The following is a 115,343-nucleotide window of genomic DNA, read 5'->3' on the forward strand; positions in this document are numbered from 1 at the left end:
ACATTTTCTGACAAAGTCAAATTATATATAACCTCCCCTATTTTAAGTATTTTTTATACTATAAACCTTTAAATTTTTATGCTTTCCTATAGTATAAAAAAACAACCTCACCTAAAATAGGTGAGGTTGTTTTTTACCTAAAATCTCTCGTTTCTTCCATATAATCACTTAACAGTCGATACCCAATTAACGAAGCAATAACCAAGAAAATCCCACATAACGATTTATTTTTCATATTCGTAAGCCTCCCCATAAGTTTTAAATCATATTAGGCTGTGAACATCTTAAAATGGACGAAATTTTCCTTTTTTAAGTACTAGCTTAGGTCCACCTATAAGGTATAGAGAACGATTATCTACTACTTTCTTCATCGCAGCTGCTGCTTTTCCTTTAAGTTTATTATCATTAAACACATTTGCGATTCCATCTGAATGGCCAAGTGACGCAACTGTTCCTTTACTCTTAAAGACAAAATCGGTTAATGGCTCATTGTTTAATAAAGCAACCAAGTTTGCAGCTACAACATCCGCTTCTTGCATAGCTAATTGTGCAGTTGGCGGATACGGACGATCTGCGTTATGATCCCAAACCCAAGAACAGTCACCTATAACAAAAATATTTTCCTCATCAGACACACGTAAGTCACTATCTACATTTACTTTTCCTTTCGTAAGTTCAAAGCCAGAGTTTCCTAGCACAGAACTTCCTTTTACGCCGCCTGTCCAAATAATTGTACCAGCCTTAATCAGTTCATTGTCTTCCCCTACAATAAACCCTTCTTCTGTACATTCTGAAATTGGCGCGCCAATCTTAATTTCTACGCCACGATCTTCTAATGATTTCTTCGCATATTCAACCAACTCTTTATCAAACATTGGTAAAATAGATGGAGCCGCTTCTACATTAATAATTCTTACTTTATTACGATCAATATCGTATTTTTTACATAATTGCGGGACACGTTCTGCAAGTTCCCCAACTAATTCTATTCCTGTAAAGCCAGCACCACCAACCAAAATATTCAAGCTATGCTCATCAACACTTTCACCTGAATTATATTTTGCAAATTGATATTCTATGTGTTCACTAATTAGACGGCTGGAATCAATATCTTCAATAGCGAACGCGTGCTCCGCCATACCTTTAATTCCAAAATCATTTGATTCGAATCCAAGAGCAACAACAAGATAATCATAATCCAATTCACTGTTTTCTAAAATGACACGCTGGTTATCCTTATCGATTTTTGTTACAGCATCAACGACAAGCTTTACTTTATTTGGATTAATAACATCACTAATTATAACGCGCGCTTGATTTGGATTAATCGTTCCTGCAGCAACCTCATGTAACCAAGTAGATTCATAATGATAATTATGTTTGTTAACTAATACTATTTCTGCTTGTTCAGGAGACAATTTTTGCATAAGGCGTTTTGTTGTTGTTAGCCCTGCATAACCCGCCCCCAACACCACTATTTTGGGTTTATTTAGACTCATAAAAACTTCCACCTTCCTATAAACTTACTTCTATATTGTAGGAAAAAGCGCTCCTCTTAATAAAATATAATAAAATGACATCAACACGCTTATCCTTCATTTACAATATAATTATCATAACAAATATTTCATATTTAAGCCATTCACAAGAAGATTCTTTTCTCCCTCCTTTTACATATTGACCTTTTAAAAATAATGGCAAGTTTGTATTAGTGACTTGTAGTTATCCTCCTTTTACTTTATTTCCTACTCCATCCCTATTTAAACTTATTTTTTAAACGCTTTCAACATTTTGTGTTATAATTTCATAATAACGTATATTCTGAAAAAACGGAACAAGGTGGGGATTTTTTATGGAACAAACGGAAGTCCGTGTAATTAATCATAAAGGGGAAGATGTAGCACCGAATGGGAAAGAAATTGGAGATATTATTGTCAAAGGAAATGGTGCCTTACAACATGCTGCACACCAGCAAACACTTGAAGATGGTTGGATTTTCACAGGTGATAGAGGGACAGTAGATGAAAATGGGCATATTCATGTACAAGAAGCAAGAAAAGACATTCCTCATTCCACAGGTGCTATATCTACAGCCTACTTAGAGCAAACTTTACAGCAACATCCATCCATACAGGAAGTGGCGGTTGTCCCTATACCGCATAAAGAAAAAGGGGAAATTGCACACGCTTTTGTCGTTTTAAACGAAGAAAACACCATATCCGAAGATAGCCTCCTTTCTTTTTGCAAGCAACATTCTGAAAATTCCTATATTATCCACATATCTATTGTAGAAGAATTGCCAAAAACAGCTAGTGGAAAAATTTTAAAAACAGAGCTAAGAAATAGGCTTTAAATTATTAATAGCAGTATTTCATTGAAATAAAGTAAGTAAATGACACAAAATCTAAAATTATGTTGACAAATGCTAGATAAATTGGGATAATACAAAAGATAAATTGATACGGTTACCTTTAATTCAGTCCCGTGAGGCTGCCAAGGTGGAACAGATAAAATTCTGTTGGTAAAAGAAATAAGCTTTATTTTTCTTTTATAAAGCACCCTGCATGCACAAACACGGTAGGGTGTTTTTCTTATGCAGCACGGTAGCCGTTAAGTTAATAGGAGGAATACAACGTGACACAACATAAAGAAATACAAGTAGATGAACGATTGCCTTTGTTAACGAGTTTACCACTTAGTATCCAGCATTTATTCGCCATGTTTGGCTCAACAGTACTTGTTCCCATTTTATTCGGGGTCAATCCAGCAACGATATTAATGATGAATGGTGTTGGTACATTAATTTACTTATTGATTACAAAAGGGAAAATCCCTGCCTATTTAGGCTCTAGCTTTGCATTTATTTCACCTGTTACAGCCGTTCTTGCAGAATATGCTGGTGGAGAGGGTTACAGCTATGTATTAGGTGGTTTTTTAGCTGTCGGTGTTGTCCTATGCATCGTCGCCTTTATCGTTAAACTTGCTGGCACAAGGTGGATTGACATCATTTTCCCACCTGCTGCTATGGGAGCTATTGTTTCGGTTATTGGATTAGAACTTGTACCTACTGCTGCTGAAATGGCTGGGTGGATCGCACCAGTTGGAGCTGATGCATCATGGACCATTAACTCAGACACAGCTATTGTAGCTTTACTCACTTTATTAATCACAATTATTTGCTGGGTAACATTACGAGGGTTTTTGAAAATCATCCCGATTTTAATCGGAATTATTTCAGGGTATATCATCGCCTATTTTTTTGGATTAGTAGATCTTTCAGCAGTTCGTGAAGCAAGCTGGTTTTCTATGCCGGAATTTTATCAAATGAAATTTGATTGGGGAGCTATTTTAACCATCTTACCAGCTGCTATTGTACTTGTTCCTGAACATATCGGTCATCTATTTGTAACAGGGAATATTGTGAAAAAAGATCTTGCTAAAAACCCTGGCTTGGATCGTTCACTCGCAGGTAATGGCATATCGACCATTATTTCTAGCTTTTTCGGCTCTACACCTAACACCACATACGGTGAAAATATCGGCGTATTAGCAATCACAAAAGTGTACTCTACATGGATTATTGGTATGGCAGCAGTTCTCGCTATTATATTGTCGTTTGTAGGAAAGCTTGCAGCACTGATTTCTTCTATTCCTACCGCTGTTATGGGAGGGATATCTTTATTACTGTTCGGTATTATTGCAGCAAGTGGACTACGCATGCTAGTAGAAGCGAACGTAGATTATAACCGTTCGCAAAATTTAATCCTATCAAGCGTTGTATTAGTAATTGGGGTAAGTGGTACGACTGTACAGATTGGCTCTGTTGCCTTATCAGGTATGGGGCTAGCAACAATTGTCGCTATCCTCCTTAGTATCTTCTTTAAAATATTGGATATACTGAAATTGTCAAATGAAGGTTAGCACTTCCCCTATTAAATTGTAAAATAAAAATCCGAACTAATTTTGACTACCAACATGGTCAATTTCGTTCGGATTTTTATATAATTACCTATTCCCTATCCGTTGAAAGTTTATCTTTTTCCAAAGTATAGCAAGCCTACCAGAGCACCAGTCACACACATAACGATTGCAAAAATCAGGAATGGAATAGCTCCAAATTGGTAAATCAGTGGTACAGAAAGAGCGGTTACGAGTCCCCCGCCAAGAAATGGTTCATATACAAGTTGCTTATAACCGAAACCTTCAAAAGCAGGTGTTTCACTTCTAGGGTCTACAATTCGCATCAATAATAGACCTGTTGCAGTAATTCCCATCGATTGCCCAAAATCACCAATTCCACGTTCGAACCAATAAGAGGGAATCATTCTTGGTGCTAAAATTAAAAATCCCAACGCATTCCATAATATCCCTGTAATTGCTAGTAACAGAAACGGAACAATATAATCCCCTATTACATCAATGGATACTGTACCTATAGCCGTTAAAATTAGTAAATCTAACGCAAACCCTTGAATTCGATTAATCATATTTCTATCTACAATTTGTGCGTTATCTATTTTATTAAAAAATTTCTGGACAAATATCCCGCCAATCATGGCTAGTGGAAATAATGGGATATAAGTCATAAAGGTAGAGTCTGTAAACGGTGTAATAATAACCGACTCTAGCCATATGAGAGCTTGTAAAAGGAGATATCCGACTAATACGGCTAAGCCAACTAAAGCAAAATGTAACGACAATGGTTCAATGGACTCTGGTCTTACAGTCATTTTGGCAGCTGGATCACGATTTTCAAATTCCATAATTCCTTGCTTTCGTAAATCTGAAAAACCTTGTACATTTTTTATTACATGTGTTTTTTCTTTTCGTACCGCCCAGTTAATTAAAATAATGCCGACAATTACGCCTGATAATATCCCAATTGTAGCAAGACCTACTGCCAAATCATATCCTTGTGCAAAGCCAATTTCTTCAAATGTTCCAGCTAAACCAGCAGCTGTCCCATGCCCTCCTTCAAATGCTACCTCAATAAGGGCGCCCGTTAGTGGCGGCAGACCGAATACGGGGCTCAATACAAGTATAGCTAACAGAATTCCTATCACATACTGACCCCAGCCAATTGTCCAGCCAAAAGCTAATTGTGGTCCACCATAGTCCCATATTTTCCGTAAACCTGGAATGGAAGTTCCAAGAAACAGCGAAGCAAAAACAACGTTAATGAATAATCCTGGTAAATCGTTCCAGACTGCTGTTACTTGATCTGGAAAAATTCCATTCACCCAAAAAGAGTCTTCTGCTACAAATAGATATAGTATTTTCCCAAGTACTTGCGGTCCAAGCATTAAAGCTAAAAAACCTCCAATAATGGAGGCTGGTAAAAATAAATTCTGCAACCAAGCAACTCTTACCCGCACCCATTTTCCTAAGAGCAAAAAAGCGGCCACATATAAAAAAGCAAATCCAACTTGGCTTGCTGTCATTTTAAAAACCCCCTTCTTTATTATTGGTGCTATTGCTTTTCCCCAGATGATGGTTTTCAAAACTTTTACCTTATGAATCTGGCTAAAACTCTAGACATTTCTCAGGCGATGAGTTGTTGCCTTAGCTTTTTTCCTCCATATAAAAACAAAGCGTTTCTTCATAAGGATTTGACGAAAGCCTTCGTTTATGAAACTAAAGTGCAAACTAGTACTTTATCGTGCGCTTGCTATAATGTGTAAAATACGATCCTCTATCTCTTTACCTTCGTCTTCATCTACTAAATGGTTTAATAACAGAGAGAAGATAATATTATCTCCCTTTTTTATGTGCATATATCCGGAAAGCGTACTTACACCATAAATGGTCCCTGTTTTAGCCTTAACATCAAGATTTTCCATACGCCCTTGTAGTGTACCAAGCATACATGGTTCTTGTGCAACAGTATGTGGTAACGCATGTAAATATGTATTAAACCAATCTATTTTTTGAATTTTGTATAGTAGCTTGGTTACTTCGTTCGCAGGTATCATGTTTATATGTGATATACCTGAACCGTCTCGAATAACCATTGTTTCCAAATTCATTCCTATGCCGTCCATTTCCCGTTCTAAAACTTGCAAACCTTTTTCCCAGCTGCCCTCTCCGTATACTTGTCTACCCATTTCCTTTACAAGTATTTCCGCAATGGTATTATTGCTATTTTTCATAAATGGAAGCATTAGTTTCTTTAAAGCGGGAGAATGGTGCTTATATAATAATGTTGAACTATCCGGAGCTTGCCCACGACACATACTCCCCTCTATTAGAACTCCTTGCTTTTTTAACGCTGCTTGAAAAATATGTAGCGCGTAATCAGTGGGCTTCCAAACAGCTAGCCATTCTTCCACCCCCTCCCCACCTTCTGGAATTTCTCCTGATAAATAAATCGTATTTCCGTTCCTCTCTCTTATCATGGTAACATCTTCTTCTCCCCCTTTTTTCCCTGTCCTTATCGTATTGAGCACATCTATATAGGCTGTTTTTGGTGATACAGTTACCTTAGCATCATCTCCATATTTTCCAGGCGATATTTTCACATAAACACTTCCTGCATCGTACCGATGATCTGGTGAAATAGTTAGTGCAGAGATGGAAGATGCATAATGAAAAGTCTCATCATTCCAAATTACATCCTGCGACAAGCGAACAGCATCATACCACGTATCATCACCAATTATACTTCCTGCAATAAAATGTATTCCTAATGCATGCAATTGTTGAGCAAATCGTTGATACGTTTCTGGCAATAACGTTGGATCCCCTTTACCAACTACATATAAATTCCCCTTTAGTTTTCCTCCTTCTATCACTCCGTCTGTACGTAACTCCGTACTAAAACAATACTTCTCCCCCAAAACGTTCAAACTAGCCGCAGCTGTTAGTAGTTTCATATTGGAGGCTGGAAGAAATCGCGTATCTCCCATATGCTCATAAATCATTTTCCCGGTATTTGCAGCCCTTATGCTTATACCTATCAGTGCCCCTTGTAATTTTGGCTCATTCTTTATATATGCTTCTATACTTTCTTTCACCAGACATTTCCCCTCTTATCATCATTTATTATCGCATGCTTGTAAATTTGTATATAACTATTTCCATATGGTGAAGGGCAATCCTTCTTTTCATGTTAAATTTATCACTGCTTACTGAAATAATTTTTAAAATATAGATTGCACTTCATTTTTAACAAAACGTTGATGTTTGGAATTAAATACCACTAGTAACATGGGGCAAAACTGCTTATAATAAGAACAAACGTTCTTTATAGACTGTAGAATCTTTTTCATTACAGTTGATAGGCTTTCACCATAAAGCTGTAGCAATAACCCCAAGTTTTTCTAATGAGGATGATGTTTGATGGATTATTCCTTTTATCCCCGTAACGATGTTTTATGCATCGATATGCGTTCTTTCTACGCCAGTGTAGAAGCGGTTAAATTAGGGCTTGATCCAATGGAAACTTTATTAGCTGTTGTCGGCGATCCCAACCGTTCAGGTAGTATTGTACTTGCTGCTTCTCCTGCACTCAAAAAGAAATATGGAATTAGTAATGTCAGCCGTTATTTTGAACTACCAAAGGTTCCAGATCTACATATTGTTCCAGCACATATGGCAGACTATTTAGAAGTATCCACAGAAATAACTAAATTACTCTATCAATATGTTCCAAAAGAGGCTATCCATCCATATTCTGTTGATGAAGTATGGGTTACTGTTAACGGATTGAAAAGGCGATTTGGAAATCGTCTATCTATAGCGAAACGGATTAAACATGATATTCTAGAATGTTTTGGCATTACATGCTCCATTGGTATTGGAGATAATAAGTTTCTTGCTAAAGTCGTGATGGATATTCATGCAAAAAAACAAGGCATTGCCGAATGTACATATGAGGATGTACAACAAAAACTGTGGCCCGCTCCAGTGGAAACGATTTGGGGAATTGGAAGCAGAATGAAGAAAAATCTCGAACGAATGGGCATTATAACATTAGGACAACTCGCGCGTTTTGACTTACAACGACTACGAAAACGTTTCGGGGTTATGGGAGAGCAATTATATTGGCATGCATGGGGGATTGATTTGAGTCCCGTCATCGGCAATTTTGTGAAAACAAAGCAAAAGGGGTTTGGTCATGGTATTGCATTATTACGCGATTACGCAAAAGAAGAAGTTCATGTCTGTATACTGGATCTTTGCGAAGAAGTATGCCGAAGAGCAAGAACCGTTCAGATGGCAGGAAAAACCATTCAACTTGGAATTAGTTATTCAAAAGAAACAGGGGGCGGCTTTTCCCGTTCGACTTCTATTTCTATACCAACTAACGCCACAATGGATATGTATCATGTTTGTATGGGGTTGTTTTTTCGTTTTTACGATGGCAGGAGTAGTATTCGTCGAGTATATGTGACTTTAACCAATTTATATACGAAACAAGATACACAACTGAGCCTATTTGAAAACCGTACGAAAAAAGAGGATATTGGCTATACAATGGATGCGATCCGAGAAAAATATGGACCTACCTCCATTCTCCGTGCAATCAGCTATACAGATGCAGGCATTACAATCGAAAGGAGCAAAAAAATTGGTGGGCACTATGCTTAATGGAGAAATAAGAATGCTTGACAACATGAGGAGGTGACCTCACCAGAAACTTGCGTATGAATGTCAATAATGCAAAACCACCACTTCCCCCCCCCACACTGGCAACTAAGCCTTTATTAATGGTTTCGTGAGATTTCAAACACCTGAAGAGTTAAGGAACAAAGGCGCAAGCGCCCGGTTAGCAACGTAGCGAGTGGAACGAATCAACTAAAGTTTTAGGAATCACGGTGAGGAACGAACCGATGATGACTTATCGTAGGGCGATTTCGTGAAGTCGCCTAGTTGCTGGGCGCTGGAGCCGGACGTGGCTAAATAACTTAGTAAGTTTATCCACAGCTGCTAAATTTTATAATTTCCTAGACCATAAAAAAAAGCACCGTTGTTTTACTTATACGATACCCCACCAAACCTTCCTATGATGTGAAAATATCGCTGATCAACTGCACATCCTCTGCGGCAAGTGCAATCGTAGCAGCACGTTTGTTACTAACTACTTGTTCTGGCCGCTTGGCACCTGGAATAAGGACATCTACAGAAGGACGGGTGAGATACCATGCTAAAACAATATGAGCAATTTCTTCGTTATATTTCTCGGCAATTGGTTTTAATTTCGCCACTTTCTCAAGGTTTTCATGAAATGTATTACCTTGGAAATTAGGATTTTCAGCTCGTAAATCTGTAAATGTTTGATCTTTAGCATATTTTCCAGCAAGCAAGCCTGATTCCAGTGGAAAATAAGGGATAAAAGTAATGTTCTTTTTTTCTGTATAAGGGAAAAAGCTATCTTCTGCCTCACGTTTTAGTAAATTGTATTCGCCTTGCACTACGTCTACATAGCCATCTTTATTCGCTTCTTTCAATTGTTCCAATGTGAAATTAGACACACCTATGGAACGAATTTTTCCTTCATCTTTTAATTCTTTCAACGCTCCAACTGCCTCATCTTTTGGTGTATCTTGATCTGGAAAATGAATATAATATAAATCAATATAATCTGTTTGCAAGCGGCGAAGACTATCTTCGACGGACTGCTTCAAAAAAGTTGGGGAATTATCCATGACCACTTCATCACCAACAAATTTATGCGCTCCTTTCGTTGCCAGCACGATATCTTCCCGGTTATATTCTTTCATCACTTCACCGGTTAACTCTTCAGAGCGTTTAGGTCCATAAATATACGCTGTATCCAACATATTAATTCCTTGATCTAAGGCTGTACGCACAACATTCTTTCCTTGTTCCTCATCAAGCATATTTGGATACAAATTATGCCCGCCGACAGCATTGGTACCTAACCCAATTGGATAAACAACGATATCTGATTTTCCTAATGTAACTTTAGTCATAAGTAAAAACATCTCCTTTTCATATGATTTGCTTTACTATCTTTAATTTACCATAAACAGATGCTCTAAACATCCCAACGCAAAAATTACTCAAACGCTAGGTTTTTTCCTACGTTAATGCTCTGTTGCTTATAAAAACTAGTAAAAAGCTTCAATTAGAAGGCTGATTCTCCTACCAAATTTCTGAAAAAAGGAAAGGAATATGTAAACCCTTATCTCCAAATACAACAACATATTACTCTTATCGTAAAAAAACCTTACATATGAAACGTTGTCCTATTATACAATAAATAAGTGAAACTGTTTCACTTTACTATGTATAGAATGTTAGAGTTTCAAGTAATAGCATTCGCCACAAAAACTCGGCGATCGGCCAAATTTTTTAATACGAAAAGGAGATGATACGATGCTGCATATTCTCGTAGTCGGTGGGGATAAAAGATATATACATGTTATCGAAACATTGGCTAAATCAGAAAACAACTTATATTTAATTGGATTTGATACGGTTTCTTTTGATAAATCTAATGTTAAGCATGCCAAGTTAGAGCATATGGATCTTTCTATTATCGATGCGATTATTTTACCTATTGCAGGGACAGATGAAAGGGGCCAAGTTGAAATCATGTATGCAAATGGACACTTTTATCTTACAGAACAAATACTTTCCTCTACTCCTGATCATTGCACCATTTATACAGGAACTGCAAATGATTACTTACAGGGAATGTGTAAAGCAGCACAACGAAGTTTAATACGATTATTTGATCGAGACGACGTTGCGATTTATAATTCTATCCCAACAGCAGAGGGGGCATTAAAAATTGCGATAGAAGAAACGGAGGAAACGATTCATAACGCAAATGTATGTGTGCTTGGATTTGGCAGAGTGGGGAAAACAGTAGCACGACTTTTTCATGCAGTCGGTGCTAACGTATATGTAGTAGCTAGAAACCATGCAGATTTAGCTAGGGTTACAGAAATGGGGTTAACCCCTATAAAACCAAATAGACTACATAAGCTACTAGCTGATATGGCTATCTGTATCAATACGATTCCTTCATTAGCTATCGATGATGAACGTTTAACCAATATGTCGATTTCTACCGTAATTATTGACCTGGCTTCAAAACCTGGTGGCGTAGACTTCGTAACCGCTCAAAGACGGGGTATAAAAGCAGTTCACGCACTCGGGTTACCCGGCAAAACAGCACCTAAGACAGCGGGTAGAATAATAGCTAATATATTAATGGAAAGTTTAAAAAGCGAACAGAAACACCAGTAGAAAAACTTGGCTTTTCGTCCATTCTTATAGCAAAAAAATGCCGTCATTTTGCTTATGAACTATATACTTTCCTATAATGTAAAAAAATCACAAATTGCTAAGTTATAGAAACGTACTTTCCTGCAACATAATGAACAACTATTCGGAATCATTCAAAAAGCGAATCCCAAATGCTCCATTACTATTTCTGGTAAAGTGTATGCTCGCTTTCATTTCCTAAACGTCTAGAGAGTCTCTCTTTGCATGATTTTCAAAAGCGATGATGGCTCGCTCAAAATGAGCCATCATCCATGCTATAGCTTTGACTTATCCAGCATATACTGCAACTTCTTAAAGCGAGTGAACTTAAAGGTTAGAAATACATCCAAAAGCTCTATTTAATTAAAAATTTTGTTCTGCTAGAACCGTCTTTGGACTTCGTTACTTCAAGCACAGCTGGAAAAATTGCTTTTAATTCTTGCACATGAGAAATGATGCCAATCATTCTTCCTGATTGCTGCAAATCGACTAACGTATCAATTGCTTTATTCAATGCCTCTTCATCGAGCGTACCAAAACCTTCATCAATAAACATCGTATCAATTGAAATAGCACCTTGAAAGCTTTGAATCACATCGGACATTCCGAGTGCTAAGCTAAGTGAAGCGTTAAACTTCTCTCCTCCTGATAAAGTTTTGACATCTCTCGTTTGACCTGTATAAGCATCATATACATCAAGGGCAAGACCGCTTTGTCTCCCGTATGATTCTTGACGATCACTACGAATAAAGGCATATTGCCCATTTGACAGTTCTTTTAACCGCTCATTTCCTGCAGCAATAATTTGTTCTAAGTATTCAATCTGCAAATAACGTTCAAACGAGACTTTTCGATGATTTTGACCTCGAATCATATCATATAAATCAGCTACTCTTTGCAACTGACGTTCATAATTTGTTACTTTTTCCATTACTTTTTGTACCGATTGCTTTAATGCTTTTGCTTCTTGTTCATACTGTTTGGATTCATTCCATCTACTTAAAGCTAATTCGTACGTTTCTTTTAAACGATGTAAATCCTGTTGCATAACAGTTACATCTAACTGCTCCTTACCTACTAACATAGCGTCTAATTCTTGAACCTGTTCACGTATAGAAGAGATAGACTGATAGTATTGTTCTAAATCTTGTTTCAATGCTACCCGTTCAGATTCAGGCAATTTTGCTTTTTGATAGGTGGCTTCTGAGGAAAAACCTTCCTTTGCTAAAGCTTGTAAAAATTGGTCAACAGCATTCTCTCGCTTTTTAACCGTTTCGTCTAGCTGCTTCATGACTTGAGTGAGTTCTGAATGAACTTTCGTTTGTTCCTGTTTCCATTTCTGTTGCTCTTTTTGTATAGCTTCCCATGCACTTTTTAGTTGCTCTAAATGAGTGGCTGTTTTAGCAATTTGCTCTTTCAAGTCTGCAAGTACACGCATGCTCTCTGGTACAGACTGTATCCTTTCCTGATAAGCTGCCTGCTTTTGTGCTAATGTTAACTTTAATTGTTGCTCCAATTGCTGTTGCTCTTTTTGCTTTGCTTCCAATGCTTTATATTCGGATTGAAGTTTTTCAAGCGCAAGCTTCTTTTCTCCACGTTGATGACGTGCTTGTCTTAGCCTTTCTACCTCAGCATTTAGCTTTTTACCAACTGTTGCAAGTTGCTCCTCTTTTTGTTTTACATTTGTGCTAGCTATATGCTGCTTTTCTAATTCAGTTGCTTTTACGCGAACATTTTCTTGATTCGCTTTTAACTTACCACGTACATCTCGATATGCTGTGTCGACTCCCTCAAATTCTCTTCTCGCTTTTTCTAATTGCTCTTTCGTCACTTTCTCCCATTGTTGTGTAGCTTTACTCGGGTGGTCTAGGCTTCCACAAACCGGACATGCCTCCCCTTCATGCAAATGGGCAGCTAAATAAACGGCTTGGTTATCCATCCATGTTTGTTCAAGTTTGTTATAATGCCCTTTCATTTGGATAGCTATTTTTTCTTTTTGCTTCGCTTCGTTTTTTAACAGGATTTGTTGTTCCATTAGTTTACGATATTCATGTACTAACCTAAATTGCTCACGCATCGTATTTAATTCTTCCTGCTTATCAGGAAGCTTCTCTACGAATTGGTCAAGCTCATGCATATGCTTTTCCATTTGATCTATTTGGTCCTTTTTCTTCACCAAAAGTTGTTCTGTAGCATAAAGGGCATCAGCTGCTTGCTTAGCTTGGTTTTCCATCGCCATTAACTGCCGTTTCATTTCATCAATTTGTTCCACGATAGGTAAATAATTATTTAATCTATCTAGCTTTTTCCGAACCTCTTCTCGCTCAGGTTCACGTTTTTCTTCAGCCTCTAATTGTTTGTTTACATTACTTAATTGTTCATCGACACGCTGCTTGTGGTGTTTTCCATTTTTTAGTTGTCGTTCTTTTCTTTCTTCCTCTTTTAGCCAATCATTTCTCTGTTGCTCCAACAGAACAATTCCTTGTGCAAATTCCGCTTGCGTAAGTTTTTGCTTTTTTTGTTGATATTCCGCTTCTCGTTGTTCAAGGTCTTTTAAACGTACTTGCTTTTGCTGTAATTCTGCAAATCGTTCATTTATAGCCTTTGCCCCATAAAATTCCTTTTGTTTTTTATCATGGGCAAGATATGCATGCTCATATTTCTGTTTATCTGTTGCTATTTTCCATTGATAATAGCGACATTCCTCTTCAAGACCGCGCAAAACTTGATGCATGTTATAGCTTTCTTGCTCTAACGTTTGGAAAAGTAGGGCGTCCTCTCGTATTGGTAAGGAAGTATGAATTTGCATTATATATTGTTTTTGTTCCTGCTCTGCTTGCTTGAACGCTTCTTCTGCTGCTAATTTTTTTCGCCTGAATCGCTCTGCAATAGCTTGGTAGGTCTCCGTTTTAAACAATCGTCGCAAAATTTCTTCCTTATTTTCCGTTTGTGACGTTAATAGTTTACGAAATTCCCCTTGTGGAAGCATAACAATTTGTTTAAACTGATCTTGCGTGAGGCCAATTAGCTGTTCTATTTTTTTATCAATTTCAGAAACAATTTGTCTATCTACACAAGGTATGTCACCGTCATTCGTAACTTCAAAAAACTCATATCGCTCTCCCGTTTTCGTTTTATTCCCTTTTTTCACATGTCCCAATTGACGTAAAACGCGATACTGATCTCCTTTTAATTCAAACAAAAGTTCAACAGCTGTATGAACATCATCTTCAGCAAAATCACTTCGAAGCATCGTATTATTTTCTCTATCTTGGCCACTGGCAGCGCCAAATAACGCAAAACAAATCGCGTCAAAAATGGTGGTCTTTCCCGCTCCTGTATTACCACCAATTACAAACAAACGATGATTCCCAAGTTCATCAAAATGAATAACTTCCTTATCCTTGTATGGACCAAATGCAGTCATGGTTAATTTTATCGGTCTCAATTGTATTCACCCTTCCCAAACAGTTCAGCTTTTTATTTCTTATATCTTATTGAAGTGTATGAGTGGCATCTTTTGTCTCATCTTGTTCTGTTAAAAGATCATGCAAGGTATCTTGAAACAATTTTACGGTCTCCTCGTCTGGAGCCTCTCCTTTCACTTCTTTATAAAAAGCTTCAAACAGTTCCATATCTGACATTTTTGTTCGTTCTACCATTTTTTCCTTCTCAGAAGCACCAGGCGTTGTGAAAAACGTTTTCCTCTCAACGTGCATTGCATTTGGATACACAGAGCGGAGTTTTTCCATCGGTGATAAGACAGGAGTTTCATCTGTCAGTTTAATAAACACATAGTCTTCATTCATTGGTAGTTGTAAAAGCTCATCTAATGCGCCTTCCACTGTTCGCATTTCTCTTTTCGGTAGGAGTAGCTGTTTTTCAATTTCTACTTCACCTTCCCCATCTACATTCACAATAAAAAAACCTTTGCGATGATTTTCTTCAGAGATCGAATATTTTAAAGGAGAACCTGCATAACGAATCTCTTTTCTTTTGACATAATGCGCTTGATGAAGGTGACCTAAGGCAGTATAGTGAAAGCTATGAAACAAATCAGCTTCTACGTATTCAGATCCTCCTATAGACAACGGTCTTTCTGATTCACTAGTATTCGCCTCTCTTTCCCCATAAGGGGTCACAAAAGCATGTCCTACAAATACATGCCTGGCATTTGGATCCATGGATGCTTCTATATGTTGAATAATTATTTTCATGGCATCATTATGCGTCCGAACGGTATCATTACCAAAAACACGGCGTACAATACTTGGGTCACAGTAGGGAATGAGGTAGACATGGACTTCTCCATACGCATCATGTAAGACTACTGGCCTAATTGGTTCTGAGAGGTTCCCTGCAATATGCAAACCATTTTCACGCAATATTTTACTTCCAAAATCAAGCCTGCTTGGACTATCATGGTTACCCGCAATTGCAAGAACCGGTATATTTAGCTCTAAGACGATTTTACCTAACGTTTCATCTAATAAATGTACAGCTTCTGTAGGCGGTACTGCTCGATCATACAAATCTCCTGCAATAATGACAGCATCAGGCTGTTCCTCTTCAACAGCTTGAATAAATTTTTTTATAATATATTTTTGATCATTGGTCATATATACGCCTTGCACAAGCTTACCAAGATGCCAATCTGCTGTATGAAAAAATTTCATCGTTAAAACTCCTCCCCGTATACAAGCGTATTTTTAACTGAAATACCATCTAGAAATACTTAAGCAATCCGATTTAGAAAATCGCTACGTCTTTTTGACGATAATGTCGCTTTGCTTATACTATAATAGAGGTTTTATATTTTCCTATAGTGCAAAAAAGCTTATCCTAGCGTGGCGTTTAGTAACTCGCTCTCACCTAGTTTTCTATAATAAAATACATACCTTAAAACCATTTATGTATCAATGATTTGCCTTCCATTTTAGTATAAAGCAAATTCTAACATCAAACCAGTTTTCATTTTACACGATGTTCCTATCTGGATGTAGAATGTCATTCTTATTCTAATAATCCTATTACTTACAAATCGAAGCACGATCTTGCTTTTATGGATGGATGCAAATAACACCCTGTAATAAAGAAAAAAGCCTACTGATTGAAGAGTTATATTCCAGTAAGGCTAGATCCTATTGAAATTTTAAACTTTTAAGTACCACACCATGCTCTTTTCCTAATAGTGCCATTTAAACGATATCATTACAGCGTAACAAGCAACATCTTGTGTGCAACATGGCTTTGATCGACAAATTTACTGATGCTTTATTTCGTGCAACGAAATACGGCATATGGAAGCTTCTCCTTATACCTCTTCGTCAACGCTTGGTGTTGATGCAGTATATCTAATGCCTCATCTATTTCTGAATTTGAAAAATGAAAATCTTGTGCTTCATCTATCGTTATAGGTAATGGATTTAGGCTTGGTTGTTCGATATTAATTTGCTTAAAACTAGACTGAGAGAGTTTTTCACGCCATTCTGTTTCTGTTAATAAATGACGGAACCCATAAAATGATGCGATTGCATGCTTATCACTCTCTCCCACACTTTCATCAACCATTATTTCAACAGCTAAGAAACATCCATTACATTTTAAAACATTCCTAATAGAAGTTAACGATTTTGATATATTTGTAAATGCTAAAACAGATTCCGAAAGAACAATATCAAACTGCTCACTCCAACACATCTGCTCTATATTACCTTGAACGACGGAAATGGGAACTTCGCCATCTAGAAATCTCTGCTTAGCTTTTTCCACCATGATCGGATGGATATCCATTGCTGTAACAGAACATGCATATTGATTCGCGATAAAAGCCGCCGTCTGTCCTGTGCCACACCCAATATCGAGTAATTTAGTTGTATGATCAATAGATTGCTGTGCTACTATTTCTTTTGTTAACTTTAGCCCTCCTGGATGGGCGCCGCCCACTCCAAGCTTAGCCAAACTTTCCAAATAATTCACACCTTCACCTCCACGCATTTAATATATGCGCCCCTCATTACATTCGATACAAGTCCCTATTTCTTCCGACATGCATATGCTATCAAAGTGACTTTTTCCAAAGGAGGTGCAGAAAAAATGGCGGGGGTTATTCGTACGGATAAATGGCTGCTGCATGACGATAACCAACCACTCCAAATTGCCAAACGATTAAAAAAATACTTCCCTGATGCGGAAGCAGAAGAAGTCCTCCATCATTTGACAATGTTCGGCATGAGTCGTTCAGCAGTAACCAAAAAACAAATACAGAAGATGCAGGAAGCAAACATATGGAAAATAGTTGCAAAAGATTATCAACAGTTGCAACATGATTGGGAAGGAGATAACATTCCTATTTTTATTCTTCCATCTGATACTGCGAACTATAAATTAAGGAAAGAATTTAATGGAAAGGCCGGGCTAAGCTTTAACGATAAAATTTTCTTATTTCTATCTGAGTGGAATACTAAAATGGAGATTCGAGCGCTCTTAACACATGAGTACAACCATGTTTGCCGGTTGACAAAATATAATAAACCAGAAAGTAAGTATACGTTATTAGATACGATTATTTTAGAAGGAATGGCAGAATACGCTGTTTACAAACGGCTTGGTGTAGAGCATACAGCTAGTTATATTGGAAAATATAGCGATGATGTATTACATCGGTTTTGGAACAAATACATTGCACCAAAAAAAGAACTAGAGCCAGAATCAAAAACATACTACCACTTACTGTATGGATCACATTTGTACCCAAAAATGCTAGGATATTGTGTTGGAGAATGCCTTGTTCGTACCTATGCGAGCAAACATGAATTGTCTTTAAAAGAGTTGTTTACGATTGAAAGTGATAAAATTGCTGAAACAGATATACATGACTAGCAGAAACTTACGTATGTTTTAGCAAACAACGAATCACTCTAGCCGTACAGTGGAATGAAGGGGAAATTCTTGGTGCCTCTAAGGGGTGACCTCTCTTTTATCTCTATCGAGCGTTTATTACAAGTGTATGGCTAGGCTCATTTTTCGATATGATAAACCGTTAAAGTTTTTATACTCATAGTATTAAAAATATCCGCGGGAAGATAACCATTTTATCCGCGGATATTTTATCCTATTAGTCTACTAAATTAATGTCTTTTACTTTTTTGAATACGATCAATAACAAAAAGAATGGTGCAAACGACAAGCATCACAAAGGCTGTAAAAATAAACGGTATCCCCCACCACTCGGCAATTGCTCCGGAGATAGAAGAGCCAGCGACAACTCCTAATGAAAAAAATGCATAAAATATGCCATATGCTTTTCCGCGGTCTGTTTTAGTAGAACTTTCTGCTACCATACGGTTCATGGAAGGAAAAACAAGTGCAAACCCGATTCCATACACAATCATTGTTAAAATTCCTAACCAAAATTGTGTAATGTAACTTAAAAATAACATCGAAATTCCTATTAATAAAATCCCCCCACCAACTAAAGTCAACGGTTGCGCTCGATCATAAATTCGATTAATAGGAGTTAAGAATACTATAATTGCCATAATTCCAAATGTGCTTAACAATGCTCCAGTTGCACTAGCATTCAACCCAATCGCTTCCACCTTTAAAGGTAAAGCAAACGCCAATGTTCCATTACTAATCATTAAAGCAAACGCTGCTAGGGAGGCTTGCAATAATAAAGGGTTTTTTAATAATGGAATGAAATGCTTGACATGAACTTTGGATCTATCTCTGGAAATAAATGATTCTTCTAAATAGCGAAGGACTAGAAAAGACGTCATGAAAAACAACCCTGCTACGAATAGAAACACATACTCTATCTGCCCGCGAGCAGCTAAAGCACCACCAACAGCTGGTCCTACAATGGCTGCAATTCCAATCGCTGCGCCTGTAAAGGCCATGGCTTTTCCTCTAGAACCAACCCTCGTCTGGTCACCTACATACGCAAAAGCAGAAGGAATTAAAAAACCACCAGCAAGTCCATGTAATAATCGAATAATAAATAACTGAGTACCTGTGGCAGCAAGTGGATATAACAGTAAAATAACCGTAACCGAGATCATACCAATAAACAGCATGCGCTTTCGGCCATACTTGTCAATCCAGTGTCCACCTAATATATTGCCGAACATGTTTGTTAATGAATAAACAGCTACAATTGCACCTGTTAATATATTTGAAGCCCCAAGACTTTTTGCATATGGAGTTATGATAGGCAATTGAATAAACGTATCAATAAATGAAACAACAATAATAAAATATAAAAGCTTTTTCACATATCTCTCCTCGCTTTCCAACCTATTATACCTAAATTCATAGGAAAAGCGATGACAAAAGTAGAAAAATGTTTATTCGTCACAGTTTTTTCAATATATGTTTCAAATTATATATTTATTGGTATTATATATATTGACTTATCCCTTTTACGCTATAGGAGAGTATAAAATTTAAAGAATTATATAAGCAAAACAAACACGTTTTTTTCCATAAAGCTTGAATGGTAAGCCGAGTGTTTTATTGTTTCTTACAAGCAAGGAGTACTAAACGAGCACTTAAAAATCCATGGTGCATTGTAGCTGTTCTTATATTTACTAAGATAAACAGCACAGCTAGATACATCCATTGGGCATTTTTTAAAATATTTTCAGGGTTTAACTTAAGTTCTGAAGTTCTGTAAGGTGTCACCTCTGCTGTTTTTTGGTACGATAGAAAGTACAAACTTTTTAGTGGCGGGTTTCTTTCATTCCACAAGGATATGATCTATGATCATGCGGTGAGCCTTGCACATGTTTATTAGGAAAATCTAAAATAAAGAAGGCGATTATTAACTATGCATATCTGGAAAAAATATAAACAGACTTCATTTGTCATTAAAATGACTATAGCTTTCATTGCTGGAATCATTATCGGATTAATATTTCAAGATCAGACAGATATTCTCGAACCATTAGGTACGTTGCTCATTCACTTACTAAGTTTAGTCGCTATTCCTGTTATCTTCCTGACAGTGGTGCTTGCAGTAAATAAAATGAAAATTCATCAACTCGGTCGTATGGGTGGCAAATTAATGTTATACTACATGGCTACGACTGCAGCCGCTGTGTTAATAGGCCTCGCATTAGCTTTATGGATCAACCCAGGTACAAGCTTAACGCTTCCAGACACGCAAGTGGAAGAACCTGAAACACCAAGCTTTTCAGATATACTGTTACAAATTGTGCCTAAAAATATTTTCACTGCATTTACATCTGGAGATCTCATGGCTATCTTATTTATTGCTGTCATTATGGGCATTGCTATTTCTACCATGCGCTATGCGAATGACAAAAAAATGAAAGAATACGGTGACTTATTAAATACTTTTTTCACCGCGCTCAATGAAATGTTTTACAAGATTTTGCAAGGAGTCTTGTTATACGCCCCAATTGGAATTTTTGCTATTAGTGCAACTGCATTTGGAAGCCAAGGTTGGGACACTTTCCAATCGTTATTAAAATTTACGGCGGTTTTTTATTTAGGTATTTTACTATTATGGGTATTCGTATATACAGGCTTTTTAAAATTGGCCAAAGTTCCTGTCATTTCTTTCTTTAAGCAAACGAAAGAAGCCTATACCACTGCATTCTTTACATCTAGTAGTATTGCCTCCCTCCCTATTGCCATAAATTCAGCTAAAAAAGCAGGCATTTCGGAAACAACAGCGAACTTTGCACTTCCACTTGGTGCTGTTTTCAATTCCGATGGTGGGGCGTTAAGAATGGGTGTTTCATTGGTATTTGCAGCAAATATTACTAATTTAAGCCTCTCACCAACAGATTTTCTAGTCATTGTTATGATCGGCACTCTACTCTCCATAGGGACAGCAGGCGTACCTGCGGCAGGCTTAGTAACCTTATCAGCTGTACTAAGCATGTTCGGCTTACCACTTGAAATCGTCGCTTTAATTGCCGGAGTAGATGCGTTAATTGGAATGGCTGGTACTGCTTCAAATGTCATTGGAGATATCGTTGGGGCGACAGTTGTTGATAAATCAGAACGAAAACGAGCTGCATAAAGGATGCTACGTATATTTGAGCATTTTCTGTCTTTATGTATGAACAATCGAGAAGGGGCTGTTGCACAATCAGGTAATTGATTGTGTAACAGCTTTTTTGTGTATACACAAAAAACAGACCACAAAGGGCCTGTTCTCATGTATTATTAATTTATGACCAATAAACAAATAACACAAACCCAGTATACGCAAACTGCAGCAAATTATCAATTATATTTACCGATGGATGTAGAAGAAATGATTCCTATGGATGATTCGGTCCGGCTCCACTGCCTCTTATGTGAAAGGATGGATTATAGAGAACTACTACAGGCATACGCTTCCAAAGGGAGAAAACCAGCAGTCGATCCAGTCATTCTATTTAAGGTCATTACCTACGCAGCCTCGCAAAAAATCTACTCTTCCCGAGGGATAGAAAAAGCATGTCGTCGGGATATCAATTTCCGTTGGCTTCTTCAAGGGTATGCAGCTCCTGATCATTCTACTATCAGTCGTTTCAAGCAAAAATATCTGACCGATATGGTGATGGAACAGCTCTTCTTTCAACAAGTCGTGTGGCTTTATCAACAAGAAGCAATTACCGGTGAAACCATCTATATCGATGGCACCAAAATCGAAGCGTATGCCAATCGGTATTCTTTCGTATGGAAAAAGGCAATCACCAAACATGAAGCCAAGATGTATACCAAATGGCAAGCCCTGCTGGAACAGATCAATACAACATACTGTCAGATTTTCACCAGTCCTTACGAGACCTTTTTAGAAGATTTGAAAAAAGTGCTTGTTTTCCTGGAGAAAGTAAAAGCGAAAGAAAACATCACGTTCGTTTATGGAAAGGGGAAAAGAAAAACGGTCCTTCAACGTTATCATGAACAAGTAAAGGAAATGCTTCAACGTAAAGAACACTACGATACTTCCAATCAGATTATGGGAGAGAAACGAAACAGTTATTCTAAAACAGACCATAATGCCACGTTTATGCGAATGAAAGATGATCCTATGAGGAATGGTCAACTCAAACCAGCTTATAATGTCCAAGCTGCCGTGGATGCGGAATTTATCGTTGGGATCAATGCGTTTTCCGATCGAAACGACACAACAACATTAATTCCAATGCTTCAATACGTAAAGGAACATCTTCCCTTTACCTATCGCAACATCGTCGCAGATTCTGGATATGAAAGCGAAGAAAATTACGTGTATTTAAAGAAGCAAAAACAGACGGCCTATATCAAGCCGCAAAATCATGAACGCAAGAAAAAAGCTTCTTTCAAAAAGGACATCAGACACCGAGAAAACATGGCTTATGATAAAAGCACAGATACCTATACCTGTGCCAATAACCAGCAGCTGCATGCCATTAGAAACTACACGCGAACCTCGCAGACTGGCTATCAATCTAAGGTAACCGTCTACGAATGTGAAGATTGTACAGGTTGTCCGCTCAAAGAAAAATGTACAAAAGCGAAAGGGAATCGCCAACTGCATGTAGCCAAGGAATTTCTGGCATACCGGGAAACAGCGCAAGAAAATATTCTAACAGAAACAGGCACACTGTACCGTATGAATCGTTCCATTCAAGTGGAAGGAACGTTCGGCGTACTGAAGGAAGATTATCATCTGAAGAAGTTTCGTACGCGAGGAACAGGTAATGTACGAAACGAACTTTTAATCCTGGCATTTGGTTATAATCTCAATAAAATACATACGAAAATCCAAGCTAATCGCCTAAACCTCTATTATCATCCATTAAAGACAGCTTAAAAAAATAAAAAAAGGCGAGGCTTATTTAAGTGCGTCAAAAACCGATTAAATTTCCTTTTATCACCATAAATAAAATAATGCATCTTAAAACGAGCAATCTCATATATAAAAAGGAGCTGTCAGCAAATGCATAATATGCATTTTGCGACAGCTCCTTTTTCTTTCACGCACAATCCTATAGGAATTGCTTGGTAACATATGAACAATTATTGAATGTAAGGGTTATTGTCTTGAAAAATTACCCCCCTATCTATATAATAATAATGTGAAATAATTCACATTTAAAAGGAAGGGGTTTTACTTATGGAAGCAGAAATAAAAAAACAGCAATCGATCCAAAGTAATCAGTTGCTAAAATTAGAGTACGTATTAGGAATTGTTGCTATTATATCCGTTTTTATTTTAGGCAGCGTACTTCTAAAGACAGATATGTTATTTTTTAGACTACTCATTGGGGTGGGGCTTGGGTATACGTTAACACGTGCTTATACCGGTTTTGCTGGAAGCATTAATCGCGCTTATGCCACTGGTTCAACAAAATTGCTTCGAGCGATGGCATTAATGTTTTTTGTTACTACGTTAGCAACGACTACATTTTTATTGTATTCTAACCCTACAAACTACGATTTATGGATTAACCCAATTAATGTTGGCTTAATTGCAGGTGGATTGTTGTTCGGATTTGGCATGGCCTTCTCTTCATGCTGTGCATCAGGTGTGTTAACCGATTTAGCGACAGGTTTTCCTAGAGCACTAATCACCCTTTTATTTTTTGGTATTGGCATTTTTATTGGATTTCCAATTCAGCATACGGCTAGTTGGGTTTCTGATTCATGGTTTTCTACCTCTATAGGGAGTCAATTGCAAGGCGGCGTATTCTTACCGGATCTTTTTAAATGGGATGGTCTAAACGGATATGTTGGAGCTATTTTACTTACTGCACTCTTCTGTGGAATAACCGTCTATTTTGCCTATCGTTATGAAAGAAAAAGAAAGCAACAAAATCGATATATGGAACATGAAACAGAAAAATTACAAGAGCAACCGGATACATTTGATAGTAAAGATTATAAGCTATTCAGCCAAGCAACTTACAACCGTGTTTTTATTAAACCATGGTCTCTGAAACAAGGAGCAATTGTAATTAGTGTATTATTCGTATTACTAATGGGCGTTACAAAAGCTGGCTGGGGAGCTTCTACTCCGTTTGGTATTTGGTTTGGAAAAATAGTAATGTTCTTAGGAGTTTCGCCAGAATCCGTTGCTTCCTTTACCAAAATGTCAGCTGACCCGTTTGTATTGCCTTTCTTCGAGCATCCAGTATCTGTCCAAAACTTTGGTATCTTAGTAGGAACGGTTATCTATTTATTAACAGCTGGGAAAATGAAAACAATGTTTTTACAAGGTGCTCATATTCAAAAGAGAGAAGCAGCTCTATTTGCTTTAGGTGGGATTACTATGGGACTTGGCACAAGACTTGCCAATGGATGTAATGTCGGAGCATTATTTACTCCAATTGCAAACTTCTCCCTATCAGGTTGGATATTCTTTATCTTTTTAGCATTAGGCGGTATTATCGGTAATATGCTAGCTAAACGTTTATTTTAATCATCCATTTTTTGAAGGAGCCTATGTTTTTACTTGGCTATCGCCCAAGCTTTTATATTAAAAGCTTAAAACAATAAATCCAAAGATCTATACTTCATGTAGTACTAAAAAATTAGTATTTGTGAGCAAAATTTAAATTTTTATAACGACACAGAAATTACCGATACGGGTATATGTACAAAAAGTAATTTTTTTGGTATGATTGCTTTAGACTTAAATGTTATCTAATTCACAAATAAAAGTAGTATTTGAATAATGCATTGTACTATGTGTAAAAAGGAGAATGAACATGAATAAAAAAATTGTTGTTATCGGCGGTGTTGCCGGTGGCGCTTCAGCTGCAGCAAGAGCAAGAAGATTAGACGAACACGCTGAAGTGATTATGTTTGAGCGAGGCCCTCATGTGTCCTTTTCAAACTGTGCATTGCCATTTCACTTAAGTGGCATTGTTGAAAATAGCGATGATCTTGTACTAATGAACCCAGTCCAATTCAAAAAACAATACAATATCGAGGCACGTGTAAATAGTGACGTGATTTCTATTAATCGTAGAAATAAAACGATTACAGTGAAAAATGTGCTAACTGGAGAAAGTTACGATGAGAGTTATGATAAACTCGTCCTCTCTCCTGGAGCAAACCCTATTGTTCCGTCTATACCTGGAACAGAAATGGACCATGTATTTACCGTACGAAACGTAGTTGATATTGCTAAATTAGATGCATATGTCAAACAAGATACCGTAAAGCAAGTAGCTGTCATTGGTGGTGGATTTATTGGTATCGAAGTTGCAGAAAATCTTCGCTTAGCTGGATTGGACGTATCGTTAATTGAATTCAGTAATCAAGTTATGGCTCCTTTCGATTACGATATGGCGCAAATCTTGCATAAAGAAATGATCGATCAAGGTGTGAACTTAGTTGTAGATGATGGCTTAGCAAAAATAGAAACAAATGAAATTGAACTGCAATCTGGTAAAAAACTAGCAGCAGACGCTGTCGTGCTTGCTATTGGTGTGAAACCAGAAACTACTTTAGCAGAGCAAGCTGGGCTTGAAATCGGACAAACTAGCGGCATTAAAGTAGATCATAATTACGTCACAAACGATTCTGATATATATGCAGTTGGAGATGCCATTGAGGTGTATCATAAACAGACCCACAAGCCTACTAGACTAGCTCTAGCAGGACCTGCGCAACGTCAAGCTCGAGCTGCTGCTGATCATATGAACCGAATTCCACATCGCAACACGGGAGTCATTGGTTCTTCTTGTATCCATGTGTTCGATTTAAATGCTGCGGCTACTGGGTTAAATGAAAAAGAAGCTAAAAATGCGGGTATTTCTTATGATTTTGTTTATATTATTCCAAATGATAAAGTTGGCTTAATGCCGGAAAGTCATCCAATTCATTTTAAATTAATTTATGAATATCCAACAGGAAAAATACTCGGTGCCCAAGCCATTGGCAAAGGCAACGTTGATAAACGCGTCGACGTCATTGCGACGATGATTACGATGGGTGGAACATTAGAAGATTTAAAAGAGTTGGAGCTTTGTTATTCTCCAATGTTCGGAACAGCGAAAGATGTTGTTAACTTTGCAGCATTAGTTGCGCTCAATCGTTTAAACGGCGAATTCAAGCAAGTTCCGGTAACAAAAGTACGTGAATTAGTAGAAAATAACGCTTTTATTATGGACGCTAGAGAAAAACATGAATACGAACGCGGTCATTTGAAAAATGCAGTGAACATACCTTTAAGCGAATTTAGAGATCGACTAGATGAAATCCCACAAAACGAGCCTGTATACGTGCACTGTCGTTCTGCACAGCGTAGCTATAATGCAGTGATGGCATTACAGCACTTGGGCTATACAAATGTGTATAATATATCAGGATCTTTTCTAGGAATCTGCTTATATGAGTATTATAATGACCAAGTAACTGGAAGAGAAAAAATCGTCACTGCGTATAACTTTAAGTAACGATAAAACGTTATGAAAACGACATTAAATCGCTTTGATATATTAAGCTTAGTATTAGGTTCTATTATCGGCTGGGGAGCATTTACGCTTCCCGGCATTAAATTTCTTCCAGAGTCTGGCGTTATTAATGCAACGATTGGTTTACTGTTAGGCGGATTTGCCATTATTTTCATTCAAAAGGGTTATCATATTATGATGCAGCAACACGCTGAAGATGGAGGCGGCTTTTCTTATACGTTTAAAAACCTAGGGAAAATGCATGGCTTTATTGTTGGCTGGTCTTTAATCCTTTGTTATTTAAGCATCGTCCCTTTGAATGCCACAGCTTTTGTTTTAATTGTTAAAATATTATTTGGAACGAACGTAGAATGGTTCTATCTTTACGATATTGCTGGGTACCCTGTATATTTATCGGAAGTACTAATAGCAAGCATCGTACTTATATTATTTGCCATTCTAAATATCAGAGGCTTACGGAAAAGCTCCAATGTTCAAAACGTAATGGTATTATTTTTAATCATTAATATTGTCATTGTTTTTATTGCCATGCTTTTTGATACTGGTTCAGCTACTATTTCCACGAATTATATAAAAAACTATACGTTTAACCTTTCAGAAATAGCCAAAGTCGTTGCCATCATTCCGTTTCTATTTGTGGGATTTGATATTATTCCTCAAGTAGCAACTCAGTTAAAATTCAAACCTGAAAAAGCGACATGGATAGCCATTCTTTCCGTTTTTTCTGGAGTAGTTGCGTACAGTATATTAACAATTGTAACTGCCCTTGCATTTTCTCCTGATCAAGCAAAACAATTAGATTGGGCCCTTGGCGAAGCAGTTTTAACCCATGTTGGAAGCATCGGATTTCTGTTATTGATTATTGCCCTAATGACTGCTGTATCTGGAGGAATTAATGGATTCATGATTAGTAGCAGCCGATTACTAGCTTCGTTATCCGTTTATAAGCTATGTCACCCTAAATATAAGAAACTGACCCGTAACGCCGTACCAGTAAATAGTGTTCTATTTGTCACTGCAATCAGTCTGCTTGCTCCTTGGTTTGGCAGAGAAGTGATTATTTACATTGTCGATATGTCATCATTTTTAGCTTCTATTGCGTATTTCTACGTATGCTTGATTAGTTATAAGTATACGACAACAAAATGGGATCAATGGCTAACGTTCATAGGAATTATTATAAGTATTAGTTTTATTTTACTTTTAATTCTCCCACAATCACCTGGGAAACTAAGTACACCTTCTCTCATTTTTATGGGATTATGGGGGATCATTGGATTCTTTTATTATCGTAGCTATACAAAAAAACATGCATAAACAACACCAGATAAATAGCTGGTGTTGTTTATATTTATTAGCTATCCCGTTTTGGGGATTTCTTTCCGTATACTCATAAAGCTAGGTTGCTATGTTTAAAAAATTGTTCCAAACTGCGCTAGAATATGATTTTAAAGTTTCCCTAAGGTTCAATCAATATTTTCACTTGCGCTTTTTCTTGAAGAAGAGATTCAAACCCTTCCTCCACGATGTTATCTAATGTAATTTTTTTCGTTATTAAATCGCTTACATCAAGCTTGCCGTCAGCTATTAACTCAATCACTGTCGGGAAGATATTGCGATAACCGATCGATCCGACTAAATGTAGTTCTTTAAAAACAAAGCTATTAGCATCCAATTCCGGTTTGGATTCCCATAAACTTTCAATAACAATTTCTCCGCCCATTTTCGTGCTGTTGACAGCTTGTTCTAATACTACCGGAACGCCTGTAGCCTCAAAGCTAACATCTGCGCCTTCTCCATTGGTTTGCTTCATAATGTCTTCGGCAACATTTGTCTCTGCTGGATGAATAGCCACTGCCCCTAGCTTAGTAGCAACTTTTCTTCGCTCTTCTGATAATTCAATCGCAAATACCTTTTTTGCTCCAGCTAGAAAGCTTGCTTGTATTGTTAATAACCCTATTGGACCTGCTCCAAAAACAGCCACTGTATCACCTACTTTTAAGTGACTAAGTTTTACTGCATGCATGGCAACTGCTGTAGGTTCAACCAAAGCAGCTAACTCATAGCTCATATGTTCAGGAATTTTATGGATCATGTTCTCCGAAACAACGGTATACTCAGAAAAGCCTCCACCAACACCAGACAAACCAAAGGCTGCATTGACTTCACAAAGATTGTAACGACCTTGACGACAAGCTTTACATTTCCCACAAGTGATCATCGGCTCCACCGTAACTCGATCACCTACCGTTACTTGCGTAACATCTTTTCCAACTTCTACTACCTCTCCAGCGAATTCATGTCCCATAATAACGGGTGCCGTTTTTTTTGTTAACGGATGAGGATCCTCCGTCGGGATTATAATTGGTCCAGCAACATATTCATGGAGATCACTTCCACAAATACCAGCCCAAGCTACCTTAATTTTCACTTCCCCTGCATGAACTGTTGGTTCATTAACTTCTTCAACACGAATATCCTTCTTTGCATACCAAATTGCTGCTTTCATTGCCTTCACTCCTGTCGAATAGTTTTATAAAAGCATTGTTCACTCTATATAAGCATAGCATTAGAGTTAAGCCATTTTTGTATATATTTAGCAATTTTCTATGACATTTTATTTATTCGATCAATTTCACAAGGACTTTAGGATCACTCAAATACCATCACATATCGAAATTGTTCTACATCTTTAAGCTTTTGATGTCAGCAGCTTGTATAGCTGTGAACTTGATAACGCACCTTTTAACCTCCAAAAACTCCTTTCAAAATTACTTCTTGAACTTCATACTATGTTCCGTTATACTTTGGTTAATATTTTTGAATTTTTCATCATTTTTTAGAAACTGCTTGTTTCACCATAACAATTAGATGAGGAGTTGGGTTTATGGAAACGTTATTCAAGGTTGATTTGAACAAGCCAATGGATAAACAAGACATACCTGGACATAATCGTTGGCACCCTGATATACCTGCTGCATTTGCAGTAAATCCAGGGGAATCCTTTCGTATGGAGTGTTTGGAATGGACCGATGGACAAATTAAAAATAATGATGACCCCTCTGATATACGTAAAGTTAATTTAGAGCGTGTACATGTACTAAGTGGACCAGTATATGTAAATGGTGTGGAGCCCGGTGACTTGCTGGTCGTTGACATTCTTGATATTGGCACTTTCGGAGAGCAGCCATGGGGCTTTAACGGCATTTTTGCAAAAGAAAATGGCGGGAGCTTCTTAACCGACTATTATCCACAAGCCGCAAAATCTATTTGGGACTTTCACGGTATTTACACTACTTCAAGACATATACCTAATGTCAAATTTGCAGGATTAATTCATCCTGGGCTCATGGGTGTAGCTCCCTCTCAAGAACTTTTAAACGAATGGAATAGACGGGAAAAAGAATTAATTGCTTCTAATCCAGAACGAGTCCCTCCACTTGCTAATCCACCAACAGAAGAAAGTGTTGTTTTAGGTAATGTAACTGGTTCTAACTTCGACCGAATAGCCAAGGAAGGGGCTAGAACTGTTCCTCCTCGCGAGAATGGTGGCAATTGCGATATAAAAGACCTGTCTAAAGGTTCTCGTGTATATTTTCCAGTATTTGTTGAAGGGGCGAAATTATCTGTAGGAGACCTCCACTTCTCACAAGGTGACGGGGAAATCACCTTTTGTGGTGGAATAGAAATGTCTGGGTGGATTGAATTACGTGTGGATGTTATCAAAGGTGGTATGGCGAAATATCAAATAAAAACAAACCCTGTCTATCAACCAGGTCCAGTAAACCCACATTATAACGAATATATTGTCTTCCAAGGCGTATCCGTTGAGCCAAACGGAAAACAAACTTACTTAGATCCCAATGTCGCCTACCGCAACGCATGTTTAAATGCCATTGATTTTCTAAAGACGCAAGGATACACTGGAGAACAAGCCTATATGCTTTTATCTGCTGCACCAGTACAAGGGCATTTAGCAGGAGTTGTTGACATACCTAATACTTGCGCAACAGTTGGCATACCAAAAGAAATATTTACGAAGAATATCTTACCATTGTAACGGAGGTGGACTCATGGCCACTTATACTTTTAACTGCCAATTATGTGGTGAATTTTCAGTGTGGCATCAAAGTATAAAAGGTAATAAACAAATAACGACCTGCCCAACTTGTCATGCTGCTTCCAAGCGGGTATTTAAACCACCCATTATCTTTCAAATGGACCAAACCGTAAAGAAACAAATTGAACGCGGAATGAAACCACAATTGATCAAAAAACAGCATTTGCCCTCAACACCTATTGGATCAAAAACGAAAACAAAGCGACCTTGGCAGGTTTGAATCCATTTTGAATACGCGGGGGCTGGAATATGCAGCCCTTTTTCTTACTACCAATTTACGGTTTGTATTTCTGCCCATACCATTCTGCCTCAGCAACTCCAAATTTCTGCCTAAATTTATCCATGTACTTGTATAAATAGTAACTTCTTATTGCGACACTGTTAAAATATAAAAATAATAAACATGCGAAACATAAATCGTCATAAATAAAAGATAACCATAAAAACTTACGTTCGTTTCCCATGTTCAATTTTATAAATTATGTGATTTTTTAATAAAATAAAGTATAAAGTTTCTTCTCCTGCACAAAGTTTCTATAATTCAATTTCTTTATTTTGAAACGCCCTTAAAACCTGCAATCTCCTAAATGGTCTATTTAAAAAAATCATAAATAATGGGATGCTCCCTAAAGATCCGATTATTAGAAATTGTATTTGGTTAAATATACAAAATAACGCAAAACCAATTACAACTACGAACAAACAAATTCCACCACCTAAATTCAATTCAAGGTAATATTGTTCTTCACCTTTTCTAGCGTATTCTTTCATACTCTCTTGGTCTAAAAAAATGCCTTTCCCAGTGGTTTGAATATAGTAACGGCTATATAGATATTTGGCCACAAAGTAACAAACGAAGTTAGATATAATAAGTAAAATAATATTTAATAGAAATCCTTTATATGGCTGATAAATTTGGTTTAACAATCCAGAACTATTAATAATTATTATAAACAGTAAAATGTATAAAAAAGAGGACTTCTCTCTATGTGCATACCTATAAAGTTTGTTCTGTTTACTATCATAAAACATTGTATAAATTTCTTTTTCTCTGTAGATCGGAATCAACCTAATTCTCACTCCTATAACAACATGTATACGCCTATTATAGCGGTTTAAACAACGACTGCTTAAAGCAGGTGGATTTATAAACATCGACGAATAAAGTCGTTTCCCAGACTATAATGCTGTTAAAAGACTTTAAGCTGAAGCATCCTCAAAGCTAGAATAAATTCATTTTTCTACCCTAAATATTTCGTTCTTACTGCCTTATTGAAATAGTCTTTTAGCCTCTCATTTGATATATATTTCTTTTAAACTGTAAGCTGAATTTTCATGAATAAAAGTAGAAATATAGTCAAAAATGTATTGTATACAAAAAAACTTTTAATATTATCTTTCTTTCTATATACTAATGTACCAATCACTACTGTTAGTATTAAAATAGACTGAATGTGCATATACCAGATATTATCAAATATAGTGATAAAATTTTTATTTTGATCTAATGGTATTGTAACTTGATTCATAATATTACTTATATAGATACTAGCCCCATACAAAGCATATGAAGCTAATCCAATACAAAACACCATGAATATGAATGCCTTTAATAAATTAAATCCCTTAATCGTATTAATTGAATTCTTTGCAAAACTCTCACTAACAGTTTCTTCTACTTGAGAAAATGATCCATTAAATACGCTTTTCATCCTTTCACCCTTTTCATAACCACCTAGGAAAACTTCCGATTAAAGAAAAATAAGGTGTAAACAGGTTTATTAGAAAAATACATGTATTGCAAAAGTTTATTACCATTCTCATTTTTAGTGTTCATGATATTTAACCCTTATATTTTCCCCCATACCAATCTGCCTCTGTAACTCCAAATTTCTGCCTAAATCTCTCCGAGTACTTGTATAAATAGTAACTTCTTATTGCGACACTGTTAAAATATAAAAATAATAAACATGCGAAACATACAGCTAAAGGTGCAAAATCAATTAATGAACCAAATATTCTAGTTTCTAAATCATCTACTTCTGGAGAAATAACTTTTGTTAAATAATATAAAGCTCCGAATCCAAATAGTATACTTAACACATTTTTTCTATTTTTGCTTAGCCACTCAACCAACGCTGTCCTTTTCTTTTTTGTACCATACACCATTTTCTTTGCATTTTGATAACTTTGATAAAAAACGAAAATAAAACTACATAAAAATAATACCGTATATAACATACGTAATGTATAGCTATTTACTATTAATTGGATAAATTTGAAGGCGAAAAGCAAAAATAGTAACCCACCAAGAGACAAAAAAAAGATAAATAGAAAGTAACCTTTCGCATGATTTTTTTCTTTATATATAAAAGCTATCAATCCAGCAATAAAAAATATAAAAGCCTGGACATGTATATACCATATACTTGAAAATAAAGGGATAAATTCATTATTTTTATCAAATGATACTGCTAAATCATCTATATTGTTAGTAAAGAAAAAACTTACCCCGTAAACAACATAAGAACTACCTGAAAAAAATAATAAAAATATAATGAATTTATGCATTTTAAAATTTTTTATAGAGTTTATTGCCTCTTTCATAAAGTTCTCGCTAATTGCCTCTTCCACTTGAGAAAAAGACCCAGTAAATATGCTCTTCATCCTATCTCCACCTACTTACACAAAACTCACATTTTACATTTAAATTCATTTTAAATTTTTAATTATCTGTATCAGCATGTATAATGTGTTGTGCACTATACATGCGCATGAATAATTAATACTTCATATGGAGAGCCCCAGATCCAGCCGTCAAAAGCCTGCTATTTAGTGCTGGCTAACGTATCCAAACTATTACCTAAGAGTAATTCCTGTCTATCAATAATAGCTTAAATGCTTACTTTTCTATATCCATTTCAAAATTAGCCATGTCTATATACACGTTATCTTTTGTTAAACGATTAAACATTTGCTCCTGTTGTGGAGTTACATCCAGCATAAATGGTATTGCGGTATCAGCATGAAGGATGCCAAACTCTTCTTCAGTAAGCACTAACTCCATATTTTCAAATATGTATTCTCCATCTTGATTTCCAAATGTCATATCAAATTTGATATTCTTCATAGGATCTTTTAGTCGATTAATAGCCAGAAATAAAATAGATCGACTTCCATCAGGGTTAATTGAAATATCAAACGGATAGAGGCTAAAATCATTTGGAACTCCCATTTTGGGATCTGCTTTAATTGCTTCATCTAAAACCGTATAGATTTCATTATTTTGAATTGTCATCCCCGCATCTTTGTCCTGTTTATGTAATTTCAATTGTAAGTCGTGCATTTGACCTCCAGCATGTTCACTTGTGTTTTGTTCATTTCCATTATCTGTTTTCGCCTGCGCTTCTGTATCTTCAGATTGCTTCTCACTGTCATCAATTTCCTTTGCATCATTACTACATGCAACCAATAAAAACAAAAGCGCAATCATGATTAGCATTAAAAACCTTTTCATTATTCATTCTCCCTCCCCAATGGCTATTGCGTTTAAACTCCTACACTCATCTCCACATATCTTCTTCCCATATGGCTAGTCTTATACTCTACAAACACAGGGGTTTTCTGTTGCAATCCATTTTGTCTTATATAGTGCATTAGCTCCCAAAACTTCACTTGAGATGCTGCTTTAAAATCATCCATTAAGCGTGTCATTATCATTGGCTTGACAGAAAAGTAACTATGAAAATATACTTGCTGCTCTTCATCCGAAATTGTAAAATTACTTTCAAGAATTGGCAAAAAAATTTCTGCCTGCATAACCTCACTTGTTGGGTCGCTCAAAATAGTAAATAACATTCTACCATCTGGATGGTATCCTTCCTTTTCCAAAATAGATTGAAAATCTTTAATGGCTATATCAATTTCTTCCGGTACAAACTGATAATATTTTGAAACTACATTTGTATAAGCAATATGATGTTGTTCTACAATCATGACCCCTCACCTCTATGATTGAAAGGTACATATAGATCAATGATAAAATCATCATATACTTCCAACAGTACACAATAAAATGTAGCATCTATTGGTACATCATGAAGATGAGCATATTCTTGAATTCGCTGATAAGCAGCATGGAAATCAGTTGCTTGATCCGCCTGGCGTAAAACTAAAGCGTCTTTAATATATAGTTTCTCTTGGAAATGAAAGTCGGTTTCATCTGATAACTTAACAGGCTCGCTAATTGGCAAATAATATGTGAACTTACCAAATTTATCTTCGTTCTTTTCAGGAGAAACCGAAAAAAATATGGGACCATTTTGGTAAATACCTTCAGCAAGTATAAAATCTTCCATAATGAAAAAACCTTGTTGCCAATTTTTTCTTAACTGCCTTGTTTCATAGATTAATAAATTATCAAAAATAAGTGAGCGAGTTTCAAATTGCAAATCAATCATCCTCCCTTTCCGATCCCATTGGCTTTAGATTCCCATCCTTATCAAAATTAAAACTTTCAAAACGTTTTTTGCAATAAAGAATAACTAATTGTTCAGGTAGCACAAAAAGCATGGTGTAAAATATTGCTAAACAAAGGATGCCTATAAATATATAATCGATGTGAATAAAATAAAAGTTTTTAGACAAAAATTGAATTAAATATACTGCTCCTAACCCACCAAATATTGCCAGAGGCATAAAAGATTTTTTTTCAAATCTCGCTCTTATTTCACCTTTTTTAGAACCTTCTTTATAATGCCCTGCTCGTAATAATTTATAAAATCGCACGCAAGTAAAGACGAAAATCAATATTCCTAGTATAAGAGTGACAATGGTCGCCGTTAGCATAGACGCTGTTGTTGTGTCTACACTTCCTAGTATAAATATAGTAAATAGATATGCAAATACCCCAAAAAGATTTTGTGACACTAAAATAGTAACCAAATACTGTGTTTTCTCTCTTTTTTTATATATCTTTGAAAATGAATACATAATAGAGAATATGATTAAAACAATCGTAATTATTAAATGGATAGAAAAAATGTACTTTTTAAAAGGATAATAAGACTGATCTGCTACAACCACATACGTTACAATGAAAGTTAATACTTGCAAACAAGCAGCCAAAAGCAAGATTGCCCCTAAATTATTTGGCCCTTGCCTACCGGATTCTAAAGGCTTTCTTAACACAGCAAAATCTTCTTCTTGTAATTGATCTAATAATTTCATTTACATTTCCTCTCCCTTGTTTCTAGCTGAACCAATCTTTTAATTTATGAAAAGCACCTTTCGCTCTATCCATTAAAGACTTATCACTTTTACCTAATTTTTTATTCAATGCCCAGTTAAAAGCTATACCAAACCCAGCTCCAACTGCAGTTCCGACACCTGGAATTGGAATAAAGGCAGTCCCTGCAGCTGTAAAACCAGCTTGCACAGCTCCGCTTATTGCAGTTTCAACTGTTGTGTCTACAGCAGCTCTAGAATATGCTTCTTCTCTTGTTAAACCATCTGCTCTAGCATCGTTATAATTATTGTAATAGCTTAACCCTGCTCCAAGTGGTCCAAGCGCTTTTCCAGCAGTTCTTAAATGCCCATTCCCCAGTATATTTTTGGGATTTATACCACTTATATTGTCTTTTGCTCCATGAACTGTTGATTTTCCAACAGCTTTAAATTTATCCCAATTTGTTGCCTTGTCATTGTAAGCTCTCATTTCGGGATATTCTTTAATTATATTTCTCCCCTCAGGAGACCATACTTGCTTTCCTGTTTTCTTATCATAATAATTTAAAGGAGTTTTTGCTCTTCCTGATTTGCCACTTTGGTATAGTGAATATTTTGCATGTTTATTCGGTTTTATACCTAATTCTTTTAAAGCTGCTTCGCTTGCATTAATACGATAAGTTATCCTTCCGTTTTTTTCATATTTCGATACGCTTAACCCGTCATTTTCAGCTGCTCTAGCTATTGCTTTTGAAGAGGTATACCCAGATATTGAAGGGGCAAGATACGTACTGGTTAAACTACTTAGCTTTTTAAAGTTTTCGTCGTTTTTATAATCACTAAACCTTTCTACACCTGCAGATCCTTTAACGGAGTTCATTGTCTTTTCAATATGTTCTATTAAAGCCTTTGTTTGGGAATTGTGTGATTTTCCTTCATTGGTAAACGAATTAAAATTCTCTTCTAATTCAGTAATAGTCTCAACCACTTCTTTTTCATCCTGTACAATCGTATAAAAAGATGGAATACCTGCACTTGTAATGTCAGAAACATTGTGAATTGCTTTTTGAATACGATCATCTAAATCCCTCAACTTTTGATAATCTATATTTATTTTGATTTGTTGATCGTTTAAGTAGTCACTTTGAATGATCGCATTCTCATGAGAATCTACATTTGAATGAAATGCTTCTAAATGATCTTTTAGATTGTGATTCAAGTCGGTAAACAATTCAGTAAGTGCTTCAATAATTCCATGCTTATGGAAGCTATCGAAATAACCTTTAGCGTTCTTTGCTGCCTTTCCAGAGAAAGTATCCATTCCAATAATTTGTTCGATATTAGTTGATATTTCTTTCAAACTTGATTTAATATGAGTAGATACCTTTTGGAAGTCACTAGAAAACTCGATAACCTCTGATATATCCACTTTATTCCCCATCTAAACCCTCCTTTCGTTATAAATGTTCCATCAGTCACTAGTTATCTTAGACGTTCCCTTACTTAACTCTTCATCTTTTTCTTTCATACTTTCTCCTATATTTTTCAATGTGTCTATATCATTACTTAAAAGAGTTACGTATCTTTCCAGTATAGTCATTGCTTTAACCGCATTTTCCAAATCATTAGTAAACGGCGTAATATCCGTTTTATCAAAAGTCCAATTCTTATTAGTACTACTGTTTATATTGGAAACAGCAGCTTTTAACCTAGAAACATTCTCCCGAAAAACTTCTATGTTTATACCTACTTGCTCCCCCATTTAATCTACTCCCTTTCCTTTGCCCTTATTTGACTCTCCAGTGAATGGAGAGAGCTTTGCAGATTATTTAATCCTGCTGCATATGAAGCTTGATTGGCCTCATACCTTCTAATATCACTATCAATAGTCTCTTTTGCATCCATCGATTTAGATAAATATTGCTGAATACTATCTCTATATAAGCTATACTTATTATCATACGTATCTTTATTATTTCCTCTCCATCTTCTGCCATCTTTCTCTAACTGATCAATGGATTTTTTAGTTGTTCTTAAATGTGTAATATTAGTTTCCAATGTATTAGAAGCTTCCTGTAACCTGCTAACCTTATCTTGCAAAACTGATATTTCATTCCTTGCATTATTCATACCAAGTAACACAGTCCTTCTCTGCTCACGCAAAAGACTTAATGATGTGCTCATCCCTCACTCCCCCTTATTCAGGTATTTTCAATTTTGTATGCTGATGATCCATTGCTAAATAACATTCAAATGGGTTTGGATATTTTTCCTGTCTAATAAATGGTTGCTTGAATATATCCTGATCGCCAAGTCGCATACTCATCAATCCTACTATGGCTTGCGAACGTATATACTTAGCAACTTGTTCAAAGCTCAGTCCAATATAACTGTAATCCCCTATGAATATGAAATGGATGCCGGCCTTTTTGCCCTGTTCTATTAGAAGGGTTATTTCATCCACTTCTAATTGAGTACGATCACAAAAATCTTTTACATCGGCAATAAGAACAAGCCACCTAACATTCTCCCCCGTTGTCTGTTTAGTACGGATGTTAATTTCTGTCATAAGATCATTTTTCACAGAAATAACTCCTTCTTTTTCAGATATATATGCATGTAGGCTTTTTCCAATATCGGACAGTTGTTGTTCTGCCGTATCAATTAACATCGTTTGATAAAAACCAGAAAGAAGAGACACATTTTTTGCTAATGATTGACGTAATCTATCTAAACCATCTTGCCGGTCACTTACAACAGTTAAATGACCATGTTGGATTGGATCAAAAGCAAGTGGTTGTACTTCCTCAAATTCCAATCCTAGGGGGACTTGCATTCCCTTTACAAGCTGTTTCGTCTTTCTATTGTTTTTAAACTTCTCAAAGTCAACCACTCCTTCAGGCATCATCGGAATTTCCTCTGGTAATTCACCATCCCAGAATGCTTCCATTTCTTTTGCAGTTGCTTGAATCGCATCAATAATTGCTAATGTCTCTTCACCTTCTGCAGGAAGCATGGTTTGGAATAATGCTGGTTCGTCCAGCTTAATCATCCCTCTTCCTGGTATTTCTTCAATTTCAATCTCTGTCCTACCGACAATTCCACGAGCCTCGGTTTCTTCAATTAAATAAAGTGGAATTTGAGTTTTAATATTCGACAATAACGGCATGCGCATGGCACTTTGTCGTCCGGCACTAATGGCTAGATGAATGCCAATACTTGCACCCTCTCTAGCAATTTGCGTAATTAGCTTTTCGAACTCATCAGAGAATGCTGCATCACGGACAGAATCATAGTTATCAATAACAATTAATTGATTTTCCACTATATCTCCGCTCGCTTTTTCATACATATCCATACTTGCAACGCCATAATTGCTTAACTTCTGTTTCCGTTCCTTGATTTTACTGCTCATAAGACGGATGAATTTAGCTACTTTCTCTTCCTCATCCAGTAGCATCGTATCCGCAACATGTGGTAACGTTTTTAACGGTAATAAACCATTGGTACCAAAATCTAGTAAGTACACATGTAAATGTTCGGGATGGTGCTGATGCACAAGATTCATAGTAACTGTTTGCAAGAACGTTGATTTTCCGTAGCCCGGGCTGGAAAAAACAGCAATATGTCCATGCTTCGTTAAATCAAGCGTAAGTGGCGATTGCGATTGCAATTCTGGCTGGTCTAGTAAACCTAATGTAACAACTAGCGATTTCTTGCTTTCCTCTTGCCACACTTCTTTAAAATGAACATCATGTATTTCCTTTGGCAATATTCGTTCTGGTAACGGCGGAAGCCATGGTCTTGGAAGAGGATCAATTTGGCATTTTTCTGTGTAAGTAGCAATGTAATCAATCACCGCTTCCAATTCAGTTGGTTTTTTCTCCACATCTTGTTTATTGGCCAATCCACTTAAATCCTCGGTAAGAATATCATATTGACCTAAGTCATTAATCGCATAAACCGTTGTATCTATAAATTCATGATCTTCTTTATCTGGCACGTAATCTGCGCCACTCCACGCACTTTGAAACAGTTCATAGATTTCATTGTTCCCAACTTGCAAGTACGCCCGTCCTGGTAACGTAATCTCCGCTGCATCAGGTGTTTTCAATATTTCATTCGAATCACTCGCATTTTGTACTTTGAGCGCCAATTTAAATTTTGAGTTCGACCAAATTTGGTCATCGACAACTCCACTTGGCTTTTGTGTTGCAAGGATAAGATGGATACCAAGAGAACGCCCAATTCTCGCAGTGGATACAAGCTCTTTCATAAAATCTGGCTGTTCGGATTTCAGTTCTGCAAATTCGTCCGAAATCAAAAACAAGTGTGGCATCGCTTCGCTTGCTTTACCTTGCTTGTAAAGCTTCTGATATTGATTAATATGATTGACATTATGCTCCCCAAATAGCCGTTGACGTTTTTGCAGCTCTGCTTTTATCGAAGCGAGCGCCCGCATTGATTGCGCTTTATCCAAATTCGTTATCGTTCCTAACAAATGTGGCATGTCATGAAATAAATTTGCCATTCCACCGCCCTTATAATCTATGAGTAAAAAGGCAACTTCATAAGGATGAAAATTGATCCCTAAAGACAAAATATAGGACTGAATAATTTCAGATTTCCCTGAACCAGTTGTACCAGCAACAAGACCATGTGGACCATGAGCCTTCTCATGTAAGTTTAATTGAACGATATCTTCTTTACCCCGAAGACCTAATGGAACGGCTAAACTTTTATACGTTTCATTCACCTTCCAACGATGTTCAATATTTAAATCCGTTACATTTTCCACATCATACATTTCTAGAAAAGTCACTTTTTCAGGTATAGAGTTTTTTAGATTTTGTAGATGATTGATCGGTGCCAAGGCACGGGTTATTTCTTCCTTATCAAACCCTTCCGGATAATGATCCAGATGGAATTTTTTATTCACTAATTCTCCTTCTTCTAATAAAATGTTTCCATGCTTTGCATCACGAATGTCGATAACCGTTTTCACATGTTCTGGAAGTGCCTGCATGACATCTTGCACAAATACTAAGGATACACCAATTTCACTTAGATCTTCATTGAAAAATTCCATAATAATATGATCTAATATCATCTTCTCATCTGTAATAAGTACGATATAATGGGGAGAAAAATAAAGCTTTTCATTTTTGTTCGTTTTCTCTTCTATGGTTTGTCTACGTTCTTTTAATAATTGGTACAAGGAATACAACACTTGATCACGAGAACGTTCGTGATATATAAACCCGCGCACGTTAACATCTCTTAAACTAGCATGTGGTAGCCAGCGCATCCAATCCCATTCTTGCTTTTCTTCTTCTGGAAAAATTGTAATAAATTGCACGTCGTGATAACTATGAAATAATGCAAGTTGTGTAACTAATAACTGCAACTGCTCTAACACAAGCGGACGATGACCGATATAGCCAACAGGTCCTTTGGTTAATGATGTAACAACGGGTACATTTTCAATTTCTTTATATTGAGATAAAAGCTCTCTTGCTTGATCTATAAGTTCATCCTTTTCTTGGGTAAATTCTTCATCATTAAAGTCAATTTTAAAGCTAGATGAAACCGTTCCTAAACCCGCACGAAAATGCAGGAAATCATGCTGATACATGGTTTTTTCATAAATTCTTGCCTCCATATTTCTAACCATATCTCTAATCGTTACGATATCAGGATAATGATAAAATAAAGCGTGGCGTTGCTCCTCACTTACTAAGTGCAGTTCTTTCGTTTTCCGTTGCAAATACGCTTTATATGTCTCTTCACGATGTTTCATATCCGCTTTATATTTTTTAACACTTTTCACATAGGAAGTAATCGAAAATATTATCGTGACAATGGTAATCGATAGCATCACGATGATGTAAACCCCTCTAGGTTGAATTAGTGAAATAACAATCAGTGCTACAACCATTACTATTGGAGGTACGATCGTTCTTGCCAATTGTTCACTAGGCTTTGAAGGCTTATGTGCTGGTTTAGCAATCGTTCGATCTTCTTCAGGTTCCCGATAAATAATTCTAGGTGAACGATGATAATCTGGATACTCCCCGCTGTAAGGAGTAGTCACTTCTACCAATTCCACAAGCTTACTTGTAAAATCAAGATGTGATGTCATCACTTGTAATTCCTTTTCACCTACGCAAAACATCGTTCCAGCAACAAATAATTGGTCTCCAGGACATACGACTGCTTGCTTTTCAACAGCCTTAAAGTTATGAAAAATGGTTGCACCATTATTTTCTAGCTGAAAAGTAAACCCATTTTCCTGTCTGTGCAAGACGAAATCAACAGACGAATTAGGTAGCATAATATCGTCATATGAATGCGTGCCAACCGTTATTGTTTCTGCACCTGCAGCGTCATAGAATCTGGTTTCTTCCCTATGTAACAAATATAATTCCAACAGATGATCCGCTTCAGGGAGAGACAGTTGTTTTTCTAATTTCGCTTCCCCAATAAAAGCCTCGTTGCCATTCCACATTAGTTTATGTGTTTGCTCTAAGTTGGAAAAAGTTATATTATCTGACCAGCTATTACCAATTATCATTTCCTTTTTTTCTTGATCTGGTAAATGGCATTTATGCAATTGATTATCATAAGTGACCATGAGTATTTTGTTTGCCATTACGTTTCTCCCTCTCTAAAACGTTACAATATAAAATATGTGGACAGTTTCTGGACGCCAATGTTTATACCACGCAAGATACACGGCGCTTGATGTCATACCTGTAATGAGCGTGTGTATCGATGAAGCAACACGAAAGATTAATTTAATAGATGGCTAAAAAGCTATTTTTCCTTTTCTTTATCACCACTATCTTCTTTCTTTTTATTGTCCTCATTTGATTGCGCTTCTTGTTCTGTTTGGTTAGTATCTTCCGCCTCTGACTCACTTGCCGGTACTATTTCTTCATCCTCGTCTTGTAAATCAAACTCCTCACGGTACTGTTCTAATTCATCTTGTAACTTTTTAACAGTCTTTTCTCTCTCTGATCCTGTTAAGTCTGGATTGTTTTTAGCTTCCTCTATCTTTTGAATAAGTCCGTGTATAATTAAGACAGGGTCATCAATGTACTTGGCCTTTTCAAGCGATGTATCAAATTCTCCCCTGCCATTGTAAATCCAATAGGTTAAGTAATCAGGATCACTTTTCAAACTGACATTTTTTAAAATAACTTCCTTCTCTGCATCAGGTAAGTTTTCCACGTTAATATAGGAATGAGCTAAAATATACATCGTTTGAATCGGTAGCTTTTCTGGATCTTCCCCCTCTAAAGTGGAAATAACATCGCCATAGGAAGAAGCCAAATACTCACCGTGAGCTTCTAATAGATTATCTTGGTAAGGTGCTTTTATAATGCCGTAATAAATGACGGGAACGGTTAACAATACGGAAACGATAATCATAATAATGGAAAGTTGCTTAAATAAACGAAAGCGTTTCGTTGGTACAACTGTCATCGTTTGTTCTGTTTTGACTTGTTCTTCCTGATAACTTTTATACAATAAATCTTTGAGCTCTGCTAAGTCGGCTACTTCACTTACCTGTCGTTGAAATTCGGTTTCCGTTGCATTTTGTAACGACCCATGATAAAGCTGATCAAAATTAAATTTTTTAGAGAATAAAGCGATCACATAGCATTTTAATTGTTTTAAAAAATCTGCTTCATCCCATTCATAAGGTGGTACAAGCTTGCGAATCCCTCGATAGATAACAACAGGCATCAGATTATCATTAACCATCAGGTTATCAGGATGAAGAACAAAGGTTATCCTCGTGTTCAAAATAGGCTCTAATTGAAACATGTTGCACAGTAATCGTAATTTTTCATTTCTATGTAATTGCAGTAGTTGATCCCAGTTTTTCCATCTAGGCTCTAACTTAAATGTAAATTGAAATGCATCTTTTTCTTCCTCTATAGTGAGCGGGGCAAAAAAATCAGAAGGATGTAACATGATATCCATTTGGCGAACATCATGTACAGCGGTTTGTGATTTCGGTAAACGCATTTTCCAATTAGTTTGATCCATTTCAAATTGCAATGTGAGGTTTTCAAATTCGATTGTTTTTTCCTTCATTTCCCATTAACTCCTTTGTCCTCCAGTAAAAATGCATATTCCGCTTACAACACGACATATTGTGTCAAGCTCGATCATTTTAGCCATATGTTTCTTGTTATTGAACAACTAATATATCTCCATCTGTAACAGGGTAATTGACGATATAATCATCATCTGCAATGAACAGTTTCTTCGTGGTAACTTTGATGGCATAGTAAGAATGCTCTGGTAGCGTAATATGTAGGGCATCTGTTACATAATAGAGTAATTGTTTTACCGTTAATTGTGTGGGGATACGGAGGTCGTAAACTCCGCATCCAATGTTGTTAAAATCCATTGTCACATTAATATGGGTATCTTGTGCCATTTGTTATTTCTCCTAATTTAACATTTTTTGCATCATTACATAGATTCCACCACATAAAAGTAAAGCAAAACCTGTTAACACATATAACCATGTATTACTAGATTGGCTTGTCTCTGCTATCTGATCTTTATTCGGCTTCGAGGTAGATGCGGCAATCTCTTCATAATCTTTCGTGAACAGGTCGTCTTTAACGGAATCCAATGTCTTATTTGTTTGCACATCCTTTGCAAAGAGATCTGACTCCAGTTCTTCTAAAGACTGCTGCTGCTCCGCTTTCTTTTCAGCAATGATTTTAGATGTTTCTTCTGTAAATAGTGTAGGGAAAATCTTTTCTAACTCTGTTTCCTGGTTAACTGTATTTTTCTTATCATCTTCCACAATACGGTCAATTTTCATTTCTAAGTCTCCATCACTATCGGCACTAGCCGCTGGTGTTTGGTATCCCCAAACAACCAGCACGCTAATAACAAGTGTGAGGGTCGCTTTAACTAGCCTCTGCTTCTTTTTCATTGCCCACATCCCCTTTTTGTGTTGAGCGATGTACAACAAACAAATTGGCTAAAGCACCTACTATTACAACACCAATCATAATAAAGATGGACGCGGAGTAATTAGCTTCTCCTTGTACAACACGAAACAAAAGGGTTTCAACATATTGCAGTGGCGAGAATTCTTTCCACGTCTCCATTCCTTTTATACCTGTTCCAAAAGCATTTGTTAAGAACAGATATAGACTGAGCACCACTAAAAGTATAAACATACCAATCATTTTAACTTGTCTTAATAAATAAGTGGAAAAAAGTAACATTCCCGTAATTAATAAGACAATAAGCGTTGTAAGCATTAACATATCACTATCAGCAATTTCCATTGTATAACTAGATACAACACCAATCACAATACCTTCTAATACGCCAATACCAATCGTTATAAGTGTAATTGGTATGTTCAGGCTCATTATTGTTTTTCCTTCCGAAAATGGATCTCTCTCCATACGCTTCTGGTTTATTGTTGAAATAACATAGGCTGTAAACAAGACAACAATGAAACAGATTAACACAAGATAGTATGGTGTAAATGAATCACTGGATGTAATCGTTCCTTCATTACTTGTTTGAACTGGATTGGATAAGAAATCATATAAGTCTTCATTTTGCCTGTCACCAATACGACTATTTGCTAATACACCAGTGAAGTTCTCGGCAAAATTCTCATCATCCATTAATTTATTTGTCATATTTTCTGACAACGTTTCTACTTGTTGAACAATATCATCGCCACTTTCTTGAATCGTCGTCGCTTGCTCATTAATACTATCGAAAGTATCATAAACTACATCACCTTCATTTACATTTCTCTGTGCTTGCTCCGACAAAGATTGACTAGCTGATAGTAGTGGCTGAAAGCTGTCATCCAAGGAAACGATGGCAGACTGCTCTTCATCTTCTTTTGTTTGAATTTGTTCTTGAGATTCCAGTAAGTTCAAGCTTTTCTCTCGCCAAGCTTCTACATTACTTAAAGTTGTTTCAAGACTTTTATTCAAGACCCTAGCCCTTTCAGCAGTTTCATCTATTTTATTCACTAAAGCATCCGCATTGCTGTTCATTAATGCAACTTTCTCTTCATGAATTTCTATTTGAGCTTGTAATTGTTCCCATGGAGTGCGGATTTCTTTAGCCACTTCATCACTAATTTGTAAGACTATATAGTCTTTGATTAAACCAGGAACATCTTTTTTATTAAAAAGATAATATAACGAATCTTTAGTAGCTAATTCTTTTAAAGGTTTACCTTTAATTTGTTCCGGTAAATTCGCCCCCCCCATATGCAAACCAAAATAACTTTCGTAGGTTGAGAATAGTTTTTGGTAAGGGGTTACCGTGTTCGTTACAGCTTTAATTAATTGATTCGTCGCTTTATCCATTCCTTCCATCGGAGTCATAATTTCATGGTTAATGCGATTATTAATGACTTTAACTCTTTTGGTTGCTGGTTTTAGCTTCTCAAGCGGGACACTATCTTCTTCGTCCGATGGTTCATCCTCATCTGAGACATCCCCGCCCCCTGGCTCGTCCGGATTATTATTTCCAGGTGTTTCTCCATCCTCACCTAAACTTCCACCTTCTTCAGAATCGCTCTGTTCATCGCTTCCCTCAGACTTTTCTTCTGAAGTTGGTTTTTGCTTCGCTTTATTATCTGAAGTGTCAACATTTTTTCCTTGTTGCTCCACCTCTACCTCTGCATTCGCAACAAGTGGTGTTTCTGCTGTTTCAATTTGGGCTGTTTCAGGAACATCTACATTATTAATATCTTTTTGATGAAGCTTCCACTTCCAAGGAATTGGTTGGAATATGTCTATATTTGAATTTTTATCACGCAACCGTAGTGTAACCTGAACGGTAAATACACCTTCTTCATTCGCTGGAAGAATAATTTCACCATCATAATATTCTCTTGTATAATCTTCTTCGCCAATACCAGGAATGGTAAGATGTAAGTTTTCCACATTATATTTTTCGAGAATACGCTTTGGTATTTTTAATTTGAATGTTTGTGCTGATTTTTTATTTTTTGGCAACTTGACGGAATCAGACATCGTCATCCCTGAAGTATGCAACTTTTCTTTTAGTTTGTTTATCTTATATGATAGGAGTTTGGTTGGGTCACCACCCGGGTTAAGATTTTCATCTTTGCCTAAGCCGTCTTCATTCATATATTTTTCTGTTACCGCAATAACATTTCTAATTTCCTTGATTGTCCGCTTTGGCAAACCGACTTCTTCAAAGTCCTCCATATCCATTGAAGGTAATCTTCTTATGTGCTTATGAATATTGTCTTTTGCATGAACAGCTGGCTTTTTTAAAAGCATATTTACCAGTTGATCATCTTTACCCAGCTTATTGGTAAGTAGTCCATCTAAACGATCTGAAATTACCCCAGTAAAACCGCCCCAATATTCTGGGTTTATTCGTTTTTCAATATCATTATACGTTTTCTGGACTTGCGTTAATGAATCATCTAAATGCTTCCTTAATACATTCGCTCTTGTTGCAATATTACCCCCGGGATTACTTTTATACATTACAGAATTCACAGGTGGTTTAATTTCTTCCATACCGCCGTTATTCTGTAATTGTTCATTAATCAATTTATTTGCCAACTGTAAACGTTCCAACTCTTGTTCTACTTCCTGTTGCTTTAAGGAGCGATCAAATTCATTTAAAGTTTGATAGAATTCGAGAATTTGCGTATTATTTTGCTCTTTTAATTTTTTAACATCATGAACAGATGACAAATAATCTTCATCCAGTTCTGCATCATCTAACAGCTCTTTTTCAAAGTTATTCATTATTTCCTGAAAGCCTTGAAAGCTATCCTTCGATACCTCTGTGCTATCTTTTATCGTGCTAAATTGATTGGTATAATTATCTAAAGGATTATACACTTCACTGCTCATAGTGTTTGTAAATACGGCTTGTTTTTCAATAATGCCACCAATATTATCCTGCGCATTCTGCAGATTTCCGACAATACTTGCAAAATAAACGTCAATAATCCTACGATTAAATTGATTAAGAATATTACTGGCTGTTTTTTCTGCTTCCGCTTTTATTTGCTCATTATCCGTTGCGTTAATCTTATAATTTAAAACGACTTGGTCTGGCGATTCCGAATCAATAGATAGCGCTTTTTCGGAAAAATCATTAGGAATCACAATCATCATGTCATATGTACCACGTTTTAAGCCACTTTCTGCTACCCCGCGGCTAACTACAAACCACTCATGATTGTCTTCATTGTTCACCCCTTGGACGAAAGCCTCTCCAAAAGCTAGTTCTTGTCCATTTAAGATAGACCCCTCATCTTCATTAACAAGCGCTACAGCCATTGCTTTATTTGATTCTGATTCATCCTTTTCTGTTTGTTCTTGTTGACTTAAAGCAAGATAGGATAAGCCTGATGCTAAGATAACGATTAATACTAAAAACAGGAACCAGCGTTTATCCAATTTTTTCATAACAAACAGCTCCTAGAAGTTTCACAATTTATTTTGTTACATGAATCACTAATCGCAAAATCTTGTTCGTTTTTTTATACTATCTTTCCAAAACAGAAGCTGCACAACTTAAGCCGTGCAGCTCTCATAATGAGTCACGAAACGTTGTTTACGACAATTTTTCGCTCATATATAAGCCTTATCTAAGTCCAAAATTTTGGGACAATGCTTCGTCTTGTTGTGCAACAGCCTCAGCAGTTTTTGTTAATTGCATCTCAATTTCTTTCATTAAATGAGCAAAATCTTGCACTTTAGGCTTCAATTCGCGGAATTGATCATCAAAGCGTTCGAAAGCACGACCTTCCCATTCACCGCGCAGCTCCTCTTGTAGGTTTGATAGATCTCTTAGAATTTGTTCAATTTGATCAGAACTCGCCCCATACCGTTTTGCTTTTGCCTGTAGCTGTTCAGGCGTCATACGAATTTGTCCTGCCACTACATCTCATCTCCCTTTGTTAATTTACTTTAGAGGCAAAATTAAATTAGTGAACCTCTTTCTACAAGACTAATCAACCGAATTTTCTATGTCAATTGACTATATGCATTTTTTGGATAATTGATAATAAAGACCCATTTTATACAGAATGTACATTTTTCACATGGTAAAAATAGGAAATAAGTACCTCGTCCAAAACAGGACTAATGTCCCGATATAATGTTTACTCCATTAAATGCTCAACTGAAGAGAGCTGATTCATGTAATAGAATCAGCTCTAAACCTCTCCTATAAAAGCACCTTCGAATAGTACGCAAAAATAACGAATAATCTACCAAAAGAAAAATGGTAATATGGCTAATGATGCAATTGCACCTAAAGCAACACCGTAGCCGAATCCATATCCAAATCCATAAAAACCAAAACCAAAGCCTCCCAGTCCACGTCCTCTATCTAACGGCCTCATGTAAACTCGGTTTGGGCTCACTTTTTCAATGATACCTCGATGAACTTTCCCGCAATGTGTTTTAATCTCTACGGCCTTTCCCATATGACGTTGACATAATGAATAATAATGCGAACCTGACATATAAATTTCACCCCCAATGTATAAGTCAGATACAACATCATATGAGATAGTAATTAGCCCTGTAAAAGACAAATTACTCAGGTAATCAGCGGAAAATTAATGTTAAAAAGTTTCCTTTAGCAAAATTCAGCTTGTCGTCCAGTCTTAAGGCGTAAGCTATTTTTCTTATACTACAAACCTTAAAAAATTTTTTGGCTTTCCTAGAGTGTAAAAAATTGTAGGGATATTAGTATGTATAGCGCCATTTAACGAAATTTCTTTCAAATAAATTCAAGCATAATAGGTGATCACCCATATCATTTCCATTGCGTAGGCATACATTATTATTGTAAAAGAACTGGAGGTGTTTAAATGGGTGAAGCTGTTGCAGGTTATGGCTACGGCGGTGGATTTGCCTTAATTGTCGTATTGTTTATTCTGTTAATTATTGTAGGGGTTGCCTACATCTGTTAACAATTCATAAAGATAGGAGGATAAACTATGGGATATGGATATAATTGCGGTTGTGGAGGATACGGTTACTCCGCACCTGCTGGATATGGCTGTGGTATCGGCGGGTTTGCTTTAATTGTTGTTCTATTCATCTTACTCATTATCGTTGGAGCAGCATGCTTTTAAGATTTTACCACTACAGGAAAAAGCAGGTCCCTATTGCGACCTGCTTTTTTTAATTTGTATAGAATTGTAGATTATTTTTCCCCGTAAAAATAGAAAAGCCTTCTTACTTTCCCATGAAAAACATGCTTTCAACTACTTTATCGTCTTATCGTTTAATAACTGTTGTGTATAATTGATAAAGTCAGTAAAATAGCCATCAACATTAAAAGATTTGACACGTTTTTGTTCTTGTTTTTGTGTTGCCAAATCGGTAAAATACACGTGTACTTCTTTTCCTTGCTTATGAAGCTCATTTACAACTTGTAAACTCACATCCGTCGACTCTACTCCAATAGCAGAATATGGCACCTCTTTTGCTTTTTCAAGATTAAATGCCCCTTTTTTAAACAGTAATGTTAACGGAATGGACGGAGCAAGCAGCTGCAATTGTTCCAAGCTGGATTCTGAGAATGATTGAAAAGAGACATGTTGTCGATCAAGCAGATCATATTCCTTTAATAATTCAATTAATTTTGTTTCCATCTTCGCTTTACCATGAACGAGCCGTGTTTCAATATAATAATGCTCCTTTTTTTCAAAAACTTGCAATACTTCTTCTAAAGTTGGTATTGTTTCCCGTTTCTCCTCTTGCTGAAAGACTTCAACAGTCTCAAACTCCCTCAATTCCGCAAACGTATACGCAGATACTTTGCCGCTACCGTTCGTTGTTCTATCAATGGTGTCATCATGCATGACAACAAGCTCTCCATCTTCTGTCATTCGTAAATCTAATTCTAACGCATCCACACCATCTCTAGCCGCTATCTCATAAGCAGTAACGGTACTTTCATTAAAACGATCATTTGCCCCTCTATGCGCATAGATTTCTGCTTTTTCTGTAACCATAGGCGTTATTTGAATTTCTGCATGAGCATATAATGATAAGCTTGTAAGCAATAGTAGTATGAACAAAAATCCTCCTATTCTTTTAAACAAATGATTTTCTTTCACTTTTGTAGAACACTGCCTTTTCTGGATAATCCGTTATGATTGCAGCTACCCGAAGATCAAGCAACTGCTTCATATCATTCATATCGTTCACTGTCCATGCTCGTAGCCTTGGAAAACTAGGACGCCAATAGTCTACCCCTTTTAAAATTCCTTTTTGAGAAACGTGAATAGCTTCTAAATGAAAACAATCCATATACTCATGTGGATGCGGTAAGTTTCCTTCTACGAGTAGCGCGATCTCATGATTTGGGTCTAATTGTTTTATTCGAAGCAACGTTGGTAAATGAAAGGATGAGTAAACCACTTTTCTATTATTTCCATAAATTTGCACAATTTGTTGCACTTTTTCTTCTATTCCTTTATACGTAAACTTCGTCGTTTTTAATTCAATATTTAGTTCAATTGGATACGGTTTTAACAATTCTAAAACTTCTTGTAAAGTAGGAACCTGTTCCAAGCGCCATTGATCCTCAAATAAGTCAAAGTGAGAAAACTTCACCCCAGCACTATGTCTTCTTATTTCTTCTAACGTTAAGTCCTTTATATATCCTGTTCCATCTGTTGTGCGATCTAAAAATTCATCATGAATAACGACAATTTCTCCATCCTTTGTCATATGCACATCTAATTCAATCCCGTCAACACCTTCTTTTATAGCTTGCATAAATCCTAACAACGTATTTTCTGGGTATGTTCCCATGCTGCCTCGATGACCATAAATTTTTGTTTCCATAAAGTCCCTCCTTAAATAGTAAAAGTGATCCATTTTATACTTACCACGTAAGATCCTTATTAGGGAAAATTTACTTTCTTCTCTCAAATAGAAATTTCGACTTACCCAGATCGCATCGCATTTTTGAAGTCCGAGTCTTACAGCATTTCACATCCGAGATAAATCACTTTATATAGAGAAGAAAATGAAACTACTAGCTTCATTCTCTTCTTATAATCTACTCTCCTCGAGCAGTGTTTGCTTGTTCAATCGCCGCATTCACTTGTTCTACAGCAGTCGAGAATGCTTCATCGACATCGCCGCCATTGTATACCGTCTCTAATGCTGTTTCAATAATTTTACGCTCTTCAGGTATCATATCCATGAGTCCTCCCTGTGTAGCTATGGAAGGTTTGGTAGCCTGTAATTGCTCTACCGTTACTTGTAATTGCGGCATTTTTTGATACGCTTCTTGCACAACTTGCTGTTCATATGCTTTAGGATTGATGGCAAAATACCCTGTCCCTACATGCCATTCAGCTTGTACTTCTGGTTTTTGCACATACTTTAAGAAATCCCAAGCGGCCTTTTGTTCCTCTTCTGCCTTTCCTTTCGACATCCAAAGGCTTGCGCCACCAATTACAACTCCATGACGCTCCTCTTTCTCAGGATATGGGATAAAAGCAACGCCTACTTCAAATGGTGCATTATCAATCACATCTCTAGCACTAGCGGAAGACTGCATAAACATAGCTACATCGCCACTTAAAAATCCAGTTACCATATTGTCTGAATTCGTTCCATAATTTGCAAATGTATCTTCATCCATCATACGTTTGACCCATTCAAAAATCGATTTCCCTTTTTTATTATCAAAGGCTACTTCAGTCGCTGTATCACCACGTCCATTATCATTATTTAATAACAGACCACCTTGATTTGCTAACAATTCTTCAAATAACCAGCCATAAGCTTGCAGCGCAAAGCCTTTCATGTCAGAATTGGATTCCTTAATTGCTTTGCCTGCTGCTTCTACTTCCTCATAGGTCTCTGGTGGTGCTTCTGGATCTAAACCAGCCTCTTTAAATGCATCTTTATTATAATACATGACTGGTGTAGAGGAGTTAAAAGGCATGGAATAAAACTTTCCATCAACCTTGTAATAATTCGTAATATTTTCCTCCAAATTACTCATATCATATCCTTCTTCATCAATAAACTTTTGAATTGGTTCCACGTTACCACTGTGAACCATCGACATCGTTCCAATTTCATTTACTTGCACAATGGTTGGTGCATCGTCAGTTCCACCTACACTATGGTATTTTGATAGTGTTTCTTCATATGTCCCTTGATATTCCGCATTGACTTGAACTTCATCTTGGGATTCGTTATATTTCTTTACGATTTCATCCAAGGCAACCTGTGCTTGACCGCCCATTGCATGCCAAAACGTTACCTCTGTTTTGCCACCTGATTCTCCATCTTCTTTCGCTTTTGCTGTACCTTCACTATCTTTTTCCACGGAACTACAGGCAGCAAGTATGAACGTAAAAATAACTAAAGTAAATACGAGTATTCTTTTCAATTTTCTTCGCTCCTTTTGACAATGTTATTTATTTTATTAAGATAGGATTGCGTTATTTTATTGCGCCTTCTGTTAAACCTTTTTGCAATTTCTTTTGCCCTAAAAACAATAAAATTAATGTTGGTAAAACCACAATTAGCCCGCCAGCCATAATTACTCCCCACTCATTAAGCTGTTCCTGCGATTGCAGTTGTTTTAATCCTATTTGAACGGTTCGAACCGTATCATCTGTGGTAGAAAGTAAAGGCCAGAGATACATATTCCAAGAAGTTAAAAAGCCATATACTCCTAAGGTTACTAAACTCGTCTTGGCTACAGGTAGAACGACGGTTAGATAAAATTTGACATCGCCCATCCCCGTTATTTCACTCGCCTCTTTTAATTCTTTTGGAATTTGTTTGAAATGTTGCCGTAACAGAAACGTGCCAAACGCAACTGCAAAGAATGGCAAGGACAACCCAGTATACGTATTTAATAAATCAAGCCCTCTTATCGTTTGGAAATTAGGTATAATCGAAGCCTCAAAAGGAATCATCATTGTCGCAATAAAAATAAAAAACAACGTATCTCTCCCTTTAAACTCCAAAAACACAAAAGCATATGCAGCCATACTTGATAACAACAATTGTCCAAGCGTAATAAACAACGAGACAATAAAACTATTCATCAAATAACCAAATAAAGGGAAACGTTCAAAGGCTTTTATATAATTGTCCAACGTCCATGTTTCTGGTAGAATCTTCCCTGTTAAAATATCTTGGCTCGACATAAAGCTCATTAAAAACGCCACAATCGCTGGGGCGAACAGTAACAATGCAGATACGGTAAGAAGAAGGTAAAAAACCAGCTTTTTACTACTAGACATCGTCATTGGTAATGCACCTTCCTCTCTCCCAACTTAAATTGTAACAATGTCATCAAAAGAATAATGACAAACAAAACAACTGCTTGTGCGCTCGCTGTCCCATATTGATAATTTTCAAATGCTTCTTGATATATAGAGTACACAAGTAAGTTCGTTTCATTTTGCGGTCCACCACGGGTTAACATGTCAATTTGACCAAATGTTTGAAACGCATTAATGAACGAGACGGTAATGACAAAAAACAACGTAGGCGACAGCATTGGTATCGTTATTCTTCGTAATTTATATAAATAACTAGCGCCATCAATTTCTGCACTTTCATACAAATGCGAATCTATCGATTGTAAACCACCTAAAAGAATTAAAAAGGTAAAGCCAAGATTCATCCAAATTGTGGATATAGATACAGAAATAAGCGCCCATTTTGGATCTGTTAGCCAACCAATTCCCTCTAACCCTACCGCCTCTAACAGTTGATTAAGCCACCCCATCGTCGGATGGAATAAAAACATCCAAAATACAGATGCCGCAGCTACAGAAATCCCCATGGTAGAGGAAAAAATCATTCGAAAAAAACCGATTCCTTTTAATTTTTCATTGGCAATCACAGCGAGAAACAAACTAATTACAATCGTACCCGGCACGGTGTAAAGCACGAATAAAAAAGTGGATTGTAAGCTTTTCAAAAAAATAGGTGATGTGAAGATGTTTTTAAAGTTATCCAAGCCTACAAAAACCGTTGTGGCTCCACTGTTATCAGTCAGAAAAAAACTTAAATATAATGTTCGCGCCATTGGGTAAAATAAAAATACACTAAACAATATCATAGAAGGTAATAGAAACAGCATTCCTTTAACAAAGCGAACTCGTTTTTGCTTTTTCTTAATTTTAAGGAAGTCAATTTTCCTATATTGCTCTTGTAGTACGACTGCTTCTTTCATACGACCGCAACCTCTTTCTCCTTTGTTGGAGAAGCTGCTTTTAGTAATAGACCTGAATCTGTATCAAAAAAGCACAGTTTGTCTCTGGAAATATGTACGGGTACCTTTTCCCCAACTTTTATCGACCATTGTCCTAACCATTTAGCCGTCCATAATTCTGGACCTATTTCAAATGTAGCTAGTGTTTCATTTCCAAGCTGTTCTACATTAATTACATCTAGATGATGCGTAGCTTCCCGATCAACGGCAGGTAAAATATGCTCTGCACGAATACCAATGGTAAGATTTTTAGCTTGGACAATTTTTGTGGCAGGTTGTATAGAACCCATATCAATCTCAAGAAAATCTTCTACCTTTAACATTTGCTGATTGAACACAGCTTTTCCGAGATTCATTTTTGGTGATCCGATAAATGAGGCAACGAATAAGTTAGCGGGCTCATTATACAATGCAATCGGCTCTCCAACTTGTTGAATTTCCCCATCGTTTAAAACCATAATTCGATCACCCATCGTCATGGCTTCCACTTGATCATGTGTTACATAAATCATGGTTAAACCTAACTTTTTTTGTAATCTTCTAACTTCTATACGCATATGCGCACGGAGTTTCGCATCTAAATTAGACAATGGCTCATCCATTAAACAAAGAGGTGCTTCACTGACAACAGATCTAGCAAGTGCTACCCTTTGTCGTTGTCCTCCAGAAAGTTCCCTAGGCTTTCTTTTTAACAACTCCGATAACCCCATCATTTCTGTGGTCTTTTTCAATCTATCCTGCTGCTCTTGTTTGCTTACTTTTTTTGCATGTAAGCCAAATAAAATGTTTTGCTCTACATTTAAATGCGGGTACAATGCATAATTTTGAAAAACCATGGATAAATTACGATCCTTTGGGCGTAAATGATTTACTATACGATCGGCAATCTTTAATGTGCCTCCTGTAATTTCTTCTAAACCAGCAATCATACGTAATAACGTACTTTTTCCTGAACCAGAAGGTCCTACTAGCACAAAAAACTCCCCCGCTTCTATGGACAGGTTAATACCATTTAATACATTAGCCTGTTTGTCATAAGATTTGGAGATATCCCATAACTCCACTTTACTCATTCTTCACCCTCCCTCAATGTAATAACTTACTTCTAAGGCTCCTTTTTCACGTTTATTTAAACATAATAATTATTGTTTTTGGGTATTTTTACATAATATTTGCTTTATTTTAATGTTTTTAACATTTCCTTAATATTCCATGTAGAAGAGTTAAATTAGGTGTTTTTGCACTTTAAGCTATCGTCTAGCTTTATTTGAACAATCCTCCTTCTGGCAAACAATGCTAGAATAAGGTAGCGGAGGAGAAGCACCGTTACTCCTTGAAAATGACAATCAGTTTCTTCGTTCATTGTTCGCATGCATAGCTTTCCTTGTCCAATAAGAAATAGCAATGGAAAGACCAGATAGGAAGAAATGCAATATGTTTGCCAAATGGATCCATGGATAAGCTGTCCACTGAAGTAGAAATTTTCTACTATCGTTCTTCTCGCTAGAAAAATGGCTTGTTTTCATATTTGTTCGTTCTATTAAAAAGTCTCTCTTGCATAGAATGTGTTAAAGAAACAAAGAAAGGCTGACATAGAATGAAACGTGTATTATTAACCGGGTTAATAGCTATTACAAGTATATTTTCACTCATTTTTTTCCTTACTTTACCTCAATTTCAAAGCAAATTCTTTCAGCTACCGTTGCTTGATGGAATAACAGAGTCGGTTGTTTTTTCTGATGCACTCTATACAGTTATGAGCACAGAAATACCGCAAATGGAAACTACACTTGAAGCAAATGATATACAAATGGCAAATTTGCCAAAACTACTATTAGAAACCGCATCTGGTGTTTCTCCTAGAAATTTCTCAAGCTTACTAGATTTAGCGCTTCCTGGAAGAAACCCTGACTTTCATTTTTCATTTGTTTCAAACGGTATAGATGAAGCATCCATGCCTATTGAATCCCCGCCACCAGATTTTGAGGAATTATTAAAAGAAGAACCAGAAGAAGAGCAAACAGACGATAAAAATAAAACGGATCAGCAAGAAGCAGAAGTGTATGTTTACCATAGTCATAGTTGGGAGGGGTTTTTACCCTTATTAGGAGAAGATAAACAAAAACCATCACAAGCATCTAGTACGGATAATGCAAAGAATATTGTTCTAGTGGGCTCCATGTTAACGGAGCAATTAGAAAAGCAAGGTATACCTACTTTTCATGATCGAACAAACGTTACTGCTGCTCTACACGAGCAAGGTTGGGATTATTACGACTCCTACCGATTATCTCGAAAAACGGTAGAAGCAGCGATGGCAAGCAACCAGAAAATACAATATTTTATTGATATTCATCGTGATGCCCAGCGTAAAGATATTACTACTACGACGATTCACGGAGAGCCATTTGCCAAATTGTATTTTATTGTTGGTGAGGAACATGAAAATTACAAAGAAAATCTTGCATTTGTAGAAAAGCTCAATGCCCAACTAGAAGAAAATTATCCTGGCATAAGTCGCGGTATCTTTTTAAAAGATCACACAGATGGTAATGGTATTTACAATCAAGATTTATCCAAACAGTCCATCCTAATCGAAGTTGGTGGCGTAGATAATAATAAAGAAGAACTATCCAATACAACGAAAGCTTTAGGGGAAGTAATTGGAGAATATTACAAAAATTCTGAGCAAGTAACGACAGAGAGGTAACTTATGTGGAATAAAAGAATATGAGATAAACATAACTTGTCGCCAAACCTTATGGCGAAATTCTTTGTTTTTCTTATACGATAAAGCCAAAAAATAAAATACTTTCCTATGGTATAAATGAGAAGAGCTGAAATCAGTTGAATAATAGTAATTACAAAGGCGTCTTTAGTTAGCTCCCAGAAAAAATGTATATACACTGCTCCCTTGAAATAGACGAATATTTTCAAGGGAGCAGTGACAGAGAAGCACTACTAGTACTAAAAATAATGCATAACGGTCTTTATAATATCCATCTTTCATAAGCGATACATGGTTTTCTTCTCCACTTAAATTTGCCCATCCTCCTCTTTCAAATCTTGAAATGGGTATCTTATAGCGAAATAAGCGAGACGTCTAAAATTCGGTACATTTTCTAAAATTAATTTACTTTAATCTGAAACTATTTATTCACTCACTCGTATTATAAGTAAATGATTTCCATTACTTTTGTAGAAAAACGAGCTTCATTGCCTAACATGTTGAAAATTGTCGTTTTTCTTATACTACAAAGCCTAAGGTTTTATACGCTACGGCTTAAAAAGGGGGAATACATATGACTGTTTTTGGGTTGCCAATCGAGACATTATATTTATACATGCTGATTATTGCTGCAGCCCTAACCATTATTTACATGCTTTTTGGCGATATATTAGAAGGAATTGGTGAAGTAATTCCTATAGCTAACCCTATCCTTATTCTTGCCTTTGTCACTTTCTTTTCAGCAACGGGTTACTTACTTGAAACGTTAACATCCTTGTCCAGTCTAATCATTATTTTCATTGCCATGCTTATTGCCTTTATTCTTGATACGCTTTTAAATGTATTTATTTTGGTTCCTTTGGCTTCTGCAGAAGAATCTCTTGGCTATACAGAGGAATCCTTAATTGGGCGTGTCGGCAAAATTATCATTCCCGTTCCAGCAGATGGATACGGAGAAGTTGTTATTGAAAGCAAAAGTGGTAGAATCTCTAAACCTGTAACAGCGTATCACAACCAGCCCATACCTGAAGGAACAGAAGTATTAATTTTAGATATAAAAGGTGGCGTGCTCTATGCTGAACCTTATTCGAAGGATGTTTTAGATGCATAGAAACATGCACGAGTTCTAAGCATGTTACTTTAGTAATTTACACTTTTTCAGCCCATTCCGTGCATGCATTTTAATTATTTTCAAATGCACTCAGCAAGGGATTATCTGTTTAGCAAAACAAATCTAAGGAGGAATTCTATGTTTGAAGGATTTTGGATTATTATTGGTATTGTTTTATTTTTACTCGTAGCACTTATCGGTATTTTTGTTTCCAAATATCGCACAGCTGGTCCGGATGAAGCACTTATTGTCACTGGAAGTTACCTTGGTGGGAAAAATGTCCATATCGATGAATCTGGAAACAAAATTAAAATTATTCGCGGTGGTGGCTCATTTGTATTGCCAGTGTTCCAACAAGCAGAGCCTCTCAGTCTACTATCTAGCAAACTAGAAGTAACAACACCTGAAGTTTATACAGAACAAGGAGTTCCAGTCATGGCAGATGGAACAGCGATTATTAAAATAGGTGGGTCCATTAGTGAAATTGCTACTGCTGCTGAACAATTTCTTGGAAAAACGAAAGAAGATCGGGAAGTAGAAGCAAAAGAAGTATTAGAAGGGCATCTTCGTTCTATTTTAGGATCAATGACGGTAGAAGAAATTTATAAAAACAGGGATAAATTTTCACAGGAGGTCCAGCGTGTTGCCTCACAAGATTTAGCAAAAATGGGACTTATTATTGTTTCTTTTACGATTAAAGATGTGAAAGATAAAAATGGTTACTTAGAATCTCTTGGTAAACCTAGAATCGCCCAAGTAAAACGAGATGCAGATATCGCTACAGCTGAGGCAGATAAAGAAACGCGGATTAAGCAAGCAGAAGCTGCCAAAGAGGCGAAAAAAGCAGAATTAGAACGCGCAACAGAAATCGCTGAAGCAGAAAAAGTCAACCAATTAAAAACAGCCGACTATCGTCGTGAGCAGGATATTGCGAAAGCTCGCGCAGACCAAGCGTATGATTTTGAAACCGCAAGAGCAAAACAAGACGTAACCGAACAGGAAATGCAAATTAAAATCATTGAACGTCAAAAGCAAATCGAACTGGAAGAAAAAGAAATCTTACGGCGTGAGCGACAATACGATTCAGAAGTGAAAAAGAAAGCAGATGCTGATCGTTATGCTGTAGAGCAAGCAGCTACAGCAGATAAAATGAAACAAATGACAGAAGCAGAGGCAAATCAATATCGTATTGAAGCGGAAGCAAAAGCAGAAGCGGAACGTGTACGTGTGGACGGTCTTGCTAAAGCAGATTCACAACGAGCTCAAGGGGAATCAGAAGCAGAAGTCATCAGGCTTACTGGTTTAGCAGAAGCAGAAGCAAAACGAGAAATTGCGCAAGCATTTGAACAATACGGAGAAGCAGCTATTCTAGATATGATTATTAAAATGCTTCCAGAATATGCAAAAGAAGTCGCTAGTCCACTTTCCAATATTGATAAAATTACTGTAGTAGACACAGGTGGCAATCATGCTGAGGGTGGAGCAAATAAAGTTTCTGGATATGCAACAAACTTAATGGCAAATCTACAAGAGTCATTGAAGGCATCTTCCGGCATTGATGTCAAAGAGCTGTTGGAAAATATAAGTGGTAAAACGCACACGACAGATTGATCTGCGCCCTGTCAAGTAGACAGTTAAAAAATAAAAAATTATGCCACAGTCTGGCGCCGGTATTCTAATGGTGCTAGGCTGTTTAATCTCTTTTGGTATCGTTCCTCATTATAAAATGTAATATACTTATCAATATCTTTTTCTAGCTCCTCAAAGTTCTTGTAATTCTTTAAGTCATAGCTTTCACATTTAAAATGACCAAAGAAGCTTTCAATTGGTGCGTTATCAATACAATTACCTACACGTGACATACTACGTTTCATCCCAGCTTCTGCCGTAAGATAACGATATTCCTTTGATGTGTATTGTGAACCACGATCGCTGTGAATTAAAGGGGCTGCATCGGGATTTGCCTTTATAGCTTCTTTTAGCGTGTTCATAACCAAAGGATTGTCATTATAGCGCCCAACCTGATAGGCGACAATCGAACCGTCATAAAGATCTTTAATAGCACTTAAATAAGCCTTGTTACCAAAGCCATACGTCATATGCGTAATATCCGTTACCCACTTCTCATTCGGATTCTCCGCAGTAAATTCACGATTCAAAATGTTTTCTTCAATATTGATATAGCTTGTCTTTGTGGAATAGCCATTCGAGCGACGAATATGCGATTTTAAGCCCATTTGAATCATTAAGCGTCTAATTCTTTTCTCGTCATATTGTTTCTTATATTTGCGATTGATCACCATAGTTATTCGACGATAGCCGAAGTTACCGTTATACTTTCTGAATTCCTCTTTCACTTTTTTCATGAGCCACTCATTTTCCCTTTGTCCTTCTGTAGGTTCATGTTTCAACCATTTATAGTATCCAGATCGGGATACATCTAAAATTTCACAGAGTAATAGAATGGGTATTGTTGTCTCCTTGTGATAGTCATGAATCGCTTGAAATTTAGCTAGATGTTTACCTAGTCGCGCTGTCCCATCCCCCTTTCGATTTCCTTCAACTTTTTTAATAAGCCATTCTCCGCCTCTAAATACTGATTACGGTGTTCCAATTCTTTAATACGAAGTTGTAATTTCTCCTCTTCGGTAAAGCTAGCCTTTGTTTCTAGTGTTTTTCCACGACGATCCTGAAGACCCTGTTTCCCATCTTTTTCATATTTACGCAGCCAGCTATATACTTGTTGATAAGAAACGTTATACTTTTTAGCCACCTCATGATAATTGCGCTCGTTCGCAATCGTATATTGCACAATTTCAATGCGTTCTTGAAGTGTGGTTTTACGCCCTTTTGTCATGGTTTCTCTTCCTTTACTAGTAGATTTTATCTCTTTCCCACTAGTATACTGGTTTATCCATTGACGTAAAACCGAATTAGATGAAATATTAAACTTCTCACAAGTCATTCTCAGACTGCCTTCTCCATTTAGATAAAATTCAACAGCTTCCCTTTTCAGTTCGCCGGAATACTTCTTCCATGTCCTCGCTTCCTTTAAACCATCCACCCCATCTGCTTCGTATTTACGCACCCATGAGTTAATCGTAGTACGGTCAACAGCGTATTCTTTAGCAATCGTACTGACAGACGCCATCCCCTCAATCACACGTAATACCGCCTCGATTCTTTCATCTAACGTATGTTTACTTCTTCTTTTAGACATAGAAAATGCCCCCAATATCGTAGTAAAGAGTTTTTATTATTTCTCTGTCTACCATAGTGGGAGCATATCAGATGATTATGATTTAGGTAGCCCACGATATCAAAAAGACGAATTAAATGCAGAACTAACAGATGTAGACAATCGATAAAGGCTTTAACAGAGAGGTATTGTAAAAAGTGCCTCTCTCTTCTATGTCTTAGCATTTACTTTTACACTGATCGATAGTTTGGCCATGTATAGTTATGGAATAATTATCCATTTGAAATAAAATCATGTATCTGTTCCTCCATCAGTATGTTTAACGTAATCTATGGTTTTCCTCCAATATAGCATATATTTTCATTTCTATTGAAGCAGGTAAATTCTGCTTACATGCATTTTGTAAAACATTTGTATGGGAAATGCCGTGTTTTCGAAAATATTTTTCCATATACCTAACTTTTTGCTCTCTTCTTGGCATTAATTGATAAAGCACGAACCAATCTTCTAGTAAGCAGAATGGAAGTACTTCCCCTAAATAGTTATGCCGCTTAACGGAATCATTGGAAAAATCATAGGTATACAAACCATTTGTATGCTCTAACTGAAATTGAGCCATCATATCCACAGTTGCTGTTTTTACACGAAACTTATGAAAATATACGGTAGCAAATGGCTTGTGGCGCTCTACTTCTTTTTCTTTTCCCATCTTTTGTAAAACATGGACAGCCTTATCTATATGCTCTGGTTCTACAATAATGTCTATATCATTTACATGATATACAATATCATAGTAAGCTAACAGCATAGAACCGCCAATTCCCCAGGTAATTTGAGCTTTGTCTAACTCTTTGGCTATATCTACGATTCGTTTGACATTCATGAATCCACCTCTTTTTATTTTATGCAGCAACGTAAAGATATACAAATTAGAAAACATAGCTTAGCAAACTTTCTTTGAGCGTAAGCTAACTTTTTTATACAAGTCTACATCATTACACTTTTGTAGCAAAGAAAGTAATCCCTCCAAATCATAAAGCATAAGAAGGATTACTTTCTACATTGCTTATTGTCGTTGTTACATAACATAACGCTGTTACATTTTTTATGATTACGTATTGAACCATTCCACATATAGAAATTTATTTTTATATTTTAAGGTAGTAGTGTAGACTCCAATTTTCTACCAACTATTTTTATAAGTGAGACGCGTCGTTATTTTTCTACTGTAATTTCATACTCTTCATGTTCATGCAAATCATCATCGTTTTCTACATGAACAATTAATTGATATTTCCCTTTGTCTGTGAATGTATAAGAACCTGTGTATTCTCCTGCTTCACCTTCTTCAGCGTCTACCCATTCTTTATCCGCTGTATTTTCCCGACCGATTTCATAACGAACAGAAGCTTCTTCTAAAGGTTTTTCATTCATTTGTAGATGTACCATTAACTCTGTTTCTTCTCCCGCTGCCACATTTTCTGGTTCCATAAAGTGTAACGCAAATCCGTCTGTTCCCTCGTGGTTGGCATGTTCTTCATCACCCTTTGTTTCTGGATTCTCCACATCACCAACTGTAATCGCTTTTTGCGGCATCGTATGCAGATCTCTAGCGGTTGTATGAGCAAACATCTCGTATACACCGTTATTATCAAAAGTAACTTCTGCAGTGTAAGTGCCATCTTCATGATTGGTAGATTCGTAATTAGTACTGTCATCTTTCTTACCTTTTTCCCAAACTTCAAACACCACTTCATCTGCATCTGTTACTTTTTCTTCCCCATAAGTTACCGTTGCTTTCAACTCAACAGTGTCTCCTACTTCAGCTGATTCAGGAACTTCAAAATCCACTTTTAACTCTTTCGGCTCCTCCTCTTTAGCATCCGTACTTTTCTCTACCTTCTCTTCTTGTCCACATGCGGTCATTAAGATTAACGCAATAATTCCAATAAACATCCAAAATCTTCTTCTCATGATACAACAAATCCCCTTTTTAAATTTAAAATTTTAGTGATGCTTGCATTGTGTCGATCCTTTCATTTGTTGATGTAAGACTTCTTGTACCTCATCAAATGAATACACTTTTCCTCCAAAACCCTTTACAAATTTATCAGCATGTTCTCGGTACTCAAAAGTTAATAATTGCGGATGACAGCAGCCCATATGTAAAGAAGTATCCGTCACATACCAAGCTAAAGAAGCACTAATGGTTGTACTCCTTAGAAAATCAGGGCAGATGGCTTGATTCACTTTATCACCAAGTTGTTGTTGGCGTAGTAAGCCACAGTGGGCACAACAAGTAACTTCGATGTTATGATTCGTCAATATTAAGCGATAAGCCATTTTTTCATTTATCGACCTTGCACAATAAACACACCTATCCTGCCTGTTTTCCTCTGTTTGCACTAAGGAAATGCCACCAAAGGTTTTTGTGACAATTCCTTCTTCTTCCAAGGATTTAACATCACGATGTATGGTCATCTCTGATACACCAAACATGTCGCTTAAATCTGCTATTTTTAAATTTTTCCTCTGCAAAATCAGCTCTTTAATACGTTCCTTCCTTTCAAGTGGTAACATAGATACCTCCCCTCATTCTATAACAAATTCTAACAATCTAAAACAAAATATATCATTTGCAATCGGATACAACAAGCCTTTTTTCGTGACATGTTTGTGAACTTGTTTGTGATAAAGTTCACATAAAATGAAATTTCGCCCACTACTACGCTTCTAGTTGGGAATAAAATGGGCTTGTGCAAATGTTCAATTATGCTACTATAGATCAGTTAGCTTGCGATGGAATATGGATAGTCCTACCTATCATATAAACCTTCAAAAACAAATAGCCACTACTAAAGCTATTAGAAATTACATAAAGTCTATTTTCTTTAGCATATATGTCGCAAAGTAGACCAAGTTCTCCTGGTTCCAATCTGGGTTCGTTAAGTTCCGCTGATAATGTTCTAAAGCTTGCTGTATTAACGGTTTCCAATGATCAGCAACCATTTGCATCGCCCAAATGCCCCCTTCTTGCTTAGAAGCTACCACGCCTTCTTGAACGTAAAAAAGAGCTCGACATAAATTTAACACATAATAAACGGGAGATTGTATAATTGCTGTTTTTGCTGCTTGTATATCATTTTTTATGGAACATATGAAATACTTATCATCGATTGTCGGAATAACTTCTTCCATATTTGGTCCGTCCACAGTCATCCCTCTATGTAGTGTTACTACAAGATGCGCGGCTACATCTTTATCAGTTCCTTGATCACAAAGGTAGTCCTCCTCATTTTCATAGTGATACTTATGATAGACAGAGTAATGTAATTCGAACGGCGTTGGAAACTGAAAAGGAAATAATACCGCCTTGTCAATGACACTCATTTCAAATTGCACTTGGTAGTCTGCCTCAAGACTCATAAGATGGTGAATCAAATGCTTTTTTTCTTGTTTCGTTATTGGAGAATTGACGATAACTAAGATATCAATATCACTTCGTCCATATTGATAGCACCCCATTGCAAGCGAACCGTGCAAATATACCCCAACATACTTTCCCTGCAGTATGTTTCGACAAAGGCTTGCGAATTGTGTTAACACCTCTTTATGACCCATGAATATCCTCCCTTGAAGAATTATTAAACCATATTTTCATTAAGTGTGAAATTTTTGTTATTATAACACAAGTTAGGAAGACGAGTAATTACAACAAACTGGTAGTTAAAAAACTAGGCTTATCGTCAAATCGTATGTGTGAATTTTTTCTGGACGTAGTTATAACCTCTATATTTCAGCGCCTCTATTTATGTACACTTATACTACTGGTGCTAATAGAACGATTGTTTTACAAACGCACAGGCGAAATGTAGATAGCCGCTGCTTAAAAACAGTATCAACTGCGGTATTTTTTGTTCTAAAATCTAACAGCTACCGTGCTATCGATTACTAGCTGGCTTCTTCTATCACGTTCTACAAACCAAGAACTCGATCTCCCTTTGTCCAGTTCTCATTTGTTCTAGAGTAAAAAACTGCCGCAAGAATCTCCGGCAGTTTCACTTAACAAAACGAATCTTTTGATTTTGGTACAGACAAGCCAAATAATGGGCGTACATATAAAGCGATAAATGTTCCTCCTAGCGCTAAAATCCCCCATATATAGCCATGTAAACTAAATGAGGCAATTCCTCCAAAATAAGCGCCAATATTGCACCCAAAAGCTAAACGGGCTCCATAACCCATTAACAATCCACCGATAACTGATGCAGCGACATTTTTCAAATTTAAACGTGTAAATTTAAATAAACCACCAGCAGCAGAAGCTATAAAAGCTCCTAAAATAACGCCAAAGTTCAGTACAGTTGTGGAATCAGCAAAAATGGAAGCTTGTAATGCTTGAGCATTACCCCCTTGCCAATAACCCCAGCTTGCTACATCCACACCTATAAGTGCAGCAATTTTAGAACCCCAAAGTGCAAAACCAGATGTTATTCCCCAAGGTGTGCCTCGCGTCATAAGTGTTAGCGCATTTAATACAGCTAACACCACCGCTGCCGCAAGTAAAGGCCATGACCCCCGCAATATACGCTTCCAGCCTTTTTCGGAAGGTACAGATGCCATTTTAGGTGATTGTTTTTTCCTCTCTACAACAATCGTGATCCATGTAATCATGCCAAACAAAATAATTGATACCAACCATGCGCCACCATACCCAAGGCCCATAGATGTAGCTAATGAAATAGGTGCAAAGCTCGGTAAATCTTCTGTCCAAAAAGGAAGATGTTTTGCGCCAATGGTAGACCCAATAATAAAAAACAGGAGTGTTACAAACATAACCGTTCTCCCCCCACCAACAGCGTAAAGTGTCCCTGAAGCACATCCACCACCAAGTTGCATGCCTATCCCAAATACGAAAGCTCCAACTAGTAAGCTAATACCAACAGGCGAAACATAGCCGTTTACTTCTGCGCCAAAAAAAGAATAACCGTAAGCAAGAATTGGGGCAAACAACGTAACTGCTACAGCAAGCATGAGCATATGAGAACGTAATGCTTCTCCATTACCTACAGACATAAAACGTCTAAACGCAGAAGTAAAACCGAAACGTGCGTGAAACAATGTGTAACCTAATAACAAACCAAGTAGTAACAAAATTGGCTGGGTGATTTCCTGAGTAGTAAATAAATATATTCCAAGGAGAAAAGCAACAATGATTCCGCCTGTAATGAAAGTAATTTGTGGTTTGTTTAATTGAAACTGATCCGTACGTACAGGGTTTTTCACTTCACTAACTGGTTGAACTTTCATCAAAAACACCCTTTCCTTATAAAATTAGTCGGAATTAATTTATAATAATACATTCTACACAAATATGTGTCAATACTTTTTAGAAAAATTTGGCTTGTCGCTAATCTTTATAGCCGAAACTGTAGTTGTTGTTATACGATACACCTCTAGACTTTCTTATCGTGTAAATAATACTAGAAAAAACTTCACTTCTCAAAATCGCTGTAACTAGCCTTCTCTACAGTTTTAAATTCTATCTCTTTCAAAGCAGAAAACAGCACGATTAATAATCCATAGCCCCCTAAGTTATATACATAATTTATTTGCTATATGGAAAATCTACGTATAGCAAAGGAGGAAGTTACATGTCTGAACAAAACAAAAACCGTAACAAAGACAAAAATAAGCAAAACAATCAAAATAAACACAATAAGTTACGTTCCGATGTTGAATTTTCCAGAGAAAATCCAATGAATCAGGAAATAAAAAAGCAAAATTGTTAAGCATTAACATTGTTGTACCTAAATTTAATGAAATAAAGCTCGTTGCAAAACGAAAATTCTTCATGAGACTTGGCTTATCGCTAAGTTTCATTTTTTATACATTGGTTTATTGTAAAACAAAAAATTGCACCAACATGCTCGGAGATAAGCAATTGTTTAGCATTTTCATAAGATAAAATTGGATCCCTTATAGTACAGTACAAGCGTAACGGCAGCCTTTTGCCACCAGTAAGTCTTTAAAAATACATATGTTAAAAAGCAGCACTACTTTCATAAAGCATTTTATTATGCTTTTTTTTACACATCACGTAAACTCTATATAGCTCCAAACGATTCAAACATGGAGCACCACTTATATTTCCTTTTAGAAAAATTCTATGACGGAAAAATGAATTATATTCCTATATAATGTGAATCTTGACTCAGCAGGGAGTTTGATACATCCTCCACTGAATGTTCGTACTATCATACTCAAAAGCCTCTAAATGAAAGGGAGGTTCTCCATGCAACAAGTTTATAGTGATATTAATCAATTTCGTGGATCTCATTACGACCTTGGCTATTACCAAGGAACGCTATTAAAAAATTTGCCTATTTTACCCAATCGAAAAAAGCAATGGGCCGCAAAAAAGCAACGCCATTTTATAATAGATGACAACAAAATAAAAGAACGATTATTTCAATTTGCACCTGGTATCTGGGATGAACTTCACGGTCTAAAAGATGCTCTACAAATGAATATTAATGAAGCAATTCAAGATTTTGGTGGATATTATTTGGAGTACGGTCGTAGCGGATGCTCAATTTACACAAATACGGATTACATGGTGCGAAATTACGATAATGCTCCCTCTACCTATGAAGGTCGTTATTTACTGTATCAACCTACAGATTATGGATACGCCGCTCTCGGCCCTACAATGCAAATAACAGGACGAACAGATGGGATGAACGAGCATGGTTTAGCAATGGGGTATAACTTTATTAATCGTAAGCAGTCTGCTGACGGATTTTTATGTAATATGATTGGACGAATTATTTTGGAAACATGTAAAAATGTAGAAGAGGCTGTTGCACTTTTAAGGGAAATACCACATCGACACTCTTTTAGTTACGCCTTACTCGATAAAAATGGCATGAGTAAAGTCGTCGAAGCCTCTCCTCGAGATGTTGTGGTACACAATGCTTCTATTTGCACAAATCATTTTCAGCATTTATCTAAAGAAAACCGTTTTCGCATGGATGATTCCTTGCGACGTTACGATGCAATAGAAAGTCAGTCTACACATATCCATACCCCTTATCAAGGTTTCCAAATGTTCAATCAGTCAAATAATGGTATATTTTCGACGAAATATGGATCTTGGGCTGGAACACTGCATACGGCGCTATATCTACCTAAAAGTAAACTTGCGTGGTTTGCGCTAGGAGGAAATAGAGAGCCTTTACTATTTGACTTTAACCGTTGGCTTCAAGGTAAAGACACAAATATGAAGCAAGTAAAAGGAGAATTGCATAGTTTGGAAGTTTTTGCAAACATGAAACTTTTTTAATGGTGCTAGAAGCACGAATCATTTTTTCTCAACATAACCAGTGGGCGATGTTTCCCTTCTGGTTACTTGAAGCCTTTTCTACCTTCTATCTATGTTATACTTATATACGTTAGAAAAACTTGGCTTGTCGCCAAGTTTTATGGCAAAAGCTAACGTTTTTCCAATAGTGGAACAAAGGGACAAATACATCTCAAAAACGTCTAAAAAATGGACATGTCCAGTAATAGTAGGAACACATAATCATTCGCTTGGAAGGAAAGGTGTCGACTCCTACTGGAAAAGCATGAGCTTGGCGTTTTTTGCGAGCGAGGAGACTCAAGCAACCCTGTGGAAAGCGCCCGCCTATAGTGAAAAACGACGGGTTCAAGTACGTATACAATTTGGATTAGGAAAACAAATAAAATTTTAGAAAAATAACGGGTGAATATAGCACCTAAATTCATATACGAGGAGTCATTTTATGATACTCATGATTGACAATTATGATTCATTTACCTTCAATTTAGTACAATATATGAGACAGCTTGATTTGGAAGTGCGTATTGAAAGAAATGATGCGATCACTGTAGAAGAAATTCAACAATTGCAGCCAGAAGCGATTGTCCTGTCTCCAGGTCCTGGAACTCCAAATTCAGCTGGAATTTGTTTAGAAATTGTAACGAAACTATACCAGCAATTTCCTATACTTGGTATATGCCTTGGTCATCAAACGATTGCCCAAGCTTTTGGCGCCACGATTGAAAAAGCAAAACAACCCATGCATGGTAAAGTGTCTCTCATTACCCACGATAATCGAAGAATGTTTCAAAATCTAAATAATCCTCTAGCAGTTACTCGGTATCATTCCCTCATTGTAAATAAAGAATCCATGCCAGACTGCTTAGAAACAAGCGCTACGACAAAAGAGGGAGAAATCATGGCGCTTCGCCATAAAATTTATCCAATAGAAGGCATACAAGCACATCCCGAGGCAATTTTATCAAAAAGTGGAATCGAATTACTACATAATTTTTTTACTGTCAAAGGAAGTTATAAGAATGGAAAATATTTACCTGCAATTTGACTTTAACGAACAGCAACCTGTTGCATTCAAAGATCCCATTACCATTATTTACACCTATGAGTTATCTGAAGTTGTCCCTTGTTTGCAGAAGGTGGAGCAATATATTCAAGCTGGATACTACGCAGGAGGGTTTCTAGCTTATGAAGCTGCGCCAGCATTTGACCCAGCTTTTCAAGTACATACAAACGGGAGCTTCCCGCTAATATGGTTCGGTATTTTTTCAGAAGCGGAGGCACCTCACAAACGACGAGTGAGTCCATTTGCCATTCAAAAATGGCAAATGGATATCAAAGAACAAGAATATAAGCAGCAAATTGAACATATTAAACAGCAGATTGAAGAAGGTCATACATATCAAGTTAATTATACCATTCCCTTAAAGAGCTATTTTACAGGTGATAGCTTTGCATATTATGAGCAATTAGCCGCTTCTCAAGCTGCAAACTACGCTGCTTATTTACAAACGGGCAATTATTCTATTTTATCGGCTTCCCCAGAGCTTTTTTTTCATTTGAAAAAGGGGGTAGTTACTACAAAACCGATGAAAGGAACTGCAAAAAGAGGTAGCACAATCGAAGAGGATAAAGCAAATGCGGATTGGCTCTATTATTCTGAAAAGAATCGTGCGGAAAATGTGATGATTGTTGATTTATTACGTAACGATCTTAGTAGAATTGCAAAACGCGGAACCGTACGTGTACCTGAACTGTTTGCAATAGAACGCTACCCCACTGTTTTTCAAATGACATCAACTGTTACAGCAGAAGTGGAAACGAATTTAACGAGCATCTTTGAAGCATTGTTTCCTTGTGGTTCGATTACCGGGGCACCAAAAGTCAGCACCATGAATATCATTCGTAATATAGAAAAAACACCGCGCAATATTTATTGTGGCGCAATTGGCTACATAACTCCTGAACATGAGGCGATTTTCAACGTACCGATTCGAACGGTATCCATTGACAACACTAGTAATGAAGCTACTTACGGTGTAGGAGGAGGAATAACTTGGGATTCAACAGCGGAGGAAGAATATGAAGAAATGCTTGCCAAAACGCTCGTGTTAGAAAAAAAGGAAAATAGCTTTGACTTACTGGAAAGTATTCGGCTAGAAAACGGTTGTTATCCATTGCTTGCGTACCATTTAAACAGAATGGAAAAATCGGCTACCCATTTTTCTTACCCATTTGATCCATTATTTATAAAGCAGAAACTCGAACAAATCGCCCAACAATTGAATACAGGAGTGCACAAATTGCGTTTATTGTTATCCAAAACTGGGCAAATTAATTTAGATCTTCAGCCGATAAGCATGTTAAAAAAACAACTGCATGTTCGTCTTGCTACACGGGCAATAAACAAAACAAACCCTTTCTTTTATCATAAAACGACAAACCGAGAAATATACGAGGCTTTTTTAACAGAGCATCCCGATGCTGATGACGTTTTATTATGGAATGATGAGTTGCAAATCACCGAATTTACCATTGGCAATGTGGTCGTAGAAATAGATAAAAAATATTATACTCCCCCAGTAGAATGCGGGTTGCTACCAGGAACCTTCCGTCAATATGTACTTGAAACAAAAGAAGTGCAAGAAAAAATCATTACTATTACAGATTTACAACAAATATCGAATATCTGGCTTATTAACAGCGTCAGAGGCTGGGTTCCTGTTACCCTTGAAAGGGAACAAATGTAAAAATAGATTTTGTAGAAGTAAAAAGCTCCAGATAGATTTGTCTATTCTGGAGCTTTTCTTTAACCAAGCGCAACATCTAATATCATCATAACCGTAAAGCCAACCATTAAACTCATGGAGGCTAAATCACGATTGCCTTGTTCTTGTGATCCAGGAATAACCTCTTCTGCCACTACAAAAATCATTGCTCCGGCTGCAAAACTAAGTGCATATGGTAATAGTGGCTGAATAAATGTCACTGCTAAGGCACCGACAACCCCAGCTATTGGTTCAACCATACCTGAAAATTGACCGTACATAAAGCTTTTCTTCCTAGACATCCCTTCTCTTCGTAACGGCATTGATACCGCAACACCTTCAGGGAAATTTTGAATGCCAATACCGATCGCTAAGGCTACTGCCCCTGTAATAGTCGCTGTTGGAAGGTCAGCAGCAATAGCTCCAAATGCGACACCAACGGCTAAGCCCTCAGGAATATTGTGTAACGTAATCGCCAAAACTAACAGCGTGCTACGTTTTTTACGTCCTGGATGTATCCCTTCTGCTTCTTGGATTGGAGAAGTAGGATGCAAATGTGGTAATACCTTGTCAAAACCCCATAGTGCTATTCCACCAAACATAAAACCGATAGCGGCAGGAACCCATGGCGTGTCACCGTTAGCTTCCGCCATATCTAACGCTGGAGATAATAACGACCAAAAACTAGCTGCAATCATTACGCCGCCTGCAAAACCGAGCATGCTATCTAAAAAACGTTGGTTAAAATTTTTGGTTGTAAAAACGAGAGCTGCGCCGAGTGCTGTCATCCCCCATGTAAATAAAGTTGCAATTAATGCTTGAAATATTGGATGTAATGTAAGAAAATAATCTACGAGCATGCGCATACCCTCCAAAATATCAATTATTTGCCATACTACCATTTTATCATACATTATCCTATTGGCACATGAACAAGCTATTCACGACACTATTTATTGAAAGGAGGGGACATAACATCATGCGACTTTGGCATGAAAAGCTAATCACAAAATTACCTAGACAACAACTTTTAGGGCAACATCGAGAATGTTGTGCTTTACGAGGAAACGGTTGGGGAAAAAGTCACGCAATTGTAAATTACGTGTTTCACTACTCTCCATATCGCCTGTTTTTATATCACCAATTCATTATGGGAGAAATGAAAGTAAGAGGATATCGAGTCGATCCTTTATGGGAAAACGCATTTTACCGAGGGAAACAATGTAAGCAACATACAAAAGAAAGCCTCTATGCAGGGGAAGAAAATATTAGTAATGAATGGCCTGTCTACCCCGAACATGACGACACATATTTACAAGAATGTGTTGTGAACTTAAAAGAAAAAGGCATTGATATTTTAGTTTAATTTATTTTATAGAAGGCTGGTCTTGCAAAAGTTGTTCCTACTTACTATAAACCAACAATCTTTGGGAGAAGCTCCCGTTTTTCTAAACGTAAGAACAAAGGCGCAAGCGCCCGTTTAGCAACGTAGCGAGTGGAACGAATCAACGAAAGTTTTAGGAATCATGCCACTAAAACAGGGGTATGCCGACGGTGGGCGGCAAGCCCGTTTTTAGTCGGCCTTCCTTTTTAACACGAACCGATGATGACTTATCGTAGGGCGATGGAGTGAAGTCGCCTAGTTGCTAGGCGCTGGAGCCGGACGTGGCTAAATAACTTAGTAAGTTTATTCACAGCTGCTAAATTTTATAATTTCCTAGACCATAAGAAAAGGGGCTGCTTATACCACTTTAGTGGATTAGCAGCCCCTTTTCTTATGGTGTTGCCACAAATTCTAAAGATAAACATTTTATCACGTGAAATATTCCACTTTGGCAGCTGGAAATAACTCTTGAATATACCCATGTAATGTCGTTTTTATATCAGCCTGTTCTTCATCTTTATATACATATTTTCCAATGCCGTAACGGCCCCATTTCCATTTTCGTTTTGATTCGTCTAGCTCTAACTTAGTCATTGGATAATTTTTCTCAATTACACGCTTAGCTGGCTTCGTAAAACGATGCTGAATCATTTCAAAAGTTAAATCTTTCTTCGCTTTTTCTGGCAGCATTGCTTCCAATTTTTCAAACATCTCATAGTAGCCTGTTTTCCAACCTTCATGCAAATAAATTGGTGCAACGATAAAACCTAATGGATAACCTGCCTTAGCCACCTTTGCAGCAGCTTCTATTCGCTCATGAAGCCTGGACGTACCCGGCTCAAAGTATTTAATAATGTAATCATCATTAATACTAAAGCGGAAGCGAGTTCTTCCATTGTGTTCAGCATCGAGTAAATGATCAACATGAGCAAATTTCGTAACAAATCGCAACTGTCCATGCTCTGTTTTTCCGAAGAATTCGATTGCTCGTTTTAATGTGTGGGTTAAATGATCGATACCTACAATATCCGACGTACAGGAAGCTTCAAAACGCGTAATTTCTGGGGCTCTTTCTTCCATATATGCCTCCGCAGCTTCAAATATCTCTTCTGTGTTAACATACGTACGAATATACGGTTTGCTCCCCATTGTCGTCTGTAAATAACAATAATGACAATGGCCCATGCACCCTGTAGCAAAAGGGATAGCGTATTCGGCAGAAGGTTTTGACGTATCAAATTTTAACGTTTTTCGTAACCCTACTACTAAAGTAGATTTTGCTACCCGATATTTTTGAAAATGGTTATCTCCAGGTAAATTACGAATCTGATTATGGGAAGTAGTTTGCCGAATCTCTATCCCCATATTCTCAAACTTTGTAACGAGCTCTTGCCCTAAAGGATAATCCAATGCTTTTGGCTCCACATAAACAAGTTGCGGCACAAACGGCTTAACCATAATATCCTTCCTGATCCGCCACACCAAACGCAGAGGCATATGCAGATTCAGCTTCATCCGATGTTTTATACACAGCTACTTCCTCTGTTAAAGGATAGTACGTTTCATGGATAAATAGTGCCAACTCATTGGATTGCTCTGGGTGTTCGACTACAGCAGCTTGTTGAATGTGTGCAACATTTTGGGCATGTGGATTGCGAATAATGATGTAAACAACTTCACCTGGTTGAAAATGATTATGCACTTCCATTTTTTCACCTAGCTTTCTTAACATTTACACTCATTATGCGCAATCTTTCCCCTTTTATTACAAAATGTCAAATCAATAATAAGAATTAGGGAAGTTCTTTTACATAAACATGACTTCTCCGTAAAATTTTTGTTAAAACTTACTTACCAATTTGTTTAAATGCTTCCGCTTGTTCTTTAATCCCTTTTTCTGCTGCAAATCGTTCTATACTAGAAGCTCCAAAAAAGCCAACAATCCCATCGACTCTTTTAATCACATAAGCAGCATCCTCGGGCTCTGCAATTGGTCCACCATGACAAATCGCCATGATTTCAGGATTTACTGATCTACCTGCAGCAATTATTTTTTGAATACGCTCCACAGCATCATCTAATGTTAACGCGGTTTGAGCGCCAATGGTTCCTTTTGTTGTTAAACCCATATGTGCTACTAATATATCTGCTCCAGCTGCTGCCATTCTTTTAGCCTGGTCTTCATCAAAGACATATGGAGTAGTTAACATATCAAGCTCATGTGCTTTACGAATCATATCTACCTCTAAATCGTACCCCATTCCCGTTTCTTCCAAATTTTGACGAAAAACACCATCAATTAATCCGACAGTAGGAAAATTCTGTACTCCACTAAATCCTTGGTCTTTCAGTTGCTTTAAAAATACGTCCATGACACGAAATGGATCTGTTCCATTTACACCTGCTAAAACTGGCGTATCTTTAACAACTGGTAAAACTTCATTACCCATCTCTACGACGATTTGATTAGCATCTCCATAGGAAAGAAGCCCAGCTAGAGAACCGCGACCTGCCATGCGATAACGTCCAGAATTATAAATGATCAACATGTCAGCGCCGCCAGCTTCACTGCTCTTAGCAGTAATCCCAGTACCAGCCCCTACTCCAAGTAAAACATTACCTTCATTTATTTGTTCATGAAATCGTTGTATAATTTCTTTTCTACTTAACATGCTATTTCTCTCCTTTTCTCTTTTCAATTAATTGAATAAGTTTTTCGGCTGCTGCTTCTGCAAAAGCACGGTCATTAATTGCTTTTTCCAATTCAATTACTTGAACCTTCGTCCTGTCAACGTTTTCTTTTAGCGTTTGAAAAAGCATTTGATCTTCTTTTGGTCCATAGAATGGCTGACCCTCTACATCTAAGCCTGATAATCCTTTTAATGGTAAAATTAAAGAAGTGTTCCCTTGTGCTAAGTTTAACTTTTTAGCTATAACTTCCCCAATGCGTTTGTTTTCATCTACATTTGTGCGCATCAACGTCACTGTTGGGTTATGTTTATAAAATTTGCGCCCAGTAAATTTTTCAGGAACCGACTCATAAGGTCCAAAGTTAACCATATCGACTGCCCCAACAGAAACCACTTGTGGAATGTGATGTTTAGCCGCTGCCTCTAAACGATTCGGTCCAGCTGCTAAAACACCTCCAACTAACTCATCCGCCCATTCCGTAGTAGTAATATCTAGCACACCTTCAATAAACCCATCTTCAATCAGACTCTCCATTGTTTTACCGCCGATTCCAGTGGCATGAAAAACAAGCATTTCATAACCTTGCTTTTCCACATATGCCTTCGCATAATTAATACACGGCGTCGTTAAACCAAACATGGTAGCTGCTATAAGTGGTTTTTGTTCTATCTTTTGATTATTTTCAAATCGTAACATCCCTGCAATCGCAAACACAGCATTCGAAAATATTCTTGTAGAAATTTGATTTAAACCTGCTACATCAACGATAGATGGGTACATCATTATATCGCTTGTCCCAACATAATGGGCTACATTACCAGAAGCAACTGTAGATACCATCACTTTTGGAACGCCAATTGGTAACGCTCGCATCCCAGGAGTTACAATGGAAGTTCCACCTGATCCTCCAAAAGAGAGTACCCCTGCAAATTTTCCTGCTTTATACAGTTGAGGTAATAAGATTTCCATACCTTTAGATAATACAAGCGTAGCTTTCGCTCGATCTTCTGCAGCTACAATGGATTGTATGTCTTCCCCAGCAGCTTGAAAAATGGCTTCATTTGAAATATCTGGCTGAAATTGTGGTCTGAATACACCAGTATGAATGGTTAAGGTTTTAAAACCTAATGACTCAATTAGATGTTTTACATACAAAAATTCTTCTCCTTTTGTATCAAACGTCCCTGCTAAAGCTATCGTTTTTGTCAATGTACTCTCTCCTTTTTCGTGAATAAATAAACGGCACCATTTGTGAAAGTAAAAGCAGTATTGATTTAAAATTACTTTTGCCCTCATCTATATGATACCGTTTTCGGAAGTGAAAATTAATGTCGTTATGTATGTTCATTTTGTCTTTATGTTCACTTTCGAACTTTTAACACGATCAAACGTTTATAATTTCCTGTAAAAAAACGTAAATGGGATTATAGTTCAAGTATTAACAATCACCCATAATATATACTATTCCTTTAAAAATCGACTTGGAGACACTCCTTTTCTTTTTTTAAAAATCTTACTGAATTGTACGTAATTCGCATATCCTACCATTTCAGCAATTCTTGCTAAGGGTAATCTTTCCGTATGCATCATTTCAATAGCCCGATTTAATCGGAAATTGATGAGGTAGTCAACAAAAGAAACGCCTACTTCTTCTTTAAAAAGCGTGCTTACATACGTTCTGGATAAGTTTAAAATATTTGCTATATCACTTAAGGTGATTTCTTCCATATAATGATTACTGATATAGTCTTTAATAAACTCTACATAGTCTTCTTTATTTGCAAATCCTTCCATTATTTTTTGAATAGAAGCTTCATATTGAATGTTAAACGTTTCTTTAAAGGATTTGGTTGTATTTTTAATTACTTGCTCAGCTGGAATGCGTTCAAACACGGACCCACCAATATACCCATTAATACCCGTACCATCGTACATAAATTGCACATCAATTGGACTATTGACAGGCCCACCATAAACCATCTTAATTACATTCGGATTTAATTCATTACATGCTCGAAAAATATCTACGGCTAACTTCTTAGCACTCTGTAAAGACTGAATTTGTTTTGCGCCTAACACACCACCTGTTGTTAAACCTAAATGAACACAAATAATATCAGCCCCAGCATGAAGCATGTCGATAGCTTGCGATTGATTAAATACAAATGCTACTGTAAATAAATCAAGTTGGTTTGCTATTCGGATGGCCTCTACTTCTCTAGAAAAAGTGATATCCTGTGATTCTAACGCCTCTCGAAATTGACCATCAATTAAGCCGACAGTTGGATAGTTATTAATCCCAATAAAACCATATTGCTTAATACGAGAAATATAGTCTTCCATATGAAGCATAGGGTCGGTGGCAAATAATCCAAAAATAACAGGAATTTTTGACATAACTGGCAACAACTCTTTTGAAGCAAAGTCCATAACTAATTCATTGCTACTCGCACAAGCTGTAAAACCAGCCAAGGAACTAACACCCATTTGGCGAAAACGCCCAGAACATAATGCTAAGATAAAATCAGCTCCGCCCTGCTCTGCATACTTAGCTGTAAGCCCAGATCCTGCTGCAACTCCAATCACATGCTTATTTGTTTTTATTTGTTGATTTAACTTTTCAAGCAAACGCCATTTATTATATACCATCCATTTACTCTCCATCTACCTTGTTTAGAATATACTATACATTAATATTCCGATCTTTGCATAACCAATATGTATATAAAAAATTGAATTGTAGCCAAGTTTAGAAGACGAAATATGTAGTTTTTATCATACTAAAAATATTGAATTTTATACTTTTACTGAAAATACTTATCCGCAAAACCATTTTCATAATAAAAAGCTCACTAATTATTACGAGCCATGTAATAAACACCTATCATTAACGATAAACTTAGTAAACCAAGCAACATACTTTGCTCCAGGAATAAATAGTACTTGGGCTAATAATGTACCGAACAAACGCGAGGTTACCATCATAAGCGAAACGCCTTTTAAAGTTCGATAACTCCCTCGGTTATTCACCACGTCATCTGCTAAAACAGAAACTTTTGGATCTACAAAAACAACAAGTAAAATTGTTGCTATTCCATTAATTAATCCAGAAGCCATGACAGCTGTAGCTGCACGTTCTGGTACAAGCAATGAGGCGTATAAAGTAGCTAACACACCTATTGTGTAAATAGCTGTTATGATCATATTCATAAGAAATAGTTTCATTGGTATATCACTGAAACGAATTTCTTTTATATCCGTACGTTTTGGTAAGCGAAAATGTTTCCACCCGCGCATAAAAAACTCCATTGAAAAGCCTTTTTTTATAAGCGCAGGTATAGATCCTTTTTCATTCGCCAAATGAATAACAGCTCTAGAAAACAAGGCGATAAACGTTGGGAATACAATAATACCAGCGACAGTATCTGCAGTAGAAGCTGCGATTAGTATACGGTATTGCTCTTCAACCATTTGTAGTCCATACGCTGGTGGTGCTGTATCAATAAGGCTTCCCGTAAACGGTTGCTGCATCATATTGGCTAGTCTGATACAATAACCATTACATTAAATAAAGCAAGTGCAGAGGCAATCATTTTCACTCTAGCCCCCGATAATCGTACTGCATAAGCTAAAGTTTCAATACTATGTATGACAAAAATAAGGGTTAATTTCCCAGTAAAAACTTCCATAAGGATGACATTCCTTCCCAAAAAGATAAAACAATAGCTTTACATTACCATAATCTTGTTTTAAATGTATAGGTAATCTTCTTTCTATCAAGCTTTACAACATAGTTATTTGCAAACTCTATTTATGTACACTTTTATTCATTTTTTATCTAGAAAATGTTTTGCGCTATAGCAAAGCATCAGAGAAACAAAGGCTTTCTTATCTTATAAAAAGCCTCCACCTTAAACTCACTGGAAGGTGGAGGAAATGAGTTAAACTTTCACATGAAAATTTACAGAAATATCTACAATAGCAACCTCTCTTATGTTGCTAGTCTCTTATTTTAAAATCGCCTTTTCTACCTTATCATTTACAGCAAAATGATGAATAGTTATTTCCGGACGACTGCCAATACGAATGTTAAAGCCTGTTTGACCGAGCCCTTCGCTAATATAGAAAGGACGCCCATTTATTTTGTGGAGCCCCTTTATCATATTCATTTTGACCAACTGTCCCATTTTTTTAAGATGATAAGGTTTTGGCCAGTGGATTTGCCCACCATGAAAATGTCCAGAAAGTAAATAATCAAATCGATAGTCATTGATCGTTATGACAACGTTAGGATCATGGGTTAATACTAAATTGGTTCCTTGATTTATACCAGTGAAAGCTTTTTTTACATCACTATGCTTCGTGGAATAATTATCAATTCCAATGATATTTATTTTCTTCCCATCTAATTCTATTTGTCTATTTTCATTTTGTAATGTTTGAAATCCATATTCATTTAATACTTTCTTAAGTTTTACAAAGTTTTTCTCTTTTAACACATAATCATGATTTCCAAAAACAGCAAATGAACCGTACACTGGTTGTAAATTCCTTAAAGCTTTTAGATAGGGAATTAACTTAGGTATACTCCGTTTCCGATCTAAAAAATCTCCAGTTAGAGCGATTATATCAATATTATAAGAACCGATGCTTTCTATTAAACGGTCTGGAGTAACGGAAATATTTTCTAAATGCATATCAGAAATATGCAATATTTGAAGCACATTTTCTTTATTATCTCTATCATCTGTATCTATCGTAATTTCATTAACGACGAATTTTTGTGTATTTTGATAGCCTTTAAAGAACAAGTAACTAAAAAGAATACATATTACTAAGCCAATATACAATATATCACCTCCGCTACTATTATAAAAGCAAACTCTATCATCTGGCTAAAGCAATATATGGAAAAAATACGAGTAGAAAATTCTTTGACAGTTATTTTATAATCAGTATAACCCCAAATAAAAACCGTCTGGATGATCGTTAATTGGCATTGTACTATGGGAAGAAGCCTTATCTATTTAACAGGAATTGAACTTATGGCAATCATTGGAGGTGTGATGCTATTAATATGAAGCCGTGGGAACAAAGACCGCGGCCAATAAACCACGTATCGAATGGAACAAATTAACGAAGATAAAAAATCATAGTAAGGTGACGAACCGATAATGACTTATCGTATGAAGTCGCTTAGTTGCTGGGCAATGAATCAAGACATGTATAAACAGTTATTTCTTTATCCCCTAAGTACTTCATTTATCATTTCCAATACTGCAAAAAATTCCATTATGATCTATCAGTTAATATTTCGGTCAGTATATATTCCTTTTTTGTCTATTTTCAATATACCGTTCTAAATTCCATTATTTTATAAAAAATTTCCATTTAATGGGTTTTTGCAGACAAATTATGAAACATTTTTCTTTCTGCATCGTACTACTTCATAAAGGAGACAAAAAATATGAATATATGGAGCATCATTTTAGTACCTCTAGCTTTTATTGGTGGGCTGTTTTTGTTCCATTTCCTATCTGGTCATGGAAAAGGGAAAATTGTTTTTGATTTAGATGAGCGCTATATTAATTATGGTGATTATATACAAGCTATTTTACAAGAATTAAAAAAACAAGGAAAGCAAGCTTTCTATGAAGGTAATGGGCGATTTATTATTGATGGGGCTCCTTACACGTTTATAGAATGGAACGTTAATTTAGGTGGCTTTCCGACCCAACGAACGGTGTTAAAACAAGATAAAACTTCATAAATATCCGTGCTAAAAATTAGTGATTAGTTGACTGTGTTCTCTCTCTACTAACAATTCTTACATCATGATAAGTGAGGAAGGGACATAACTACATACTACCGCAAATGACCGCAAATGGTATGGCTAATTTACCGCTAGGAAGGAGTCATAGTAGAGGAAAACAAAACGACGGCTTTCACCATAAAAATTTGGTGATAAGCCGCGTTTGTACTCCTTTTAGTTATGTCCCACGCTCTATAGAGTTGATGTTTATTCGGTTAAAAGTGGGTAATATCCTTCTTTTGTATGTGTTTCGGTTCCTACTAGAGGAGGATTAAAAACACAGACCATGCGCATTTGTGTTTTTGCACGAAGCTCATGTTTATCATTTTCGTTTAATAGATACATAGTGCCTGGCTTCAGGTTATATACTTCACCAGTTTCCAGCTTTTCTATCTCACCTTCCCCCTCAATGCAATAAACCGCTTCAATATGATTTTTATACCAGAAGAAATTGGTCGTTCCTGCTTTAATTATCGTATCATTTAAACTAAAACCTACATTATCTTTCTTCATGATAAAACGGCGACTCGTCCAATTGTTACCCGATGTTTCATCTCGAGTGCCAATGATATCGTCTAGTGATTTAACAATCATGCAAATATCTCCTTTATTTATCCTTTAATTTTTAACACCTGTTCAATGCTTACTTCTAAAATATCAAACCCTTGGTTGATCCCCGCTTCATCAATAGTTAACGGTGGTAGAAACTTGACAACTTCATCATCTGGTCCAGATGTTTCTATAATTAAACCAATTTCAAAAGCTTCCTTACAAACGGCTGACGCAAGTTCATTTTTCTCCATGGCAATCCCTTGCATCAGTCCTCTCCCACGAGCTTCCGCTTTTAATGATGGGAATTTTTCAATAATATGATCTATACGTTTTTTCATGACCTTACTTTTCCGATGAATAGACTTTGAAAATCCCTCATCCTTCCAAAATTCCGTTAAAGCTTCTGTTGCTGCAATGAACGCTAAATTATTACCCCGGAATGTTCCGTTATGCTCCCCTGGTTCCCATTGATCATATTCTGGTTTGATTAAAGTAATTGCCATTGGAAGTCCAATACCACCAATTGATTTTGACATACACACTATATCTGGTATGATACCAGCTAGCTCAAAGCTGAAAAAAGTTCCTGTTCTCCCACATCCAGCTTGAACATCGTCTACAATTAATAAAATATCCCAACGATCACAAATTAAAGCAACCTTTTGCAGCCATTCCGTGCTAGCCGCATTAATGCCTCCTTCGCCTTGGACAGTTTCAAGAATAATTGCTGCAGGCAAAGCGACGCCGCTCCCGCTATCTTCTAAAAATCGTTCCAAGTAAGCAATTGAATCCTGATCATCCACATATTCGTCAAACGGCATAGAAACACTGTGATGCAGTGGTATCCCGGCCCCATGACGTTTAAATGAATTTCCTGTCACCGACAGCGATCCAATTGTCATTCCATGAAAAGCATTCGTAAAGCTTATTACTGTATCACGTCCAGTTACTTTTCTAGCTATCTTCAATGCACTTTCAACTGTATTCGTTCCAGTAGGGCCTGGAAACATCACTTTATAATCCATATTTCGTGGTTTTAGAATGGTCTTATAAAAGGTTTGTAAAAATTCTTTACGAGGTGTCGTCCCCATATCCAAACTATGAATAATATTATCATTTTGAATATAAGTGATTAGCTTCTGTTGCATCTTTTCATGGTTATGACCATAATTTAAAGCACCAGCACCTGCAAAAAAATCAATATACATATTTCCATCTATATCCCAAAGTTTATGGCCTTTTGCTTTTTCAAAAATCGTCGGCCATCCTCTGCTATAAGTTCTTACTGCTGATTCTAATTCTTCAAATGCTTGCATTGGGCTATTTTTTACAACTGTTGTAGTCACCAAATCATCCTTTTATTTGTTATTTTCCCTTGGAATAGGGCCAATCTTATACAACTGTTCATCTTCATGTCCTGTTCGTGGAAAATCGACGGAAGTATAGTAATTACCAACAACACATTCTGTATTTAGTTTTTTAGCTAAGCCCATAAATAAATACTGTGAGGGCAAGTTAGAAGGTGTTACCGTTGCCTCAACAAACTGAATTTCTGCTAACTGCTTTCGTTCTAGCAGTTCAAATAACATACGTGTCGCTAGACCCTTCCCACGCTGTGAAGTATCAACAGCAACTTGCCAAACAAATAATGTATTCGGTTTATTCGGATGGATAAACCCGGATATAAACCCAACCACTTCTCCCTCTTCCTCAACGATGATAGATGTTTCAGAAAACATATCACACCATAGAAGATAACTATAAGAAGAGTTTAAATCCAGATTATCAATTTGATGAATTAAATCCCAGACTGCTGCCCCATCACCTTTTGTAGGCATACGAAATGTAAGTTCTTGTTCTACTTTACTTTTAACTGAATTCGTGCGAATTGCTGTTTGGATGGTTTCACTTCTCCCTTCGTTTAATATAAGCTTCTATATAAGCTTATAAATAAATCAACTACATCGTCAAAAGGCTTTAAGTAGCATTTAGGAAGATTAAATGTGTTCAGCAGCCCTCACGGTTGTAGAATATGCCCTCCTTTAAGAATAGCTACGAAAAATTCTAAATAATAGTATTGTTATCTAAATTCGATGATAAATAAAACAACATCTCTTACCATTCGACAATTATTGCATCTTTAGCTAGCGTTATTATACAATTAAATGGTAAATGTAACTAATTGTAGGTTTTATTCCTTTTTTGAATAGATGCCTCCTATAATGGAACAAAGGTGCAAGCGTCCGTTTAGCAACGTAGTGAGTGGAACGAATCAACGAAAGTTTTAGGAAGCCTGCCACTAAAACAGGGGTATGTCGACGCACGAAGGCAAGCCCGTTTTTAGTCGGCCTTCCTATTTAGCACGAACCGATGGTGCCTTAGCTTAGGGCAATGGAGTGAAGTCGCCTAGTTGCTGGGCGCTGGAGTCGACGTAGCTATTCCGTTAAATCGGTATCCAAAAGCAACAAATTTTATACTTTCTTATCCTCTTAGAAAAACTTAACTTTTTCACCAAGGCTTGATGGCGATGGAATGCGTCGTTTTTCTTATACTAATAAGCCTAGAGGTTCTATACTTTCCTATAGTAAAAAATACCCGAACATTAAATGACGATGATCGGGTATTTTTTCAATTCTTAAGTACGATTACAAATATATATGTTTGGTTACCGAATTCTAATAGTGTGAAAAGGGATTTTCTTGTCTCCCATTAATTACTAAATGTTAGGTCTGAAAAGGTATCTCATTCTTTTTGAACTAACAACAGCTTATGAACCGTAAGATATAATTAAAGCATGGGTTCTTTATTTCTTATACTATAACCCCTATATATTTTATGCTTTCCTACAGTGTAAAAATAGCCTTAAGGCAAATCTGCTTTAAAACAATAAGTTTTTTTCTACTTCCCCATTCTTAATTACTACTTGTATGTTCTCATTATTCGCTAGCATATCAACATCGTTTAGTGGATTACCTTTTACAATGATAATATCCGCTAGTTTCCCCACTTCAAGGGTGCCTAACTGCTCTTCCCATCCTAAACACTCTGCGGCTGTTTTAGTAGAAGCCACAATTGTTTCCATAGCAGTCATCCCAGCGTCTCTCATTAAGCCAAGTTCTCGTAAATTTGTTCCATGCTTCATAACACCAGCATCCGTTCCCATTGCAATCTTTACGCCTGCCTCGTACGCTTTCGCAATGCTTGCTTGATGCTGTTCAATCACTTCTTTCGACTTTTCTACAGCTGTATCAGGCATTCCTGCTTCTTTTGCTGTCTCTAAAACAGCAACCGGAGCAAGTAAGGTTGGAACGAGATAAGTTTCATTTTCTAACATTAATTCAACAGCTTCATCATCTATAAAAATTCCATGTTCAATGGAATGAATACCAGCTTTAATCGCATTCTTTATCCCTTCAGCACCTTGGGCATGGGCCATTACCTTGACACCTTTGCGAAATTTCGCCTCTTCTACAATGACTTTCAATTCTTCCAATGAAAATTGTGTAAATTCAGGATGGTCTGTGGCACTTAACACACCACCTGTAGCATGAACTTTAATTACTTCTGCACCAGCCCGTAGCATTTGTCGTGTTTTTTTACGAACTTCCTCTACGCCATCACATTTTCCATTTGGCATACCTGGGTAATTAGAAGCTAACAAATCCACGGTGTTCCCAGATATAGTATAACCATCGCCATGTCCCCCAGTAATTGTTAAAGCATTAATACTTAATTGCATCCTTGGTCCACATATTAATCCTTCGTTAACAGCTTTCTTCACTCCTAAATCAGCACCTAAAGCATCGCGAACAGAAGTTATTCCAGCATGTAAAGTTGCTTTTAAATAATTTGCTGCTTGATAGTACATAAATGAAAATGGAGTGGCTAACCTTTGGGCAATTGGTGCGTATTCAAACATCATGTGTACGTGTGTATCAATAAAACCCGGCAATACGGTACCACCTTGAGCATCTATTACGTATTCTGATCCATCTAGTGTATAATTTTCTTCTTTACCAACGTAAGTAATTTTTTCATTATCTAAGACAATGATACTATCTTTTATTGGAGCAGCACCGTTTCCGTCGATAATAAGCGTATTCTTAATTAATTTTTTTCCCAATTTTTCTTCCTCCCGTTATAAAGTTTTTACTAATATTCCAGCAAGAACTACAGATGCTACTGTAACAGTTGTAAATCCGCCAATTAGCATAGGTGCAAGTAGCTCATTGAAGATTATTTTCTCTTCTTGTTTATTTCTAGCTACACTACGACTCACTTCTTCACATAAAATGTAATCCGCAGGAAATCCAAATAATGCCGTTAAAGCAACAGGCATGCCTTTTAATACATCCCATTTTACGAGCTTGGACATTACATACCCTCCCAGCGCGATTGCGAATGTTCCTAAAATTAAGATCATCAAAATACTAGGTAAATTTGCGAGAACATCTTGAGGAGACACCCCTGCCATTGTGCCGATAACTACAAATATTATTGCTACCATTGTTATGGAAAAAGAATTCGCCTGTTCTAGAGATTTACTCTCTAACAAACCTAATTTCAAACCAATAATACCGATTGCCAAGCACCATAAGCTATAATGTATAGGTGTTAATTCACCAAGAGCAACACCTATTGCTGCTCCCACAAACACGTAAAACAGTTTTAACGTTAAACTTTGCTTTAATGGACTGATTTGTTCTGTCGCACTAGACGCTTCTCTATACATGACACTTGCATCCATAGGAATAAATGTATTGGCATCTATTTGCTTTTGGAGCTTCAATGCATATCTCCGCATAAAATTTAATGCTAACGGCATACCTAAAACCCCTTGAAAAGCAACAACTAAGGCTGGTATAACGACAAGACTAGATTTACCCACGGCAGCAAGCTCTTCAGAAGTAACAATTAAAGCAATAATTCCTCCACTTAACGGTCCTACTCCAGCAACAGCAGTTGCATAGTCAAAAGCAAGTGAAACAACTATTAAAATAATGGCACTTGCTACAAGTATACCACCTAATGAAATAAAGACGGCTTTTATTTGACTTTTTAATAAAGCTATAGGAATTAAAGTGCCCATATGAACGATTGCTGGACCAATTAATATGGCGCCTAATGCAGCAAACTGTGATTTTTCCAATATATCTCCTGGAAATATCCCCGTCCAAACAAGAACAAGAAACCCTGTCATGGCAGTGAGTAGCATAGGTATTCTTGCTCTAGAAACAATGGAGAGCCATTCTCCCAGTGCAATTAATGCAAAAATAAGTACAGTAGCAATTAACGGATTAGTTAACAAGAGAATCGCCTCCTAAAAATAATACTAACTAATATATCACTAGGAGTGTTTTTTGTCTATACTGCTTTTTTTGACAATTAACGTTTATTTACACGATTATCCGCTAATATATAATTAATATTTATCTTATATTTGCGCTGTTTTCTTTATAGATAACGCTTTCAATATATTACTAAAAAGAGCGCCAATGTTTTTAAAAATTTTAACAAAAGTTTTTAGAAAAAAGTTTTACACAGAAAAATTTAGCTTGTCGCAAGTCTTATGGCAAAAGCCTTTGTTTTTCTGTTACTATAAACCTCAAAAACTTTATACTTACCTATAGTGATAAAAAATTCCAATGGCTATATCGTTATTGTACAAGGATCCCACTCCACGAGTTGGCGGGTATGTGTTGGACAAGTTCAAATGTTAGGGATATATGCAAGCTCTAGATACGTACATATCTTGATATACATTTGACAACCCTTAGGTAAAATCATTATTTTGGTACAATCGCCCAAAACGATTGAATAGATAAAGCATATATTATGAATAAATACGCATATAAGAGGTGTTCGCTAATGGATAATAAACGTTGGAAACGGGGAGAACGGGGGCCGTTTCAAGGTATTATGGAACAAATGGACGCTTTTTTTAATGAATCTGCGAAGAATTTCAATTCGCTGATTAAACGTCCATTGGCTGTTCGTACACGTGAAACGGAGGACAATGTGATTGTAGAAGCTGAGCTACCAGGGTACAGACGCGATCAAATCCAATTAGAGATATTTGGTAATCAATTACGGATTTTTGTTGAAGATCATTCGAATACGGATGAAGAAGGTTACAGCCAATCAGAAAGAACTGTAACACTTCCATTTGCAATTTCTGAAAAAGAAACCGTAGCAAAATTGAATAATGGCATTCTACAAGTAACTATTCCGAAAAACAATTCCAGCCGAAAATTTATCTCCATTCATGACACTACAGATTTGTAATGGTTTAAGTTAGCGTTTACAATAGTAAAAACACAAGATGGCGCATAGCTCAATTAGTGGGGCTTTTTCCTTCCCCACTAATTGTTGTAAAGTTTGAATGTGAACGACCGTTTTTATATACGTGCCAAACTTTCAAGACACACTTTACAGACACTTTACACCAATTTTATACTCCCTTCATAACAGATTGTTACACTTAACATAGTAAAGACATATAATTGGAGGGATTTCAGGTGAAGTTTTTAGGGAAATTAGTAATTTCGCTTATTTTAATGATTATTTATTATGTATAAAAACTCCATAGTTTAAAATAGCTAAACAGAAATCTCCAAACTTTAGACTACTCATTTTCTTTCTTACCTTTAGATTCGTTCACTTATATTTATTTTTATATCAATTTATCAAGCTAACCAATTACTAAATATAGCCCTCCTAAAGCTGCTAACAGCAACACTATGATAGTAAATACGTTTTGCGGTATCCATGGTAGCACTTTGGCCCCAATGATGGCGCCAGTCAAAATTACTGGAAGCATTATTAAATTCAGGCCAAAAGATGCACTGCTAATTAAATTTAAATGCAAATAAAGAGGAACCTTTATCGTATTTACAGTTATAAAAAACCACGCACTTGTACCAACAAATTCTTTTTTAGGAACTCTTTTTACTAACAAATAAATTGTCATGATTGCACCAGCAGCATTCCCTACCATCGTCGTAAAACCACTAAGGATCCCCATTGTTATTGTAAAGCTAATGGAGGTTGGTAAAAGCTGATTAAACCGCTCACCAAATTGATTACGAATGACATTTAGACCGATCATAACGAGAACGATCGTTCCGATAATTGGCTTTAATTGTTCATCATTCACTTGTCTTAAAACCAAGAACCCACCAATAATTCCAACTAAAACCCATGGAATAAGCGATATAAGATATTTCCAAACAACATGACGTCGATAATAAATGACAGCAAACAAATCGCCAATCAAAAGCATAGGAAGCAGAACGCCCACTGATTCCTTTGCTGGAAAAACAAACATAATCATTGTGACCACTAAAATAACTAAATTTGGGATTCCAGATTTAGAAAAGCCAATAAATAAAGCACAAGCAATAACGATGAACCAATCTAAAATGGTTAAATCAAACAAGTGAATCCCCTCCTTTTACTGTAATACTAAAATTTCCATCTATCTTTCGTCACAACGACTTGGCATTTCCCGACTTTAAATCTCGCTGTGAAACTAATCATTGTTTCTTTTCTATTACAGTAAATGAGTGAGCCATAAAATTGAAAAGTGTAAATAGAATAGTATTGCATAATACACATTTTTAAAGCAATATGCTCATTTTTTCGCAAACCAACATGATTTATGAAAATTTCTTTTTATGGCGATACAATATCGCAAACAAACCTACCATCACTGCTGCATAAAGGAATATCCATAAATAAATAAGGAGCAGTCTCGTACTGTCCAACGGTTCTTTCATAAGTAAAGCTAATTTTGATACTGGCGGAAGTACTAATAATATGTATTTCCAATATCCTGGCAATAATGTTTCTACTCCTAAGGAGACAATAGATATTACAAGCACAAGACTAAGCCCCAACCAGGAATTAATCTTTTTATTTAATAACACTAGCGTTGCATTAATTAAATCTGATGATTAAAAATACTAAAAATGTTCAAAAATTAGTGTTCATACAACAAAAAAATCCTTTACAATGGAAGTACAGGTGGTTCCTGTCCAAATCCAAAAGTAAAGGATAACTGCATGGACAAGAATACACTAAAATCATCATTTGGTAAATGGGTTTCACCTATAAATACGAAAAAACTATATGAACAAGTAGAAGAAAATAAACAAGATTACTACACAAAAAAACTGACAACGGAAGCGTATATAAAGTTGCTGTTGCTTGCTCAATTACAAGGATTTGAGAGCTTGGAAGAGATGAGCGATGCACTAATAGATGGTGAACTTCAGAAAGTATTGGGGTTTGAATCGATTAGTACATCTCAGCTATCAAGGAAGAATAATGAAATGAATCCAATGATCCTTTCCCATTTATTCTTGGACCTTGTTTACAAAATAAAAGGTATCCAATTTAAAAACGGGAAATACATGCCATTGAAAATCATTGATTCTAGCACGCTTCCATTAAACTTAACGAATCATAAGTGGGCAAAGTTCCGTAAAACAAAAGCAGGAGTTAAGCTACATTTACGACTTGTATTTATGGATAAGGGCACCGTCTATCCTGAAAAAACTGTGATTACAACAGCCAAAGAACATGACAGAAATCAACTGGAAGTTCTCGTAGATGACAAAGAAGCCATGTATGTGTTTGACCGTGGATATGTTGACTATGAACGATTTGACCGAATGACGGATGAAGGCTACTTTTTCGTGTCCAGACTAAAGAAAAACGCCGTCATTCGTGAAGTAGAATCATTTTCTGTACCTAAAGATGCTACAGCTTTATCCGACAAGATGGTTTACATCGGTTCGACGCAAAATCGCACAGAGAATGTATTCCGTCTACTTGAAGTAGTGGATACAAAGGGGAACATTTTGCGATTAATTACTAACCGTTTCGATCTAAATTCCGAAGAGATTAGTGAAATTTACCGTCAACGGTGGGCCATAGAGCTATTTTTCAAATGGCTCAAACAGCATGTAGAGATCAAACACTTTTATGGTATGAGCGAAACTGCCATTCAAAATCAAATCTTCCTTGCGCTCATTGCTTACTGTTTACATGTACTTATCCAGTTAGAGATGAGGAGTAAGAAGTCCTTACTCCGAATTAGCCGCTGGTTAAATAAAGTGCTGTGGAAACCTGCGTACATCTGGATCCGCAGATTTGACGATAGATCTATTCCGTAAATACATACACTGTCGTTGTTGCTAATAGTTTAATTGTATAATTTTTCCAAATGGACAGCCCACCTTTGCTTAGGTAATGTCTTATTGGCAAAAAATCTTGTGCAAATGATTACTGAATTTTCAAACCAATTTTATGCAACGCTAGTGATTTAATAATATTCTAGAAAATAACACACTGATAGTAACGGCTACTAACCCTAACAAAAAATGAGTGAAAAAGCCAACAGTGATTTCTAATACTGTTGGATTCTTGCTAAACATTCCACATACAATAGGATAACTGGTCGAAATAAGAGCTAACAAAACTACAAAACTACTTGCCGTTACATATTTACTGCAAAAATATCGCATCTCATTTTTAGCGTGAAGCATCGTTATTTGCTGTTGAACCAGATCTTCTGTATGAAAAAAACGAACCGTAATCCAAGCTGCTATGATATACAAATATATTGAAGTCACGCCATAACTAGCTAACACAGGGTTTGGATAAATAGCATAGTTGACCACTAAAATGATAATAAAAAAACTCATAGGCGCTACATAATTATATGATTTTATGTATGATATAAGATGATAAGCCATCAAAGATCTCATTTCCTTCCCTCCCTTGCTTAGAAAACTTGGCTTACACAATAAACTCTGAAATTCTATACTTCGTACATAGAAAACGCTTTTTGTTGAACAGACCATACAGAATAAATGGACGCTCCACTTTGAATTAATAGAGCAATGATTTCATCACTCTGTCGTGAACTTATAGTAAATTGAATCTTGTTTTTGTGTATTGTCTCATGATCTATACCATAAATAGCGCTTATTTGTGTAAGAATAGATACATCTGCTGGAAGTGTCGACTCAATCGTAACAAGGCTCTCCTCGACATGATCACAAGTGATTACACTTTCCATAAGCTTCCCATTTTGTAATGTAACGGTACGGTCTGCTAAACGATGCACTAGTGGCAAGTCATGGCATGTAAATAAAATCGTTAAACCTTGCTGCTTTAATTGATATAACATAGATTCTACTTCTAACTGAACAGACTCATCTAATCCTGATAAGGGCTCATCTAAAATAAGCAAAGCAGGTTGGTGTAAGAGTGCTTGCATGATATTTATTTTTTGTCTCATTCCCTTCGAATAATACTTGATTACTTCAAATTGGGCAGTAAAGTTAAACTGATCAAAAAGCTGACCAACACGTTCTTTAGCCACTTCACGTGATAGCCCTCCTATTCTTCCTAAATGATAAAGATAATTAAATCCTGTAAACATAATATTCGGAGGAAATTGCTCTGGTACATACCCTATCCGGATATGCTTACGTTGAATGGTTCCACTTGACGGAAGTGTAATTCCTGCTAAAATTCGTAGTAAAGTGCTCTTACCTGATCCATTAGCGCCAATAATTGCTACTGTTTTCTGTTGATAAAAAGTAAAGTTTAGGTTCTGTAAAATACGTTTTTTATTTATGTTTTTTGACATATTTTTACCTTGCATCAATATGGACAACAAACCACCCCTCTTTAAAAATACCTATTCTAACGAAGTAATACATTACTGTGCTCATTAGCATGTGTTTTACTTTGATCACACTTTTATTTGACACCTGCGATAAGGAATATTTTGGATTATATATGTATTTATTATATCCATAGTTGCTTTTACTTTCAAAATCTTTTTACCTATTTGTCTTTTTTGGTGGTTAAATAGATTTTTTTTGTGGTATAACATATAAGTGTTATGAATTAGAGCAGTCTGTGTTACAAAGAAAAAGTAAAATTTCACTTTATTCTAAGGAGGATGCATGTATGCCTAGCGGAACAAAGGAAATGACTCTTCAAGCGCCAATTGCACAAGTATGGGATTTTGTTAGCGATATGAACCATTGGGCTCCGTTAGTACCTGGCTATATTGATCATGAGATTATAAACGATACGGAGTCCACATGGAAATTTAAAGGGGATCTCGGTATTGTTCAAAAAAAAGTACAACTAAAAGTACTTATAACAAAGTGGGAAAAACCTGAAAAAGTAACTTTTAATTTAAAAGGAATAAGTGAGAAATTCACTGGTAGTGGTTACTTTCATGCTTTAGCAATAAATTCAGATACAACAAAAATGACGGGCCATCTAGACATGAAAGCTGAGGGGATAATGGGACCAGTTATTAATCCAGTTTTAAAATCCTTTCTACCTAAGATGACTACAGAATTAACGGAAGCAATTGCCCAAGAAATAACAAACAGCAAAAGTCATTCTTAATCTACATTGGAAGAACAAAGAGCGGGTCGCACATTTAGAAACGTAGCGAATGAAATGAATCAACGGGGATAAAGGATTTACGGTAAGGTGACGAACCGATGATGACTTATCTTGTTACGAAGCTTTTATGGGAAAAAGGGAGTTTTTCTTATATTATAAACCTTTCATTTTTATACCTTCTATAAGACATAAGCAAATACAATAAAGCCCAAATTTTTCATATCCTTCTTATAGCGAAAATAAAAGCTGAACAATTCTTATCATTGTTCAGCTTGCTTACATAAGGGAATCTTCAACCCTTGGAGGTTTTCTTTTACCCAAACACGAATTGTGTTTAGTAGCCCAAAGGTATGACGGAAGGCCCTGTCGGCAATTTGAGTTACCTTACCTCTTTTATTACATTTTCACTGCAAGGCTATTTACATAATGGCGTTTATGCTCACTAACCCCGGAAAGTTTAATCTTTGCAGGATCATTTTGATCATCCAGTTGATAAGCAGTTCCATCTTTTGGCAACGTCGCTGCAAATATTCGTTCGTACTCCTCTACACTTACTTCTGTTCTAGAAGAAAGTAATTTCTGATGTTGCTCTGCATGCAAATGTTCTTGATAACCAGGTTGTAAAATACCCGCAAAAAATTCTCCTACTGCTCCAGATCCATAACTAAACAACCCAATCCTGTCACCAGCACGTAGATTATTTTGATGCTCAATTAAAGACAGAAAGCTCAAATACAAAGAGCCAGTATAAATATTTCCGACATTTTTATTGTATATTTTACTATGTTCCAAGTTTTCTAACAGACGTTCTTTGTCTACTTCCGTTCCTTGGTCATAAATCATTCTTAGAGCTTTTAAACCCATTTTCGTATATGGGAGATGGTAGCAAATGGCAGAAAAATCGCCAATTCCCAAGCCTGTCTTTTGTTGATAAGCTTCCCATATTTTCTCAAAAAAAGACAAATACATTTCATTTGATAATTTTCCATCTACTTGAGCATATTCAGAGTATACAGGTCGCCAAAAATCCATTACATCTTCTGTTAAATAGGCAGATGGCTCCTCTATTGCCATAATTTTAGGGTTCTTACTCATTACTATGGCTACTGCACCTGCACCTTGTGTCGCCTCTCCACCAGTTCGTAGTCCATATCTGGCAATATCTGAGGCCAATACTAGAACTTTGCTGTTTGGATGTAAAGCAATGTGAGCTTTAGCCATTTGAATCCCAGCTGTTGCTCCGAAACAAGCCTGCTTTACTTCCACGGTTCTTGTTTGCGGTTGGAGATCTAATAAATGGTGAACATATACTCCTGCTGCTTTAGAATGATCTACACCTGTTTCTGTACCAAATATTACAAAGTCAATAGCTTGTCTATCTGATTCATCAATAATTTCCAAGGCAGCATTAGCAGCCAACGTAACAGCATCCTGGGTAAGTGGTGCGATAGCCATTTTTTCTTGACCAATACCAATGGTGAATTTGGCTGGATCTACGTCCCTAGCTTTTGCCAAATCATTCATATCTACATATAAATGCGGCGTGTAAAATCCTATTTTATCTATTCCTATTTTCATAATAAGCTCCTAGCTCCTTTACTACATACTAGATGAAATATCCATTAAGTGACTATTTTCACAATTAATCTAAAAAATTAACCATAGTATATCATAATATAATCTAGTCTTAAACACAAATAACGGCGCTTCCAATTTTTTTATTTAATTGAATTATCGCCCACAAGATTCCTCTATGAATTTGGAAAGGAAATAAAAAAGGGAAAGAGGAAAACATCTATCTAATGGGCAAATGTGCTCCATGAATTTTAGTGCCATAAAATTCTCTGCGCTAAGCGTTATTTCCTCTTCTACTGTATACATTGGATCTAATCCGTATTACGCCCTGTAAGTTCGAAAATCTCTCGATACAACTCTGGCATCATAACGATACTTGGCCCTAAATCGAATTGATAACCATCTTGTTCAATCCGATGCATTTTCCCAATTGAATAATTAATATCTACTTAATTTTATCTATGTAATTTAAAGCCATTTTAACATTTTTAAATGTATTCATATCTTTAAACGTATCTTGAATAATCACCGTTTTCAGAGCCATATCTGGGCGAAAACCAACAAATAATAATTCTTTGCCCATTAATGAAATAAATTGATGAACTTTTAGAAGACGTGACACAGTATATGTATCCACTTCATATAGCCCAGATAAATCAATAATGATATATCCCTCATTAGCCTGCTCCATATACGTAGATATATTAGACATGAGCGTTTCCATTCGCTGATCATTCATATTACCGATAAGAGGTAAGACTGCGACATCATCTCTAATGGGTACAATAGGCGTGGAAAGTTTATCGATCTCCTGCAAACTCATTTGTAATAGACGTTCACTTTCTTTTAATTCTGTAACATCTTTTTGGACGCCAACGAAATAATATTTTTTCTCCTCTTCCACCCACATCGGATCAATCGAAAGCTCATTCCAAAAACCAGTCCCATCTTTTCTATAGTTATATAGCTGTAGCGAAATGGATTCCTTTGTCCAAATTGCAGTCCGTATTCTATCCATACTATAAGATTCCGTAGCTTCACCTTGCAAGAATCGACAATTCTTACCTATAACTTCATTTTCTTCATATCCTGTTAATTCAGTAAAACCTTTATTTACAAAAATAATTGGATTATCTTCTATATTTGGATCAGTTATAATTAAGCCGACTCTTGTATAATTTAATGCCTTTTCAAATAAATGCAATTTATCATGTCGTTGCTTCTTCATTCAAATGATTCCTCTTTCCTGCAAAATTATCTTGTATAAGACAGACTTTATCTATGGCTTGCTTGATACAAATAATGATATGGTTTTCCTTTAAGTACGCCTTGCTCTTGGTCAATTCCTTTTTGCGTATTTCTATTTTTATGCGCATGCTGGTACGCAGTAGATGCTTGCCAATTTCGGAAATCTTCCTCCGTTTGCCATTGTGTTAGAACAATATATATATCATCTTGTAAAGGACGTAAAACGCGAATTGCGATAAAGCCTTGTTCGTTTTCTATCATTCTAGGGCGATGCAAAAAACGTTCTTCAAAGCGCTGCCTTTTTTCATTATAAACACCAATATAATTTAACACAGTAACAGCCTCTTCACACAAATTATTGGATTGATCAATGATTTCATAGGTATTTACCTGTTCTGAAACAATTTGAACTTGGTTCCCTTCTTCAATAATAGTTAATGGTTCTCCCCCATGATTCCTTTGAATCTTCAATTTCACTTTTCAACATCCTCCCTTAAACTTTTTAACTTCAACAAAACATAATTCTGCAACGACTTATCAAAATAGACAGGCGGCAACAGCCTTGCTTTTGGATAGCCTAACACCTTGTCTTTAAACTGCTCGTAAACTGCCCCTTTTCCAAATGTTAGTGGCAATATATAAAACAACTCATAACGGAAAGAAAATTGTTCTAAAACATGTTGCCCTTCGCCAAATAAGAACAGAGACGAGGATGGTCGGGAATATTGTTGTTCCAAAAGAGTCGTCAACTGTTCAAGTGCATCATTTGCACGAGTGTCATGAGCTGACCCATGTGCCGCAATAATAACTGGTTGATTATAAACCGAATATAAACGCTCAACCACATAGGTTAAAAATAAATCGTCTTCGCAAAGTGGTGGGAGCAATACTGTATTTTTATTTATTTCTTGTTCGTATGCTTCAATAACCCCTTTTACATCCTTGTTATAATGCTTCCCTCTTAAGAAAAGCAATGGAAAAATGTAAACACGTCCGTATAAGCTATCCCGTTGTTGCATAATTTGATTTATAGTAGGCTCTGCTTGCTCAATATAACATCCAATAAAGCGCGCATTTCCATCATCCCAAGCCTGTAAATTTAAATGATCAACAAAGTTTAAAAACGCTTGATTCTTATCATCATCCTTAGATCCATGATAGACAATCACAACTACATCTTTATCCATCAAGAAGCCCCTTTACGTTTATGCATTTTTTAGAGAAAAAATCAGTTTCACAGCAAAGTTTTTATGAAGGAAAAAACGTTCTTAATAGGAAGAAAAGATGTTTATTTCCCTATAGCGGGAAAGATTCTTCCAGTGCTGCTAAAATCTACATTAACAATATCACATTCTTATGCATGATAACAGTTTACCAACCCGACTATCATTATTAAAACTTCTATTGCTTGAACAAATGTTCATGTACAAAATAGTAGATGAATAAATAACTAATAAAGCTTTTGTCATTCTCCTCCATGTATTTAAAAACACACAACATGGTAGTATTCTCATCCTTCAACGTCGGCTTCCCTTGTTCGTAAAAATGCAGCACCGTCATAAAACCAATGAGTATGGTTTGTTTTCAAATCAAAAAGAGCTCTTATTATGATAAAGCTCTTTAAAAACAGACTTATTACCACATCTTTATGGCGAATTTCTTATACTATAAACCATAAACCTTTTACAATCCTATAATACAAGCAAAGGTTTCATCTCATTAAACTGGGCAAAATTGTAACAAAAGAAGGAAATATAATGAGTAACAAAATGCAAATAATCATGCCGACTATCATTGGTATAGCTCCCTTAAATATAGTTTGTACAGGTATATTAGGAGCGACGCCTTTAATTACAAAAATACTAATTCCCAGTGGAGGGGTTAAAGAACCAATATTAATTGCCATTACCATTATAATTCCAAACCAAACACCATTAAATCCTAGCTCCAAGATTATTGGATAAACAATTGGGATGGTAAGTACAATCAGAGATAACCCTTCAATAAAACATCCAAGCAAAAACAATGCTAGTAAAATACCAATAAGAATGATATAGTGATTTAATTCTAAACGACTGACAAGATAGGTTAATTCTACAGGAAGTCTACTTATCGTCAAAAACTGACTAAACAATGTAGCTCCAATCAGAATAAAGAAAATATAAGCTGTTAATTTTACAGATTCGTGAAAAGCCAGTTTTAGACGGTGCCAATTCATTTTTCTAGAAAGCAAGGAAAAAAACAAAGCACTGATAGCTCCTACTCCAGCAGCTTCTGTGGGGGTGAATATTCCTAAGTATATTCCTCCAATACTAATCAAAAAAAGCGCTGCAAAGGGCCACATGCGTATTAGCGTGGTCATTTTTTCCGTTGTTAAAGCGCTTCCTTCTTCTCTAGCAGGGGCTAACGTAGGGTCTCTACGCACAAGAAAAACTACAATCAATATAAATAGGAGCAATTGAATCATTCCTGGAATAATACCAGCAATAAGCAGTTCTCCAATAGGTTCTCTCGTTTGAATGCCGTATAAAATCAAAATCACACTTGGAGGAATAAGAATGCCTAAAGTTCCTCCTGCTGCCACACATGCTGTAGACAAGCTTGGCTTATAACGATATTTTTCCATTTCAGGTAAAGTGATTTTCGATACGGTAGCAGTTGTAGCATTTAAAGAGCCTGATATGGCTGAAAAAATAGCTGCAGAACAAATTGTTGCCATGGCTAAGCCACCTTTCCAATGACCAATCCAGCTATCGACAGCTTTGTATAAATCTTTCCCCATGCCTGTATAAGAAAGAATCATACCCATCAAGATAAATAATGGAATAACGCTTAAAGAGTATGAACTTGCTGTATCAAAAGGCGTTCTACCTAATTGAGAAAACGCCACATCCCAACCACGAATAAGTGTTGTTCCGCTTAGAGCAATTATAATTAAAGCGATGCCTACAGGTATTTTTAATAACAACAGGACAACTAATCCAATAATTCCTATCATTCCTATCATTTCAGGAGTCATTTATGAACACCCCCTTATGCATATAACGTATAGCGTGTAGCAGGGCTGATAATGCGAATAAACTTAATCCAATAACAGCTACCCAAGCAATAGGATAAAGAGGAATAGTAAGATCTCCGGTGGTTGTATTGGCATTGTATAGACGAATTGCGTATTCGCTAGTACTCCATCCTATTAAAACCATTAAAATAAAGGTGAGGATATGAATGATGGCATGTAAAACCAATTGCATTCGCTTTGGAAACCGTTCGAAAACAAAGTCTATGGAAATATGTTCTTCTTTTACATGTGTATAAGCAATGCTTAAAAATATCACCATTGATAAACCAAGTTCCGTAAAATCAACGGTACCTAATATAGGTTTATTCCACATCCACCTTGATAAAACATCTATGGTAATACATATAGCCATCATAAACAAAATACATTGAGCTAGCCTATGAGAGAATCTTGCAAGTTGTTCTATCCATCTTTTCAATTGTACATCACCTCTTTTAACGTAACTCTTCTTTAAGTTCTAAAGCTCGACGGTAAATTTCCCTGCCTGGATATCCTTCTTTTTCCATTTCTTCTATCCATGTCTCAAATACAGGTTTTAAGGCTGCGTTCCATTCACCTATTTGATTTTTATCTACCTCATACACTTTCGCACCGCTCTCTTCCGCTAGATTTCTCCCTTTTCTCCCATCTTGATCAAAAACTTGGCCGCTTTTTATCGCTGCTTCTAAACCAGTGGATTCGTGTATCATTGATTTTTCCGATTTTGAAAACTGTTCATACTTGTGTTTGTTCATGACAGCAAAAAAAGGCGTTGTTGAAAAGTTTCCTATAGTAATATAGTTTGTTACTTCATGAAGGTTGTAATTATATAAAGCTTCTAACGGAATCATTGCTCCATCAATGACGCCTCGCTCCATAGATTCATACACATCTCCCATTGGCATAGATACAGGGACGGCACCTAGCGCTTCTAATATTTCATTTGCTAATGGAGAAGGTGATCGAATACGTAACCCCTTTACATCCTCTGGAGATTTTATTCGTTTTGTTTTCGTCACTAACTGAGCAGGATCTGCGGTGAATAAAAATAATGGAACGCTATCATCATGTTGCTTTTGAATACTAGGAAATTCATTAAATAAATGTTCTATTATTTTTGACCCGTGTACTGCTGACTCTGCAAAAAATGGTAATTCCAGTATAGAAACTAAAGGAAATCTTCCAGGTGAATAGCCATGAACGCTTAAGGCAATGTCTGCCTCTCCAGTGACGGCCATATCATACTGTGATCCTGCATTCCCTAATGCATTAGAAGGATATAAATCATATGTAATCGAATTATTCGATTCCTCTGTCCATTCATCGCCAATTCCTTTCAGAATATCCGTTTGAATGGGGTGGCTCCCAGGTAAAAAATGTGAAATAATCAAATGGTGATCCGATTCGGTTAAAGCTATTCCTTGAGAACAAGCCGATAGAATAAATAACCATACAAATCCTATAAGCAGATAGTGATTTCGCAACATCCTATCACCTCAAATTAAAATTACTAAGCAAATAAGATCGTTCAAAACAAAGTTCGGTGTGCCGCGTTGCAAATGCAACAAATCAACTAAAGATTATGGACAAATTTCTGCTAAACCCGTCCACGTCTTGTGGTGGGTTTAGCAGAAAGCAAACAAATTATTTTTCTTGTATATAGCGATGATGAATATTGTTTAATTTGTAGGTTGGAAGAGTAAATTCATATAATTCTAGGGAAATGGCTAAATACTTTTCGTTATATAAAGAAGCTAAATAGTTTGTCATCACCGTAAACAAGTCATTGCATAATAATTTTTTTTCCTCATCTGTCCTCCCTTTTCCAAGTTTTAAAGTTGCATGAACAAACGCATCATCCTCTGTACCATCTGCGATAAGATATTCTTCTAATGCAATTGCTCTAGAACGAAGTCCACCTATGGGGATTAACTCGCGATGGCATAATAACACCTGATGAACCTGTTTCAATAAATCAGGGATATTTATTTCCTTTCGAATATTGGCAGTATATTCGATGATTAAATGAGGCATGCAACTTCCTCCCTACTCGTTTTTAAAGTTTGTTAACGCTTCTTCACTTACAATCGTATTCATTAAACGCCCAATCCCTTCAATTTCCGTGATAACCTCATCTCCCACTACCGTATCAATGGACCCTTTTGGTGTACCTGTTAAGATAATATCTCCTGGATATAACGTCATAAAACTACTCAAATATTCAATGAGTTCTTGTATGCTTAGAAGCATATCTCCTGTACAACCTTGTTGTGTTTGTTTTCCATTAACAAACGTTCGTAAAGTTAAGTTCATCGGATCCTTTACGTCTTCTTTGTCAACAAGCCAAGGACCAATCGGTGTTGCAGCATCACGGTTTTTCACACGTAGGTTTGGGCGATAATAATTTTCTAAGTAATCTCGAAAGGCATAATCATTTGCTACAGTATAGCCTCTTACATAGTCATAAGCCTCTTCCTGCTTTATATTCTTTCCTTGTCTACCTATTACTACTGCTAATTCACATTCATAATGCATAAACGTCACATCATTTGGGCGAACAGTCTTTCCATTATGACCAATTAAAGTGTTTGGGCCTTTAAAAAAGACTAGCGGTTCCTTTTGAACTGCTGAAAATGATAGTTCTTTCGCATGATCCGCATAATTTAAGCCTAATGTAAAAATTGTATTCGGTTGTACAGGAGGTAACCAAACTACTTCATTTTCCTTGACTAGCTGACCATCAAGTAGTTGAATATCATTCTCTGTCACAATGGCTTCTTGTATACTTCCTTCAAATGCTACCCGTGCATACTTCATATTCTTCCTCCTGCTGGTAGTGATTCCGTTACTATTGTATTTTCAAGTGTACCTACCTTTTCAATTTCTATTTGTACACCATCATTCGCTTTTACCCGTGGAGGTTTCTCAGGTATACCTACTAATAATACATCTCCTTTTGCAAGTGTCATAAACTCAGTTACATCACAAAGCAATTTTTCTACGGATCGAATCAATTGATTTGTATTACTACGCTGTTTAACTACTCCATTAACGAGAACACGAACCTCTAAGTTATTAGGATTACCTACTGCGGTTTTATCCATAATCCATGGCCCAATTGGACAAAAGCCATCTCGTGCTGTTTCCTTTACCGCTGGACGATAAACACTATCATGCGGAATGCTAACATCATTGGCAATCGTATATCCTTTAATATAATCTAACGCGTTAGCTTCCGTTACTTTCTTTGCCGTTTTTGCAATCACAATCCCTAATGCAGCACCTATTTCCACCGCGCTTTCAGGGCAAGGTATAGAAGATGCTGTTGCAGCAAATGTATTCATCGGTTTTATATAGAGAATGGGTGCCTTAGGTGGCTTTTCATAGGGTGCTTCATTCATAGCTGGCTTTAATTGCTCATATGCACCATGGTAGTTTAATAATGTCCCGTATACAGTTCCATTAATAGGAATTTCAAATGGTACTTGATCTGCTTTATAGGTGGTATTCCCTATCATAATCGTTTGCTTCCTTAAATCCACTCTTCCTTCTTGTAAAGGCCCTACTCCTGACAACTTCATATAAATTGTCTGCACTATTTTCACCCTTCCTCACTCGTTGCATTAAAATGACATCATAACGTAAGCAGGATTCGAAAAAAGTTGTTATTTTCAAATATATTTAAGATGAAGAAGCCTACGTTTGCTGCAACACCTTTCCATAGTCCATTAAGGTTTCATATATTTCGTTCTGTAATTTCTCAGAGGGAACATCCATTGGCAAACGTAATACTGGTTCAATTTTCCCCATCATGCCAAGCGCTGCTTTAACGGGAGCAGGATTCGTATCTTTAAATAAAACATCATTTAACTTCATTAGTTCAAAGTGCAAATTCTGCGCCTGTTCAACATCCCCCTCAGCCCAGGCATTATGCATATCAGCTACTTTTTTCGGCTCGACATTCGACGTTGCACTAATTGATCCTGCTCCACCAATTGCAAGCATAGGATAACAAAGCAGTTCAATACCTGAAAACAGCATAAAATCTCTTCCACAATGAAGCAATACACGATTTACATGCTCAAAATCTTTATTCGATTCCTTAACACCAATAATATTAGGACATTCTTCCCTTAATCTAGCTAATGTTTCCACTTCCATATTGACAGCTGTCCGACCTGGTATATTATAGACAATAATCGGTATGTCTACTGCATCAGCTACGGTTTTAAAATGCTTAAATAAAGCGTGCTGATTTGGTTTATTATAGTACGGAACAATGACCATAGCAGCATCTGCACCAATCTCTTGAGCTTTTTTCGTTAGGTACATCGTTTCTTCATGATTCGTAGAACCTGTTCCAGGAGCGAATGGCACTCTTCCACGAATGGCTTTGTGAGCGTTTTCCATTACGTAAACACGTTCTTCTAAAGTAAGCGAGCTTGGCTCTCCCGAAGTTCCCGTAACAGAAATAGCATGTGTTCCATTTTGAAGTTGATAGTCAATTAATTCTGTTTGTTTTTCATAATCTACTTCATAATTTGCTTTAAAAGGCGTAATTAACGGGGTAACAGACCCTCGTAATCGTTGCTTTATATTCTCATAGTTTTTAACCAAATGAATCATCCTTTCCTATTGTTTTCGCATCTAGTCAAAATGAATAACATACATCTTTTATAAATAATCACCACAGATGGTAAGCGTATGACCTAAACCTTTACATAATTAGGGAGCTACCATCTAACATCTGATTACAATACGCTTGTATTAGGATGCTTACAGCTTCTCCCCTTACATGGAGAATAAACAAAAAGAATCAAGACGAAATGAAATGAGATGAGATGCTGATGAAATTCTTGCACACTTTTTTCATGCTACATGATAAATTGCGGCTTACTTTTTTTCAGTTTAGGCTGCTGTAATGCTATTTTTTGACCGGTTTGTATATCTAAAACGTCTGAAGCTTCATCAAACCAGCTATCTGGAGCTTCATGTCCCCAAAAGGTTTGCCGCATTGGATCATCCAAATCCCATTTTATAGGTTTGAAATCAGGGTCACTCGTTAAATAATCACCATTATATAATTCGATTCGGTGTCCATCTGGGTCTCTCACGTATAGGAAAAAAGCGTTCGAAAGCCCATGGCGACCAGGTCCTCTTTCTATATTGGTGCTATATCCTGACGCTGCTAGCACATCACATCCATCAATGAGGCTCATAGGATCTTTTAACCAAAATCCAATATGGTGTAAACGAGGGCCTACTCCATTCATAAATGCAACATCATGAACAGATGGCTTACGATGAAGCCATGCTGCCCATATTTTTTGATGCTCCCCTACTGTGTATTCTGAACAGGCAAAATCTAGTTTGTGCAAATAATAGTGGTAAGCTGTTTCGACATCGCGCACCATACAGTTAAAATGATCAATTCGTTGAACTTTTGCACCAGTGTGCAAATCATACCGTTGTAAGAGTCGCTCCACTGTCTCCATTTCTGCATAAAATTCTATTGGAATACCTGTTATATCCTGCACACGAATTGTTTGACCAACAGCAGGCTGTTCTCCTGCTTTGATCCGCTTTACTTCTCTTCCTTGACGCCTAAAAAAACTTTCAAGTTCATCTATATCTTTTTCTGAGGTCACTTTGTAACTAATTACTTCCACAGCTGGCTCTTGTTTCTGTTTTAACCATAAGCTATGATGATTATGCTCTTCTAAACCACGAAGAAACAAATTTCCATTATCAGTATCCGTGACGACAAATCCAAGTTTTTCGTAAAATAAACGCGACTTTTCTATATCGGTAACATGTAAGACAGCACGACCGGCACGTATAATATTAAAATTCACCTTCATCAAGCCTCCTTTATTTACCAAATTGCGGAATATAGTGATCCTTCAATGCAACATGAATAATCTGCGTTTCTGTATAAAAATCAAAAGCGTAATGTCCACCTTCACGCCCTATACCACTATGCTTTGATCCTCCAAATGGTGTCCTTAAATCCCTTACATTTTGAGCATTAACCCATAACATTCCTGAATCAATGGCTTGAGCAACCCGATGCCCACGCTGTATATCCTTTGTCCACACATAACCTGCAAGCCCGTAGCGAACATCATTAGCTAAATGAATTACTTCCGCTTCATCCGTGAATGTCATCGCTGCTATGACGGGGCCAAAAATTTCTTCCTGAACGATACGCATATTATTTTTCGCATGGAGAATTAAAGTCGGTGGAACATAGTTTCCCTCACTATTCCTTGGTGCATGACCACTTATTACTTCACAACCTTCTTCTTTTGCTAAATCCAAATAGCTCCGCACATTTTCATAATGTTCTTTATGAATTAACGGTCCTACTTGTGTATTTTCATTAAGCGGATCTCCAACTTTTATATTGAAAATTCGTTCTTTTAACTGTTCAATAAATGTGGAAGCAATACTTTCATGTACATAGAGACGTGAATTAGCTGTACAACGCTCCCCATTGAAAGAGAAAATTCCCCATGTACAAGCATCTAACGCTCTTTCTACATCTGCATCTTCAAACACTATAATCGGTGACTTGCCACCAAGTTCCATCGAAAAACGCTTCAAGCTATCCGCTCCATTTTTCATAATTTCTGAACCTGTTGTTGTTTCTCCAGTGAATGAGATTAAAGGCACATCAGGGTGTGACACCAGTGCTGCTCCAGCTGTTTCTCCATAACCATGAACAACATTAAACACACCATCTGGCAACCCTACTTTATCTATAATTTCCGCTAAACGATTCGCTGTTAACGGTGACCATTCTGCTGGCTTTAACACGACAGTATTTCCAGTAGCAAGTGCAGGTGCAAGCTTCCAAGTTTCTAACATAAATGGTGCATTCCAAGGTGTAATTAAACCAGCTACTCCAACAGGCTTATGAATGGTGTAATTTAAAAATTCATCGTCTACTTGATATGCTTCTCCAACCATCCTTGTTGCAACCATCTCTGCATAAAAACGGAAATTATATGCTGCTCTACTTACCATTTTCTTTGTCTGACTTATTGGCAACCCCGTATCAAATGACTCGAGTGGGGCAATTTCGTCAATATGTTCATCGATGACATCGGCAATTTTATAAATATAAGCCAGCCTTTCCTTTATTTTTAATTGTCCCCACTCACCGTAAAATGCTTTTTTAGCAGCATCCACAGCTAGATCTATATCCGCTTTATTCCCTGACGCTACTCGATTGATTGTTTGATTGGTAAATGGACTAATATTTTCAAAGACTTCCTCCTGAACTGTAGTAACAAATTTTCCATTAATATAATGCGGAACATCCTTTACTTGTTGCTTCATTTCTAAATGTTGTTCTGTTATTTGATTTTCCATGCTTATCCGCCCCTTTGTAAACATTCTGAATATAATATATCTGTACTATATGATTTTTACTACAGATTAATTTACGTATTCTGCAGGCTCATATTTTCCATACTGTCCCTTATAAAAAGTTAACGGGCTGCCTTGATTAGACTCCATTGCTATTACTTTACCAATAAAAAGGGTATGATCCCCTACTTCAAAAGCCTGCTCCACTTCACAAACAACGGAAACAAGCGCATCTTGAATAATTGGGACAGAATGAAAGATTTCAAATGGTATTTCCTCGCATCTTTTAGCTTGATTGGCAAAATGCATGGATATATCTTGTTGCGTATCTGCTAGGACATTAACTGCAAACTTATTAGATTTATGCAGTTTTGTTAACATGTTCGCTCGATTATCTATCGATACTGTAATTAATTTCGGTTCTAAGGAAACGGACATAAATGCGTTTGCTGTCATACCATGGATCTCTTCTCCTATTTTAGTTGTAATTACAGTAACTCCGGTTGCAAAGCGCCCCATTGCATTTCGGAAAGCTCTACTATCCATAAGATTTAACCTCCTTTATGTTATTGAAGCTTTCTTTTCCCTTACTTTAAATTTCTAATTTATTTATTTTTTGACTACTTTAGAAAAACTTGGCTTGTCGCCAAGTCTTATGGCGAATGGCGTAGTTTTTCTTATACTATAAACCTATAGACTTTTATGCTTTCCTATAGTGTAAAAAATCACTCACTTGCGCTTTATAAGTTTGTTTATCATACTTATCAAAATAAGCCATTCCCATCTTAATTGGGTCACCAAAGAAATAATATTCATAATGGGTCTGCCTGCTTCCAAACGCGCTCATTGTTAAGTCCCACGCTAAGCGAAAGATCTGTACACGCTCATATCCTTGCACATTTTTCCCTTGCATCGCACGGTGAAGAATAGGTCCAATCTCCTCATTTTCAAAGTCAGCCTGTGTTGGTATCCCCATCATTCCAGATGCTCCCAAAATTCGAATGATTTCTGCCATCCGTGGATATACACGTGGGAACCAATTTCTAGCTGCATCGAGCGCCGCAAAGTCCGGTGTCATCATTCCCCATTTATCGAGCTTAGCATTATGTTCTGCACGGAATAAATGTGACTTCATCGTTTCTAATGTAAGGATAATTTCTGTCCCTTTATCTTTCACGTGCTGAAAGCCATCAATACCGATAGAATCCATTAATGTCAGCACAACACCAAGTAAAAATTCTGTTTTTGCAATATCTTTTATGACTACTTGATGCGTCATATGAACGACAGCATTCGTTTCACCAAATGCACGATTACAAATGGATGAATTCTCCAGCACAAAGATACGATCCCATGGTACTAATACATGATCAAAAGCAACGATTGTATCCCCTTCTTCAAACTGTTGGCTTAACGGGTGATCGTATGAATTATCACTATAGACAAAAGCTTCACGGCTTAAATATTTTAGACCTGGCGTATTATTTGGGATTGCAAAGGCTAAGGAGTAAGGGTCATCCAACTCACCTGATTTTTTAACTGTTGAAGGAAAAACTAAAATCTCATCCGTGATCGCTCCTTGTGTTGCTAACAAACGAATACCATCAACAACGACTCCATCATCGTTTTTCTCTACAACATGTAATGCTACATTTGCGTCCTTTTGCTTTGCTTGTATTTTTGCCCGGTTAACTTGAGGATGAATTAGTGTATGCGTCAAACTAATATCATTTTCCCGAGCAAACGCTGCATAATTTCTAGCGTTTTCAGCAAACATCGGATCTCCTTCAGCATAAAATTCACTTGCCTGCCCCATTGCCATGACATCCGCATTTAAATAGTCAGGTGACCTTCCCATTAACCCCTTTGTAAAACTTTGCCACTCCATAATGGCCTCTCTACGCTCCATTAATTCATCTATCGTTGTCGGCACCATAAATGTTTTACTTACTTGATCACCTGTTGTTGGTGATGTATAGAGCATTTTCTCTGGCTTTTCATATTGGAGATCATATAGCTTTGCCATAGTTTGAGTGACATTTTTAAAGAGACGATGCTCTGTTACATCTTGAACCCTTTCTCCCTGGATATACACATTATTATTTGCTTCCTTTAAACGTTGAATATACTGTTGTCCTGTTTTAGCTGGCATAGTTTTCCTCCTTTAATAATAAGCGCTTACATTTTTGCCTGCTACATATTTCTGAATAATTCTTTTAATTAGAATAATAGCATTATTTCTGCTATATTCATATTATCTATTTCATTAACAAACTATATAAAATTTATATACCAAAGCTTCATAAGACATACATGATCTTCTGTATTTAAAAGCTAGGTTCTTAATCGCAGCACAATCTTGGCGCTTTTTTACGAGTGAGGAGGGTCAAGCATGTAAACAATTTTGAGTAGCAAAACAAATAAAATGGTAAAAATAATGGGCGAATAATAACGCCTAAATATATTATACAAGGAGTGCTAAAATTGGATTTAAGACAATTAAGGTATTTTCAAACAATTGCAAGAGAAGGACAAATCACGCGTGCAGCGAAAAAATTGCATGTAGCTCAGCCACCCTTAAGTCAAAGCTTAAAAGCTTTAGAAACCGAATTAGGCGTCAAATTAATGGAGCGTAATGGCAGGAAAATGGAATTAACAGAGGCAGGTAATATTTTATACCAAAAAACAATTCACCTGTTTGAGTATGTGGAAGATACCTGCATAGAGGTAAAAGATACAGCAGCAGGTATAAAAGGAATACTATCCATTGGTTGTGTAAAAACATGCTTTCCGCAAATACCAAAAAAGCTTAAATATTTTCATAGGAAATATCCGAATGTTCATTTTCAGCTCAAAGAAGGTGATTCTTACTTGCTTGCAGAAGAACTGATCCAGCGATCCATTGATCTAGCAATTGTTCGCTTACCTCTTGATATGAGCCTTTTTGCTAAACAGTCTCTTCCTAGTGAAAACTACATAGCTGTCATACCGGAAAGTTGGTCTACTACTTCAACCGCCAAAACCATTACAATGAAAAAATTAAGTGAGTTGCCATTACTACTATTACACCGTATCCACGGACAAGGACAATATGAGTTAATTCTTGAACAATTTGAAAACCACCGTTTATCACCAAAAATTATTTGTGAGTGTCCAGATGTGGACATGATCTTGCAATTAGTAAGTGAACAGGTAGGAGCAACTATCATTCCAGAATTGACGCTACAAAATCATCCATTACGTGGTTTGAAACAACTACCTATTAAAGATCATTCCTTCCCTTCTTACTCAGCGATCATTTGGCTAAAAAATCGCTACTTACCAAAAAGCGCCAAACGTTTTATTGAACTATTTACAGGTGATAAATGAAATGAGGAAGAACTATGAACGGGCTTTATACATTAATTTCCCTGGAAGTTTTAACATCATAAAAAATACAAAAACGGAAAAAACAAAACAAATAATGGCAACCAAATGTAATGTTTCATGGCTCACTTGATCATTTAGCGTTACACCTAGCAAACTAGAGGATAAGATTGCTCCCATATATCTGCTCGTTTGAAATAAACCAGAAGCTTGGCCTGTATTCTCAGGCCTTACATTTTCATATAGCGCTGTCTGCATCGATATATTGTTAAAGCCATTACTAGCGCCTAAAACACTCATAATCATAAGTAGCCAACCAATGGGGGAGCTTTCATGATACGTTAACAATAAACCGGTTCCAATGACGAGTAAACCAATTCCAATTAAAGCAGGTAATTTCGAACCTACCTTATCAATTAAGCTTCCTGCTAATGGTGCAATGATAACGCCAAACCCTGCAAGTGCAAGCATCAAAACGCCCGTTTTTGCTTCGTTATACGCTAGAGCTTGCTGCATAAAAATAGGAAAACCAAAAAAATAACAATAATATATCAGGTTGATGCCCGTAAATTGCACATACACTAACGTTTCTTTTGTATTTTTTCTTAAACTATTTACATCCATAAATGGGGCATTGTGCTTAGCCTCAAAACGGTAAAACAGCACAGCAGTTGCAATACAAATAAATAGTGTCCACCAACGGATATCCCCTTCCTCCAACGAAAGCAAAAACAAAATAAAGCATGTTATTGATAAAATAAACAAACAAATCCCTAACAGGTCTATCTGTTTTATCACTAATTTTTTATTCGTCGCAGGTAAAATAAACATAGCTAATATAAATGACACGATAATAAATGGAAAGTTGATAAAGAAAATAGCTTGCCAATCCCAAGAATGAATGAAAAAACCGCCAATAGAAGGACCAAAAGCTGCCGATGTAGAAGTGAAGATTGATAAAATCGCCAGCGCCCGCCCTTGTCCTTCTGTAATATGCGTTCGTATCATGCTCATCCCACTCGGGAATAAAGTTGAGCTACCAATCGCCTGCAATGCACGACAAGCTAATAAAATTGGAAAATTAGGAGAAAACGGGGCCAGTAAGGATGCAAAAGCTACAAGCGTCAACCCTGTTAAAAATAATCGTTTAGCTCCAAACATATCACTTAATTTTCCCATTACTGGCTGTCCAGCTGCGCTTGCTAAATAAAAAATAGAAATTAACCATGATGCATGGATAAATGTTAAAGCAAAATCCGCCTGCATACGTGTAACCGCAACAGATATCATCGATGAATTTAACGGGTTCAGTAATGTTCCTAATCCAATTGTAATCATAAACAGCCAACGCTTTTTGTTTAATTTCTTCATCAAACCACCAATTCATATGTATAAAGCCTTCTAACTATGAGAATTCAGAAGTAGTCTTTGGCTCTATTTTTAATACTGGAAAAAGGTGCCGTATGCGTCCCACTTCAAGAACTAAAAAATAACAGCACCTACATCCCCTTTTTCGTAAGAGGCATTTTTAGATCATACCCTTAGGTACTAATAATCAGTGTAGGGATAAAAGAACTCACTGATTGAAGATTCATGCGTGAATTTTACCTTAAACGTAACTTATTCCATTTCTCTAAGTTGCGTTTGCAAATCATGTAAGGATTTTTCCAACTTTTCCATCATCACTTCCATGCCTTGTTTAAGCGGCAAATCTTCAGGCATATAGATAGGTTGTCCAAAAATAATTTTAGGCTTTACTCGTTTGAAAAGATCAGTAAAATTATTGGGACCTTGATAAGCCACTGGTAAAATCGGCGCTTTCGCATACCCAGCCATTGTAACCGCTCCTCTTTTTAATGGTACTTCTTCACTTGTTCTTGTACCACTTGGAAATACACCGACGATTTCACCGTTTTTCAATAGTTTTCTTGGGGTTTTTATTGCACTTGGTCCTGGGTTTTCCCGATCAACAGGAAACGCATGCAACTGTTCCATTAGCCATTTCAAAAATGTCGACTGAAACAACTCTTTCTTAGCCATATAATGAATTTGTTTAGGTAACATACTAACGCCCAGCCATAAAATATCCACCCACCCTGAATGGGTACAAGCGATAACAAAACCACCTGATATTTCCGTATTTTCCTTTTGATAAACCTTTATTCTGCCAAACAAACTGAGAATTATTTTTAATGCATAAGTGCAAAAATTGTACATGAAAGTTGCCTCCTTCTTACTATTGATAGTATGCGTTTATTTTAACACATAGTTTTAATATCTGGTACTAATTTTTTCTTTCTTCACTCTACTAGCATACACATACTTACATCATCCATTCGCATAAGTCCCTTTCTTCTCTCCTAGTTTATCGTGCAAAACTATATAGAGAGATTTCACTTATAGACAAGTCTTTCTGGTGATGGTACGCCGTCAAGCCTAAATATTTCATACTTTTCTATAGCTTAAAAAAGGAGGCGTAATTTTCGTGCTTCCCTTATTACATATTACATGCCCATCTTTTGTAGAAGATATATACGTAAATAATTGTATACAAAACATTTTTATAACAGTTATCAACTTATCGACTAAACAGAACATACATTTTGGTGTACAATGGTAAAAGTGCATTTTAGTAACTGAATTTTCGTCAAGAAACATTTCAGTACTTTCCACAACAACTTAGAAGGAGGCCTATATTTATGAATGGTACAACACATGCAGCAATTGGAACGGTAACTGGCTTTATAATTGCAAATAACTTACAAAGCCCTCCTGCAGAAACAGCTTTACTTGTTAGTCTTGGGACAATTTCAGCATTAATTCCAGACTTAGATATTGATGGGAAATTACGAGGTAAGATTACCCTATCGCATAAACTGTTTCGAACAATTGCTCAGGTTATCGGTGTTTTACTCATTATTTACAGCTTTTATGAAGGAGTAGGAATGAAGCAATGGATTGGGGCTGGGAGTGGGTTTGCTTTGCTTTCCATCTCTATTCGCCTTAAACAAAAACATATGCTTACCATAACCGCAATAGGTGTTATTATTGGTGGACTTGCATTGCAAGAACAGTGGCTGCTATTTTTAGGAATTTATGTTATTATTGCTTCTTTCGTAGCACATAGAAGTTATACACATTCCCTTGTCGGTCTTTTGTTTTTTGGATTTATTGCCTATTATTTAGATCAATCACTTCAGATCAAAGGGGTATATTATTCATGTTTCATTGGCTATATAACACATATCATTGCTGATAGTAAATTTTTACCCTTTAATAAAAGTGGTGTGAAACTGTTCTTACCATTTTGGAATAAGGAGTTTTAACTCCTTCGCTTATTCGTAAGACTAAAATAATTAAAGTTCTAAAATCCAACTTATTGTATATTGAACCTTTTTTTGATAGGACGAAATGAAATTTGATTAAAAAGTAGGGGATACTTTTACCTTAAAAGTATCCCCATGGAACCATTTGTTTATAATAAGTTTTTAAAGTTGGCTACGACGTTTTCTACAGTAAACCCGAATTTCTCGATCACTTGGTCTCCTGGTCCAGAAACGCCAAATGAATCAATGCTCATTACTGCACCATTACATCCCGTATATTCCTTCCAACCAACCTTAGAACCCATTTCAATGGATAAGCGTGTTTGTAAATGCGAAGGTAATACACTTTCTTTGTACTCTGCTGACTGTTTATCAAATAGATCCCAAGATGGCATACTGACAACATTCACATGGATATCTTCTTCAGCAAGCTTTGCCTGAGCCTTCAAAGCGAGGTGAACCTCTGATCCTGCAGCAATTAAAATGCCTTCTGCTGTTTTTTCAGCTTCCGATATAACGTAAGCTCCTTTTGGAACACCTGTTACTGCCTTTTCCCTTGTCTGTCTTAAAGTCGGGACGCCTTGACGACCCAGTACGAGAATGGTTGGACGATCCTTTTGTGTTACGGCAATTTTCCAAGCTTCTTTCGTTTCATTTGCATCGGTAGGCCTTAATACTGTAATGTGAGGCATCGCTCGAAAAGAGGCTAAATGCTCAACAGGTTGGTGAGTTGGTCCATCTTGTCCAACCGCCACACTATCATGGGTAAACACAAAGGTTACCGGTTGCTCCATCAAAGCGGACAGTCGAATAGCTGGTCGCAAGTAATCCGAAAATACAAAGAATGTACTGACAAATGGTCTTAAATAATGACGTGCCATTCCATTTGCGATAGCACCCATAGCAAATTCTCGAACACCAAATGAAATATTTCTACCAGCATAATTTTGTGATGTTAAATCAGGAAATGATTGTAACCTTGTTTTCGTTGAAGCATTTAAATCTGCAGATCCACCAACTAGTTCTGGAAAATGCTCTGCTAAAGCT

At 36.6% G+C, this 115,343-nt stretch carries 100 protein-coding genes and 1 pseudogene (1 of these 101 running past the window's edge); 28 read left to right on the top strand and 73 right to left on the bottom strand.

All coding sequences use genetic code 11. From position 1 onward, the window contains the following. Positions 1-284: 284 nt before the first annotated feature. The gene (locus B2C77_RS13225) at positions 285-1,499 is read right to left on the bottom strand and encodes an NAD(P)/FAD-dependent oxidoreductase (RefSeq protein WP_077704603.1); all 1,215 of its coding nucleotides are present in this window, start codon (positions 1,497-1,499) and stop codon (positions 285-287) included. A 353-nt stretch (positions 1,500-1,852) separates the two neighbouring features. On the opposite strand from B2C77_RS13225, the gene B2C77_RS13230 reads away from it, so the two are divergent. Together B2C77_RS13230 and uraA are read left to right on the top strand one after the other, a co-directional pair. Beyond that, positions 1,853-2,353, top strand: coding sequence for an AMP-binding enzyme (locus B2C77_RS13230; protein ID WP_077704606.1), 501 nt, complete (start codon positions 1,853-1,855; stop codon positions 2,351-2,353). Positions 2,354-2,634: 281 nt separating this feature from the next. Further along, entirely contained in the window at positions 2,635-3,921 is a 1,287-nt protein-coding gene (gene uraA / locus B2C77_RS13235; RefSeq protein WP_077704609.1) for a uracil permease, read from the top strand. A gap of 110 nt (positions 3,922-4,031) precedes the next feature. Here uraA and B2C77_RS13240 read toward each other — a convergent pair whose 3' ends face one another. Both B2C77_RS13240 and dacB read right to left on the bottom strand, forming a co-directional pair. Further along, positions 4,032-5,441 (bottom strand): sodium/glutamate symporter, encoded by a 1,410-nt coding sequence (locus tag B2C77_RS13240; protein WP_077704611.1) that lies wholly within the window; start codon positions 5,439-5,441, stop codon positions 4,032-4,034. A gap of 213 nt (positions 5,442-5,654) precedes the next feature. Beyond that, positions 5,655-7,013 (bottom strand): D-alanyl-D-alanine carboxypeptidase/D-alanyl-D-alanine endopeptidase, encoded by a 1,359-nt coding sequence (dacB, locus tag B2C77_RS13245; protein ID WP_077704613.1) that lies wholly within the window; start codon positions 7,011-7,013, stop codon positions 5,655-5,657. 325 nt (positions 7,014-7,338) lie between these two features. On the opposite strand from dacB, the gene B2C77_RS13250 reads away from it, so the two are divergent. Then, positions 7,339-8,589 (top strand): DNA polymerase IV, encoded by a 1,251-nt coding sequence (locus B2C77_RS13250; RefSeq protein WP_077704616.1) that lies wholly within the window; start codon positions 7,339-7,341, stop codon positions 8,587-8,589. A 413-nt stretch (positions 8,590-9,002) separates the two neighbouring features. Here the strand turns inward: B2C77_RS13250 and B2C77_RS13255 are convergent, their stop codons facing one another. Beyond that, positions 9,003-9,935, bottom strand: coding sequence for an aldo/keto reductase (locus tag B2C77_RS13255; protein WP_077704619.1), 933 nt, complete (start codon positions 9,933-9,935; stop codon positions 9,003-9,005). A 406-nt stretch (positions 9,936-10,341) separates the two neighbouring features. Here B2C77_RS13255 and dpsA point away from each other — a divergent pair, with 406 nt between their 5' ends. After that, entirely contained in the window at positions 10,342-11,220 is an 879-nt protein-coding gene (gene dpsA / locus B2C77_RS13260) for a dipicolinate synthase subunit DpsA (protein WP_077704621.1), read from the top strand. Positions 11,221-11,593: 373 nt separating this feature from the next. On the opposite strand, the gene B2C77_RS13265 is transcribed toward dpsA, so the two are convergent. The 3 genes from B2C77_RS13265 to B2C77_RS13275 form a co-directional block, all read right to left on the bottom strand. Beyond that, on the bottom strand, positions 11,594-14,686 hold the full coding sequence (locus tag B2C77_RS13265; RefSeq protein WP_077704623.1) for an AAA family ATPase: 3,093 nt from the start codon (positions 14,684-14,686) through the stop codon (positions 11,594-11,596). A gap of 46 nt (positions 14,687-14,732) precedes the next feature. Beyond that, a complete protein-coding gene (locus B2C77_RS13270) occupies positions 14,733-15,914 on the bottom strand; it encodes an exonuclease SbcCD subunit D (protein WP_077704626.1) in 1,182 nt (393 codons plus the stop codon). Between the two features lie 598 nt (positions 15,915-16,512). Further along, entirely contained in the window at positions 16,513-17,217 is a 705-nt protein-coding gene (locus B2C77_RS13275) for a class I SAM-dependent methyltransferase (RefSeq protein WP_170861700.1), read from the bottom strand. A 117-nt stretch (positions 17,218-17,334) separates the two neighbouring features. On the opposite strand from B2C77_RS13275, the gene B2C77_RS13280 reads away from it, so the two are divergent. Continuing rightward, positions 17,335-18,120 (top strand): DUF2268 domain-containing putative Zn-dependent protease, encoded by a 786-nt coding sequence (locus tag B2C77_RS13280; RefSeq protein ID WP_176087326.1) that lies wholly within the window; start codon positions 17,335-17,337, stop codon positions 18,118-18,120. Between the two features lie 248 nt (positions 18,121-18,368). Here B2C77_RS13280 and B2C77_RS13285 read toward each other — a convergent pair whose 3' ends face one another. Further along, positions 18,369-19,514: an MFS transporter gene (locus B2C77_RS13285; RefSeq protein ID WP_077704631.1), complete on the bottom strand. Its 1,146-nt coding sequence runs from the start codon at positions 19,512-19,514 to the stop codon at positions 18,369-18,371. Positions 19,515-20,068: 554 nt separating this feature from the next. On the opposite strand from B2C77_RS13285, the gene B2C77_RS13290 reads away from it, so the two are divergent. The 5 genes from B2C77_RS13290 to B2C77_RS13310 all read left to right on the top strand — a co-directional run bounded on the left by B2C77_RS13290 (position 20,069) and on the right by B2C77_RS13310 (position 27,983). Then, a complete protein-coding gene (locus B2C77_RS13290) occupies positions 20,069-21,292 on the top strand; it encodes a dicarboxylate/amino acid:cation symporter (protein ID WP_077704633.1) in 1,224 nt (407 codons plus the stop codon). Positions 21,293-21,445: 153 nt separating this feature from the next. Further along, positions 21,446-23,056, top strand: a complete 1,611-nt coding sequence (locus B2C77_RS13295; RefSeq protein WP_077704635.1) for an IS1182 family transposase — start codon at positions 21,446-21,448, stop codon at positions 23,054-23,056. Between the two features lie 303 nt (positions 23,057-23,359). Beyond that, positions 23,360-24,664, top strand: a complete 1,305-nt coding sequence (locus B2C77_RS13300) for a YeeE/YedE family protein (RefSeq protein WP_217697388.1) — start codon at positions 23,360-23,362, stop codon at positions 24,662-24,664. A 289-nt stretch (positions 24,665-24,953) separates the two neighbouring features. Continuing rightward, a complete protein-coding gene (locus tag B2C77_RS13305; RefSeq protein WP_077704638.1) occupies positions 24,954-26,648 on the top strand; it encodes an FAD-dependent oxidoreductase in 1,695 nt (564 codons plus the stop codon). A gap of 12 nt (positions 26,649-26,660) precedes the next feature. Next, positions 26,661-27,983 (top strand): APC family permease, encoded by a 1,323-nt coding sequence (locus tag B2C77_RS13310; protein WP_077704640.1) that lies wholly within the window; start codon positions 26,661-26,663, stop codon positions 27,981-27,983. A gap of 142 nt (positions 27,984-28,125) precedes the next feature. Here B2C77_RS13310 and B2C77_RS13315 read toward each other — a convergent pair whose 3' ends face one another. Continuing rightward, positions 28,126-29,175 carry a 2,3-butanediol dehydrogenase gene (locus B2C77_RS13315; protein ID WP_077704643.1) on the bottom strand — a complete coding sequence of 350 codons (1,050 nt, stop codon included), beginning with the start codon at positions 29,173-29,175 and terminating at the stop codon, positions 28,126-28,128. Positions 29,176-29,553: 378 nt separating this feature from the next. Here B2C77_RS13315 and fmdA point away from each other — a divergent pair, with 378 nt between their 5' ends. Beyond that, entirely contained in the window at positions 29,554-30,726 is a 1,173-nt protein-coding gene (fmdA, locus tag B2C77_RS13320; RefSeq protein ID WP_077704645.1) for a formamidase, read from the top strand. Positions 30,727-30,739: 13 nt separating this feature from the next. Then, positions 30,740-31,006 carry an FmdB family zinc ribbon protein gene (locus B2C77_RS13325; RefSeq protein WP_077704647.1) on the top strand — a complete coding sequence of 89 codons (267 nt, stop codon included), beginning with the start codon at positions 30,740-30,742 and terminating at the stop codon, positions 31,004-31,006. 314 nt (positions 31,007-31,320) lie between these two features. Here B2C77_RS13325 and B2C77_RS13330 read toward each other — a convergent pair whose 3' ends face one another. The 17 genes from B2C77_RS13330 to B2C77_RS13410 all read right to left on the bottom strand — a co-directional run bounded on the left by B2C77_RS13330 (position 31,321) and on the right by B2C77_RS13410 (position 49,549). Beyond that, the gene (locus B2C77_RS13330; protein ID WP_077704650.1) at positions 31,321-31,854 is read right to left on the bottom strand and encodes a hypothetical protein; all 534 of its coding nucleotides are present in this window, start codon (positions 31,852-31,854) and stop codon (positions 31,321-31,323) included. A 245-nt stretch (positions 31,855-32,099) separates the two neighbouring features. Then, a complete protein-coding gene (locus B2C77_RS13335) occupies positions 32,100-32,498 on the bottom strand; it encodes a hypothetical protein (RefSeq protein ID WP_077704653.1) in 399 nt (132 codons plus the stop codon). A gap of 130 nt (positions 32,499-32,628) precedes the next feature. Further along, complete coding sequence (locus tag B2C77_RS13340; protein WP_077704656.1) at positions 32,629-33,453, bottom strand: hypothetical protein; 825 nt, start codon at positions 33,451-33,453, stop codon at positions 32,629-32,631. 235 nt (positions 33,454-33,688) lie between these two features. Beyond that, positions 33,689-34,303, bottom strand: a complete 615-nt coding sequence (locus B2C77_RS13345) for a hypothetical protein (RefSeq protein WP_077704658.1) — start codon at positions 34,301-34,303, stop codon at positions 33,689-33,691. Between the two features lie 32 nt (positions 34,304-34,335). Beyond that, on the bottom strand, positions 34,336-34,782 hold the full coding sequence (locus B2C77_RS13350) for a DUF5085 family protein (RefSeq protein WP_077704661.1): 447 nt from the start codon (positions 34,780-34,782) through the stop codon (positions 34,336-34,338). Next, positions 34,779-35,237, bottom strand: coding sequence for a hypothetical protein (locus B2C77_RS13355; RefSeq protein WP_077704663.1), 459 nt, complete (start codon positions 35,235-35,237; stop codon positions 34,779-34,781). The genes B2C77_RS13350 and B2C77_RS13355 overlap by 4 nt, the downstream gene beginning before the upstream one ends. Before the next feature lies 1 nt (position 35,238). Beyond that, positions 35,239-36,015, bottom strand: a complete 777-nt coding sequence (locus B2C77_RS13360; RefSeq protein ID WP_077704666.1) for a hypothetical protein — start codon at positions 36,013-36,015, stop codon at positions 35,239-35,241. A gap of 22 nt (positions 36,016-36,037) precedes the next feature. After that, a complete protein-coding gene (locus tag B2C77_RS13365; protein ID WP_077704669.1) occupies positions 36,038-37,453 on the bottom strand; it encodes a T7SS effector LXG polymorphic toxin in 1,416 nt (471 codons plus the stop codon). A gap of 30 nt (positions 37,454-37,483) precedes the next feature. Beyond that, positions 37,484-37,774, bottom strand: a complete 291-nt coding sequence (locus tag B2C77_RS13370) for a TIGR04197 family type VII secretion effector (RefSeq protein WP_077704671.1) — start codon at positions 37,772-37,774, stop codon at positions 37,484-37,486. Between the two features lie 5 nt (positions 37,775-37,779). Further along, a complete protein-coding gene (locus B2C77_RS13375; RefSeq protein WP_077704674.1) occupies positions 37,780-38,196 on the bottom strand; it encodes a YwqH-like family protein in 417 nt (138 codons plus the stop codon). 13 nt (positions 38,197-38,209) lie between these two features. Further along, the gene (essC, locus tag B2C77_RS13380) at positions 38,210-42,664 is read right to left on the bottom strand and encodes a type VII secretion protein EssC (protein WP_077704677.1); all 4,455 of its coding nucleotides are present in this window, start codon (positions 42,662-42,664) and stop codon (positions 38,210-38,212) included. A gap of 164 nt (positions 42,665-42,828) precedes the next feature. After that, positions 42,829-44,118, bottom strand: coding sequence for a type VII secretion protein EssB (gene essB, locus B2C77_RS13385; RefSeq protein ID WP_077704680.1), 1,290 nt, complete (start codon positions 44,116-44,118; stop codon positions 42,829-42,831). Positions 44,119-44,215: 97 nt separating this feature from the next. Further along, a complete protein-coding gene (locus tag B2C77_RS13390) occupies positions 44,216-44,467 on the bottom strand; it encodes an EsaB/YukD family protein (protein WP_077704682.1) in 252 nt (83 codons plus the stop codon). Positions 44,468-44,479: 12 nt separating this feature from the next. Beyond that, on the bottom strand, positions 44,480-44,977 hold the full coding sequence (gene essA / locus B2C77_RS13395; protein WP_164085539.1) for a type VII secretion protein EssA: 498 nt from the start codon (positions 44,975-44,977) through the stop codon (positions 44,480-44,482). Beyond that, on the bottom strand, positions 44,952-48,485 hold the full coding sequence (esaA, locus tag B2C77_RS13400) for a type VII secretion protein EsaA (protein ID WP_077704687.1): 3,534 nt from the start codon (positions 48,483-48,485) through the stop codon (positions 44,952-44,954). Before esaA ends, essA begins: the two co-directional genes overlap by 26 nt. A 178-nt stretch (positions 48,486-48,663) precedes the next feature. Further along, on the bottom strand, positions 48,664-48,960 hold the full coding sequence (locus tag B2C77_RS13405; protein WP_077704690.1) for a WXG100 family type VII secretion target: 297 nt from the start codon (positions 48,958-48,960) through the stop codon (positions 48,664-48,666). Positions 48,961-49,291: 331 nt separating this feature from the next. Next, complete coding sequence (locus tag B2C77_RS13410) at positions 49,292-49,549, bottom strand: hypothetical protein (protein ID WP_073005566.1); 258 nt, start codon at positions 49,547-49,549, stop codon at positions 49,292-49,294. 351 nt (positions 49,550-49,900) lie between these two features. Between B2C77_RS13410 and B2C77_RS13415 the strand changes: the two genes are divergently transcribed. Together B2C77_RS13415 and B2C77_RS13420 are read left to right on the top strand one after the other, a co-directional pair. After that, positions 49,901-50,002, top strand: coding sequence for a YjcZ family sporulation protein (locus B2C77_RS13415; protein WP_073005567.1), 102 nt, complete (start codon positions 49,901-49,903; stop codon positions 50,000-50,002). Positions 50,003-50,029: 27 nt separating this feature from the next. After that, complete coding sequence (locus B2C77_RS13420; protein WP_073005569.1) at positions 50,030-50,167, top strand: YjcZ family sporulation protein; 138 nt, start codon at positions 50,030-50,032, stop codon at positions 50,165-50,167. Between the two features lie 132 nt (positions 50,168-50,299). Here B2C77_RS13420 and B2C77_RS13425 read toward each other — a convergent pair whose 3' ends face one another. The 6 genes from B2C77_RS13425 to B2C77_RS13450 form a co-directional block, all read right to left on the bottom strand. Continuing rightward, positions 50,300-51,118, bottom strand: a complete 819-nt coding sequence (locus B2C77_RS13425) for a glycerophosphodiester phosphodiesterase (RefSeq protein ID WP_073005571.1) — start codon at positions 51,116-51,118, stop codon at positions 50,300-50,302. A gap of 16 nt (positions 51,119-51,134) precedes the next feature. Further along, positions 51,135-51,890 carry a glycerophosphodiester phosphodiesterase gene (locus B2C77_RS13430; RefSeq protein ID WP_077704693.1) on the bottom strand — a complete coding sequence of 252 codons (756 nt, stop codon included), beginning with the start codon at positions 51,888-51,890 and terminating at the stop codon, positions 51,135-51,137. A 217-nt stretch (positions 51,891-52,107) separates the two neighbouring features. Continuing rightward, positions 52,108-53,457, bottom strand: coding sequence for an ABC transporter substrate-binding protein (locus tag B2C77_RS13435; RefSeq protein ID WP_077704695.1), 1,350 nt, complete (start codon positions 53,455-53,457; stop codon positions 52,108-52,110). 52 nt (positions 53,458-53,509) lie between these two features. Then, positions 53,510-54,322 (bottom strand): carbohydrate ABC transporter permease, encoded by an 813-nt coding sequence (locus tag B2C77_RS13440; protein ID WP_206193325.1) that lies wholly within the window; start codon positions 54,320-54,322, stop codon positions 53,510-53,512. Between the two features lie 2 nt (positions 54,323-54,324). Next, the gene (locus B2C77_RS13445; RefSeq protein WP_077704699.1) at positions 54,325-55,263 is read right to left on the bottom strand and encodes a carbohydrate ABC transporter permease; all 939 of its coding nucleotides are present in this window, start codon (positions 55,261-55,263) and stop codon (positions 54,325-54,327) included. Then, complete coding sequence (locus B2C77_RS13450; protein ID WP_077704700.1) at positions 55,260-56,375, bottom strand: ABC transporter ATP-binding protein; 1,116 nt, start codon at positions 56,373-56,375, stop codon at positions 55,260-55,262. The genes B2C77_RS13445 and B2C77_RS13450 overlap by 4 nt, the downstream gene beginning before the upstream one ends. Positions 56,376-56,899: 524 nt before the next feature. Here B2C77_RS13450 and spoIIP point away from each other — a divergent pair. The 3 genes from spoIIP to floT all read left to right on the top strand — a co-directional run bounded on the left by spoIIP (position 56,900) and on the right by floT (position 60,752). Then, positions 56,900-58,012 (top strand): stage II sporulation protein P, encoded by a 1,113-nt coding sequence (gene spoIIP, locus B2C77_RS13455; RefSeq protein ID WP_077704701.1) that lies wholly within the window; start codon positions 56,900-56,902, stop codon positions 58,010-58,012. A gap of 592 nt (positions 58,013-58,604) precedes the next feature. Beyond that, complete coding sequence (locus B2C77_RS13460) at positions 58,605-59,141, top strand: NfeD family protein (protein WP_077704704.1); 537 nt, start codon at positions 58,605-58,607, stop codon at positions 59,139-59,141. A gap of 138 nt (positions 59,142-59,279) precedes the next feature. Further along, a complete protein-coding gene (floT, locus tag B2C77_RS13465; protein WP_077704707.1) occupies positions 59,280-60,752 on the top strand; it encodes a flotillin lipid rafts scaffold protein FloT in 1,473 nt (490 codons plus the stop codon). 38 nt (positions 60,753-60,790) lie between these two features. Here the strand turns inward: floT and B2C77_RS13470 are convergent. The 6 genes from B2C77_RS13470 to B2C77_RS13495 all read right to left on the bottom strand — a co-directional run bounded on the left by B2C77_RS13470 (position 60,791) and on the right by B2C77_RS13495 (position 67,650). Next, positions 60,791-62,361, bottom strand: a protein-coding gene (locus B2C77_RS13470) for an IS3 family transposase (RefSeq protein WP_141130726.1) whose coding sequence is annotated in 2 segments (ribosomal slippage) — positions 60,791-61,698 and positions 61,698-62,361 — 1,572 coding nt in all. Because the reading frame shifts where the segments join, the coding sequence is not laid out codon by codon here. 298 nt (positions 62,362-62,659) lie between these two features. Further along, positions 62,660-63,223: a nucleotidyltransferase family protein gene (locus B2C77_RS13475; RefSeq protein ID WP_077704710.1), complete on the bottom strand. Its 564-nt coding sequence runs from the start codon at positions 63,221-63,223 to the stop codon at positions 62,660-62,662. 332 nt (positions 63,224-63,555) lie between these two features. Then, positions 63,556-64,314 (bottom strand): FixH family protein, encoded by a 759-nt coding sequence (locus B2C77_RS13480; RefSeq protein WP_077704712.1) that lies wholly within the window; start codon positions 64,312-64,314, stop codon positions 63,556-63,558. Positions 64,315-64,347: 33 nt separating this feature from the next. Beyond that, on the bottom strand, positions 64,348-64,920 hold the full coding sequence (locus tag B2C77_RS13485; RefSeq protein WP_073005605.1) for a DeoR family transcriptional regulator: 573 nt from the start codon (positions 64,918-64,920) through the stop codon (positions 64,348-64,350). Between the two features lie 291 nt (positions 64,921-65,211). Next, positions 65,212-65,961, bottom strand: a complete 750-nt coding sequence (locus B2C77_RS13490; protein WP_077704715.1) for an aminoglycoside adenylyltransferase domain-containing protein — start codon at positions 65,959-65,961, stop codon at positions 65,212-65,214. Positions 65,962-66,402: 441 nt separating this feature from the next. Continuing rightward, complete coding sequence (locus tag B2C77_RS13495; protein ID WP_077704717.1) at positions 66,403-67,650, bottom strand: YeeE/YedE family protein; 1,248 nt, start codon at positions 67,648-67,650, stop codon at positions 66,403-66,405. Positions 67,651-67,994: 344 nt separating this feature from the next. Between B2C77_RS13495 and B2C77_RS21695 the strand changes: the two genes are divergently transcribed. From B2C77_RS21695 to pabB, 4 genes are all read left to right on the top strand, one after another. Continuing rightward, positions 67,995-68,132: a hypothetical protein gene (locus B2C77_RS21695; RefSeq protein WP_164085540.1), complete on the top strand. Its 138-nt coding sequence runs from the start codon at positions 67,995-67,997 to the stop codon at positions 68,130-68,132. A gap of 503 nt (positions 68,133-68,635) precedes the next feature. After that, positions 68,636-69,685, top strand: coding sequence for a C45 family autoproteolytic acyltransferase/hydrolase (locus B2C77_RS13500; protein WP_077704719.1), 1,050 nt, complete (start codon positions 68,636-68,638; stop codon positions 69,683-69,685). Between the two features lie 460 nt (positions 69,686-70,145). Continuing rightward, positions 70,146-70,748 (top strand): anthranilate synthase component II, encoded by a 603-nt coding sequence (locus B2C77_RS13510; RefSeq protein ID WP_077704725.1) that lies wholly within the window; start codon positions 70,146-70,148, stop codon positions 70,746-70,748. Continuing rightward, positions 70,723-72,450 carry an aminodeoxychorismate synthase component I gene (gene pabB, locus B2C77_RS13515; protein WP_077704727.1) on the top strand — a complete coding sequence of 576 codons (1,728 nt, stop codon included), beginning with the start codon at positions 70,723-70,725 and terminating at the stop codon, positions 72,448-72,450. The genes B2C77_RS13510 and pabB overlap by 26 nt, the downstream gene beginning before the upstream one ends. A 59-nt stretch (positions 72,451-72,509) precedes the next feature. Here pabB and B2C77_RS13520 read toward each other — a convergent pair whose 3' ends face one another. Beyond that, positions 72,510-73,328, bottom strand: a complete 819-nt coding sequence (locus B2C77_RS13520; RefSeq protein WP_077704730.1) for a ZIP family metal transporter — start codon at positions 73,326-73,328, stop codon at positions 72,510-72,512. Between the two features lie 119 nt (positions 73,329-73,447). Between B2C77_RS13520 and B2C77_RS13525 the strand changes: the two genes are divergently transcribed. Next, complete coding sequence (locus tag B2C77_RS13525; protein ID WP_077704733.1) at positions 73,448-73,834, top strand: TIGR02328 family protein; 387 nt, start codon at positions 73,448-73,450, stop codon at positions 73,832-73,834. 447 nt (positions 73,835-74,281) lie between these two features. Here the strand turns inward: B2C77_RS13525 and splB are convergent, their stop codons facing one another. The 7 genes and pseudogenes from splB to B2C77_RS13560 form a co-directional block, all read right to left on the bottom strand. Continuing rightward, positions 74,282-75,310, bottom strand: coding sequence for a spore photoproduct lyase (splB, locus tag B2C77_RS13530; protein ID WP_077704736.1), 1,029 nt, complete (start codon positions 75,308-75,310; stop codon positions 74,282-74,284). After that, positions 75,303-75,584 (bottom strand): transcriptional regulator SplA domain-containing protein, encoded by a 282-nt coding sequence (locus B2C77_RS13535; RefSeq protein WP_269467140.1) that lies wholly within the window; start codon positions 75,582-75,584, stop codon positions 75,303-75,305. Before B2C77_RS13535 ends, splB begins: the two co-directional genes overlap by 8 nt. 115 nt (positions 75,585-75,699) lie before the next feature. Beyond that, positions 75,700-76,524 carry a phosphoenolpyruvate hydrolase family protein gene (locus B2C77_RS13540; RefSeq protein WP_073005625.1) on the bottom strand — a complete coding sequence of 275 codons (825 nt, stop codon included), beginning with the start codon at positions 76,522-76,524 and terminating at the stop codon, positions 75,700-75,702. Position 76,525: 1 nt separating this feature from the next. Beyond that, positions 76,526-77,752, bottom strand: a complete 1,227-nt coding sequence (locus tag B2C77_RS13545; RefSeq protein WP_237342746.1) for a Tm-1-like ATP-binding domain-containing protein — start codon at positions 77,750-77,752, stop codon at positions 76,526-76,528. A gap of 252 nt (positions 77,753-78,004) precedes the next feature. Continuing rightward, positions 78,005-79,192, bottom strand: a complete 1,188-nt coding sequence (locus B2C77_RS13550) for a phosphoenolpyruvate hydrolase family protein (RefSeq protein ID WP_077704742.1) — start codon at positions 79,190-79,192, stop codon at positions 78,005-78,007. 210 nt (positions 79,193-79,402) lie between these two features. After that, a pseudogene (locus B2C77_RS13555) lies at positions 79,403-80,232 on the bottom strand (lipid II flippase Amj family protein). A 318-nt stretch (positions 80,233-80,550) separates the two neighbouring features. Then, on the bottom strand, positions 80,551-81,393 hold the full coding sequence (locus B2C77_RS13560) for a metallophosphoesterase (protein WP_237342747.1): 843 nt from the start codon (positions 81,391-81,393) through the stop codon (positions 80,551-80,553). 617 nt (positions 81,394-82,010) lie between these two features. On the opposite strand from B2C77_RS13560, the gene B2C77_RS13565 reads away from it, so the two are divergent. Then, the gene (locus B2C77_RS13565) at positions 82,011-82,313 is read left to right on the top strand and encodes a hypothetical protein (RefSeq protein WP_077704747.1); all 303 of its coding nucleotides are present in this window, start codon (positions 82,011-82,013) and stop codon (positions 82,311-82,313) included. 249 nt (positions 82,314-82,562) lie between these two features. Here B2C77_RS13565 and B2C77_RS13570 read toward each other — a convergent pair whose 3' ends face one another. The 5 genes from B2C77_RS13570 to B2C77_RS13590 form a co-directional block, all read right to left on the bottom strand. After that, the gene (locus B2C77_RS13570) at positions 82,563-82,949 is read right to left on the bottom strand and encodes an ectoine synthase (protein WP_073005637.1); all 387 of its coding nucleotides are present in this window, start codon (positions 82,947-82,949) and stop codon (positions 82,563-82,565) included. 17 nt (positions 82,950-82,966) lie between these two features. Beyond that, a complete protein-coding gene (gene ectB, locus B2C77_RS13575; protein WP_077704750.1) occupies positions 82,967-84,253 on the bottom strand; it encodes a diaminobutyrate--2-oxoglutarate transaminase in 1,287 nt (428 codons plus the stop codon). Positions 84,254-84,265: 12 nt separating this feature from the next. Beyond that, positions 84,266-84,745: a diaminobutyrate acetyltransferase gene (gene ectA, locus B2C77_RS13580; RefSeq protein WP_077704752.1), complete on the bottom strand. Its 480-nt coding sequence runs from the start codon at positions 84,743-84,745 to the stop codon at positions 84,266-84,268. Positions 84,746-85,785: 1,040 nt separating this feature from the next. Next, entirely contained in the window at positions 85,786-87,030 is a 1,245-nt protein-coding gene (locus B2C77_RS13585; protein WP_077704755.1) for a metal-dependent hydrolase family protein, read from the bottom strand. A gap of 15 nt (positions 87,031-87,045) precedes the next feature. Continuing rightward, complete coding sequence (locus B2C77_RS13590; RefSeq protein WP_077704757.1) at positions 87,046-88,215, bottom strand: hypothetical protein; 1,170 nt, start codon at positions 88,213-88,215, stop codon at positions 87,046-87,048. A gap of 560 nt (positions 88,216-88,775) precedes the next feature. Between B2C77_RS13590 and B2C77_RS13595 the strand changes: the two genes are divergently transcribed. Next, entirely contained in the window at positions 88,776-89,192 is a 417-nt protein-coding gene (locus tag B2C77_RS13595) for an Hsp20/alpha crystallin family protein (RefSeq protein WP_101934118.1), read from the top strand. Between the two features lie 406 nt (positions 89,193-89,598). Here B2C77_RS13595 and B2C77_RS13600 read toward each other — a convergent pair whose 3' ends face one another. Both B2C77_RS13600 and B2C77_RS13605 read right to left on the bottom strand, forming a co-directional pair. After that, positions 89,599-90,345 carry a sulfite exporter TauE/SafE family protein gene (locus B2C77_RS13600; protein WP_077704762.1) on the bottom strand — a complete coding sequence of 249 codons (747 nt, stop codon included), beginning with the start codon at positions 90,343-90,345 and terminating at the stop codon, positions 89,599-89,601. A gap of 220 nt (positions 90,346-90,565) precedes the next feature. After that, positions 90,566-90,790 carry a hypothetical protein gene (locus B2C77_RS13605; RefSeq protein ID WP_077704765.1) on the bottom strand — a complete coding sequence of 75 codons (225 nt, stop codon included), beginning with the start codon at positions 90,788-90,790 and terminating at the stop codon, positions 90,566-90,568. A 180-nt stretch (positions 90,791-90,970) separates the two neighbouring features. On the opposite strand from B2C77_RS13605, the gene B2C77_RS13610 reads away from it, so the two are divergent. Beyond that, the gene (locus B2C77_RS13610; RefSeq protein WP_077704767.1) at positions 90,971-92,086 is read left to right on the top strand and encodes an IS4 family transposase; all 1,116 of its coding nucleotides are present in this window, start codon (positions 90,971-90,973) and stop codon (positions 92,084-92,086) included. A 141-nt stretch (positions 92,087-92,227) separates the two neighbouring features. Here the strand turns inward: B2C77_RS13610 and B2C77_RS13615 are convergent, their stop codons facing one another. Together B2C77_RS13615 and B2C77_RS13620 are read right to left on the bottom strand one after the other, a co-directional pair. Beyond that, positions 92,228-92,680 carry a hypothetical protein gene (locus tag B2C77_RS13615; RefSeq protein WP_077704769.1) on the bottom strand — a complete coding sequence of 151 codons (453 nt, stop codon included), beginning with the start codon at positions 92,678-92,680 and terminating at the stop codon, positions 92,228-92,230. A 53-nt stretch (positions 92,681-92,733) separates the two neighbouring features. After that, positions 92,734-93,597 carry an ABC transporter ATP-binding protein gene (locus B2C77_RS13620; protein WP_077704772.1) on the bottom strand — a complete coding sequence of 288 codons (864 nt, stop codon included), beginning with the start codon at positions 93,595-93,597 and terminating at the stop codon, positions 92,734-92,736. 299 nt (positions 93,598-93,896) lie between these two features. Here B2C77_RS13620 and B2C77_RS13625 point away from each other — a divergent pair, with 299 nt between their 5' ends. Then, on the top strand, positions 93,897-94,349 hold the full coding sequence (locus B2C77_RS13625; RefSeq protein WP_077704774.1) for an SRPBCC family protein: 453 nt from the start codon (positions 93,897-93,899) through the stop codon (positions 94,347-94,349). A gap of 396 nt (positions 94,350-94,745) precedes the next feature. Here the strand turns inward: B2C77_RS13625 and B2C77_RS13630 are convergent, their stop codons facing one another. The 15 genes from B2C77_RS13630 to hpaB form a co-directional block, all read right to left on the bottom strand. Then, positions 94,746-95,927: a hydroxymethylglutaryl-CoA synthase gene (locus tag B2C77_RS13630; protein ID WP_077704777.1), complete on the bottom strand. Its 1,182-nt coding sequence runs from the start codon at positions 95,925-95,927 to the stop codon at positions 94,746-94,748. A 442-nt stretch (positions 95,928-96,369) separates the two neighbouring features. Further along, the gene (gene ytvA, locus B2C77_RS13635) at positions 96,370-97,152 is read right to left on the bottom strand and encodes a YtvA family blue-light photoreceptor (protein ID WP_077704780.1); all 783 of its coding nucleotides are present in this window, start codon (positions 97,150-97,152) and stop codon (positions 96,370-96,372) included. 47 nt (positions 97,153-97,199) lie between these two features. After that, a complete protein-coding gene (locus tag B2C77_RS13640; protein ID WP_077704782.1) occupies positions 97,200-97,649 on the bottom strand; it encodes an antibiotic biosynthesis monooxygenase family protein in 450 nt (149 codons plus the stop codon). After that, positions 97,646-98,359, bottom strand: a complete 714-nt coding sequence (locus tag B2C77_RS13645; RefSeq protein WP_077704785.1) for a sirohydrochlorin chelatase — start codon at positions 98,357-98,359, stop codon at positions 97,646-97,648. The genes B2C77_RS13640 and B2C77_RS13645 overlap by 4 nt, the downstream gene beginning before the upstream one ends. A gap of 524 nt (positions 98,360-98,883) precedes the next feature. Continuing rightward, entirely contained in the window at positions 98,884-100,191 is a 1,308-nt protein-coding gene (locus B2C77_RS13650; protein ID WP_077704788.1) for a TRAP transporter large permease, read from the bottom strand. After that, positions 100,181-100,669 (bottom strand): TRAP transporter small permease, encoded by a 489-nt coding sequence (locus tag B2C77_RS13655; protein ID WP_077704790.1) that lies wholly within the window; start codon positions 100,667-100,669, stop codon positions 100,181-100,183. The genes B2C77_RS13650 and B2C77_RS13655 overlap by 11 nt, the downstream gene beginning before the upstream one ends. A 16-nt stretch (positions 100,670-100,685) precedes the next feature. After that, positions 100,686-101,717, bottom strand: coding sequence for a TRAP transporter substrate-binding protein (locus tag B2C77_RS13660; protein WP_077704793.1), 1,032 nt, complete (start codon positions 101,715-101,717; stop codon positions 100,686-100,688). 157 nt (positions 101,718-101,874) lie between these two features. Beyond that, positions 101,875-102,264: a 5-carboxymethyl-2-hydroxymuconate Delta-isomerase gene (locus B2C77_RS13665; protein ID WP_077704796.1), complete on the bottom strand. Its 390-nt coding sequence runs from the start codon at positions 102,262-102,264 to the stop codon at positions 101,875-101,877. A 12-nt stretch (positions 102,265-102,276) separates the two neighbouring features. After that, a complete protein-coding gene (locus tag B2C77_RS13670) occupies positions 102,277-103,047 on the bottom strand; it encodes a fumarylacetoacetate hydrolase family protein (RefSeq protein ID WP_077704799.1) in 771 nt (256 codons plus the stop codon). Then, the gene (locus B2C77_RS13675) at positions 103,044-103,826 is read right to left on the bottom strand and encodes a fumarylacetoacetate hydrolase family protein (protein ID WP_237342748.1); all 783 of its coding nucleotides are present in this window, start codon (positions 103,824-103,826) and stop codon (positions 103,044-103,046) included. Before B2C77_RS13675 ends, B2C77_RS13670 begins: the two co-directional genes overlap by 4 nt. A 100-nt stretch (positions 103,827-103,926) precedes the next feature. Continuing rightward, positions 103,927-104,847 (bottom strand): 2,4-dihydroxyhept-2-ene-1,7-dioic acid aldolase, encoded by a 921-nt coding sequence (hpaI, locus tag B2C77_RS13680; protein WP_237342749.1) that lies wholly within the window; start codon positions 104,845-104,847, stop codon positions 103,927-103,929. Positions 104,848-105,104: 257 nt separating this feature from the next. Beyond that, a complete protein-coding gene (hpaD, locus tag B2C77_RS13685) occupies positions 105,105-106,085 on the bottom strand; it encodes a 3,4-dihydroxyphenylacetate 2,3-dioxygenase (protein WP_077706915.1) in 981 nt (326 codons plus the stop codon). A 16-nt stretch (positions 106,086-106,101) separates the two neighbouring features. Next, complete coding sequence (hpaE, locus tag B2C77_RS13690) at positions 106,102-107,574, bottom strand: 5-carboxymethyl-2-hydroxymuconate semialdehyde dehydrogenase (RefSeq protein ID WP_077706916.1); 1,473 nt, start codon at positions 107,572-107,574, stop codon at positions 106,102-106,104. A 99-nt stretch (positions 107,575-107,673) separates the two neighbouring features. Further along, positions 107,674-108,150 carry a flavin reductase family protein gene (locus B2C77_RS13695; RefSeq protein WP_077704802.1) on the bottom strand — a complete coding sequence of 159 codons (477 nt, stop codon included), beginning with the start codon at positions 108,148-108,150 and terminating at the stop codon, positions 107,674-107,676. A 154-nt stretch (positions 108,151-108,304) separates the two neighbouring features. Then, complete coding sequence (hpaB, locus tag B2C77_RS13700; protein WP_077704805.1) at positions 108,305-109,756, bottom strand: 4-hydroxyphenylacetate 3-monooxygenase, oxygenase component; 1,452 nt, start codon at positions 109,754-109,756, stop codon at positions 108,305-108,307. Positions 109,757-110,088: 332 nt separating this feature from the next. Here hpaB and B2C77_RS13705 point away from each other — a divergent pair, with 332 nt between their 5' ends. Further along, on the top strand, positions 110,089-110,973 hold the full coding sequence (locus B2C77_RS13705) for a LysR family transcriptional regulator (protein WP_077704808.1): 885 nt from the start codon (positions 110,089-110,091) through the stop codon (positions 110,971-110,973). 12 nt (positions 110,974-110,985) lie between these two features. Here B2C77_RS13705 and B2C77_RS13710 read toward each other — a convergent pair whose 3' ends face one another. Continuing rightward, complete coding sequence (locus B2C77_RS13710; RefSeq protein WP_077704810.1) at positions 110,986-112,341, bottom strand: MFS transporter; 1,356 nt, start codon at positions 112,339-112,341, stop codon at positions 110,986-110,988. Between the two features lie 249 nt (positions 112,342-112,590). Continuing rightward, positions 112,591-113,187: a lysophospholipid acyltransferase family protein gene (locus tag B2C77_RS13715; RefSeq protein ID WP_077704813.1), complete on the bottom strand. Its 597-nt coding sequence runs from the start codon at positions 113,185-113,187 to the stop codon at positions 112,591-112,593. Between the two features lie 482 nt (positions 113,188-113,669). On the opposite strand from B2C77_RS13715, the gene B2C77_RS13720 reads away from it, so the two are divergent. Beyond that, on the top strand, positions 113,670-114,296 hold the full coding sequence (locus tag B2C77_RS13720; RefSeq protein ID WP_077704816.1) for a metal-dependent hydrolase: 627 nt from the start codon (positions 113,670-113,672) through the stop codon (positions 114,294-114,296). A gap of 149 nt (positions 114,297-114,445) precedes the next feature. Here the strand turns inward: B2C77_RS13720 and tkt are convergent, their stop codons facing one another. Then, positions 114,446-115,343 carry the 3' end of a transketolase gene (gene tkt, locus B2C77_RS13725; protein WP_077704819.1) on the bottom strand. Its footprint extends 1,103 nt past the window's final position, so 898 of the gene's 2,001 nt are visible here — the last part of the coding sequence; its start codon lies off the right edge, out of view; it ends in the stop codon at positions 114,446-114,448.

The sequence above is a fragment of the Virgibacillus dokdonensis genome (assembly GCF_900166595.1).
Taxonomy (GTDB): Bacteria; Bacillota; Bacilli; order Bacillales; family Amphibacillaceae; genus Virgibacillus; species Virgibacillus dokdonensis.

Excerpts from the sequence above, each read along its gene's own strand:
- B2C77_RS13720 (WP_077704816.1), top strand. The coding sequence starts at position 113,670 with ATGAATGGTACAACACATGCAGCAATTGGAACGGTAACTGGCTTTATA.
- B2C77_RS13475 (WP_077704710.1), bottom strand. The coding sequence starts at position 63,223 with ATGAATGTCAAACGAATCGTAGATATAGCCAAAGAGTTAGACAAAGCT.
- B2C77_RS13225 (WP_077704603.1), bottom strand. The coding sequence starts at position 1,499 with ATGAGTCTAAATAAACCCAAAATAGTGGTGTTGGGGGCGGGTTATGCA.
- floT (WP_077704707.1), top strand. The coding sequence starts at position 59,280 with ATGTTTGAAGGATTTTGGATTATTATTGGTATTGTTTTATTTTTACTC.
- B2C77_RS13510 (WP_077704725.1), top strand. The coding sequence starts at position 70,146 with ATGATACTCATGATTGACAATTATGATTCATTTACCTTCAATTTAGTA.
- B2C77_RS13370 (WP_077704671.1), bottom strand. The coding sequence starts at position 37,774 with ATGGGGGAGCAAGTAGGTATAAACATAGAAGTTTTTCGGGAGAATGTT.
- ytvA (WP_077704780.1), bottom strand. The coding sequence starts at position 97,152 with ATGAAGAAGCAACGACATGATAAATTGCATTTATTTGAAAAGGCATTA.
- B2C77_RS13280 (WP_176087326.1), top strand. The coding sequence starts at position 17,335 with ATGGCGGGGGTTATTCGTACGGATAAATGGCTGCTGCATGACGATAAC.
- B2C77_RS13305 (WP_077704638.1), top strand. The coding sequence starts at position 24,954 with ATGAATAAAAAAATTGTTGTTATCGGCGGTGTTGCCGGTGGCGCTTCA.
- B2C77_RS13630 (WP_077704777.1), bottom strand. The coding sequence starts at position 95,927 with ATGAAAATAGGAATAGATAAAATAGGATTTTACACGCCGCATTTATAT.
- B2C77_RS13715 (WP_077704813.1), bottom strand. The coding sequence starts at position 113,187 with ATGTACAATTTTTGCACTTATGCATTAAAAATAATTCTCAGTTTGTTT.
- B2C77_RS13240 (WP_077704611.1), bottom strand. The coding sequence starts at position 5,441 with ATGACAGCAAGCCAAGTTGGATTTGCTTTTTTATATGTGGCCGCTTTT.
- B2C77_RS13365 (WP_077704669.1), bottom strand. The coding sequence starts at position 37,453 with ATGGGGAATAAAGTGGATATATCAGAGGTTATCGAGTTTTCTAGTGAC.
- B2C77_RS13645 (WP_077704785.1), bottom strand. The coding sequence starts at position 98,359 with ATGGATAAAGATGTAGTTGTGATTGTCTATCATGGATCTAAGGATGAT.
- B2C77_RS13375 (WP_077704674.1), bottom strand. The coding sequence starts at position 38,196 with ATGAGCACATCATTAAGTCTTTTGCGTGAGCAGAGAAGGACTGTGTTA.
- B2C77_RS13500 (WP_077704719.1), top strand. The coding sequence starts at position 68,636 with ATGCAACAAGTTTATAGTGATATTAATCAATTTCGTGGATCTCATTAC.
- ectA (WP_077704752.1), bottom strand. The coding sequence starts at position 84,745 with ATGCCTACAAAAGGTGATGGGGCAGCAGTCTGGGATTTAATTCATCAA.
- B2C77_RS13250 (WP_077704616.1), top strand. The coding sequence starts at position 7,339 with ATGGATTATTCCTTTTATCCCCGTAACGATGTTTTATGCATCGATATG.
- B2C77_RS13445 (WP_077704699.1), bottom strand. The coding sequence starts at position 55,263 with ATGAAAGAAGCAGTCGTACTACAAGAGCAATATAGGAAAATTGACTTC.
- B2C77_RS13390 (WP_077704682.1), bottom strand. The coding sequence starts at position 44,467 with ATGGCACAAGATACCCATATTAATGTGACAATGGATTTTAACAACATT.
- B2C77_RS13615 (WP_077704769.1), bottom strand. The coding sequence starts at position 92,680 with ATGAGATCTTTGATGGCTTATCATCTTATATCATACATAAAATCATAT.
- esaA (WP_077704687.1), bottom strand. The coding sequence starts at position 48,485 with ATGAAAAAATTGGATAAACGCTGGTTCCTGTTTTTAGTATTAATCGTT.
- essB (WP_077704680.1), bottom strand. The coding sequence starts at position 44,118 with ATGAAGGAAAAAACAATCGAATTTGAAAACCTCACATTGCAATTTGAA.
- B2C77_RS13310 (WP_077704640.1), top strand. The coding sequence starts at position 26,661 with ATGAAAACGACATTAAATCGCTTTGATATATTAAGCTTAGTATTAGGT.
- B2C77_RS13665 (WP_077704796.1), bottom strand. The coding sequence starts at position 102,264 with ATGCCTCATTTAATCATCGAATATACTGCCAATATTCGAAAGGAAATA.
- B2C77_RS13340 (WP_077704656.1), bottom strand. The coding sequence starts at position 33,453 with ATGAAGAGCATATTTACTGGGTCTTTTTCTCAAGTGGAAGAGGCAATT.
- B2C77_RS13670 (WP_077704799.1), bottom strand. The coding sequence starts at position 103,047 with ATGAAGTATGCACGGGTAGCATTTGAAGGAAGTATACAAGAAGCCATT.
- B2C77_RS13565 (WP_077704747.1), top strand. The coding sequence starts at position 82,011 with ATGAATATATGGAGCATCATTTTAGTACCTCTAGCTTTTATTGGTGGG.
- B2C77_RS13335 (WP_077704653.1), bottom strand. The coding sequence starts at position 32,498 with ATGAAAAGCGTATTTAATGGATCATTTTCTCAAGTAGAAGAAACTGTT.
- B2C77_RS13485 (WP_073005605.1), bottom strand. The coding sequence starts at position 64,920 with ATGTTACCACTTGAAAGGAAGGAACGTATTAAAGAGCTGATTTTGCAG.
- B2C77_RS13595 (WP_101934118.1), top strand. The coding sequence starts at position 88,776 with ATGGATAATAAACGTTGGAAACGGGGAGAACGGGGGCCGTTTCAAGGT.
- essA (WP_164085539.1), bottom strand. The coding sequence starts at position 44,977 with ATGAAAAAGAAGCAGAGGCTAGTTAAAGCGACCCTCACACTTGTTATT.
- B2C77_RS13230 (WP_077704606.1), top strand. The coding sequence starts at position 1,853 with ATGGAACAAACGGAAGTCCGTGTAATTAATCATAAAGGGGAAGATGTA.
- B2C77_RS13660 (WP_077704793.1), bottom strand. The coding sequence starts at position 101,717 with ATGTTGCGAAATCACTATCTGCTTATAGGATTTGTATGGTTATTTATT.
- B2C77_RS13345 (WP_077704658.1), bottom strand. The coding sequence starts at position 34,303 with ATGAAAAGGTTTTTAATGCTAATCATGATTGCGCTTTTGTTTTTATTG.
- B2C77_RS13535 (WP_269467140.1), bottom strand. The coding sequence starts at position 75,584 with ATGTTAAGAAAGCTAGGTGAAAAAATGGAAGTGCATAATCATTTTCAA.
- B2C77_RS13490 (WP_077704715.1), bottom strand. The coding sequence starts at position 65,961 with ATGGGTCATAAAGAGGTGTTAACACAATTCGCAAGCCTTTGTCGAAAC.
- B2C77_RS13270 (WP_077704626.1), bottom strand. The coding sequence starts at position 15,914 with ATGAAATTTTTTCATACAGCAGATTGGCATCTTGGTAAGCTTGTGCAA.
- B2C77_RS13550 (WP_077704742.1), bottom strand. The coding sequence starts at position 79,192 with ATGGTATATAATAAATGGCGTTTGCTTGAAAAGTTAAATCAACAAATA.
- B2C77_RS13430 (WP_077704693.1), bottom strand. The coding sequence starts at position 51,890 with ATGGAAACAAAAATTTATGGTCATCGAGGCAGCATGGGAACATACCCA.
- B2C77_RS13650 (WP_077704788.1), bottom strand. The coding sequence starts at position 100,191 with ATGACTCCTGAAATGATAGGAATGATAGGAATTATTGGATTAGTTGTC.
- splB (WP_077704736.1), bottom strand. The coding sequence starts at position 75,310 with ATGGTTAAGCCGTTTGTGCCGCAACTTGTTTATGTGGAGCCAAAAGCA.
- B2C77_RS21695 (WP_164085540.1), top strand. The coding sequence starts at position 67,995 with ATGTCTGAACAAAACAAAAACCGTAACAAAGACAAAAATAAGCAAAAC.
- B2C77_RS13440 (WP_206193325.1), bottom strand. The coding sequence starts at position 54,322 with ATGTCTAGTAGTAAAAAGCTGGTTTTTTACCTTCTTCTTACCGTATCT.
- B2C77_RS13300 (WP_217697388.1), top strand. The coding sequence starts at position 23,360 with ATGGAAGCAGAAATAAAAAAACAGCAATCGATCCAAAGTAATCAGTTG.
- B2C77_RS13540 (WP_073005625.1), bottom strand. The coding sequence starts at position 76,524 with ATGTTAAGTAGAAAAGAAATTATACAACGATTTCATGAACAAATAAAT.
- B2C77_RS13625 (WP_077704774.1), top strand. The coding sequence starts at position 93,897 with ATGCCTAGCGGAACAAAGGAAATGACTCTTCAAGCGCCAATTGCACAA.
- pabB (WP_077704727.1), top strand. The coding sequence starts at position 70,723 with ATGGAAAATATTTACCTGCAATTTGACTTTAACGAACAGCAACCTGTT.
- B2C77_RS13570 (WP_073005637.1), bottom strand. The coding sequence starts at position 82,949 with ATGATTGTTAAATCACTAGACGATATCATTGGCACTCGAGATGAAACA.
- B2C77_RS13415 (WP_073005567.1), top strand. The coding sequence starts at position 49,901 with ATGGGTGAAGCTGTTGCAGGTTATGGCTACGGCGGTGGATTTGCCTTA.
- B2C77_RS13315 (WP_077704643.1), bottom strand. The coding sequence starts at position 29,175 with ATGAAAGCAGCAATTTGGTATGCAAAGAAGGATATTCGTGTTGAAGAA.
- B2C77_RS13360 (WP_077704666.1), bottom strand. The coding sequence starts at position 36,015 with ATGAAATTATTAGATCAATTACAAGAAGAAGATTTTGCTGTGTTAAGA.
- B2C77_RS13460 (WP_077704704.1), top strand. The coding sequence starts at position 58,605 with ATGACTGTTTTTGGGTTGCCAATCGAGACATTATATTTATACATGCTG.
- B2C77_RS13480 (WP_077704712.1), bottom strand. The coding sequence starts at position 64,314 with ATGAGAAGAAGATTTTGGATGTTTATTGGAATTATTGCGTTAATCTTA.
- hpaE (WP_077706916.1), bottom strand. The coding sequence starts at position 107,574 with ATGAAGCAACAAGTAAAGGATGTTCCGCATTATATTAATGGAAAATTT.
- fmdA (WP_077704645.1), top strand. The coding sequence starts at position 29,554 with ATGGAAACGTTATTCAAGGTTGATTTGAACAAGCCAATGGATAAACAA.
- B2C77_RS13290 (WP_077704633.1), top strand. The coding sequence starts at position 20,069 with ATGCATATCTGGAAAAAATATAAACAGACTTCATTTGTCATTAAAATG.
- dpsA (WP_077704621.1), top strand. The coding sequence starts at position 10,342 with ATGCTGCATATTCTCGTAGTCGGTGGGGATAAAAGATATATACATGTT.
- B2C77_RS13450 (WP_077704700.1), bottom strand. The coding sequence starts at position 56,375 with ATGAGTAAAGTGGAGTTATGGGATATCTCCAAATCTTATGACAAACAG.
- essC (WP_077704677.1), bottom strand. The coding sequence starts at position 42,664 with ATGGCAAACAAAATACTCATGGTCACTTATGATAATCAATTGCATAAA.
- B2C77_RS13695 (WP_077704802.1), bottom strand. The coding sequence starts at position 108,150 with ATGGATAGTAGAGCTTTCCGAAATGCAATGGGGCGCTTTGCAACCGGA.
- B2C77_RS13495 (WP_077704717.1), bottom strand. The coding sequence starts at position 67,650 with ATGAAAGTTCAACCAGTTAGTGAAGTGAAAAACCCTGTACGTACGGAT.
- B2C77_RS13255 (WP_077704619.1), bottom strand. The coding sequence starts at position 9,935 with ATGACTAAAGTTACATTAGGAAAATCAGATATCGTTGTTTATCCAATT.
- B2C77_RS13295 (WP_077704635.1), top strand. The coding sequence starts at position 21,446 with ATGACCAATAAACAAATAACACAAACCCAGTATACGCAAACTGCAGCA.
- B2C77_RS13420 (WP_073005569.1), top strand. The coding sequence starts at position 50,030 with ATGGGATATGGATATAATTGCGGTTGTGGAGGATACGGTTACTCCGCA.
- B2C77_RS13710 (WP_077704810.1), bottom strand. The coding sequence starts at position 112,341 with ATGAAGAAATTAAACAAAAAGCGTTGGCTGTTTATGATTACAATTGGA.
- B2C77_RS13410 (WP_073005566.1), bottom strand. The coding sequence starts at position 49,549 with ATGTCAGGTTCGCATTATTATTCATTATGTCAACGTCATATGGGAAAG.
- spoIIP (WP_077704701.1), top strand. The coding sequence starts at position 56,900 with ATGAAACGTGTATTATTAACCGGGTTAATAGCTATTACAAGTATATTT.
- B2C77_RS13325 (WP_077704647.1), top strand. The coding sequence starts at position 30,740 with ATGGCCACTTATACTTTTAACTGCCAATTATGTGGTGAATTTTCAGTG.
- hpaB (WP_077704805.1), bottom strand. The coding sequence starts at position 109,756 with ATGCCAGCTAAAACAGGACAACAGTATATTCAACGTTTAAAGGAAGCA.
- B2C77_RS13520 (WP_077704730.1), bottom strand. The coding sequence starts at position 73,328 with ATGCTCGTAGATTATTTTCTTACATTACATCCAATATTTCAAGCATTA.
- B2C77_RS13525 (WP_077704733.1), top strand. The coding sequence starts at position 73,448 with ATGCGACTTTGGCATGAAAAGCTAATCACAAAATTACCTAGACAACAA.
- B2C77_RS13610 (WP_077704767.1), top strand. The coding sequence starts at position 90,971 with ATGGACAAGAATACACTAAAATCATCATTTGGTAAATGGGTTTCACCT.
- B2C77_RS13350 (WP_077704661.1), bottom strand. The coding sequence starts at position 34,782 with ATGATTGTAGAACAACATCATATTGCTTATACAAATGTAGTTTCAAAA.